The following is a 102,684-nucleotide window of genomic DNA, read 5'->3' as shown; positions in this document are numbered from 1 at the left end:
CGCTGCGGCCAGGCGGCGCGACGCTGCTCGCGATAGGCGCGCATCTCGTCCGGGGTCACGGTGCCGTCGTGGTTGGCGTCCATCGCCGCGAAGCGCTGGTCGGCGGCGGCGATCGCGGCGGCGCGGGTGATGTTGCCAGAGGCGTCGGGCTGCAACCCCATCATGCCACCGCCCATGCGGCCGGGCGGCGGGGGTGGCGGGGCCGTCGGTGCCGTCTGCGCCGGGGCCGCCGTGGCGGTCAGCATCGTGGCGAGGGAAAGGCCGATCAGGGTCTTTCGCATGGGTGTCTGGTCCTTTGCGGGGGAGGGGACCAACCCCTCCGGTCGACGCCCCTTTTGCCGTCCGGCTGTCGCCCGATCATGTCGGACGGGGCGGCGAATTGTCGCAAATTGTGCGAGCGGCGCCACCCCCCTGTCAGCGCAGGAACCGGTCGTCGAACATGCCGTAGAGGATGGTCGAGGCATAGAGCGCGATGGCATGTGGACGCTCCATCGTACCCGCCCATTTGCGCATGTCGAAGGCGGCATTCTGGATCGCCATCAGCGCCTGCGCCGCGATCAGCGCATCGACCGCGCGCATCGATCCCTCCGCCACGCCGTCCATGATCGTGCCCGCGTAACGGCGTGCGATCCGGTTGGAGCGCTCGACCATCTGCGCGCGCACATCGCCCGGCAGGCTGGCGAGCGCGGTGGTGCGGAGCAGCGGCCCGCGTTCGGCGAACTGCACGTCGAGCAGCGTGGCGATCGCGCTGGACAAGCGGTGCCAATGGCTCCCGCCGGCGGCGTCGGCGAGCTGTTGCGCGGCGGTGATCGTGTCGAAGCTGCGCCGGTAACAGGCCGCGACCAGATCGTCCTTGGCGTCGAGATGATGGTAGAAACTGCCCTTGGTGACGTTCAGCTCGCTCGCGATCCGCTGTACGCTGGCGCCGCGATAGCCGAGCTGGTTGATCAGCCGGGTGGCGGCCAGCAGGAACGCCTCGCGCCCCGGCTCGGTCCGCTGCGCCATCTGCTCGTGGAGATCGAGCATCGCGGGGGACCAGCCCGCCCCGTTGGTGGCGATGCCATGGGTCAGCACGTCGAGCAGCCGCTCCTCGACGCGGGGAAACTGGTCGAGTTCGTAGCGGACCAGCCAGATCGGCAGCCAGAAGGTGTTTTCCAGCAGGACATGCGCGCGCGCGCCATACAGGTCGGTATGCGCGCGGCTGGGCGCCGGGCCCCAAAGGCTGCGCGTCGCGCGGAAGACCTTCTGCCAACCCGCCATCAGGCGGCCCCGGATCGGCTCCTCCATCGCGCGAAGGTCGGACAGCACCGCGAAGGGAGCCTCCTCGCCCCGCTCGATCCGGGCGAGCCGCGCCATGTTGATCGACAGATAGCGCGCGACCCGTGCCTGCGGTGTCGGAGCCTCGGCGGCCTCCGCCAGCATCTCGAGCAGCCGGGCGAGCGTATGTTCGAACGCCGCCGCCGCCAGCTCGTCCTTCCGGCGGAAGTAATAGGTGACGCTGGTCGTGTTCAGCCCGACGCGCTGGGCCACGTCGGCGAACGTCATGCCCTTCGCCGACTGTTCGTTGATCGCCTGCGCGGCCGCCGCCAGGATGGCATCCCGCTTCTGGCGATAGCGCTCGGTATTGTGTCCCTCATCGACGGACATCGCCGCCATTTTCGTCACCCTCTCGATACCCATCCGTCGCCCTGCATCGGTGGCTCCGGGGCATCCGCCATAATCGGAAAACACCCGCCGGTCATCGCAAATTCGAGCCTGAATCCGGACATGATCACCTGACCATTCCAAATCACGGTATGGCCGAAGCGGTGTGGCCCGTTGATCCATGGGTGCCATGGCCGAAACGATCGATTAACGAAGGTTTAGTCCATTTTGGGCAGTATAACATCATGAGTTGCGCACCAATCCTGCCAGGCGTCGACCAGTTTTGGCACCGCGATGATCCCCTTTTCCGGTCGATCGAGCAGACGCATCTCCTGGCGGCCTTCGACATCGAAGGACGGATACTATGGAGCAATGACGGATTTCGTCAGGCTTTCGATTACGAACGGGCCGACCTGATCGGCAAGCACCATGCCCTGTTATGTCCCGCCGGGGTCGAGAATTCCGAGGCCTATCGGCAATTCTGGTCCGGCCTGCGCAACGGGGAGGCGCAAAGCGGCATTTATCGCCGGGCGGACCGCCATGGACGATCGATCTGGCTGGAGGCCCGTTATCTGCCGATCCGCGACGCGGCGGGCGACATCGCCCATATCCTGACGATCGCGACCGACATCACCGCCCGCTGCATCACCGATGGCGAAGCGCACAGCAAGCTGGCCGCGATCGATCGCTCGCAGGCCGTGGTGCAATTCGATCTGAAGGGGCATGTGTTGGCGGTGAACGACATATTCCTGTCGCTCGTCGGATGGAAGCGAGAGGCGGCGATCGGGGCGCACCATCGCAACTTCTGCGCGCCCGACCATGTCCGGTCGCTGGCCTATGTCCGCTTCTGGTCCGATCTGGCCGCGGGCCAGTTCATTTCGGGGCGCTTCGACCGGCGTCGCGCCGACGGCACGCCGATCTGGCTCCAGGCGACCTATACCCCGATCCTCGATGCCGAGGGCGTGCCCTACAAGGTCGTGAAATTCGCCACCGACATGACCGATCAGGTCCGGCTGGAGGCGCAGGCGAACGAGCGGCTGGCCCAGGCCGAACGCTTCCGCCTGATGGCGGAGGATCGCAAGACCGCGCTGGAAACGATGCTGCGCGACATGGAGGGCATCGTCGACAGCATCGCCGGGATCGCGGGGCAGACCAACATGCTCGCGCTCAACGCGAGCATAGAGGCGGCGCGCGCGGGGGCGGCGGGTCGTGGCTTCGGCATCGTCGCCGCCGAGGTCAAGAAGCTGGCCGAGGATACCCGCAGCGCCACCCAGTCGGTTCGCGAGATGCTGCGACGCTAGGGCCGATCGACATTCAACCATGCCTGTCCTTCCCTCGCCCCTCGTAGAGGGGAGAGGGGTGAATAAGCTGAATGTCGATCGGCCCTAGGCGGGTCGGGGCGAGCGCAGGCGGATCAGCCCTTCCTGCGCGACGCTGGCGACCAGCCGTCCATCGGCCGCGAAGATCCGCCCGCGATTGAACCCACGCGCATGCCCCGCCCATGGGCTGTCGGTCGTGTAGAGCAACCATTCGTCGGCGCGAAACGGCTCGTGCAGCCACAGCGCATGGTCGAGACTGGCCGTCTGCATGTCGTCGATCAGCCAATGGACGGCATGCGGCATGGTCGAGGTGCCGAGCAGCGCGAAGTCGCTGGCATAGGCCAGTACCGCACGGTGCAACGCGGCATCGTCGCCGATCGGGGCGACGAGGCGGAACCAGATCGACTGGGTCGGGGCACGCGGCTCGGGCTTGAGCAGTTGGCGCGGATCGACGGGGCGGAGTTCGATGGGACGCGGGCGCGACAGAAAGGCACGGACGGGGGCGGGAATGCCGTCGCCCAGGCGCGCCAGCAATTCGCGCTCGGGCGGCAGCATCTCCGGCGCGGGGACGTCGGGCATCGCGTCCTGATGGTGCAGCCCGTCCTCGGGCGTCTGGAACGAGCAGGCGAGGTTGAGGATCGGCTTGCCCTTCTGCATCGCGATCACGCGTCGCGTGGCGAAGCTGCGCCCCTCGAAATCGCGTTCGACGCGGTAGACGATCGGATAGCGTTCGTCGCCGGGACGCATGAAATAGGCGTGGAGCGAATGGGCGATGCGCGGCGCCTCGGTCGAGCGCTGCGCCGCCTGAAGCGCCTGTGCGATGACCTGGCCGCCGAAGACGCGTCCCTCGCCGCCCGGACGACGGGCGCCGCGATAGAGGTTGGTGTCGATCTCCTCGATGTCGAGCAGCGCGACGAGGCCCTGGGTCAGCCTTTCGGGGGAGGGGGGCGTTCGGTCGTCCATCGGACGGTGATGATTGCCATTGACGTAAACGTCAACTGCCGAGAGTCTTGTGCAGAAAAGATACTTTCGCCGACAGGTGCGCCCCGCTACACCAGCGGCGACGATCGGAACCGGGAGATGGCGATGGACGCGGTGAGCGAAGACGGCGCGTCGGAACGTGCGGAACTGCACTTTCTGGCGGCGCTGACCGAGGAATTGATGCGTCACCTGATGGACGCGGGCGTCCTGTCCCGCCAGCAGCTACAGGCCATCGAGAATGCGGTCGCCGAGCGGACCGGCGGCATCCCGCGCGCCTGGTGAGGCGCCCCGCGCCGTGGTTGGCGCGTTTCATGACATAAACGTCATCGGCGTGAGACGTTAGCGGCTTTCCTGACCGGGGAAAGCCGCTAACGTGACCGCATGAGTGACGTGCACGACGACGCGACCGCCAGAGGCCCGATGGCCGGCGATTCGATCCTGGGAACGCCGGCGGGCATGGGCTCGCGGGAGGCGATGCGGATCGCGATGCGCCGCGACCGCTTGCTCGCGGGGCTGACGCTGACGGCGGGGGCCGGGTTCACGCTCGCGCTGCCCTTCGCGCTCAAGGAGGGGGCGGAATTCTTTCTGCCGCTCACCACCGCGCTGGTCATCGCGATCGCGCTGGTGCCGATCCTCGAATGGCTGGAACGGCGCCGGGTGCCGTCGCCGCTTGCCGCGCTGATGTGCGTGCTGCTGTTCCTGATCGTCGCCAATATCGCGCTGGCGGCGATCATCGTGCCCGCGACCGACTTCTTCCGCCTGCTGCCCAGCCGGATCGGGCGCATCCAGGACAATCTGGCGCCGCTGCTCGATCTCTATTCGAACCTCGAACGCTATGTGAACAAGGCGCTGCGTCAGGTCGCCTCGACCCCGATCCGCCAGCCGCAGACGGCCGCCGTCTCGCCGCCCAGCTCCATCCTCGAACTCGCGGCGACCTCCGCGCCGACGCTGATCGTCCAGTTCCTGTTCGGCGTCCTCGTCGTCTTCTTCGTCCTGTCGGGCTGGACGCGGATGCGGCGCGAGACGATCCGGGGGCGCACCAGCTTCGACGGCGCGATGGCGACCGCGCGGGTGATCCAGGAGGTCGTGGACGACGTCTCGGCCTATCTGGGCACCATCACCATCATCAACCTCGCGCTCGGCGGTGCGGTGGCGGGCGCGCTGTCGTTGTTCGGCATGCCCTATCCGCTGATGTGGGGCGGTATCGTCGCGCTGCTCAACTATATTCCCTATTTCGGGCCGGTGATCGGCGCGCTGCTGCTGGCGATCGGCGGGCTGATGACGTTCAGCGATATCTGGATCGCGCTGGCACCGCCCGCGATCATGTACGGCATGCATCTGGTGGAGGCGAATCTGATCACCCCGCTTATCGTCGGGCACCGCCTGACCATCAGCCCGGTGCTGATCCTCGTCTCGCTCAGCTTTTGGGGATGGGTGTGGGGAACGGTGGGCGCGCTGCTTGCGGTGCCGCTGCTGATCATCCTCCAGACCGTCCTCAAGGCGGCGGGCAAACCCGACATTGCGGGCTTCCTGTTCGAGCATGGCACGCTGACCTATCTCGACCGCGACAGCGACCCGGTCGACGTTCCCGAAGAAAGTTCGAAATGAAGCGTTGACAGTGTCGGGAGCCTCGCCTAGTTGGCGCGCCTCGACGCTTTCAGCGGGTGTAGCTCAGTTGGTTAGAGCGCCGGCCTGTCACGCCGGAGGTCGCGGGTTCGAGCCCCGTCACTCGCGCCATTTCCGCTTGGGAAATGGTGAAAATATCGAAATCCCCAAAGGGGCCGATGCCGGATATATGCGGTGTCACATGGCTTTCAAGCGGGTGTAGCTCAGTTGGTTAGAGCGCCGGCCTGTCACGCCGGAGGTCGCGGGTTCGAGCCCCGTCACTCGCGCCATCCTTCGGGATGGCGTTTTCGTATCCCGACATGTTTGACCAGCGGTAGGACATGCGCCTCGACCGCGCTCGGCGCGAACGCCTGTCTCGCATACCCGCATTCTCCCGCCTCCGTTCCGCCTGAGCCAAGTCGAAGGCCACGGGACGTCGCTAACCCCGTCCCCCCTCCATCCAGCGCAGCAACGGCTTCATCGGCGTGATCCACACGATCCCCGCGATGACGTAGAATGCCAGTTGCAACACCCAATGCCACTGCCCGACCACGCCAGACAGGCTGGCGACCAGCATCGCCCAGATGGTGATGATCGCGACGATCAGCAGCATTCCGGCGGGTTTGCGCCAACTGGGGGTCATGCGACGATCCATTCCGCTTCGGTGGCGATGGCGTGGAGCGGTATGTCCCACGCATCGGGGCTCATCGCCTCGACCTCCTGTATGGCCCAGGCGATGCCGACGCGCCATGCGTCGGGATTGGCGGCGAAGGCGCGGTCATAATGGCCCGCACCCTGGCCAAGGCGATTGCCGCGCCGGTCGAAGCCGACCAGCGGCGTCAGGATGATGTCGGGCGTGCATTCGGGGCCCTCGGGGTCGGGCTGGTGCAGTCCGAACGCCCCGACGTGCAGATCCTGCCCCCTAGCCCATGTCAGGAAGCGGATCGGGCTCGCCCGGTCGACGACATGGGGCAGCGCGATCGTGGCGCCCGCGTGCAGTGCCGCCTCGACCCACAAGGCGGGATCCGCCTCCGCCCCGATCGGGCGATAGGCGGCGACGATCTGGCCGGGCAGCAGGCGGTCGAGAAAGGGGCGCGCCACCGGGATCAGGCCGGGGCCGTGCGCGTCGCGTATGGCCCGCATCCGGGCCCGCAGGGCGCGCTTGTCGATCATGCGGGAAGGGGGCGGGTGGCGGGACCGCCATGGCCGTTTGCCGTAATATCCACCGACGCCCAATACGTCAGGTGGGGACCATGTACGTCGGACCAGGGTCCGGGCAGGGACAGCCCCCTTGGATGAAGAATAGCCTCAGGGATTATCGTGGCTCGTACCGGGCAGAGCCCGCCGCCAACCCATGTAGGTGAGGACGAGCCGTTACTCAAGGGCATCCCCGGTTCCTTCGGCCGCAGGTCCTTCATTGAGCGCATCGGCCAGCCCCTCCAGCCGCTCGGCGATGCGGGCGAGCGCGGCTTCGCTGACCGCGGCACCGGCGGGCGGGCGACGCTCCGCCTCTTCCAGCGCATCGGCCAGCATCAGCGCGACGAACAGCAAGGCGCGCTCGCCATTGTGGCCGCCCGACGCACGCATCGCGGCGGGCCAGCGCTGGTCGAGCATCTGGCCGAGCAGGCGGACGCGCGCTTCGCCGCCCTCCTGGCAATAGACGGTATGGGGGCGATCGCCGATCGTGATCGTGACTTCGGCCATCAGGCGGCGCTCCCCCGGCTGATCACCTCGTCGAGCGCCGACACGGCGTCGGCCATGCGGGCCTTGAGCGCGGCGTGACGGCGCGCGAGCGCATCTTCCTTGGCCGCGCGGGCACGGATCGCCTGTTCGATGCGGGCGATCGCGCGGTCGATCCGCTCGACGGAGGAGAGGACATCGTCGGCAATGGGTTCGGGCATGTGGATCGGCTTAGCAGGATGGCTTGACGCAGCAACCCGCAATTGGACGGACGGGGCTCCAGGGGCGGTTGACAGCGAACCCGTCGGCTCCGAAAGGCGTCGGGCGAACGATGGAATCGCGCCGGACACCGCGCCGGCGCGTCGGCCATCCCACCAGGGGCGGTGCCGTCCAGGCCACGCCCGTATGAGACAGGAGCTTGCTGGCATGACGGTCAAGGTTGCAATCAATGGTTTCGGCCGCATCGGTCGACTGGTCGCGCGTGCCATCCTGGAGCGTGGCGGCGACGCCCTGGAGCTGGTCGCGATCAACGATCTCGCCGACGCCAAGTCCAATGCCTGGCTGTTCAGCCGCGACAGCGTGCATGGCCGCTATCCGGGCGAAGTGTCGGCCGAAGGCAACGACATGGTGATCGACGGCAAGCACATCCGCGTCACCGCGGAGCGCGATCCGGCCAACCTGCCGCACAAGGAACTGGGCGTCGACCTGGTCCTGGAGTGCACCGGCTTCTTCACCGACAAGGCATCGTGCGAGAAGCATATCGCGGCGGGCGCCAAGAAGGTGCTGATCTCGGCGCCGGGCAAGAATGTCGACCTGACCGTCGTCTACGGCGTCAACCATGACAAGCTGAGCGCCGAGCACACGATCGTCTCCAACGCCTCGTGCACCACCAACTGCCTGGCGCCGGTCGCCAAGGTGCTGAACGACGCGATCGGGATCGAGCGCGGCCTGATGACCACGGTCCACGCCTATACCAACGACCAGAAGATCCTCGACCAGATCCACCCCGACCTGCGTCGCGCCCGCGCCGCCGCCATGTCGATGATCCCGACCACCACCGGCGCTGCCCGCGCGGTGGGCGAGGTGCTGCCCGAGCTGAAGGGCAAGCTGGACGGTTCGGCGATCCGCGTGCCGGTGCCCGACGTCAGCCTGGTCGACCTGACCTTCACGCCGAAGCGCGACACCACGAAGGACGAGGTCAACGCGATCCTGAAGGCGGCGGCCGAGAGCGGCCCGCTCAAGGGCGTGCTGGTCTTCTCGGACGAGCCTTTGGTCTCGATCGATCTGATGCACTCGCCGCAGTCCTCGACCGTCGACAGCCTGGAGACGGCGGTGATCGACGGCAAGCTGGTGCGCGTCGTGTCGTGGTACGACAATGAATGGGGCTTCTCGAACCGCATGGTCGACACCGCGACCGCGATGGCGAAGTTCCTCTGATGCGCGAGGGGCGGGGGATGACCGGGCGTCTGGCCGGCATCGCCCGCCATGCCGTACCCAAGGGGCCGATGGAGGTGATCGACACCGCCTCGGTCACCCTGGACGGCGGGGTGGAGGGCGACCATCGCGGGCGGGTCAAGCCCGGCGGGCGTGGGCGTCGACAGGTGACGCTGATCGCGCGCGCCGACTGGGACGCGGCGCTGGCCGAGATCGATCGCGACATCCCCTGGCAGGAGCGCCGGGCGAACCTGCTGGTCGAGGATCTCGACCTTCCCCGAATTCCGGGCAGCCGATTGCGGATCGGTCCCGTCCTTCTGGAAATCACCATTGAATGCGATCCGTGCCACCGCATGGACGCGATCGCCGACGGGTTGCAGGCGGCTCTCAAGCCCGACTGGCGCGGCGGCGTGTGCACTCGCGTCGTCGAGGGCGGCACGATCCGCATCGGCGATATCATCAGGATCGAAGAATCATGACCAAGCCCTTCAAGACGCTCGACGATATGGGTGACGTGTCCGGTAAGCGCGTACTGGTCCGCGAGGATCTGAACGTGCCGATGGCCGACGGCCGCGTCACCGACGACACCCGCCTGCGCGCGACGATCGCGACGGTGACCGAACTTGCCGACAGGGGCGCGATGGTCCTGATCCTCGCCCATTTCGGCCGCCCCAAGGGGCAGCGGAACCCCGAATTCTCGCTGGCGATGCTGACCCAGCCTTATGGCGACGTGCTGGGTCGGCCGGTCCGCTTCATTGACGATGTCGCTGGCGAGGCGGCGGAAGCGGCGGTCGCGACGCTGAATCCCGGCGATATCGCGATCCTCGAAAACACCCGCTTCCATGCCGGTGAGGAAAAGAATGATCCCGAACTGGCGGCGCAGATCGCCCGGCTGGGCGATTTCTACGTCAACGACGCCTTCTCGGCCGCGCATCGCGCGCATGTCTCGACCGAGGGGCTGGCGCGCCAGCTTCCGGCGTTCGCGGGCCGGGCGATGGAGGCCGAACTCGACGCGCTGGAAAAGGCGCTCGGCAATCCCGAGCATCCGGTCGCGGCGGTCGTCGGCGGTGCCAAGGTCTCGACCAAGCTCGCCGTGCTCAAGCATCTGGTCGGCAAGGTCGATCACCTCATCATCGGCGGCGGCATGGCCAACACCTTCCTCGCGGCGCGCGGCGTCGATGTGGGCAAGTCGCTGTGCGAGCACGACCTGACCGGCACTGCCGAGGAGATCATGGATGCCGCCGACAAGGCGGGCTGCACCGTGCACCTGCCTTATGACGTGGTCGTCGCCCGGGAGTTCAAGCCGAACCCCGCGACCCGTACCGTCAACGTCCACGAAGTCGCCGCCGACGAGATGATCCTCGACCTCGGCCCCAATGCGGTCGAGGCGCTGGGCGACGTGCTCAAGAATTGCCGCACCCTGGTGTGGAACGGCCCGCTCGGGGCGTTCGAGACGCCGCCCTTCGACATGGCGACCGTCGCACTCGCCAAGACGGCGGCGGCGCTGACCCAGGACGGCAGCCTCGTCTCGGTCGCGGGTGGCGGCGATACCGTCGCGGCGCTCAACCAGGCGGGCGTGGGGACGCAGTTCAGCTTCGTCTCGACGGCGGGCGGTGCGTTCCTGGAATGGATGGAAGGCCAGGACCTTCCCGGCGTCGCCGCGCTGATGGGCTGACGGAAAGAGTTACGACCCCGTCGCCCCTGGCGGCGGGGTTTCCTTTAGCAGCGGCACCAGCAACCGGTTGAGGTCCGCCAGTTCGAACGCCGCCGCCTGCGCGTAACGCACCCGCCCGGCGCGATCGATGATATAGTTGGTGGGCACTGCGCCCAGCACGTCATAGGGCCCCTTGATCCGCCGCGCCGAAGGGATCGCCAGCGCCGCGAACAACGGCTTCAGGCGATAGAGCGGCAGCGAATCCTCGGTCGCCACCGCGAAGACCTTCAGGCCATGTCGCTGCTGAACGCGGTAATATTGGTCGAGCAGCGGCAGCTCCGCGCGGCAGGGTCCGCACCACGTCGCCCAGAAATTCAACACCACGACCTGTCCCCGCAGATCGGCCAGCCGGACGCGCGACCCGTCGATCAGCGTCAACTCGAAGTCCGGCGCCAGCTCGCCGACCGTCGGCACGGGCCTCGCCGCCATCGACGCGTCGACGGGCATCGCCGCCAGGATCGCCGCCAGCAGCCATGGCATCCATCTCATCGGAACGTTCCCCCATTTGCCCCAAATGAGGATGCGGGATTGCCGGGGCGACCGTCAAGGACGCTTGTATCAACTTGTCGGACTTGCTAGGTTTAACGCGTTAAACGAAGGAGTGATGATGCTCGGCGTCCGTCTCGACACCGAATTGGAGGAACGGCTCGCCGCCGTCGCGCGCACCCAGGGGCGCAGCAAGAGCGATATCGCGCGCGAGGCCGTGCGTCGCTATGTCGACCTGCACGACGAGGCCTATCGTCGCGAGGCGCGCCGCCAGTCGACCCGTGCGTCCAAGCGCGACACGGCGGAGGATTTCGCCTTCTGGAACGCGCTGGCGAAGGACGATGCCGCGTGATCATTTCGCACGCCGCCATCGTCCTCGCGACCAATGGCGAGGGGGGCGATCATCGTCCGTTCCTCGTCGTCCAGTCCGACCTTTACAACGAGACTCACAATACCATCACCGTCTGCCCGATGACCAGTGTCGTCGGCGGCGAGGCGCTGTTCCGCGTCGCCTTCTCGCCGCGCGAGCATACCGGCCTGACGGTCGAGTGCGAGGTGCAGGTGGACAAGATTTTGTCCATCCCGCGCAATCATATCGTCAAGGTGCTGGGCCATGCCTCGCCCACCCGGATGGAGCAGGTCGACCAGGCCATGCGCCGCTGGCTGATGCTCTGAACCCCTTTTGCCCCATACCCGATTGGAGAGACCCGATGACCCCGACCGTAAAAGCCATTCTCGACAAATATGAAGCCACACCGGCGGCGGTGAAGGCGAACCTCGCCCGCATCCTGATGCAGGGCAGGCTGGGTGGCACCGGCAAGGTCATCATCCTGCCGGTCGACCAGGGTTTCGAGCATGGCCCGGCGCGCAGCTTCGCGATCAACCCGCCCGCCTATGACCCCCATTATCATTTCCAGCTCGCGATCGATGCGGGACTGTCGGCCTATGCCGCGCCGCTGGGAATGCTGGAGGCGGGGGCCGACACCTTCGCGGGGCAGATCCCGACGATCCTGAAGATCAACAGCTCGAACAGCTGGGGCACGTCGATCAACCAGGCGGTGACCGGCAGCGTGCAGGACGCGGTTCGGCTGGGTTGCGCGGCGATCGGCTTTACCATCTATCCCGGCTCGGACGGCATCTTCGACGCCATGGACCAGATCGCGATCCTGTCGGCCGAAGCGCGCGAGGCGGGCCTCGCCACCGTCATCTGGAGCTATCCGCGCGGCGGCAAGCTGACCAAGGACGGCGAACTGGCGCTCGACGTCGGTGCCTATGCCGCGCACATGGCGGCGCTGCTCGGCGCGCACATCATCAAGGTGAAGCTGCCGACCGCCCATATCGAACAGGCGGAAGCCAAGTCGGCCTATGAGGGCAAGGACTGGTCGAAGCAGTCGGACCGCGTTCGCCACGTCGTCCAGTCGAGCTTCGCGGGCCGCCGCATCGTCGTCTTCTCGGGTGGCGCGGCCAAGGGTGCCGATGCCGTCTATCAGGACGCACGCGATATCCGTGACGGTGGCGGCAATGGTTCGATCATCGGCCGCAACACCTTCCAGCGCCCGCGCGATGAGGCGCTGGCGATGCTCGACAAGCTGATCGCGATCTACAAGAACGAGGAATAAGTTCTTGTGGGTATGGGCGTTCCGGTTGGGGAACCGGGGCGCCCATTTTCTCCGCCGCCGCCACAGGTGACGGCGCGCGCGTCAGGCGCTAGGGAAGGCGAATGACGCTTGATGACGATCCCCTGGGCCCCCTCGATCCCGATTTCGCGCGGGCCTTTGTCCGCGACATGCGGCGCCCGCCCTGCCAGCTCTATCTGATCTCGCCGCTCGACGTGACCGGCGGCTTCGCCGATCGCCTGGCACGCGCGCTCGACGCAGGGCCGGTCGCGGCCTTTCAGTTTCGCGTCAAGGACATCGACCAGCATTCGGCCGCCAGGCTGGCCGAGCCGCTCCAGCGCATCTGTGCCGACCGCGAGGTGGCGTTCATCGTCAACGACAGCATCAGTCTGGCCAAGCGACTGGGCGCCGACGGCGTGCATCTGGGCCAGGACGATGGCGATGCGCGAGAGGCGCGCGATGCGCTCGGCCCGACGGTGCAGATCGGCGTGAGCTGTCACGACAGCCGCCATCTGGCGATGGAAGCGGGTGAGGCCGGTGCCGATTATGTCGCGTTCGGCGCATTCTATCCGACGACGACCAAGGTCACCGAGCATCGCCCCGAACCGGTGATCCTGTCCTGGTGGTCGACGCTGTTCGAGCTGCCGTGCGTCGCGATCGGGGGGATCACGCCGGCGAACGCCACGCCGCTGGTCAAGGCTGGGGCGGACTTCCTGGCGGTGTCGGGTACGGTGTGGAACGGCGACGAAGCCGCCGCGATCAAGGCCTTTGCCGAGGTGTTGAAGTAAGGTTGTTGCCCCCGCTCGCGTGTCCCGGAGAGGGGGAAGACGATGGCACCCACGAACGCCAATCCGTTCCGCTCCGGAAACAAGCGCGCCTGCCCGCGTTAATCAACCAGATTGAGAAGGGCATCGAGGGAGCGACGCGTGAAGAGATTGGCGATCGCCCTGGGAACGGGGGTGGCCATGGCTTTGGTGGCGGTGACGACCCACCCGTCGCCAGCCCCGGCGCAGGAGCCGGAATCCGGAACCATCGCCCACGACCCGCGGGCGGTGACGGCCGCGCATCCGTCCGATCGTAAAGTCTCACCCGAATGAGTCGAGGCGGGGGCAGGGGGCCGTTGTCGCGTTTCGGCTGGGTGATGCTGGCGCTGATCGTGATCGGGGTCGGTGGTTTCCTGTCGATGTTGTCGTTCGGCGGTGGCGAGGTCGTGGTGCCCGAAACATCGGCGCCGGCAACGCGCAAGGTGACGGGCGGCGCGACCGCGCTGGTCCTGCCGATCGCGGGCTATCCGGCGTCGTCGCTCCACCGCGACTGGGGCGATCCGCGTGACGGCGGCCAGCGCACGCATCAGGGAATCGACCTGATGGCGGCCGGTGGCACGCCCGTCGTCGCCGCGCTGCCCGGCACCGTCGAGAAGCTGTTCGAAAGCGCGCGCGGCGGTCACACCCTCTATATCCGCTCGCTCGATCGTCGCTGGAGTCTCTATTATGCGCATCTCAAGGGCTATGCGCCTGGCCTGACCGAGGGGCAGCGCGTCGCGCAGGGGCAGGTCGTCGGCTATGTCGGCGATACCGGCAATGCGGGCGCGGGGAACACCCATCTCCACTTCGCGGTCAGCTGGATGCGCGCCGGGGACGGCTGGTGGCAGGGTGAGCCGGTCGATCCCTATCCGCTGCTTGCCGGAAAGACCGCTTCGAGCTAAAGCGTGCGCCACGGACCGTCGGGCCGCGTCTACGCCCCGGCATCCTTCGCTCTTTCCAGCAGGTTGAAGACCCATGAAGATCAGCGGCGTGGACATTCGTCCCGGCAACATCATCGAGTATGAAGGCGGCATCTGGCGCGCCGTGAAGATTCAGCACACCCAGCCCGGCAAGGGCGGTGCGTACATGCAGGTCGAGATGAAGAACCTCATCGACGGCCGCAAGACCAACGTCCGCTTCCGCTCCGCCGAGACGGTCGAGCGCGTCCGCCTGGATACCAAGGACTTCCAGTTCCTGTTCGCCGAGGGTGACGACCTGACCTTCATGGACAAGGAAACCTATGAGCAGATCACGCTGCCGCGCGACCTGCTCGGCGATGCCGCGGCCTTCCTGCAGGACGGCATGGACGTGGTGATGGAACTGCACGAGGAGCGTCCGATCTCGGTCCAGCTTCCCGACACGATCGAGGCCACCATCGTCGAGGCCGACGCCGTGGTGAAGGGGCAGACCGCCTCGTCCTCGTACAAGCCCGCGATCCTCGACAATGGCGTCCGCGTGATGGTGCCGCCGCACATCGCAAGCGGCGTGCGCATCGTCGTCGACGTGTACGAACAGACCTACGTCCGCCGCGCGGACTAATCGGTATCGGCGGATGACCGGCGCGGACCAGCGCGACATCGTCATCCGCCGTTCCGGCCCGTCGTTCGCGGCGGGCCTTTTCAATTACAGCGCCCTGGAATGGCAGCGGCGCGATCGAAAGGACGATCATGGCCTCGCACTCCGGGCTTCTCACCATCATGGAACGCGCCGCGCGCAAGGCCGCCCCGCGTCTCCGCCGCGACTTCAACGAGGTTCAGCACCTCCAGGTCAGCCGCAAGGGCCCCGCCGACTTCGTGTCGATGGCGGACAAGCGGGCCGAGGAGACCGTCTTCGAGGAATTGAAGAAGGCCCGCCCCGACTGGAACTTCCTGATGGAGGAGGGCGGGGAGGTCAAAGGCGATCCGTCCAAGCCGCGCTTCATCATCGATCCGCTCGACGGCACCTCGAACTTCCTGCATGGCATCCCGCACTTCGCCATCTCGATCGCGGTCGAGGAGCAATTGCCCAGCGGCAAGCGCGAGGTGACCACCGGCCTGATCTACCAGCCGCTGACCGATGAGAGCTTCTGGGCCGAGAAGGGCCGTGGCGCATGGTTGCAGGACGGTCGCCTGCGCGTCTCGTCGCGCCGCGATCTGTCCGAAGCGTTGATCTCGACCGGCATCCCGTTCCTGGGGCATGGCGATTTCGTTCAGTGGAGCCGTATTTTTGGTGCGATCGCGCCGCAGGTCGCCGGTATCCGGCGCTTCGGCTCCGCCGCGCTCGACCTCGCCTGGGTCGCCGCCGGTCGCTACGACGGTTTCTGGGAGTCGGGGCTCAAGCCCTGGGACGCCGCGGCGGGTATGCTGCTGGTGCGAGAAGCGGGCGGTTTCGTGAGCGATTTCCGGGGCTCGGACAAGTCGCTCGAACGCGGCGAATATCTCGCCGCCAACGAGGGGCTCCATTCCAAGCTTCACAAGCTGCTGGCGAACGCCCTGCGATAGGGCAATTTCGGGAATTTCCGCGCAGGGAGCCTCGCTCCTTGCGCGCAACCCATGGAATTCCCATATAATTTTGTGCGGACCGGTGCGAATGACACCGTTAAGTTGCGATTCATTCTCATGCCTCCGCTGGCTTGCTCCGGCCGACCCATCGGCCTAAAGCCATCCGCATCCAGTCCCGCAGCTGCGAGAGAAAAACTTGGTCGATCTGTCGCAATATCTGCCGATCCTCCTGTTCCTGGGCGTTGCCCTGGCACTGTCGACGGCCTTTGTGTTTCTGCCGATGCTCGTCGCGCGCCTCACCGGTGCGCATCAGCCCAACGAGCAGAAGCTGTCCGAATATGAATGCGGCTTCCCCGCGTTCGAAGACCCGCGCAGCCAGTTCGACGTGCGTTTCTACCTCGTCGCGATCCTGTTCATCATCTTCGATCTGGAAGCGGCGTTTCTGTACCCCTGGGCGGTCAGTGTCTTCAGCCTCGGCTGGACCGCCTGGTTTTCGATGATGATCTTCATCGGCGAGCTCGCGCTCGGGCTCGTCTATGCGTGGAAGAAGGGAGCATTGGATTGGGAGTAAATCTTCACTCCGGTCCGGTCGAGTTCAAGCCGCAGGCGCATGGCGGACCCGTCCATGACGGCCAGGCCCTCGTCCAGCCCGATCAGGGCTTTTTCGACGGCCTCAATGGCGAACTGACCGACAAGGGCTTCCTCGTCACCTCGACCGAGGAGCTGTTCCAGTGGGCGCGCACCGGCTCGCTCTGGTGGATGACCTTCGGTCTGGCGTGCTGTGCGGTGGAGATGATCCACGTCAACATGCCGCGTTACGACATGGAACGCTTCGGCGCCGCGCCGCGCGCGTCGCCGCGCCAGTCGGACGTGATGATCGTCGCGGGCACGCTGTGCAACAAGATGGCCCCGGCGCTGCGTCGTGTATACGACCAGATGTCGAACCCGAAATACGTCATTTCGATGGGTAGCTGCGCCAATGGCGGCGGCTATTATCATTACAGCTATTCGGTGGTGCGCGGCTGTGACCGGATCGTGCCCGTGGACATCTATGTCCCCGGCTGTCCTCCGACCGCCGAGGCGCTGCTGTACGGCGTGATGCAGTTGCAGCGGAAGATCCGCCGCGCCGGGAGCATCGAACGGTGAGGGCGCCTGCTCCCCGTTTCGCCGCCAACGATGGCGTGATCGATGCGGCCCGCGCCGCGCTCGGCCCCTGGCTGGTCGATGCGCGCGAGCATGTGGGTGAGATCGCGCTGATCGTCGATCGCGCGAACCTCGTGCCCGCGATGATCGCGCTGCGCGATACCAAGGGGCTGGAATATCAGCAGCTCATGGAGATTGCGGGCGTCGACTATCCCGAGCGCGACGAGCGTTTCGAGGTGGTCTATTGCCTCCTCTCGCTGACCCGCAATCACCGCCTGCATGTCCATGTCTGCACCGATGAGGACAAGCCGGTGCCGTCGGTGACCGGGCTGTGGCCGGTCGCCGGCTGGCTCGAGCGTGAGGTCTATGACCTGTACGGCGTGCTGTTCTCGGGCAATAGCGACCTGCGTCGCATCCTGACCGATTACGGTTTCCGTGGGCATCCGCTGCGCAAGGACTTCCCGCTGACCGGCTATACCGAGCTGCGCTATTCGGAAGAAGAGAAGCGCGTCGTCTATGAGCCGGTGAAGCTGGCGCAGGACTTCCGCAATTTCGACTTCCAGAGCCCGTGGGAAGGCGCCGAGTATGTGCTTCCGGGCGACGAGAAGGGCACGCAGGGCGAAGGCAAGGGCGCGCAGAGCCCGGCCAGCGCGGATGCGGTGAAGAAGGCGGGCGCTGCCCCCGACAAGACCGTCGCCGCCGACGCGCCCGAGAGCAAGACCACCGAGAGCCCCAAGCAGACGGGCGCGGGCGAGCCGCATCCGGGCAACAAGGCCGAGGACAAGCCCAAGAATCCGGACGTCGTGCCGGGCAAGGGCGGAGGACAGAACCAGTGAGCGACTATGTCGACGAACTGCTCCACAAGACGGACGCGGCCGACCCGACCACGGGCGACGTGTCGATCCAGAACTATACGATCAACTTCGGCCCGCAGCATCCGGCGGCGCACGGGGTGCTTCGCCTCGTCATGGAGCTGGACGGCGAGATCGTCGAGCGGGTCGATCCGCATGTCGGCCTGCTCCATCGCGGCACCGAGAAGCTGATCGAGTACAAGACCTATTCGCAGGCGCTGCCGTATTTCGATCGCCTCGATTACTGCTCGCCGATGTGCATGGAGCATAGCTATGTGCTGGCGGTCGAGAAGTTGCTCGACCTCGAAGTGCCGCTTCGCGCGCAATATCTGCGGATGTTCTTCGCCGAGCTGACGCGCATCTCGAACCACATGCTCAATCTGGGCAGCCACGTCATGGACGTCGGCGCGATGACGCCGAACCTGTGGATGTTCGAGATCCGCGAAGACTGCATGAACTTCTATGAGCGGGCCTCGGGCGCGCGCATGCACGCGAATTATTTCCGCGTCGGCGGCGTCCATCAGGACGTGCCGCTCAAGCTGCTGACCGATATCGCCGACTGGCTCGATACGCGTCTGCCGCAGCTGTTCGAGGATGCGATCGGCCTGGTGGCCAACAACCGCATCTTCAAGCAGCGCAATGTCGATATCGCGGTGGTGAACCGCGAGGACGCGATCAAGTGGGGCTTCTCCGGCCCGATGATCCGCGGCTCGGGCATTCCATGGGATCTGCGCAAGTCGCAGCCCTATGACGCCTATGACAAGGTGGACTTCGACGTGCCGGTGGGCACCAGCGGCGACTGCTATGACCGGTTCATGGTGCGCGTCGAGGAAGTGCGCCAGTCGGCCCGGATCATGAAGCAGTGCCTGGCGCAGATGCCCGAAGGTCCGGTGATGGCCACCGACCGCAAGGTCACGCCGCCCAAGCGCGCCGAGATGAAGCGCTCGATGGAAGCGCTGATCCACCACTTCAAGCTCTATACCGAAGGGTATCACGTCCCCGCCGGTGAGGTGTATGTCGCGACCGAAAGCCCCAAGGGCGAGTTCGGCGTGTTCCTCGTCTCCGACGGATCGAACAAACCCTATCGCTGCAAGATCCGCCCGACCGCGTTCAGCCATCTCCAGGCCATGGAATTCATGTCCAAGGGGCATATGCTGGCCGACACGACCGCGATCCTGGGCGCGATGGATATCGTTTTTGGTGAATGTGACCGCTAATGGCTGACGCACCCAACATCCCCGACGAGGCCGAAGTCCGCGCCCGCTGGGGCAATTTTTCCTGGACCGACGAGAACCAGAAGAAGGCGAACGAGATCCTCGCGCGCTATCCCAAGGGGCGCGAACAGTCCTGCTCGATCCCGTTCCTCGACCTGGCCCAGCGTCAGGTCGGTGCTGAGACGCAGACGCAAGGCTGGCTGCCGGTCCCGGTGATCGAGTTCGTCGCGCGCCAGCTCGGCGTGGCGTATATGCGCATCTACGAGGTCGCGACCTTCTACACGATGTTCAACCTGGCGCCGGTCGGCCGCTATCATGTGCAGGTGTGCGGCACGACGCCGTGCATGTTGCGCGGGTCGGACGACGTGCTGGCGGCGTGCAAGAACAAGGGCCTGATCAAGGGCAAGACGACGCCCGACGGCATGTTCACGCTGACCGAGGTCGAGTGCATGGGCAATTGCGCCTCGGCACCGATGGTCCAGATCAACGACGACAATTACGAGGATCTGGACTACGACCGCACGGTCGTCATCCTGGAGGCGCTTGCCAAGGGCGAGCATCCCAAGACCGGCACGCAGGAGCCGGGTCGCCACACGGTCGAGCCGATCGGCGGTCCGACCACGCTGACCGCCATGGTCGGCGATAATCACGACTATCGCGGGGAGTGGGGCGCATAATGCTCGCTGACAAGGACCGCATTTTCACCAATCTCTACGGCTATCAGCCGTGGAACGTCGACGCGGCGATGAAGCGCGGCGATTGGGACAATACCAAGGCGCTGCTGGAGCTGGGCCAGGACAAGATCATCGACGTCATCAAGGCGTCGGGTCTGCGCGGGCGCGGCGGGGCTGGCTTCCCGACCGGCATGAAGTGGAGCTTCATGCCCAAGGAACCGCGCCCCGACCGGCCGAGCTTCCTGGTCATCAACGCCGACGAGTCCGAGCCGGGCAGTTGCAAGGACCGCGAGATCATCCGCCACGATCCGCACAAGCTGATCGAGGGCGCGCTGGTCGCGGGCTTCGCGATGCGCGCGCGCGCGGCGTACATCTATATTCGCGGCGAATATATCCGCGAGGCCGAGACGCTGTTCGCGGCGGTCGCCGAGGCCTATGACCGGGGCTTCCTGGGCAAGAATGCCTGCGGCTCGGGTTACGATTTCGACGTGTTCGTCCATCGCGGTGCCGGCGCCTATATCTGCGGCGAAGAAACCGCGATGATCGAAAGCCTGGAGGGCAAGAAGGGCCAGCCGCGCCTCAAGCCGCCTTTCCCGGCGGGTGCGGGCCTTTATGGCTGCCCGACCACGGTCAACAATGTCGAGTCGATCGCGGTCGCGCCGACGATCCTGCGTCGCGGGGCCGAGTGGTTCTCCTCCTTCGGGCGTGAGAACAACAAGGGCACCAAGCTCTTCCAGATTTCCGGCCATGTCGATCGCCCCTGCGTGGTCGAGGAAAGCATGTCGATCAGCTTCCGCGAGCTGATCGAGAAGCATTGCGGCGGTATCCGTGGCGGCTGGGACAATCTGCTCGCGGTGATCCCGGGCGGGTCGTCGGTGCCGCTGGTGCCCGCCGCCGAGATCATGGACGCGCCGATGGACTTCGACGGCTTGAAGGCGGTCGGATCGGGCCTCGGCACGGCGGCCGTGATCGTCATGGACAAGTCGACCGACATCGTCCGCGCGATCAGCCGCCTGTCGTACTTCTACAAGCATGAGAGCTGCGGCCAGTGCACGCCGTGCCGTGAGGGCACCGGCTGGATGTGGCGCGTCATGGAGCGGATGCGCACCGGCGATGCCGACGTGTCCGAGATCGACACGCTGTTCCAGGTGACGAAGCAGGTCGAAGGCCACACCATCTGCGCGCTCGGCGACGCGGCGGCCTGGCCGATCCAGGGCCTGATCCGCCACTTCCGCCCGGAGATGGAACGCCGGATCCGCGAACGCAAAGGCGAGACGGGCGGCAACGCCCCGATGATGGAAGCTGCCGAATAATGCCTAAGGTCAAAGTCGACGGCGTCGAGATCGAGGTGCCGCAGGGCGCCACCGTGCTCCAGGCCTGTGAGCTGGCGGGCAAGGAAATCCCGCGCTTCTGCTATCATGAGCGGCTGTCCATCGCGGGCAATTGCCGCATGTGCCTGGTCGAGGTGAAGCCTGGGCCCCCCAAGCCGCAGGCGTCCTGCGCGCTTCCGGCGGCGGACAATCAGGAAATCTTCACCACCACCCCGATGGTGAAGGCCGCGCGCGAAGGCGTGATGGAATTCCTGCTCATCAACCACCCGCTGGACTGCCCGATCTGCGATCAGGGCGGCGAGTGCGACTTGCAGGACCAGTCCATGGCCTATGGCAAGGGCCATAGCCGCTATGACGAGAACAAGCGGGCCGTCACCGAGAAATATATGGGTCCGATCGTCAAGACGGTCATGACCCGCTGCATCCAGTGCACCCGCTGCGTCCGCTTCGCCGAAGAGGTCGCGGGCGTGGAGGAGATCGGCGCGATCTATCGCGGCGAGAACATGCAGATCACGTCCTACCTCGAACAGGCCGTGTCGAGCGAGCTGTCGGGCAATGTCGTCGACCTGTGCCCGGTGGGCGCGCTGACGTCCAAGCCCTATGCGTTCGAGGCGCGTCCCTGGGAGCTGAAGAAGACGCTCGCCATCGACGTGATGGACGCGGTCGGCACCAATATCCGCCTCGACAGCCGTGGTCGTCAGGTGCTGCGCTGCGTGCCGCGCATCAACGACGAGGTGAACGAGGAGTGGGCGAGCGACAAGACGCGTCATGCGATCGACGGCCTGGTCCGTCGTCGTCTCGACCGTCCGTTCATCCGCCGCGACGGCAAGCTGGTGCCCGCCACCTGGGACGAGGCGTTCGCCGCGATCCGTGACGTGAACGCCGGTTCGAGCGTCGCCGCGATCGCAGGCGACCTGGTCGATTGCGAGACCATGTTCGCCGCCAAGGCGCTGCTCGCCAGGATGGGCTCGACCCTGCTCGAAGGTCGTCAGACCGGCATGGATTACGACACGTCGAGCCTGGCGGCGGTCAACTTCAATACGACCATCGCGGGCGTGGAGAAGGCCGATGCGATCCTGCTGATCGGCACCAACCTGCGCTGGGAAGCGCCGCTGGTGAACACCCGTATCCGCAAGGCGATCAAGAAGGGCGCCAAGGTCTTCGCGATCGGCCCCGAAACCGACCTGACCTACAAGGTCGAGTGGCTGGGCGCCGACCTGTCGGTGCTGGGCAGCCTGCCCGAGGCGGTGACCGAGCTGTTCGGCAAGGCCGCGCGTCCGATGGTGATCGTCGGTGGCGGTGCGTTGAAGGGTGCACACGGCGCGAGCCTCAAGCTGGTCGACCAGTTCAATCTGGTGCGGACGCTCGAAGACGGCTCGGCCTGGAACGGCTATAACGTCGTGCACATGGCGGCGTCGCGCATGGGCGGCCTGATGCTCGGTTATGCGCAGAGGGGCGGCATCGCGGACGTGGTTGCGACCGCGCCGAAGCTGGCCTTCTTCCTGGGCGCCGACGAGGTGGACTTCGCCAAGTTCGGTAGCAGCTTCAAGGTGTTCGTCGGCCATCATGGCGACAAGGGTGCGCATCACGCCGATGTCATCCTGCCGGGCGCGACCTATGCCGAGAAGTCGGGCACCTGGGTCAACCTCGAAGGCCGGGTGCAGCGCGGCGACCGTGCGGTGTTCGCACCGGGCGACGCGCGCGACGACTGGACGATCTTCCGCGCCTTGTCCGAGGTGTTGGGCCAGACGCTGCCGTTCGATACGCTGGAAGACCTGCGCGCCGCGATGGCGGCCGAGGTCCCTGCGCTGGGCCAGGTCGGCCTGGTGACCTTCGACTGGGCCGCGCCGTCGCTGAACGCGACCGCGTCGGGCACGATGGAAGGGTATCCGATCAAGGACTTCTACCTCACCAACGCGATCTGCCGCGCCAGCCCGACGATGCAGCGCTGCTCGGCCGAACTGGTCCATGGTGAGAGCTATGCGGAGGCAGCGGAGTGACCGCGTTTTTCAACACGACGCTCGGCCTTCCTTATGGCTGGGCCTGGACGATCGCGACGCTGGTCGGGATCCTGGCGATCGCGCTGCCGCTGATGCTGGCGGTCGCGATGGTCATCTATGTCGACCGCAAGATCTGGGCGGCGATGGCGCTGCGCCGTGGCCCGAACGTGGTCGGTCCCTTCGGTTTGCTCCAGTCCTTCGCCGACGGTCTGAAGGTCTTTCTTCAGGAAACCATCGTTCCGGCCGCCGCCAATCGCGGGCTGTTCCTGCTGGCGCCGATCATCACCTTCACGGTCGCGCTGATCGTCTGGGCGGTGGTGCCGTTCCAGTCGGGCGTGGTCGTCGCGGATATCAATGTCGGCCTGCTCTATGTCCTCGCGGCATCGTCGCTGGGCGTCTACGGCGTGATCCTGTCGGGCTGGGCGTCGAACTCGAAATACCCCTTCTACTCGGCGCTTCGTGCCGCCGCGCAGATGGTGTCCTATGAAGTCGCGATCGGTTTCATCCTGATCTCGGTCGTGATGTGGTCGGGCAGCTTCAACCTGACGAACATCGTCGAGGCGCAGAAGAGCGTGCTGAACACGGGCGTGAACGGCTTCTTCCTGAATCCGCTGCTGTTCCCGATGGCGATCATGTTCTTCATCTCGGCACTGGCCGAGACGCAGCGCGCGCCGTTCGACCTGACCGAGGCGGAATCGGAGCTCGTCGCGGGCTACCAGACCGAATACAGCTCGATGTCGTTCGCGCTGTTCTGGCTGGGCGAGTATGCCAACGTCATCCTGATGTGCGCGCTGAACGCGATCCTGTTCTGGGGCGGCTATCTGCCTCCGATCAACTGGGCGCCGCTGTACGTCGTGCCGGGCATCGTCTGGCTGCTGTTGAAGATGTGCTTCTTCTTCTTCGTCTTTTCCTGGGTGAAGGCGACCGTGCCGCGCTACCGCTACGACCAGCTCATGCGGCTGGGCTGGAAGGTGTTCCTGCCGGTGTCGCTGTTCTGGGTATTCTTGGTGTCTGGCGTGCTGATGTATGCGCGCGTGGGAGTTCCGGCATGAGCGTCGCTCAGTACGTCAAGGCTTTTACGCTGTGGGAGTTCGTGAAGGGGCACGCGCTGACCCTTCGCTACTTCTTCAAGCCGAAGGCGACGATCAACTATCCGTTCGAGAAGAACCCCATTTCTCCGCGTTTCCGGGGCGAGCACGCACTGCGTCGCTATCCCAATGGTGAGGAGCGGTGCATCGCGTGCAAGCTGTGCGAGGCGATCTGCCCCGCCCAGGCGATCACGATCGAGGCGGAGCCCCGCGACGACGGCAGCCGCCGCACGACGCGCTACGACATCGACATGACCAAGTGCATCTATTGCGGGCTGTGCCAGGAGGCCTGCCCCGTGGATGCCATCGTCGAGGGTCCGAACTTCGAATTTTCGACCGAGACCCGCGAAGAGCTGATCTACGACAAGTCGAAGTTGCTCGATAACGGTGACCGCTGGGAAAGCGCGATCGCGGCGAACCTTGCCGCCGATGCGCCGTACCGTTAAAGCCCGCGACCAACGGTTCGGGGCGGACAGAAAAGGGGCCTGACAGGCAGTGATACAGGCTATCGCCTTCTATATTTTCGCGACCGTGGTGATCGTGTCCGCAGGGCTCACGATCGCGTCGCGCAATCCGGTGCACTCGGTCATGTGGCTGATCCTGGCGTTCTTCAACGCCGCGGGCCTCATGGTGCTGTGCGGGGCCGAGTTCATCGCGATGCTGCTCGTCATCGTGTATGTGGGCGCGGTCGCGGTGCTGTTCCTCTTCGTCGTCATGATGCTCGATATCGAGGTCGCGGCGATGCGGGCGGGCTTCGCGCGCTACCTGCCGCTGGGCCTGGCGCTCGCCGTCGCGCTGCTGGCCGAGGTCATCATCGCGTTTCAGGCGTGGAGCGTCGGTGGCGTGCAGCTGGCGGCCCGCGCGGCCCCGATCGCGCCCGAGGTGTCCAACATCCAGGCGATCGGCAACCTGCTCTACACCCGCTATCTGTTCATCTTCGAGGGCGCGGGCCTTGTCCTCCTCGTCGCGATGATCGGCGCGATCGTGCTGACGCATCGCAAGCGCGGTGGCGTCCGGCCGCAGAACATCGCCAAGCAGAATGCGCGTCAGCCGCATGAGGCGATCCGCAACATCAATCAGCCCATCGGGCAGGGGGTGGAACTGTGACGATCGGTCTCGTCCATTATCTGGTCGTCGCGGCGATCCTGTTCACCATGGGGGTGCTGGGTATCTTCCTCAACCGGAAGAACCTGATCGTCATCCTCATGGCGATCGAACTCATCCTGCTCGCCGTGAACCTGAACCTCGTCGCCTTCTCGGCCGCGCTTCAGGATCTGGTGGGTCAGGTCTTCGCCATGTTCGTGCTGACCGTGGCCGCCGGTGAATCGGCGATCGGCCTGGCGATCCTGGTCATCTATTTCCGTGGCCGCGGCACCATCGCGGTCGACGACGTCAACCGGATGAAGGGGTAATCGGGTTGATCCTCGCTATCGTCTTCCTGCCGTTGCTGGCCGCCGCCATTGCGGGGTTCGGCAACAAGGCCATCGGGAACGTGCCCGCCAAGGTCGTCACGACCGGCGCGCTGTTCATCTCCTGCGCTCTCTCCTGGCCGATCTTCATCGGCTATCTGTCGGGCGCCAACGTCGCGACCGTCACGCCGGTGCTCCACTGGATCACCAGCGGCGACATGTCGGTCGACTGGGCGCTTCGCGTCGACTCGCTGACCGCGATCATGCTGGTGGTCATCACCAGCGTCTCGGCGCTCGTCCACCTCTATAGCTGGGGCTATATGAGCGAGGAGCCGGATCAGCCGCGCTTCTTCGCCTATCTCTGCCTCTTCACCTTCGCGATGCTGATGCTCGTGACGGCGGACAATCTGGTCCAGATGTTCTTCGGCTGGGAAGGCGTGGGTCTCGCGTCCTACCTCCTGATCGGCTTCTGGTTCCGCAAGCCCTCGGCCAATGCGGCCGCGATCAAGGCGTTCGTCGTCAACCGCGTCGGCGATCTCGGCTTCATGCTCGGCATCTTCGGCACCTATCTGGTGTTCAAGACCGTCTCGATCCCCGAGATCCTGTCGGCCGCGCCGACCATGGCGGGTTCGACCATCGGCTTCCTGGGGCATCGGTTCGACACGATGACCGTGCTCTGCCTGCTGCTGTTCGTCGGCGCGATGGGCAAGTCGGCGCAGCTTGGCCTCCACACCTGGCTGCCGGACGCGATGGAGGGCCCGACCCCGGTGTCGGCGCTGATCCACGCGGCGACCATGGTGACGGCGGGCGTGTTCATGGTGTGCCGCCTGTCGCCGATGTTCGAGACATCGCCGACCGCGATGGGCGTCATCACCGTGATCGGCGCCTGCACCTGCTTCTTCGCGGCGACCGTCGGTACGGTGCAGACCGATATCAAGCGCGTCATCGCCTATTCGACCTGTTCGCAGCTCGGCTACATGTTCTTCGCGGCGGGTGTCGGCGCCTATGGCGCGGCGATGTTCCACCTGTTCACCCACGCCTTCTTCAAGGCGCTGTTGTTCCTGGGTGCGGGCTCGGTCATCCATGCGATGCATCACGAACAGGACATGCGCTATTATGGCGGTCTGCGTCGCCACATCCCCGTCACCTTCTGGGCGATGATGATGGGCACGCTGGCGATCACCGGCGTCGGTATCCCGGCCCTGTTCGGCAACCCGATGGCGTTCGGTTTCGCGGGCTTCCACTCGAAGGATGCGATCATCGAAGTGGCCTATGCGGGCGGTTCGGGCTTCGCCTTCTGGGCGGGCGTGATCGCGGCGCTGCTGACCAGCTTCTATTCGTGGCGCCTGATGTTCCTGACCTTCTGGGGCAAGCCGCGCTGGATCGCGTCGGAGCATATCCAGCACGCGCTGCACGATGCGCATGGTCACGGCCATGACGATCATGCGCACGCCCATGATGCACATCATCATGACGAGGCGCACCACAATGTCGCCCATGCCGAGGACGCCGGTGACGAGCCGCACGTCCATGGCAAGTCGCAGACCGACCTTCCGGAAGGCACCGGCGGCTATCATCCGCATGAAAGCCCGCTCGTCATGCTGATCCCGCTGATCGTCCTGTCGATCGGTGCGATCGCGGCGGGCTTCGTCTTCCACGGCTGGTTCATCGAGCCGGAGTCGGGCGAGAGCTATTGGAAGGGCGCGATCGCGTTCAACGAGCATCTGATGCATTCGATGCACGGCGTGCCGGTGTGGGTGAAGCTGTCGGCGACGGTGGTGATGCTGCTCGGCCTGCTGACCGCGTATCTGACCTATATCCGCGCACCGGAGTTCCCGGCCAAGTTCGCGGACCAGTTCCGCATCCTGTACCGCTTCCTCCTCAACAAATGGTATTTCGACGAGATCTACCATTTCCTCTTCGTGCGTCCCGCCTTCGCGATCGGCCGGTTCCTGTGGCACCGTGGCGACGAGAAGACGATCGACCGTTTCGGCCCCAATGGTGTCGCCTGGCTTATCCAGCAGGGCAGCAAGGGTGCGGCGCGCTTCCAGACGGGATACCTTTACAGCTATGCCTTCGTCATGTTGATCGGCCTGACCGCGGCCGTCACCTGGGCCATTTTGGGTTGATCGCGTGATGCAGGGCTTCCCGATCCTCTCCGTCATGCTGGCGGTCCCGGCTGTTGCCGCGATCGCCTGCCTCTTCCTCACCGCGCAGGGGGCACGCCTGCTGGCGCTCGCCGCCACGCTGATCGACTTCGCCCTGGGCATCCTGCTCTGGACGCAGTTCGATGTGGGCGGCGCCCAGTGGCAGTTCGTCGAACATGCCCCCGGCATCTTCGGCCCGTTCGGCTGGTCGCTCGGCATCGACGGCTTCGCGCTGCTGCTGATCATGCTCAGCGTGTTCCTGATGCCGATCTGCATCGGCGCCAGCTGGCGTGCGATCGACAAGCGGGTCCCGGAATATATGGGCCTGTTCCTGTTTACCGAGGTGCTGATGATCGGCACCTTCGCGGCGCAGGACCTGTTCCTCTTCTACGTCTTCTTCGAAGCCGGCCTGATCCCGATGTATCTCATCATCGGCATCTGGGGCGGGGCGAACCGCATCTACGCGTCGTACAAGTTCTTCCTGTACACCCTGCTCGGCTCGCTCCTGATGTTCGTCGCGATGCTCTACATGGCGCGCACGGCGGGCACGACGTCGATCCCGGCGCTGCTGGCCTATGACTTCCCGGCTTCGGTGCAGACCTGGCTGTGGATCGCCTTCTTCGCCTCGTTCGCGGTCAAGATGCCGATGTGGCCGGTCCACACCTGGCTTCCCGATGCGCACGTCCAGGCGCCGACGGCGGGTTCGGTCATCCTGGCGGGCGTGCTGCTGAAGCTCGGCGGTTACGGCTTCCTGCGCTTCCTGCTTCCGATGTTCCCGGAGGCGAGCGGACAGCTGACCTGGCTGATCTTCGCGCTGTCGGCGGTGGCGGTGATCTATGCCTCGCTGGTCGCGCTGGTGCAGTCCGACATGAAGAAGCTGATCGCCTATTCGTCGGTCGCGCACATGGCGATCGTGACCATCGGCCTCTATGCCTTCAACCAGCAGGGCATCGAAGGCGCGATGATCATGATGCTCAGCCATGGTCTGGTGTCGGGCGCGCTGTTCCTGTGCGTCGGCGTCATCTATGACCGGCTGCACACCCGAGAGATCGCGCGCTACGGCGGGCTGTCGATCAACATGCCCAAATATGCCGTGCTGTTCCTGTTCTTCACCATGGCGTCGATCGGTCTGCCGGGCACCAGCGGCTTCGTCGCCGAGTTCCTGTCGCTGATGGGCACCTATCAGGTGTCGACCTGGACGGCGTTGCTCTGCACCACGGGCATCATCCTGGGTGCGGCCTATATGCTCTACCTCTACCGGCGTGTCGCTTATGGCGAGATCAAGTCGGATGAGGTCGCGGCGATGCCCGACCTGTCGAGCCGTGAGCTGTGGCTGCTGGCGCCGATCGCGGCGGTGACGCTGTGGATGGGCGTGTATCCGGAAAGCTTCCTCGCGCCGATGCGCAAGGACGTGGCGATCCTGTTGCAGCGTGTCGATCGCGCCAACCCCGGTTCGGACAGCCGCCCGACCGCCGGTAACCCCGCGCTCGCGACCACCCATGCCCCGGAGCGCCAAGTCGCGCACCAAGCTGCGCACGGGGAGGCGCACTGATGAGCTATTCGTTGAACCTTTTGATGGTCCTGCCCGAGCTGGTGCTGAGCCTCGGCGCGATCGCGCTGATGCTCGTCGCCGCCTGGGGGGGCACCGCCTCGACGCGGGGTATCTCGATCGCGGCGGTGTTCGTGCTGGCGGGGGCGATGGTCGCGCTGGCCGGACCTGCCACCACCGGCGGGCTCGCCTTTGGCGGGCTCTACCGCGCCGACGCCTTTGCCGGTTTCGCCAAGGTGCTGATCTATCTGGCGACCGCCGTGGCGATCATCATGGCGCCGCGTTTCTTCGCCCGCTCGCCGGGTGAGGATCTGCGTCCCGAATATCCCATCCTGATGCTGCTCTCGTCGGTCGGCATGGGCATGATGGTGTCGGCGGGCGACCTGCTGACCCTGTATGTCGGTCTCGAACTGCAGAGCCTGTCGGCCTATGTGCTGGCGAGCTTCATGCGGCGCGATGGACGTTCGGCGGAAGCGGGCCTCAAGTATTTCGTGCTTGGCGCGCTCGCGTCGGGCATCCTGCTCTACGGCATTTCGCTGGTCTACGGCTTCTCGGGCTCGACCGATTTCGCGCAGATCGCGGGTGCCTATGGCCGCGACGCGGCGATGGGCACGCGTTCGCTGGGCCTGATGTTCGGTCTGGTGTTCGTGTTCGCCGGCCTGGCGTTCAAGATGTCGGCGGTGCCGTTCCACATGTGGACCCCGGACGTCTATGAGGGTGCACCGACCCCGGTGACGGCCTTCTTCGCCTCGGCCCCCAAGGTCGCCGCAATGGCCCTGGCGGTGCGCGTCGCCGTCGAGGCGATGGGCTCCGCCGCGCAGCAGTGGCAGCAGATCGTGACCTTCGCCGCGCTCGCGTCGATCATCCTGGGTGCGGTCGCGGCGATCGGGCAAACCAACATCAAGCGGCTGCTCGCCTACTCGTCGATCAACAATGTCGGCTTCGCGCTCATCGGTCTGGCGGCCGGTACGGCGCAGGGTGTCGCGGCGGTGCTGACCTACCTGACCATCTATGTCGTCATGACGCTGGGTGCGTTCCTGATCGTCATCCGGATGCGCGACGAGAATGGCAATCCGCTCGAGTCGATCGCCAGCCTGTCGGGTCTGTCGCGCACGCGTCCGGCAATGGCCTGGGCCATGGCGTTCTTCATGTTCTCGGTCGCGGGCATTCCGCCGCTGCTCGGCTTCTATGCCAAGTTCGCGGTGTTCAACGCGGCGGTCGCGGCGGGCCTGTTCCCGCTGGCGGTGATCGGCGTCGTCGCCTCGGTGATCGGTGCCTATTATTACCTGCGCATCATCAAGACGATGTTCTTCGATGAACCCGCTGGCGCCTGGGACAATAGCGATGCCCAGCCGGTCGAAAGCGGCCTGATCGCCCTGTCGGCGCTGTTCGTCTCGCCGGTCGGCTATCTGGCGATCCCGCTGCTGGGCGCCTGGTCGCTGGCAGCCGCTCGGGCGCTGTTCTGAGCCGATTGCTGCACGTCCCGGAAACGGGATCGACCAATGCCGATCTTCGCCAGCTTGCGGACGCTGGCGGCGAAGACGGTCTGTGGCTCCGCGCCGACCGCCAGACGGCGGGGCGCGGACGCCAGGGGCGGGACTGGTCCTCGCCCTCGGGCAATTTCCATGGATCGACCCTCGTGCGGTTGCGCCCCGGCGATCCGATGCCCGCGACGCTGGCGCTGGTCGCGGCTGTCGCGATGGAGGAGGCGGTTCGCGCCTCGCTCCCGGAGATCGGCGCGCGGCTCAGTCTCAAATGGCCCAACGACCTGCTGATCGATGGAGCGAAGCTGTCGGGTATTCTTCTGGAGCGGACGGGTGATGCGATCGTCATCGGCATGGGGATCAACCTGGCGTCGGCCCCGCAGCTTCCCGACCGCGCCACGACCGCGCTGTGCGATCATGGCGTCGCTGTCGCGCCCGCGACGATGCAGGCGCGCCTCGCCGACGCGATGAGCCGCTGGGTCGCGACCTGGCGTGAGGACGGCCTGGCCGCGATCATCGCGCGCTGGGAGGCGCGGGCGCATCCGCGTGGTGCTGTTCTCACCGCGCGGCTTCCCGACGGACAGGTGCTGACCGGCACCTTCGACGGTTTGGCGAGCGATGGGGCGTTGCGGCTCGGCTTGGCGGACGGCGCAAGCCATGTCATCCACGCCGGTGACATCTTCCTGGTCTGAAGGACGAACCATGCTGCTTGCGATCGATGCCGGGAATACCAATGTGGTCTTCGCGCTGCTCGACGGGCGGACGATCAAGGGGCGCTGGCGCATCGCCACCGATCCGCGCCGCACCGGCGACGAATATGCGGTCTGGCTGAGCCAGTTGCTGGCGCTGGAAGGCTATGCGCGCGAGGACGTCACCGGGGTCATCATCGCCACGGTCGTGCCGCGCGCGCTCCACAATCTGCAGGTGCTGGCCCAGAAATATTTCAAGGTCGATCCGTTGATCGCCGGTCGAGCGCCCGTCGACTGGGGGATTGCGATCGACGTCGACGAGCCCGCCTCGTTGGGTGCCGACCGCGCGGTCAATACGATCGCGGCGCATGAACTCCATCCCGGCGATCTCATCACCATCGATTTCGGCACCGCGACGACCTTCGACATCAGCGACTATCAGGGGGCGTATAAGGGCGGGATCATCGCGCCAGGCATCAACCTGTCGCTCGACGCGCTGGTCACCGCCGCCGCCAAGCTGCCGCGCATCGCGATCGAGGCGCCCGCCAGCCGCAGCGTCATCGGCCGCAACACGGTCGACCAGATGCATATCGGCATCTTTTGGGGCTATGTCGCGATGATCGAGGGGCTGGTCGCGCGGCTGAAGGCGCAGGTCGGCCGCCCGGTCAAGGTGCTCGCCACTGGCGGGCTGGCCGCGCTGTTGAGCCCGCATACCGATGTTTTCGACCATATCGAGCCCGATCTGACCATTCAGGGGCTGGCGATCCTGTGGGAACGGGCCCATATTCGGTAGACGAGTTTCGGAACGGACAGCCCGCGAACAGACCGCCGGGCGTCCGGATCCGCGAAAGAATGACCGCGCCCTGACCGGCGCATCCCTAATGCCCCATGGCTCCGCTTTCAGCGGGGAGGGGTTTCCATTGTCAGGAAGTGAATGACTCCCAAGAAAGAATTGCTGTTCTGCGCGCTCGGTGGATCGGGCGAAATCGGCATGAACGTGAACCTGTACGGCACCGAAGGCAAATGGGTGATGGTCGATTGCGGCATCACCTTCGCCGATCCGGCCTATCCCGGCATCGACGTGATCCTGCCCGACCTCAGCTTTATCGAGGACCGGCTGGACGATCTGGTCGGCATCGTGCTGACCCATGGCCATGAGGACCATATCGGCGCGCTCCCCTATCTCGCCGAAGATCTGGGCGTGCCGATTTACGCTACCGCCTTCACCGCCGGGCTCGTCCGCGGCAAGCTGGAGGAGGAGGGCAGCGCCAACCGCGTGAAGCTGCGCGTGATGGAGGCGGGGAAGGCGTTCGAGGTCGGCCCGTTCGACTTCACCTTCGTGCCGCTGTCGCACTCCATCCCAGAAGCCAATGCGCTGTTGATCGAGACGGCCGTCGGCCGCGTCTTCCATACCGGCGACTGGAAGCTCGACCAGACCCCCGTCATCGGCAAGCCCGCCAGCCCGGCGCAGCTTTCGTCGATCGGCGACCGTGGCGTCGACATACTGGTCTGCGACTCCACCAACGCCTTCAATACCGAGGCATCGGGCTCGGAAGCCAGCGTCCGCCCCGGCATTGCCGAAACGGTCGCCAAGGCCAAGGGTCGGGTGGTCGTCACCACCTTCGCCTCCAACGCCGCGCGTCTCGTGACGCTGGGCGAGGTCGCCAAGGAGACCGGGCGCAAGCTGTGCGTCACCGGCCGCTCGCTCGACCGGATCCTGAAGGTCGGCAAGGCCTGTGGGTACTTCAAGGGCTTCCCCGAGACGGTCGACCCGGAGACCGCGATGCGCCTGCCCAAGGACCGCGTGTTGATCGTCGCCACCGGTGGCCAGGGCGAGCCGCGCGCGGCGCTGTCGCGTATCGCGGAGGGCAGTCACACGATCCGGCTCGACACCGGTGACACGGTTATCTTCTCGGCCCGCCAGATTCCGGGCAACGAAACGGCGGTCGGTCGGATCCAGAACATCCTGGCGGGCAAGGGCGTCCGCATGGTCACCGAGCGTCAGGCGCATGTCCATGTCTCGGGCCATCCCGGCCAGCCCGAACTGGCGCAGATGTACAAGTGGCTGCGCCCGCGCACGCTGATGCCGGTGCACGGCGAGATGCGGCACATGATGGAACATGCCCGCTTCGCCACGACCCAGGGCGTGCCGCAGACCATCGTCCAGTCGGATGGCGACATGGTCCGCCTGCTTCCGGGCAATGCGACCAAGATCGGCAATGTGCCGGTCGGGCGCCTGGTGCTCGACGGCGACGTGATCCTCCCGTCGGACGGCTCGACCATGAACGAGCGGCGGAAGCTGGCGATCAATGGCCAGATCTCGGTCGGTGTCGCGGTCGCCAAGGGGCGGCTGGTCGGCCATCCGCAGATCCGCGTGCAGGGTGTGCCGGTCGAAGACGAACGCGATGCCTTCATCGCCGAGGCGATCGCCGCCGCCGCCAAGGCGGTGGACGGCCCACGTCGCGCCACCGACAAGCTGCGCGAGGATATCCGTCTGTCGGTGCGCAAGGTGGCGACGCGCTGGACCGGTAAGAAGCCGATCGTCGACGTCCTGCTGATCGAGGGCTGAGCCATGCACTGGACGTCGGCCCTCGCGATCTACGTCCTGTTCTGGTTCCTCGCCGTGTTCCTGGTCCTGCCCTTCGGGGTCAGGACCACGCACGAGGCGGGCGGGGTCCATATCGTCGGCACCGCCGAAAGTGCGCCGCATGTCTTTCTGATCGGGCGCTTCTTTCTGCGCACGACGATCGTCGCGACGGTGATGTTCGTCCTGTTCTACCTGAACTATGTCTATGGCTGGATCACCGCCGACATGCTCGACTGGAGTGGGGTGAGCGGACGCGTCTGACATGGCGCGCGCGCCCCGGCTGTTCGATCTTCTCCATCTGCTCCACCGCCAGAGTGGCGTCGTGTCCGGGCGGCATCTGGCCGAGCAACTCGGCATTTCGCTGCGTACCCTGTACCGCGATATCGCGACGCTTCAGGCGATGGGTGCCGATGTCCAGGGCGCGGCGGGGGTCGGTTATCGGCTGAGACCGGGTTTCGTGCTGCCGCCGCTGCGTTTCCCGATCGAGGAGGTCGAGGCGCTGGTCCTCGGCGCCCGCTGGGTCGCGGAGCGGGCGGATCCGGCCATGGGGCAGGCGGCGCGGAGTGCGGCGACCCGGATCATGCGCGCGATGACGGCGGAGCAGGCCGATGCAATGCGCGACACGGCCCTGTTCATTGCTTCGCGCGCCGAACCTTATGAAGCGGCGGTCGCCCCGGCCTCCTTGCGCGCCGCGATCCGGGCGGAGCGCCGATTGTCGCTGCTCTATCGCGATGGCGAAGGGCAGGCGTCCGAACGGATCATCTGGCCGATCGCGATCGCGCTGTTCGACCGCGCCGACGTCCTGCTGGGCTGGTGTGAGCTGCGCGGCGCCTATCGCACGTTCCGCATCGACAGGATCGTCACCGCCCGGACCTTGCCCGAGCGCTACCCCCGTCGTCGCGCGGTCCTGCTCCGCGAATGGTGCGAGGCTGAGGGCATCCCGCAGGAGCGTTTCCTGCTGACGGAAACTGACGCGGCGGTCGGATAGGCGGTGCTCCTCTCGAACGAAGGAGCCTTTCATGTCCGGTCCCACCACCACCATTTTGCTGCACGTCGCCGATATGGACGCCAGCATCGAATTCTATCGCGGGATATTGCAGCGCGAGCCGGTCGATGTGGGCGACGCCTTCACCCTGTTCGTGATGGACTCCGGCACGACCCTGGGCCTGTGGCGTCGCGATGTGATCGATCCGCCCGCGCATGGCACGACCGGGTCTATCGAATTGGGTTTCCGGCGTGGCCATGACGCGGTGGATGCCTGTCACGCGGAATGGCTGGCGCAGGGTGTTGCCATTCTGATGCCGCCGACGGATCGGCCGTTCGGGCGGAGCTTCGTCGCGCTCGATCCCGATGGGCATCGGTTGCGGGTCTATGCCTTGAACGGGTGAGGGGTTCCGTTGGCCTTCGCGTTCGCACTGGGCGAAGTCGAGGTGCACGGGACTCCCCCCTTTACCGCAACCGCTCGATCGCCTGCGCCAGCGCCACATACAGCTTGCCCATGTCCGACGACAGCAACGTCACGCCCAGCGGCGATCCGTCGCGCTGGGCGAGCACGCCGCGCAGCATCGCTTCGAAATCGTGGATGTAGCGGTTGACGTGATCGCGGAACTTGGCGTTGTCGTCATACAGGTCGGCAATGTCGCGCGCCTGCTGCGCGTCGAGGATCCGCACCGCGCGGCGCGTGAAGACACCGCGATCTCCCTTCAGATACGCGGCCCAGGCGCTGTCCGCCACGTCGGGCGCATAGATCTTGGCGATATCGATCGATGCCGAATTGAGCGACTCGACCAGCAACGACGCGCGCCGCGCGAAATTGTCGCGTTCGGCGTCCTCGCGTTCGGTACGCGCCTCGTCCAGCCGGGTTTCCACCGAGGCGGTCTTCTGGTCGATCAGCGCGGCCTGCTCCGCCAGCCGCTCGGTGGCACGCGTCGCGGCGTCCACCGCGCTCTGCGTCGCATCGACGATCGCGTGGATCTGTCGCTCGACGGTATCGCCGGTCGCGCGGCGCATCGCGTCGGCGCTGGCCTGCGCGAGCGACTCCGCCGCCTGGGGGATCACCTCGGCCAGCGTCTCGCGCGCCTTTTCCGCCGCCGTCGCTGCGGTCTCGCGGACACGAAGCAGCGCATCGACCAGCTTGGGCGCGGCGTCGTCGGCAAAGCGATGCGATCGATCGATCGTCTCCTCCACCATCATGCCCAGCGCATCGGCCTTGGCACGCCCGGTCGACAGCGTCTCGATCAGCGACCCCGACAAGCTCTCCAGCGTGCGGCGCTGCTCGGCGATGACATCGGCGATCGCCTCGATCGCCTCATGCGTGCTTTCCGCCGCCGCGACCAGCGCGAGCAGTTCGGGTTTGGTCTGCACCACGATCTCGTGGCTGCCCAGGATTCGTTCGTCGAGCCGGGTCAGCGCCTCGGGCAGCGTCTCGTCCATTTCGCGCGCCGCCGCGTCGAGCGCGATCAGCAAGGTCTCGGTCGTGCCGATGACCCGATTGGCCATCTGCTCGCCAGCCTCGAGCGCGCCGGTCATCGCATCGGCCGAGCCGCCCAGCGCGCTGATCGAGGCGGCCAGCATCTGCGATTTTTCGGTGCCCTGCGAGTGGAGCAGGCTGATCCGCGTCTCGACCCGTTCCAGCTCGCCGTCGAGCGAGCGGATCATCGCCTCGCCCGCCGCGCGTTGCAGGTCGAGTTCCTCCGTCAGGCGGGCGACCGCCGCGTCCACCGTGACGATCCGCTCGGCCAGCGCATCGGCGCTGTCGCGCGCCGCGATGTCCAGCGCAGCCTGGTTCGCCCCGACCATGGCGAGCATCGCTTCGCCCTGCGCGGCAAGTCCCTGACGCGACTGGTCCAGCGCCTCGGATGTCCGGTCGAGCAATGCGTCGATCGTCATGGCGACCTGCCCCGTCACGCTTTCCAGATGTTGGCTGGCGGTGCGGCTGGTCGTCTCCATCTGTTCGATATGATGCGCCAGTCGCATGGCCGCACCGCTGGCGATCGTGTCCGCATCCTGTCCCCGCCGCCCCAGCGCGACCAGTTGCGTGTCGAGTGCGGCGACATGCCCCTGGGCGGCATGTGCGACCTCCGCGAGCCGGTCGCTCGCGTCGGTGACATCCTCGGCGGCCAGCGGCAACGCGCGCAGCAGCGGCACCAGTCCGGCCTGGCTGGTCGCGGCGATATCGGCCAGGGTCCGGCCATGCGCCTCGACGAGTTGGATGTCGGCGGCAAGGTCGTGGGCCATCGTCGTGAAGTGGTTTTCGGCCGATTGCATCATATCGGACAGGGTTTCGGCTTGCGTCGCCAGAACGGCGCGATTCGCATCCAGCGCCTGGCCGATCGCGCGTACCGCCAGTTCGAGTGCGGTCGCCTCGTCACGCATGTCACGCGCGGTAGCGGCAAAGCGGCGCTGCTCGGCCCGGCTGCTCCGCTGACCGATCATCCACAATATCGCGATCCCGATCGGGCCGATCAGCGCGAGGATGAGGATAGGGGGCAGCGTTACGATCGTCAGCTCGCTGGCGTGCATCGCGGCCCAGGCCGCGATGGCGCCGATCCACAGGATTATGCCCGTCATCGCAAGGAGTAGTGGCCAGCGCGGGGCCTCGTCGGCGGGCACGGGCTCGGCAATGGGGCCGTCGTCCAGCCATGGGCTGTCGGTCGGGGGCTCGGCATGAGCAGAGTATGAGGCGGCGATGTCGAGCGCCTCCTCCGGCATGTCCGACCTGTCCTGACGCTCTGCGCGCAAATCCACGATCATCAAGCCCCCCGTGTCACAATGGGTCGGTTTATCACGTTTGCCGGACGCGGGAAGCGATTTGCGCTATTCCGTGCCCGAGAGCTTGCGGTTTATGAGGGGACAATGACCTACGAACACGGAACGATCGACTCCGCTTTGGCGGCAGTTGCCGGGGATGATGCCGCCATCATCCAGGATTTGCGTCGCGCCTTTGTCGAGGGCGTGACCCGCGCGTTGGAGGTCATGCGCCAGGCGGCCGACGGTCAGGAATGGCGCGAAGCGGCGCTACGGCTGAAGGGGCTGGCGGCGAGCGTCAACGCGCTGCCGCTGATGACCCTGGCCGCGCAGGCCTCCGAGCGCGAGCATCGCGACGCGGCGCTGCTCGACCAGATCGGTAAGCTCGTCGCCCGACTTTGAAGGACTTGGCGCCGATCGCGCGCCGGTCGGGGCTGGCAAGGACGGCATCAACCGCCTAACAGCGGGCGATGCTGTCCGGTCTTCTTTTCGCGATTGACGACGCCGACGACCGCCCGGGGCGGTTGACGGCAACCTTGCCCTTCGCTGGCGTCACGCTGATCGAATATCAGGCGCGGCTGCTTCTTGCCGCGGGGGCGGCGCAGATCATCATCGTCGTCGCGCGCCTGACGCCCGAGCTGCTCGGCGCGATCGCCCGCATCGCCCAGCGCGGCGTGGTCGTCGACACGGTACGCAGCGCGGTCGAGGCGGCGGAGAAGCTTCATCCGCTATCCCGTCTGATCGTGCTGGCCGACGGCCTGATCACGACGGAAGACGTGATCGCGCTGGTCCTGCGCGACACCGGTCACGATTCACTCGTCGTCGTGCCCGAGATGGGCGCCGAGGCGGGGCTGGAACGGGTTGGCGGCCAGATGGCCTGGGCGGGGGTCGCGCGCGTCGATCCGCGCCGGGTCGCCGAGGTCGCGGCGCTGCCGCGCGACTATGACCTGCAATCGACGCTGCTGCGGCTGGCGGCGCAGGCACATGCCACGCACATCATGCTGCCCGGCGACGCGCTGAAGGCGGGCCACGGCATCGTCCACCGCGCCGAGACGCTCGATGCGCAGGGGCGCGCGGTGGTCGCGCGACTGGTGTCGGGGCGGCGGAGCTGGTTCGATCGCTATATCCTCGCGCCGATCGCCCGGCTCAGCCTGCCGCGTCTGGTCGAGCGTGCGGTTCCCGCGCATGTCGCGGGCGGGGTCGGTGCGGGGCTGGGCGCGCTGGGGTTGCTCCTGATCGGGCTCGGCTTGCCCGCTATGGGCCTGCTGGTGACGATCGCCGGGACGTTGGGCCTCGGGCTGGGCGAGACGCTGGCGGGTTTGCGCGACGAGCAGGGCGCGGTCCGGGCGCATTCGGCCGCGATCGCCGGGCTGGCGGCGCTCGCCATCGCGGTGCTCGGCTGGCAGCATTATCGGCTCTGGTCCGACGATCTCGGTCCGGTGTTCGCCATCACCTTGATCATTCTCGCCATTCTTACCGAGCGTGCGGCGCTGTACCGGTTTCGACGGCGCTGGTGGGCCAGTCCGCCGGCCTATCTGCTCGTCGTGCTGCCCGCGACGATACTCGGCGTGACGCTGGGTGGACTGGTGCTCGCGGGCATCTACGCAATCGTCACTTTGGCGTCCGCAATCGAGACATTGCGCGCGCAAGTTTAGTGTCGCTTTAACATCAAAGGGATTAGCGATGCCGCATGGCGGTCGCACCGGACCCTTTTGATGCCCTTGACTGGCAACCCGCTCGACTATCCGAGCGGGTCGCAACGGCCCGTGCGCGGGCGTCGGCCCGGCGGCATGGGGCGGTCGCGGACCTGCGGCTGGATGACGATGCGCGCCTGACCGACCAGCTTCGCTTCGAGGTCCGATCGCGGATCGAGGCACTGGTCACGACCATCGCGACCGACCTGCTGGTCCAGGCCGAACGGCTCGGCGGCCAGGACGAAGCCCGGAGGACCCCGCTCGCCGATGTCATCCGCCGCCTTCGTCAGGCGGGAGTCCTTTACGACCCGGATCTGGTCGGCGAACTGATCGCCCAGGTACGGCAGCAGATGCTGGCCGACGCGCTTCCGATCGAGACGATGGCGGGCGACGCGCCCAGCCTGCTGGTGCGACTCACCGAGGCGCCCGACCGGATCGTCGCCGGGGCCGCGCGCGCGGTGCTGGCGGCCGAAGGACGGTCGCGCACGGTCGAGCCGGACGGGGCGGCGATCGGACTGCCGATCGCCTTGCGGCGATCGCTGGTCTGGTCGGTGGCGGCAAGCCTGCGCCAAGCCGAGGATCGCGATTTCGATCAGGCGCTTGGTCAGGCGGCGGAGCGCGTGCTGGCGGCGCTGGGAGAGACGGACAGGCCGGGCGCGGCGATGCTTCGACTGGCTGCGGCGATCGACGCGCGACCCGCCGAACTGCCCGATCTGCTTCTGGAAAGCCTGTCCGATCGGCAGCTTGGCCTGTTCATCGCGCTGCTGTCGCATGCGTCCGGCATCGATCATGACGATGTGCGCGAACTCGTGATCGAGCCGGAGGGCGAGCGGCTGTGGCTGGTGCTGCGCGCGCTCGATCTGGGGCGCGCGCCGATCGCCCGCATCGGACTGGCACTGTCGGACGCCGACAGACGGCGCGATGTGGAGCGCTTCGCCGACGCCATCGATGCGATCATGGCGATCCCGGTCGCGGCGGCACAGGGCGCCATCGCCTCGTTGCGGCTTCCCCAGGATTTTCGCGACGCGATCGCCCGGCTGGAGGGGGCGTCGCGATGACTTCGATCGACAGCCCCGGCGAATCGATGGTGGCGCGCGCCATTCTGGACGCCGGCGACCATATGCTGTCCGCCGATCCGCCGATCGAATTGCTTCACCTCCGTGCCGGGGGCGGGAGCGAGGATCCGATTGCCGTCCCCCCGATCGTCCGCGTCGCACGGCTTGCGCGGCGGTTGGGCATCCCCGTCTCGCGCCAGGTCCGTGTGGCGGATGACGAGGGCGATCTCGACCTTTGGGTTCAGGCGCGGCCCGAGACCGGGCAGATCCGCCTGAGCGTCAGCGGCTGGCGCGATCGATCGGTCTGGAAGCCGACCGCGGCCCCGCCCGATTATGCTGCGCCCGGTGCCGATTTCCGGTGGGAGACGGACGCCGCGCTTCGCCTGACCTTTCTGTCGCACGATGCGGGCGCACGCCACGGCTTCGATACCGACAGGCTGCTGGGGCGGCCGCTCGGCGACCTGTTCGCTTTCGATCCAGCGGCGGGCGATGCGGGTGGCCTGCTTCGTGGTGCGGCACCGCTCGATGGCCGCTGTGCCCGGTTGCGCCCGACCGATGCGCCGGTCCGGCTGTCGGCGGCGATCCGGCATGACGGCATGGGCGGGATCGCCGGGCTGATCGGTGCGACCTTCCTGATCGATCCGCCGGGCGAGGCGGTGGACGAGATACCGGGCAGCCAGCCACCGCTGACCGAGAGTTTCACCGCCGGGCTCGACCGCGCGCTGCGCACCCCGCTCGCGCGCATCGTCGCGAATGCGGACAGCATCGCGGCGCGCGCCGACGGGCCGATCGCGGCGGACTATGCCGAATATGCCGGGGACATCGCCCATGCCGGACGGCATCTGATCGGGCTGGTCGACAATCTGGTCGAGCTGCAGGCGATCGAGCAGCCCGATTTCCGGCTGGCGGCCACCCCGATCGATCTCGCCGACGTCGCGCGTCGCGCCGCCGGTCTGCTGGGGGTTCGCGCCGACTCGGCCGGGGTGACCATCCGCCGCCCGGCCCTGTCGGAAGGCATGGCCGCGATCGGCGATTTCGGACGGTCGCTCCAGATACTGATCAACCTGATCGGCAACGCGCTGCGCTATTCCCCGCATGGCAGCGACGTTGTGGTCGGCGTCGAACGCCAGGACGAATGGGCGCTGGTCCGCGTCACCGATCGCGGCAAGGGCATCGCGCCCGAAGATCAGCCGCGCATCTTCGAGAAGTTCGAGCGTGTCGATCCGTCCGAGCCCGGCGGCAACGGCCTGGGGCTGTACATCGCGCGGCGGCTGGCGCGCGCCATGGGCGGCGACCTGTCTGTCGAAAGCGAGCCGGGGCAGGGCGCCACCTTCACCTTCGCCCTTCGCGCGCGATAAAAAAAGGGCTCCCGAAGGAGCCCTCTTTCCGACCATCCCGATCGTTCAGCGTCGCTTGGGCAATCGCCGTGCGACCAGGATCAGCGCCAGTCCGGCGATCGCGACGAGGGCGCCGCGATCGGCCCATTCGCCCTGGCCCAGCATGAAGCTTTCCTGCGGCCAGCGGACATAGCCCAGGCCCTGACCGATCCACAGTCCGCCGGTCAGTGCCAGAAGCACACCGACGGCGATCAGGATCGGCCGGGCCCGGTTCATGGCTTAGCGCTGCTCGACCGGAACATACGAACGCTGCGTCGGGCCGGTATAGAGCTGACGCGGGCGGCCGATCTTCTGGTCGGGATCGGTGATCATTTCGTTCCACTGCGCGACCCAGCCGACGGTGCGGGCAAGCGCGAAGAGCACAGTGAACATCTCGGTCGGGAAGCCGATCGCCGACAGGATGACGCCCGAGTAGAAGTCGACGTTCGGGAACAGCTTCTTCTCGACGAAATAGTCGTCGTTGAGCGCGATCTCTTCGAGGCGGAGCGCGGTCTCGAACAGCGGATCGTTGACCTTCAGCGCGTCGAACACTTCGCGCACGGTCTTCTGCATCACGGTCGCACGCGGATCGTAGTTCTTGTAGACGCGGTGACCGAAGCCCATCAGGCGGAACGGATCGTTCTTGTCCTTGGCCCGCGCGATGAACTCGGGGATGCGCTCGGGCGTGCCGATCTCGCGCAGCATGTTGAGCGCGGCCTCGTTCGCGCCGCCATGCGCCGGACCCCACAGACACGCGATGCCCGCCGCGATGCACGCGAACGGGTTCGCACCCGACGAACCCGCCAGGCGGACGGTCGAGGTCGAGGCGTTCTGCTCGTGATCGGCGTGCAGGATGAAGATGCGGTCCATCGCCTTCTCGACGGCCGGGTTCACCTCATAGGGCTCGGCCGGAACGCCGAAGGTCATGCGTAGGAAATTGCCGGTGTAGGACAGCGAGTTGTCCGGATACAGGAAGGGCTGACCCACGCTGTACTTGTACGCCATCGCCGCGATCGTCGGGATCTTGGCGATCAGGCGGTGCGAGGCGATGGTCCGCTGCACCGGGTCATGAATGTCGGTCGAGTCGTGATAGAAGGCCGACAGCGCGCCGACCACGCCGCACATGATCGCCATCGGGTGCGCGTCGCGGCGGAAGCCACGGAAGAAGGCCGCCAACTGCTCGTGCACCATCGTATGGCGCGTGATCGTGGTGTTGAAGCTTTCCAGCTCGTCCTTGTTCGGCAGCTCGCCGTTGAGGAGGAGATAGGCGACTTCCATGAAGCTCGACTGCTCGGCCAGTTCGCCGATCGGATAGCCGCGATGCAGCAATACGCCTTCGTCGCCGTCGATATAGGTCAGCTTCGACTGGCACGACGCGGTCGAGGTGAAGCCGGGATCATAGGTGAAGTCGCCGGTCTGCGCATAGAGCTTGCGGATGTCGACCACGTCCGGGCCGATCGAACCCGACATGACCGGATAGTCGAACTCTTTGCCGCCGACGTTGAATTTCGCGGTGTCGCTCATACTCAGTGATCCTTCCTATCTGCGGTCATCTGGTCCGCGATCCGACCCAGGCTTTCCTCGCGACCCAACAGGCTGAGCACGTCGAAGATCCCCGGAGACGTCTTGCGTCCGGTCAAGGCAGCGCGGAGCGGCTGGGCGACCTGGCCGAGCTTGACGCCCTCTGCCTCTGCCACCGTGCGTACCGCGTCTTCCAAAAGCTCCGTATCCCAGTTGTGCACCGCGTCAAGCGCGGTGTGTACCGAAAAGAGAATGTTGCGTGCCTTTTCATCGAGAAGGCCCTGCGCCGCCTCGTCCATCGTCAACGGACGGGTGGCGAAAAGGAAACGCGCGCCATCGGCCAGCTCGTTCAAATTCGCGGCGCGCGGCTTGAGCGAGGGCATCGCGGCGGTCAGCGTGGCGATATCCTCGACCCCCATCCGGCGCGCGGTCAGCTCGGCGAGCCGCGCATCGTCGGCCTCGCGGATGTAATGGCCGTTGAGGTTCTCCAGCTTCTTCAGATCGAAACGCGACGGTGCCTTGCCGACGGCGGCCAGATCGAACCACTTCACCGCATCCTCACGCGCGATGATCTCGGCATCGCCGTGCCCCCAGCCGAGCCGGAGCAGGTAATTGTCGAGCGCTTCGGGCAGGATTCCCATCTCGTCGCGATACGCCTCGATCCCGACCGCGCCGTGGCGCTTGGACAGCTTCGCGCCGTCCGATCCGTGGATCAGCGGAATGTGCGCGTAGATCGGCTCGGGCCAGCCCATCGCCTTGTAGATCGGCAACTGGCGAAACGCGTTGTTCAGATGGTCGTCGCCGCGAATGACATGGGTGACGCCCATGTCGTGGTCGTCGACCACCACCGCCAGCATATAGGTCGGCGTGCCGTCGGAGCGGAGCAGGACCAGATCGTCCAGCTCCGCATTCTGGACGGTGACGCTGCCCTGCACCCGGTCCTCGATCGTCACCGAGCCCTCGCGTGGCGCGCGCAGGCGGACGACGAAGGGCTGGCCCTCGGGCGCGGTGGCGGGATCGGCGTCGCGCCAGGGCGAACGAATGCGCAGCGGCTGCTTCGCGGCCTGCGCCGCCTCGCGCTGCGCGGCGATCTCTTCCTGCGTCATGTAGCAGCGATAGGCATGGCCCCGCGCCATCATCTCCTGCGCGACCGCCGCGTGACGGTCGGCGCGGGCGAACTGGAACACCGCCTCGCCGTCCCAATCGAGGCCCAGCCAGCGCATGCCGTCCAAAATCGCGTCGATCGCGGGCTGGGTCGAGCGCGCCCGGTCCGTATCCTCGATCCGCAGCAGGAATTTGCCGCCATTCGCCCGCGCGAACAACCAGTTGAACAGCGCGGTGCGCGCGCCGCCGATATGCAGGAAGCCGGTCGGCGAGGGCGCGAAGCGGGTCACCACTGGCGTGGCGTTCGACCCAGTGGCGATATCATGTGTTGCGCTCAACCGCGCATACTCCCAATCTTGAAATCCGATGGCCTATTCAGCCGCCGCAGCCCCTAGCATCAAGCGCCCGCGCCGCCAAATGCCGCGCCTTGGCGGGCTGGAACGCTGGGCGGAGGCGGAGCGGAACCAATTGCCGTTATGGGTGCCGGTCATGTTGGGCGTGGGCATCGCGGCATGGTTCGTATTGCCCGATCCATCGTCATGGCGCGCGGCGATGCTGATCCTTGCCGGGATAGGGCTGGGCGCCGCGACGCTGGTGCAAGGCGGGCGGATGGCGCGGTCGGTCGCGGTGGCGGCGTCGCTGGCCTGTGCCGGAATGCTGCTTGCCTGGGCTCGCGCCGAATCGGTCGATGCCCCCGTTCTGCGCCGCCCCGTCATCGCGACCATCGTGGCGGAGGTCGAGGGGGTGGACCGACTGGCGGCGAGACAGGTCGTGCGGCTGATGCTGCGCCCGGTCGCGGCCCGTGACGGACGCGATCGGGCGATGACATTGCCGCCCCGCATCCGGGTGGCGCTCGACGAGCAGGATGCCGTCGCCGGGCTGGGGCGGGGTGCCCGCGTCCGGCTTCGCGCGCGATTGATGCCGCCCGCCGGGCCGGTCGCGCCGGGCGGGCACGACTTCGCCCGGGCGGCCTGGTTTCAGGGCATCGGCGCGACGGGGCGTGGCTTCGCACCCGTGACCCTGCTGCGCGCCGCGCCCGACGCCATGGGCCTCCGCCAGCGTCTCTCGGCGCGGATCACCGGGCGGGTGGCGGGCAGCGAGGGCGGTATCGCCGCCGCGCTCGCCACCGGCGATGTCGGCGCGATCGGTGAGGCGGATGCCGAGGCGATGCGGCGCGCGGGACTGGCGCATCTGCTGTCCGTGAGTGGCCTGCACATCACCGCCGTCGTCGGCATCGTCATGGTCGCGACGATCCGGCTGCTCGCGCTCTGGCCATGGCTCGCGCTTCGGCTACGGCTGCCGCTGGTCGGCGCGGCCGCCGGCGCGGTGGCGGCGATCGGCTATACCTGGCTGACCGGGGCGGAGGTGCCGACGATCCGGTCCTGCGTCGCCGCGATGCTCGTCCTCGCCGCGCTGGCCCTGGGGCGTGAGGCGATGACGCTGCGACTGGTCGCGGCGGGCGCGTTGATCGTCCTGCTGTTCCGTCCCGAGGCGCTGATGGGCGCGAGCTTTCAGCTTTCCTTCGCCGCGATCACCGCGATCGTCGCGCTACACGAACATCCCGCGATGCGCCGCTGGTTCGGGCCGCATCCCGATTGGCGCTGGTCGGCGCTTCGCCATCTCGCGGCACTGCTCCTGACCGGGCTGGTCGTCGAAGCGGCGTTGCTGCCGATCGCGATCTTCCATTTCCACAAGGCGGGGCTCTATGGCGCCGTGGCGAACATCGTGGCCATCCCCTGGACGACCTTCGTCGCCATGCCGCTGGAGATGATCGCGCTGCTGCTCGATCCCTTGGGGGTGAGTGGTCCACTCTGGTGGCTGCTGGGTCAGTCGCTGGCGCTGCTGCTCGGTCTCGCCCATCACGTCGCGGCGATGCCGGGGGCGGTCGTCGCGCTGCCCGTCGCGCCGACGTGGAGCTTCGCCGCAGCGGTCGTGGGGGGATTGTGGATCGCCCTATGGCGGACTCGCTGGCGCTGGTGCGGCGTGCCGCCGTTGAGCCTTGGGCTGATGACGATGCTGACCGCGCCCGCCCCCGACCTGATCGTCACCGGGGACGGTCGGCATGTCGCGGTGACCACCGGCAAGTCCCTGGCGCTGCTTCGCGATCGGGCTGGCGATTATATGCGCTCCGCCTTGTCGGAGATGGGCGGCACCGATGCGGAACCGGTCGCGCTGGCCGACCAGACCGAGGCGCGATGCGGCCAGGACCTGTGCGTGACCATGATCGCAAAGGGCGGTCGACGCTGGCGGATCGCGGCGACCCGTAGCGGCTATCCGGTGCCTTGGCGCGAGCTGGTGGCGCTGTGCCACCGGATGGACATCGTCGTTGCCGACCGCCGCCTGCCGGAGGATTGCCGTCCACGCTGGCTGAAGCTCGACGCCCAAGCGTTGCGGAGGACGGGCGGCGTCACCATCCGCCTGGACCCCGCGCGCGTCGACATGGTGCGCGAGCCGGACGACCGCCACCCCTGGGTCGAGCCGGTCGCGGACCGGTCCGAGCGTCGTCAGTCGTAGCGCCGGAGGATACCCGACAGCTTGCCCTGCACCCGCACCTGAGCCGGGGCATAGCGCTGCGGATCATAGGCGCGGTTGGCGGGGTCGAGGCGGACCATCGACCCCTCGCGCCGAAAATATTTGAGCGTCGCCTCCGCATCGTCGATCAGCGCGACGACGATCTGCCCGTCGCGTGCCACGTCGGTCCGCCGGATCAGCGCATAGTCGCCGTCAAGGATACCCGCCTCGACCATAGAATCGCCCGACACTTCCAGGGCATAATGCTCGCCCGAACCGAGCAGCGCGGCGGGCACGGCCAGCATCGAGCTGCCCTCGAACGCCTCGATGGGGAGGCCGGCCGCGATCCGACCGTGCAGCGGAATCTCGACCACGTCATTGGCCGGTTCGGCCAGCGGGCGGGGCGAGGGCACCCGGACATTGTCCGATGACGGCGTAGCGGCACCAACCGGCTTTTCGGGGCGATCGGGCATTCGCAGCACTTCCAGTGCCCGTGCGCGGTTGGGCAGGCGGCGGATGAAGTGCCGTTCCTCCAGCGCGGATATCAGGCGGTGGACACCCGACTTGGACTTGAGGTCCAGCGCCTCCTTCATCTCCTCGAAGGACGGCGAGACGCCGGTCTCCTTCAAACGGTCATTGATGAAGCAGACAAGCTCATGCTGCTTTGCGGTGAGCATCGCGATCCTCCGTCCAGAACAGACGTGGAACTTATATGGAACGTTTGGGCTTGCGTCAAGCGAGGATCAGGATTTCCGCCGAGTCGCCTGCCTGGGCTGCCGGAGCATGTGGCGGCCGGATGACGAGGCATGTCGAACGCGCGAGCGTCAACAGCATCGAGCTGTCCTGGATGGCGGCGGCATGGACGCGTCCGTCGATCAGCGCGGCGCGCAGATAGTCGATGCGGGGGCCGTTGGGAGGAAGATCCTCGCCCAATATCGCGGGGATCGGCGCGGGAAACGGGTCGGCCGCGCCCGCCATATGCGCGATCAGCGGGCGGACGAACAGCGTGGCCGTCACGAATGCCGACACCGGATTGCCCGGCAGGCTGAGCACGACGGTCCGGCCCAGCCGTCCGGCCATCATCGGCTTGCCCGGACGCAGCGCGATTCGCCAGAAGTCGATGCTCCCCCCGGCGGCGTTGAGCGCGGGCTGGACCAGGTCATGGTCGCCCACCGACGCACCGCCGGTGGTAACGAGCAGGTCGGCCTCGACCCCGGCAAACACGTCGCGCAACCGCTCCAGATCGTCCGGCAATATCCCGAGGTCGATGACCTCGATCGGCAGGCCCGCCAGCATCGCGGCCAGCATGACGCCATTCGATTCGGGCAACGCGGCGAAATCGCCAGAGCCCGGTGGCACGAGTTCGTCGCCCGTCGCCGCGATCGCCACGCGGATCGTCGACCGGACCGGCAATGTGCCGTGGCCGCCGGTCGCCGCCACCGCGATCCGCGCGGGGGTAAGCCGCTGGCCCGCCGAGATCAATCGGTCGCCAGCGGAAAAATCCAGTCCCCGCCGCCGCACATTGCGTCCCCGATGCGCCGGACCCTCTCCGGCCAGTGTCAGCACGGCGCCGTCACGGCCCGCCTCCTCCTGGATCAGGACGGTGTCGGTGCCGGAGGGCAGGCTCGCGCCGGTGAAAATCCGCGTCGCCTGCCTGGCGTCGACCGCTTCGGGGAAGGGGCGTCCCGCCGCGCTTTCTCCGATCACCCGCCACGGCCCCGGCATATCGGCGAAGCGGATCGCATAGCCGTCCATCGCCGACAGGTCGCTCGCGGGCTGGGTCCGAAGCGCCGCGACGTCGCGTGCCGACCAACGGCCCGCCGCATCGCGCAACGGAAGTTCGACGACGTCCGCCCGGGTAGCAAGGGCGAGCAGGCGCTGCTGGGCTTCGGCGACGGGTAAGAGAATGGCGGTCACTCCTGTTGGCCCATGGACGCTTTCGGGGCGATCGGCGTTCCCGGCGTGCGTCAGGCGTGCCAGTCGCCGGATTTGCCGCCGGTCTTGGACAGCAGGTGAATGTCACCGATCGTCATGCACGTATCGAGCGCCTTCGCCATGTCGTAGACGGTCAGCAACGTCACCGATACGGCGGTCAGCGCCTCCATCTCGACGCCGGTCTGCCCCGCCGTCGCGGCGGTGACGGTGGCGGTAACGCCTTCGTCATCCAGTACCAGATCGATCTCGACCTTGCTCAGCGGCAGCGGATGGCAGAGCGGGATGAGGTCGCTCGTCTTCTTGGCGGCCATGATCCCCGCCACCCGCGCGACCGCCAGCACATCGCCCTTCCGTACGCTGCCCGCGCGGATCGCGGCGGCGGCCTCGCTCGACATGGCGATGCGTCCCCGTGCCACCGCCTGGCGCGCGGTCACCGACTTGGCGCCGACATCGACCATGCGCGCCGAGCCCGTTTCGTCGAGATGGGTGAGCCCGCTCATCCGATCAGCGCGCGGGTCGCCGCCTCGACATCATGTTCGCGCATCAGGGCTTCGCCGATCAGGAAGCAATGGATGCCATGCTCGGCCATCGCGTCTAGGTCGGCCCGGCTTGTCAGGCCACTCTCCGCGACGAAGGTGCAGCCCTCGGGCGCACGACCGACCAGTTCGTAGGTCCGCTGGAAATCGACCGTGAAGTCGCGCAGGTCGCGGTTGTTGACCCCGATCAGCCGGGACTTGAGCCGGGCGGCGCGCTCCATCTCGGCGGCGTCGTGGACCTCGACCAGCGCGTCCATGCCGCATTCGATCGCGGCGGCCTCTATCTCCTGCATCTCGCCGTCGTCGAGCGCGGCGACGATGATGAGGATCGCATCGGCCCCCAGCGCACGCGACTCGTGGACCTGCCACGGATCGACCATGAAGTCCTTGCGCAGCACCGGGATCGACACCGCCGCGCGTGCCTGCTCCAGAAAGACATCCGCGCCCTGGAACCAGCGCTCGTCGGTCAGCACCGACAGGCACGCGGCACCCCCGGCCTCATAGGCACGGGCATGGGCGGGGGGATCGAAATCGGCGCGGATCAGGCCCTTGGACGGGCTGGCCTTCTTGACCTCGGCGATCAGCGCGGGGCCGGTCCTGGCGTCCAGCGCGGCGCGAAAGCCGCGCGGTGCGGACACGGTATCGATCTTGGCGTCGAGGTCGGCGAGCGACATGGTCGCCTTTCGCGCGGCGACATCGGCGCGCTTGGTTTCCAGGATGCGGTCGAGCATCGTCATCGGTAGGCTATCCATCGATCGAGAAGCGCCGCGGCATCGCCCGTATCGATCGCACGGGCGGCGGCCAGGGCCCCTTGGGACAGGTCGGCGCTGTGCCCGGCGACCAGCAGGGCCGCGGCGGCGTTGAGGAGAACGGCGTCGCGATAGGCGCCCGGTTCCCCGGCGAGAAGGCGGCGAAGCGCCTCGGCATTGTGCCGCGCGTCGCCGCCGCGAATGGCGGTGATCGGGTGGCGGGCAAGCCCCGCATCCTCGGGTGAGATCGTGCCGGGCGCGTCGATACGGCCCACCGGGACGGCAATGCTGGGTCCGGCCCCCGACAGTTCGTCGAGGCCTTCTTCGCCCGACACGACCAGCGCGGCCTCCGCCCCCAGTTGCGCGAGCGCCTCGGCATAGACGGTCGCGTAGTCCGGGCGGGCGATGCCGATCAGTTGCCGCCCGACATGCGCGGGATTGGCGAGCGGCCCCATCAGGTTGAAGATCGTCCGTCGCCCGATGCGCCGCCGGATCGGGGTGATCCGCGCCATCGCCGGGTGGTGGTTGGCGGCGAAGAGGAAGGCGATGCCGATATCGGTCAGGCTCGCCTGCGCCACCTGTCCGGCGCGCTCCATGTCGAGGCCCAGCACCTCCAGCGTATCCGCCGCGCCCGCCTTGGACGACGCGGCGCGGTTGCCATGCTTGGCCACCGGTACGCCCAGCGCGGCGACGACCAGCGACACGGCGGTCGAGACGTTGAGCGTGTGGTGCCCGTCGCCGCCGGTGCCGCACACGTCGATCGTACCGACAGGTGCCTCGATCGGGATCAGCCGTTCGCGCATCGCGCGGGCGGCCTCGGCGATCTCGATCGATGTCTCGCCGCGCTCGGCCAACCGGGTCAGGAAATCGGCGATCGCCTCGTCATCCGCGCGACCGTCGAGAATGTCGGCAAAGGCGGCATGCGCCGTCTCGCGCGACAGGGGGCTGACCGGATCGGGCAGCAGCGCGATCGTCGTCACGCCGCGCTCTCGACGGGCGGCCGCAGCCGCTCGGGCAGGTCATGGGCGATCCCCGCCTCGCGCAGGAAATTGGCGAGCATCGCATGGCCGTATTCGGTGGCGATGCTTTCGGGATGGAACTGGACGCCGTGGATCGGCAGCGTGGCGTGGCGGAAGCCCATCACGGTGCCATCCTCGGCGCGGGCATTGACCAACAGCGCCTCGGGCACGTCGTTGACGATCAGCGAGTGATAGCGCGTCGCGGTGAAGGGCGAGGGGAGCCCCCGGAACAGCCCGGTGCCGTCATGATGGACGGGCGAGGTCTTGCCGTGCATCAGCCCGCCGCGTTCGACCAGTCCGCCGAAATGCTGGCCGATCGCCTGATGCCCCAGGCATACGCCCAGCAGCGGACGACCGGCGTCGGCGGCGGCGGCGACCAGTTCCAGGCTGACGCCCGCTTCGGTCGGCGTGCAGGGGCCGGGGGAGATGAGAAAGGCTTGCGCCCCCGACGAGAGCGCTTGGCCCGCCGAGATCGCGTCGTTGCGGACCACCTCCACCTCGCTGCCCAATTCCTGAAGATAATGGACGAGGTTCCAGGTGAAGCTGTCGTAATTGTCGACGACCAGGATCATGGCGCTGCCATAGCCGATCGTGCGAGCGGTGCAACGCCTGCTTGACGCATAGGTATGCCCGGATCACGTGTCGGCGCGACGGATCGCCGCAATTTGGCCCGAATGGCGCCGTCAGGCTGATCCGTTCAGCGTGGAGCCATGCGCCGCGTCCGACGTTCATAACCCAAAGGAGTCCCGTAGCCATGGTTCGAGCCGCCCTGATCGCCGCCCTCTTGCTGACCCCGGGCGCCGCCTTTGCCCAGCAGGGCGCGCAGGACCAGCAGGCCGCGACCGGCCAGCCGCCCAAGCGGGTTCGCCAGGTGACGTTGATCGGCGATCAGAAGTGCCCGGAGAGCACGGCGGAGGAAGTGGTCGTCTGCGGCCGCGACGACGAACCCTACCGCATTCCCAAGCCCCTGCGCGACGACAAGCCGATCGCGGCGCAGAATCAGAGCTGGGTCAACCGCGCCGCGACGATGGATCAGGTCGGCCGCGTGGCCGGTGGCATTCCCGATACCTGCTCGCCGGTCGGCACCGGTGGCCAGAGCGGATGCAGTATCCAGTGGAACCAGCAATACGCCGCCGATCGCCGCGCCCGCCGCGCGGAGCAGACCCCGCCGCCCGCCGATGGGGGCGAATGAGGCGCTGACCCGATGACCGTTGCCCCGGCGCTGGCTGGGGCACCCCTTCGGCTACCGGATGGTGATCGCCAAAGGTGGCCGCCGTCGATGGGCGACGGGTGAATTTGATATTGCCCCCTCTCGCGCTGCGAGCGGGCAGGAAGGGCAAGGTCTTACCCTATTGCCCGAATCCGCCGTCGCCAGCCCGCGCGACCGCCTCTCGTGCCGCCGCGAGCATCGCCCCGGCTTTCGCCTCGCACTCCCGCTGTTCATAGGCGGGGTCGCTGTCGGCGACGATGCCGGCGCCCGCCTGGACGTGGATGGTGCCGTCCTTGACCACCGCCGTCCGCAGCACGATGCAAGAGTCCATCGACCCGTCGGGTGAGAAATAGCCGACACCGCCCGCATAGGCACCGCGCCGCTCGGGCTCGAGCTCGGCGATGATCTGGCAGGCGCGGACCTTGGGCGCGCCGCTGACCGTGCCCGCCGGAAACCCGGCGAACAGCGCGTCGAGCGCGTCCTTTTCGTCATCCAGCCGCCCCACGACGTTGGAGACGATGTGCATGACATGGCTGTAGAATTCGACCGTGTAGCTGTCGGTGACCCTGACGCTCCCCGCCGACGCGGCGCGGCCGACATCGTTGCGACCGAGGTCGAGCAGCATCAGATGCTCGGCTCGCTCCTTGGGATCGGCGAGTAGTCCGTCGCGATTGGCGGCATCCTCGGCGCCGGTCCGTCCACGCGGACGGGTCCCCGCGATCGGCCGGATCGTCACCTCGCCATCGCGGACGCGGACCAATATCTCGGGGCTCGACCCGATCAGCGAAAAGCCGGGCAGGTCGAGATGATAGAGGAAGGGGGAGGGGTTGATCCGTCGCAGGCTGCGATACAGCTCGAACGGGGGCAGCACGAAGGGCGCGGAGAAACGCTGGGCCAGCACCACCTGAAATATGTCGCCCGCGACGATATAGTCCTTCGCCTGGGCCACCATCTCGGCATAGCGGCCCTCGGGCAGGGCGGGGCTGTAAGCGGGCTCGGGCAGGTCGGCGCGAAGCGGTGGGGGAAGCGCGGTCGTCGCCAGCCGGGCGGCGGTCGCGTCCAGCCGGTCCTCGGCCTCCTCGATCATCCGCCCCGCGTCGCGCGTGGCATCGGGCCAGACCGGCGCGACCAGATAGAGCGCATCGGCCAATCGATCGAAGACCAGGATGACGGTCGGCCGAACGAAGATCATGTCGGGCAGGCCGAGCGGATCGGCGGTCGGCTGCGGCAGATCCTCGACCAGCCCGACCGTCTCATAGCCGAAATATCCGACCAGACAGGCGAGGGCCGAGGGCAGGCCCGCAGGCACCTCTGCGCGGCATTCGCCGACCAGATGGCGGAGCGCCGCCAGCGTCGGCTGGGCACAGGGCGCGAACGCCTCGCGATCGGTCGCCCAGTGGCGGTTGATCGCCGCCGCATGGCCATGCGCGCGGAACACCAGATCGGGGGCGAGGCCGATCAGGCTGTAGCGCCCGCGCGTCGCACCACCCTCGACCGATTCGAGCAGGAAGTCGCCGCGCCCCGGCTCGATCAGCTTGAGCGCCGCCGCCACCGGTGTCTCGGTATCGGCGATCTGCCGCCGCCAGAGCAGGACCGGATGACCGGCCCGCAACCGTTCGGCGGCGCCGTCGTCGGCGACGGGCTCAGTTGCTCCCATTGTTCAGCAGCTCCGAACGGACCTTCGCCACCGCCTTGGGGTCGGTCTTCACGCCCACCGTGTCACGCACGGCGCGCGCGAATTGCGAGACATATTCGCGACCGATCAGGCGACCGATATCGGCGCGCGCGGCGCGGATCGCGGCTTCGTTGCCCGTCGCGTTGCCCGCGTCGATCCTGGTGACGCGCAGGATGTACCAACCCTCGTTCTGCGGCGCTTCCAGCGTGCGCGCCTTATTCTGCGGCATCGAGAAAAGCAGCGCTAGCGGCGCGGCGGCGGGGCTGTTCTGCGCGGCGGCGAGATCCTGGCGCGACGCGTTGATCGGGCGGACCGGCGGGGTCGCCAGACCGGTTTCCTTCAGCGCCTGCGCCATCGGCATACCCTTGTTCACCTTGGCCAGCACGGCATTGGCGAGCTTGCGCGCGGCGGTACGGGCGCGGTCGGCGGTCAGGTCGGCCAGCACCTGGGTGCGAACCTGTGCCAGAGGACGCGGTGCCGAGCGCTGCACCTGGCCGACCCCGACGATCGCGAAGCCGCCGTCCTTGCCGATCGGCACGATCTGCGGCGCGTCGCCATCTTCGGCGGTGAAGGCGGCGGTGATCATCGCGCGCTGTTCCGGCGTCGGCTGGAAGGTCGGCGCGTCGGGCGAGGCGCCCTGCGCGGTCACCGCCGGCGTCGTCTGTGCCTGCAGCTTGCGGTCGGCGACCACCTCGTCGAACGTCGCATTGCCCGACAGCGAATCCTCGATCGCGTTGCGCATCTCACCCAGTGCGGCGGCCTGCTTCTGCTTGGTCAGTTCGCTGACGATCTCCGACCGCGCCTGGGCCAGCGACTTGCCCGGCACCTGGGTGATCGCATCGACCTTGGCGACGACGAAACCGAGCGCGCCGCGAACCGGGCCGACGACGGCACCCTGCGCGGCGCCGAACACGGCGTCGGCCACGGGGGCGGAGGCCAGCGCGGCATAGGCGGTCTTGTCGACGGCCTTCTGGGTCGAGGCTTCCAACCCGGCGGCGCGCGCGGCATCCGCCAGCGAGGCGCCACCCTTGGCCTTGGCCGCCAGAGCGTTCGCGCCCGCCTGATCGGCGACGATCACCTGGGTCACGTCACGCTTCTGCGTCGCGGCATAGCGCGACTGATTGCTTTGATAATAGCGGGCGATCTCCGCTTCGCTCGGCGTCGCGCTCGCCGCGACGGAGGCGGGGGTCACCACCGCATAGCGGACGGTCCGGCGCTCGGGCAGGGTGTAGCGCTGAACGTTGCGCTGGTAGAAGGTCTGCAACTCGGCATCGGTCGGGGCCGCACCGGTCGGCACCAGGCGGGTCGGGATATAGCCGACCTCGCCCGCGCGCTTTTCGAGCAGCAGCGAGGCATAGGGCAACGCCATCTGCATCGCGAACTGCGCCGCGCCGATCGTCGGCACGGTCAGCTGCTGCGCGAAGCTGCTGCGCTGGATGTCGGTCCGCACCTGCGCATCGGTCATCTTCCGCTGTGCGAGAAGCTGCTGATAGAGCGCCGGATCGAACTGGCCATTGGGACCGCGAAACGCGGGGATCGAGGCGATCTGGCCGTCGACCAGGCGCCGCGAGACGACCATGCCCTGATCCTTGCCGAACTGTTCGAGCGACAGGCCGGTGATCTCGCGCTGGAGCACGCCTTCAAACCCGCCCGCCGCGATGAATTGCGCCATGTCGAGCGTCGGCTGCTCCTGACGATAGGCGGCGACCTCGTTCTGCGTGTCGGTTCGCAGGTCGTTGGCGGTGACCTTCGCGCTACCGACCTTGGCGACGTCGCCACCGCCCAGACCCCCGGCCATTCCGGCGATGTTCGACACGTCGCCCGCCGCGAAGGCGATGGCGATGATGCCGAGCACGATGAAGGTCACGATGACGCCGGCCTTGGAATTGATGATCCGGCGGAAGAAGCTGAGCATGGACGACCGATCGGCAAGGAATAAAAAACGTGCCCGCTTTAGGGTGCAGTCGCGCCCGCATCAAGCTTGTGCGGACGCCACGATACGCTATCGGTGTTGAACACGTATAACAGACGACTCATTGGGAGCCTGACTATGGCACGGCGCAAATTGGTGGCGGGCAACTGGAAGATGAACGGCTCGCGCGCCGCCCTGGCCGAGCTGGACGCCATGGCGCGCGCGGCGGCGGCGGCCCCGAACGTCGACGTGGCGATGGCGGTGCCCTTCACGCTGATCGCCCCCGCCGCCGAGCGCGTCCCCGGCCTGGCGATCGGCGCGGAGGACGTGCACGAGGCCGAATCGGGCGCGCACACCGGCTGCGTCTCGGCGGCGATGGTGCAGGAAGCGGGCGCCAGCTTCACCATCGTCGGCCATTCGGAACGCCGTGCCGACCAGGGCGAGACCAGCCAGGACGCCTGGGCCAAGGCGGCGGCGGCGCACCGGCGGGGGCTGAAGGTCATCCTCTGCTGCGGCGAGACCGAGGCGGAGCGCAATGCGGGCCGCGCCGAACGGGTGGTCCAGGCGCAGATCGAAAAATCGGTGCCGGACAATGCGGACGGTAGCTGGTTCACGCTCGCCTATGAACCGCGCTGGGCGATCGGCACGGGGCGCACGCCGACGGTCGACGAGATCGCGACCATCCACTCGATCGCCCGCGCCAAGCTGCGCATGTTGATCGGCGACGCGGCGGACGGCGTGCGGATCCTGTACGGCGGATCGGTGACCGGCGAAAACGCCGCGACCCTGCTGGCGGTCGAGAATGTCGATGGCGCGCTGGTGGGCGGTGCCAGCCTGACGGCGGCGAAATTCGTGCCGATCATCGAGGCGGCGGCGGGGTTGTAATCGGCGAGGGCGGAACGTGGCCTTCGACGGCGCTCAGGCCGCACGGGGTGGGGGTTGTCAGCCCCACCTCCGCCCGCGCCCGTCAAAGTCGAAGCGCACGCCGCGACCTATCCTTAGCCTTGCGAATACCGGTCCTTGAGCATCCGATAGGCCGCCCGCAACGCATAGGCGTCGCCCCCCTTGGGGCGCCCCGGCTTGGCCGAGGGCCGCCAGGCGAACACGTCGAGATGCGCCCAGGCCGTATCCTTCGGCACGAACCGCCGCAGGAACAGCGCCGCCGTGATCGCCCCGGCAAACCCGCCATCGGGGGCGTTGACCATGTCGGCGATGTCGGACTTCAGCATCTCGTCATACCCGTCCCAGAGCGGCAGGCGCCACACCGGGTCCTCCTCCGCGACACCTGCCGCAAGCAGGTCCGCCGCCAGCGTTTCGTCGTCGGTGAACAGCGGTGGCAGGTCCGGTCCGAGCGCGACCCGCGCCGCACCGGTCAACGTGGCGAAATCGAGGATCAGCTCGGGCGCTTCCTCGCCCGCGCGGGTCAGCGCATCGCCCAGGATCAGCCGTCCTTCGGCATCGGTATTGGTGTTCTCGACCGTCAGGCCCTTGCGGGTCTTCAAGACGTCGCCGGGGCGGAAGGACGCGCCCGACACGGCATTCTCGACCGCCGGAATCAGCAGGTGGAGCCGGACCGGCAGCTTCGCCGCCATCACCAGTCCGGCCAGCGCCAGCGCATGCGCCGCACCGCCCATGTCCTTCTTCATCAACCGCATACCCGCCGACGGCTTGATATCGAGCCCGCCGGTGTCGAAGCACACGCCCTTGCCGACGATCGCGATGCGCGGATGCGCGGCGTCGCCCCAGTGAAGCTCGATCAGGCGTGGCGCGCGGTCGCGGGTGGCGGCCTGGCCGACCGCGTGGATCATCGGATAGTCGCGCGCCAGCGTGTCGCCGCTCGTTACCGTGACGGTGGCATGGTGCGCGCGGGCGAGTGCCCCGGCCTCCGCTTCCAGTTCGGCGGGGCCGAGATCGCCCGCGCCGGTGTTGACCAGATCGCGGACCTGCGCGGTCGCGGCGGCAAGGCGGATCGCCTCATCGCGGTGGCCGACATCGCGAGTCAGGAGCACGCGCGGGGCGGTATCGTCCGCCTTGCGGTAACGGGTGAAGCGATACTGGCCGAGCAGCCAGCCCAGCGCGTTCGCGCCGACGTCCGCGCCGTCGAGGCGGTAGGTTCCTTCGGGCAGCGCCTCGGCCAGCCTGGCGAGCGCCCAGGGCGAGGCGGGATCGGTCACACCCGCCACGACCGCGACGTCGTCGTCCCTGGGGATGAGCAGATGCGTGTTGGGCTTGGCCGCGAAGCGCTGTGCCGTCGCCAGCGCGCGGATCGCCACCGACTGGCGGGTCAGCCAGCCTTCGAAACCATCGGGGGTCAGCAGCGTGACCGCGCGTGCGGTCTGGCCGCGATCGGCCTGGAGCAGGGGGGCAAAGTCCATCATTCTGCGGGGCTTACCAGAAACTGCTCGATCTTTCCGCCCGCGCCTGGTTCGGCATAGGTGCTGATGCGGAGGATATGGTCGGGATAGGTGACGCGGTAGTTGCGGTTGACGAAGCCACCGCGCAGTCGCGCGCTGCCCCGCTGCTCGATCTTGGTCGGCTGACCGAGCGGCGACAGGCTGGCCTTATAATCTGCGATGGTCGCGGGCGTGAAATAATAGGCCGCATCCTCGGTCAGCAGCGAGCGGTCGAGATCGCCCGCGACGAGCTGCGCATAGACGCGCTTCGTCCGGTCGAGCGCGGCGGCGTCCTCGGCGCTGGCCACGGGCGCGGGCAGGACGATGTCCGAAATGCCCTTGGCGATCCGGTCCTGTGCGTCGGCGAACCAGGCGTTGGCCGCGACGACCACCGCCGCCTTGTCGTCCGGATAGACGATGTTCTCGGTCAGGAAGCCGACCGCCTCGCCGCTATGTTCGACGAAATGACGGCCGTTGGCGGTGCCGACCCCGACGCCGAGACCGTAATTGGTATTGGACCCGTCGGTCAGCTTGACCGGCTCTTCCTGCGTCGCCCAGTCCTTCGCGGGCAGCAGCGTGCGGTTCATCCGCGCCACATCCCATTTGGCGAGGTCGCCCGCCGACATCGCCAACTCGCCCGCGGCATAGAGCCAGCCGGGCGCAGCGGGCGTCTCGACCCGGACGGGGCCCAGCGCGTGACGCAGATAGCCTTGCGGGAAGCCGGGGCCGACCGCCTTGTCCTGGTCGATCGCGCGGATGTTCAGCGGCTTGAAGACACGCGTCTGGAGGAACTGGAGCAGCGGCTGACCGGAGACCTTCTCGACGATCATGCCCGCGACGACATAGCCGGTGTTGGAATATTGCCATTGCGTGCCGGGGGCGAAGTCCAACGGAGCCTTGGCCCAGCGGTCGACGATTCCCTGTGGGCTGGTCGGGGTCGCCATCGCCTTGACGCTGTAATCCTGCGGCCAATAGTCGCGCAGGCCCGAGGTGTGGCTGAGCAACTGGCGGATCGTGATCCTGTCACCGCCGGTGATGCCGGGGACGTATCTGGAGACCGTGTCGTCGAGCGACAGCTTGCCCTCATCCGCGAGCAGCAGGATCGCGGCGGCGGTGAACTGCTTCGACACCGATGCGATCTGATAGGGGAGGTTGGGGTCGGCTGGGCCCTTCTGCCCCTCGAACTGCTTGCCATAGGCCTTGGTGAGGACGATCTTCCCGCCGCGCACCACCGCGATCGAGGCGGACGGAACGCCGGTGTCGGCGAGCGTCTTCGTGACCAGCGCGTCGATCTTCTGGGTTTCGGCCGGGGTGAGGCTTTGCGCGAGCAGCGGGGCGGGGGCGATGAGCGCGATCGCCGCCAGCAAATGGGGGTATCTCATGCCCGCCAAGGAAGCAGGTTTGCGGGGACGGTGCAACGGCTCTGGTGGGGGGTGATATGCCCCTTCACCACTCGCTGGCGCGAGCGGTCTCCCTCCCCAAGCGTAGCCTGGGGGAGGAATTGGGACGACTGGCGGTGATATGCCGCCGCGACGCGGTGGCGGCGGGGCCGGAACCCGCCAGACCTATCGCCGACGCTCAGTGGTTCCCGATGACCGGAACGCCGTACAGATCGTGATCGTCGGCATCCTCGATCGCGACCGGCACGATATCGCCGACGGTCAGATGCCCGGCATCGCGCAGGAAGACTTCGCCATCGATCTCGGGCGCATCCGCCTGGCTACGGCCGGTGGCGCCGCCTTCCTCGTCCACCGCGTCGATGATGACGGGCAGGGTCCGACCGATCTTCGCGGCGAGCTTGGCGGCGGAGATCGCGGCGGTCCTTTCCATGATCCGCGCGTAACGCTCTTCCTTCACGTCCTCGGGGACGTGATCGGGCAGGGCGTTGGCGGCGGCGCCCTCGACGGGCTCGAAGCGGAAGGCCCCGACCCGGTCGAGTTGCGCCTCGTCCAGCCATTCGAGCAGATATTCGAAATCCTCTTCCGTCTCACCGGGGAAGCCGACGACGAAGGTCGAACGGATCGCGATATCCGGGCAGATGTCGCGCCATTGATGAATACGCTGCAGCACCTTGGCGTCGTTGCCGGGCCGCTTCATGCGACGAAGGACCGAGGGCGCGGCATGCTGGAACGGGATGTCCAGATAGGGCAGCACCAGACCTTCCGCCATCAGCGGAATCACCTGATCCACATGCGGATAGGGATAGACGTAATGGAGGCGTACCCACGGCGCGATCCTGCCAAGCTCGCGGGCCAGGTCGGTCATGTGCGGCACGACCTCCTGACCCTTCCACATCCGTGGCTCCTTGCGGATGTCGATGCCGTAGGCCGAGGTGTCCTGGCTGATGACCAGCAGCTCGCGCGTGCCCGCCGCGACCAGCTTCTCCGCCTCGCGCAGGATGGCATCGGGGCGTCGGCTGACCAGGTCGCCGCGCAAGCTGGGGATGATGCAGAAGCTGCACCGGTGGTTGCAGCCCTCCGAAATCTTCAGATAGCTGTAGTGACGCGGCGTCAGCTTCAGCCCGGCATCGGGGATCAGGTCGATATAGGGCGACAGATTGGCGGGCGCGGCGGCGTGGACCGCCTCCACCACCTGCTCATATTCGTGCGCGCCGGTGATCGCCAGCACGTCGGGGAAGCGGGTGCGGATGGCCTCCGCTTCCTTGCCCATGCACCCCGTCACGATGACGCGGCCGTTTTCCTTGATCGCCTCGCCGATCGCCTCCAGGCTTTCCTCCTTGGCGGAGTCGAGGAAGCCGCAGGTGTTGACGAGCACGACGTCCGCCCCGGCATAGTCGGGTGACATCTGATAGCCATCGGCGCGGAGCTGGGTCAGGATGCGTTCGCTGTCGACCAGATTCTTGGGACAGCCGAGCGAGACCATGCCGACGCGCGGCGGAGTGGGGAGTTTGGTTGCCATGGGATACGCGCACACATAGTCCAGATTGGATCGCTTTTCCAGATGCGGCGGTGCCGGACGGTCGACAGCGCGGTGCGATCCCGGCATGAAGCGTCGGCAACGGGTTAAGGGTCACGTGGTGATGCTGGCGATCGGATTGATGTCGGGAACCTCGCTCGACGGCGTGGATGCCGCGCTGGTCGAGACGGACGGCGAGGGGCTGGTGCGTCCGATCGCCTTTCGGTCCGAGCAATATTCGGACGGTGCGCGGGCCGAGCTGGCCGAGGCGACGACGCTGGCGCTGACCTTCGACAGGCCGCGCGCGAGCCCGTCGATCGTCTCGGCGGGGGAGTTGATCGTCCGCACCCATGCAATGGCGATCCAGAAGCTTTTGCGCGACGCCGGGGTCGATGCGGCGACGGTCGACGTCATCGGCTTTCACGGACAGACGGTCGCGCATCGTCCCGATCGCGGCTGGACCTGGCAGATCGGCGACGGACAGGCGCTGGCCGATGCGACCGGCATCGTCACCGTGTCCGACTTCCGTTCGGCCGATGTCGCGGCGGGCGGGCAGGGGGCACCGCTGATCCCGGTCTATCACGCCGCACTGGCCGCCGGGCTCGAACGACCCGTCGCGATCCTCAACCTTGGCGGTGTCGCCAATATCACCTGGATCGGTCGGGACGGCGCGCTGATCGCGTTCGATACCGGGCCCGCCAATGGTCTCATCGACCATTGGATGGAGGCGGAGGCCGGGCAGCGCTTCGATGCGGGCGGGATGCTGGCGGCGACCGGGCGGGCGGAGCCGACCGTGCTCGACACGTTGATGGACAATGGCTGGTTCGATCTGGCGCCGCCCAAGTCGCTCGACCGCAACGACTTCACGATCCAGGCGGCGCGCGGCCTGTCGGCGGCGGACGGGGCTGCGACCCTGACCGCCTTCACGGCGATGACGGTGGCCCGTGCGCTGGATCATCTGCCCGAGCGACCCAAGCGGCTGCTGGTCGCGGGCGGCGGCCGACACAATGCGACGATGCTCAGGATGATCGCCGACGAAACCGGCCTGATGCCCGAGCCGACCGATCTGCTGGGATGGAACGGCGATGCGATGGAGGCGGAGGGCTTCGCCTATATGGCGGTGCGGCGGTTGAAATCGCTGCCGATCAGCTTTCCCGGTACGACTGGCGTGCCGGAGGCGATGACGGGTGGGGTGATCCATCGGCCGGTTGCCGACTGACCAAGTGGGGAAGGTGACCGTCGGGCGCGGTCCGGTAGTGGCGGGCTGCGCTCTCGGGATCAGCGCTTCGTCGTCTGCCGACTGACCCTGGCGGGAATGTGGCAGCCGTCGATGCTTCGCAGGACCGCGAACTGAGGTTCGGCATCGGGCAATTCGTTGAGCCTGCGAAGGCCGACGCCGGGCCTGGTCTGCGCGACGCGCTGTTCGGTCCGGATACAGGGTCGTGGCGGCTGGCCGATGGTCGGCATCGTCGGTCGCGGCTGTGCGCCATCCGCGATCAAGGCGAGCGTGACGAGCAGCATCATAATGCGTCCTCCCTGATGGAGGGCGCAGTCTAAATCAAGCCGGGCTGGCGATCAATCAGCGCGCGACATAGGCGTCGATCAGCGCGCCGACATAGTCCGGCTTGTCGCTGGTCAATTCTCGCGCGGTATGGCCCTTGCCATAGATGAAGCCATAGATCGGATAGGTGGAACTGCCCAGGCCATCGGAATCGCGGAACCAGACCTTTACCTTCGTCCAGTCATTTTCGGGAGATACGTCGAACAGCGTCACGTCCTGCTCGGCATGGCCCCGCTCCCCGTTCTGGATCGACCAGTTGGCGTGGGTAAGCATCAGGACGCGATCCTCGACCACCCGGCTGACCACCGCGACATGGCCGAGCGGCAGGCGGCCGGTCTTTTCGAAGACGACGACCGCGCCGACCCTCGGGCTGTGGCCGCGCGGATATTTACCCTCGGCCTGGCTCCACCAGGTCCAGGCATCGCCATAGATGGCAATGCCCGATGCCTGACGCGCGAAGGGAACGCATTGCCCGACATAGTCGAGAAGCGATCGCGCATCGGCCGGGAGGGCGGCCAGAAGTGCGCAGAGCGGTAAGACTGCTTTGGACACCAGGGCTTTCATCGTGACCGTGCTAGGCCCGGTGCATTAATCGTGAACTGTCCAAAATGGTTAACGGCGCGGTAGGGCGACCGGCCGGGTATTTCGCGCGACCGGAAGAGGGCACGCGCGTCACCCATGGTCAGCCTCGTCGGGCGCTGGCCCGCGCCTCGAGCAGATCCCAGAGCCCGCGATGCTGGATCAGCATCTGGGTTGCGCCGAATCCCCGCGCGCGCGCCAGGCCCAGCGCATTCTCTTCGTCGGGCGGATCGAGCAGCGGCTCGGGCATGTCGTTGATCGGCGGGGTCAGCCCGAAGCGGGCGGCCGCCTGGTCGAGGAACTGACGGATCGTCCGCCAGTCGAGGATCAGTGCCGAAACGGCGCCCGTCGCGCAACCGCGCCGGTCCGAATTGGCCAGCATCTCGAGCGTTTGGCGCAGATGCGTGAGCGCGGTATCGGCCTGCGCCTGTCCGGGCGTGGGTGGCAATGGACCGGCGGCGGCCGTCAACCCGGCGAGATAGGCACGCTCATGCGCGAACGCGCTGGACGATCGGATCAGCCAGGGCAGGGTTTCGATCTGGATGCCGCGCGCCATCGCGTAATCGATCATGCACGGGTGGTTGCCGTGCACCGTGCAGACGGCGTGGACCGCGTCGGTCAGGTCGTGCAGCAACGCGTTGGGCAGCAGGAGCGACTGGACATGCGGATGCGTGGCACTGCCCGACCGGGCCAGGATCGCGCCGATATCACCCCGGCGATCGTCTCGAATGTCGAATGCGATGCTCGTCGCCATGTCCGTTCCAAAACCGGCGAAGCACGTCGACAGGAAGTGCCGATCGGTCGCGCCCGCTCGACGGGCTTAAGATAAGTTCGTTAACGTCGAGTTTACGAAGAATGGTGCGCCTTTCCCCGCTACCCTCTCCGAGGGGCGTGGGAAGATGGCGAGCGATGCACCCTGACGCGGATCGTGCTTGCCCGATCGCGGCGCCGTCGCGATAACGCCGGGCAACGCGCCGGTAGCGATCCGGTGAAGACAGGTTTGGAGTGGTATGAATGCGCAAATGGGTGCTGGGTCTGGCGCTGGCGTCGGTCGGGGCGTCGATCACATGCGGGATGGGGACACCGGCCATGGCCGCTGAACAGGAAAAGCAGGGCGACCTGACGCTGGCCCGCGTCTTCGGCAGCCCCGACCTGTCGGGTTCGCAGCCGCGCGGACTTCGGCTGTCGCCCGACGGGACGCTGCTGACCTCGCTGCGTCCGCGCGCCGACGAGCGCGAGCGGCTGGACCTCTGGGCACGCGACACGCGCACCGGCGAGGAGCGGATGCTGGTCGACTCCAAGAAGGTCGGCAGCGGCGCCGAATTGTCCGAGGCCGAGAAGATGCAGCGCGAGCGCGCGCGTATCGGCGGGTCGAAGGGCATCGTCGCCTATGACTGGGCACCCGATGGCAAGTCGATCCTGGTGCCGCTCGACGGCGATCTGTACTTGGCCGGGCTGGACGGACAGGTCCGTCGGCTGACCAACACGCCCGGCGGCGAGCTGAACCCGATCGTCAGCCCCAAGGGCGGCTATGTCAGCTTCGTGCGCGATCAGAATCTCTGGTCGATGCCGCTTGGCGGCGGCGAGGCGCGCGCGCTGACCAAGGAGGGCGGCGGGACCGTCCATTTCGGCGAGGCGGAGTTCGTCGCGCAGGAGGAAATGCACCGCTTCACCGGTTATTGGTGGAGTCCGGACGAGCGCTATATCGCGGTCGAGCGGTTCGACGAGGCTCCGGTCAAGGTCGCGGTCCGCGCCGCGATCGGTGCGTCGGGGACCAAGGTCTATGAGCAGCGCTATCCGGCGGCGGGCACCCCCAATGCGCTGGTCGACCTCTATGTCATGAAGGCGGACGGGTCGGGCCGGGTGAAGGTCGACCTGGGCAGCGATCCCGACATCTATCTGGCGCGGGTCGACTGGACGCCCGACGGTTCCGCGATGCTGGTCCAGCGTGAGAGCCGCGACCAGAAGACGCTCGACATGCTGCGCGTCGATCCCAGGACCGGCAAGTCGACGGTGCTCTTCACCGAACGGTCGGGCGACCGTAGCTGGCTCAACCTGTCTGACGCCTATCGCCCGATGAAGGACGGCAGCCTGATCTGGCGGTCGGAGCGCGACGGCTATGGCCATCTCTACCGCTTCGCCGACGGCCAGTGGACGCAACTGACCAAGGGGCCGTGGGTCGTCACCAACCTGGTCGGCGTCGACGAGGCGAAGGGGCGTCTCTACTTCACCGGCCTGAAGGACGATGTGCTCGAGCAGCATCTCTATGCCGTCGACATCGCGCAGCCCAACGTCGTCACCCGCCTGACCGAGCGCGGTTATACCAACAGCGCGTCGATGGATTCGTCGGCCAGCCGTTTCATCGTGTCGCGGTCCAATCCCAGCCAGCCGACCCAGGTCTATCTGGCCGACACCACCGGCAAGCGGCTGGACTGGATCAACGAGAACGCGATCAAGGCGGGGCACCCCTATGCGCCCTATCTCGCCAGTCACCGCGAGACCAAGTTCGGCACGATCAAGGCCGATGACGGCACGACGCTCTATTGGGAGATGATCACCCCGAAGATGGTGCCGGGCAAACGCTACCCCGTCTTCTTCCAGCATTATGGCGGCCCCGGCACCGGCCAGCAGGTCACGCGCGGCTGGCAGGGCGCGCTGCCGCAATATCTGGTCGATCAGGGCTGGATCTTCTTCCAGATCGACAATCGCGGCTCGTACAATCGCGGCAAGGCGTTCGAGGATCACATCTACCACGCCATGGGCACGGTGGAGGTCGCCGACCAGCTCGCCGGGGCGAACTACCTGAAGAGCCTGCCCTTCGTCGATCCGGCCAGGATCGCGACCTATGGCTGGTCCTATGGCGGCTATATGTCGATCAAGATGCTGCAGAAGACGCCGGGGGTCTATGCCGCCGCCGTGTCGGGTGCGCCGGTGACCGACTGGCAGCTCTACGACACCCATTATACCGAACGCTATCTGGGCGATCCGCGCACCGATCCGCAAAGCTATGCCACGTCGCAGGGTATCACCGACGCGGCGAAGATCCGCGATCCGCTGCTGCTGATCCATGGCATGGCGGACGACAATGTCTTCCTCGACAACTCGACCGCCTTCGCGTCGGAGATGCAGAAGACCGATACGCCGTTCGAGATGATGCTCTACCCCGGCCAGACCCACCGCGTCGGCGGGCCGGGTATCTCGGAGCATCTGTGGCACACGATCCTGAACTTCCTCGACCGGACCGTGAAGGACAAGCCGGTCACGAAATGAAGTCGTCATTCCTCCCCTTTGCAGGGGAGGATTTGGGTGGGCAGCCATGGCGTTCCTGAAGACCTTCCACCTCTGGCCGTTCCTCGACACGATGGTCAGCTATCTGACCGCCTTCGTGCTGGGCACCTTGATCGGGGCCGAGCGGCAATATCGTCAGCGCACGGCGGGGCTGCGCACCAATGCGCTGGTCGCGATCGGCGCGGCGGCGTTCGTCGATCTGGGCCAGCGGCTTGGCGGCGATATCGAGTCGATCCGGATCATCGCCTATGTCGTCTCGGGGATCGGCTTCCTGGGTGCGGGCGTGATCATGAAGGAGGGGATGAACGTCCGCGGGCTCAACACCGCGGCGACCCTCTGGTGCTCGGCGGCGGTCGGGGCGATCGCGGGCAGCGACATGGTGGCGGAGGCGGTGCTGCTGACCGTCATGGTGCTGGTCGCCAACACCGCGCTGCGTCCGCTGGTCGACGCGATCAACCGCTTCCCGGTCGAGGGACGCCATGTGGAGGCGACCTATTCGGTCAGCCTGACGACGACCACGGCACAGGCCGGGCCGGTCGGCGACCTGTTGGTCGAGCATCTCGAACGGGCGGGTCTTCCGGTCGGCGAACTGGACACCGAGGACCGGGGCGAGGATCAGGTCACCGTGACCGCGACCCTGACCAGCACCATCGTCGAGGCGGGCGAGCTCGACCGGATCACCGACCATTTCCAAGCGGTCCACGGCATCACCCACGCGACCTGGGCCGCGAGCACGCACGACTGAGCCGCTGAAAGTCCCCCTCCCGCAGGCAGGAGGGGTTGGGGGAGGGGCGTGCCTCTAGCGACAGGCTCGATGAGATCCCTTGCCCCCCCCCCCCCGACCCCCTCCCGCCTGCGGGAGGGGGAGCGTCTGGCCGACCCCGCATCACTCTGGTTTTCGGGCGGGGAAGCATCCAACCAACCCCCACTTGACCGCCGCAAACGCGCACTATTCGCAAAGTTGGTGGACGCGTCGGCGCAATGACGCTACCGGCTCACGCTTCCGAGTGGAGGGTTGAATGGGTTATCGCGTGGTGGTCGCCGGGGCGTCGGGCAATGTCGGCCGGGAAATGATCAACATCCTGGCGGAGCGGGAATTCCCGATCGACGAGCTGGCGGTCGTCGCCTCGTCGCGCAGCCAGGGCGACCAGATCGAATATGGTGAGACGGGCAAGATGCTCACCATCAAGAATATCGAGCATTTCGATCCCACCGGGTGGGACATGGCGCTGTTCGCGATCGGCTCGGAAGCGACCAAGGTCTACGCCCCCAAATTCGCCGCCGCGGGCTGCATCGTGATCGACAATTCGTCGCTCTACCGCATGGACCCCGACGTGCCGCTGATTGTGCCGGAAGTGAACCCGGACGCCATCGACGGCTACAAGGCCCGGAACATCATCGCCAATCCCAATTGCTCGACCGCGCAGATGGTCGTGGCGCTCAAGCCGCTCCACGACAAGGCGCGGATCAAGCGTGTCGTCGTCGCGACCTATCAGTCGGTATCGGGCGCGGGCAAGGCGGGCATGGACGAGCTGTTCGAACAGAGCCGCAACATCTTCGTCGGCGATCCCGCCGAGCCGAAGAAGTTCACCAAGCAGATCGCCTTCAACGTGATCCCCCATATCGACAGCTTCCTGGACGACGGCTCGACCAAGGAAGAGTGGAAGATGGTCGCCGAGACCAAGAAGATCCTCGACCCCAAGGTGAAGGTCACCGCGACCTGCGTCCGCGTGCCGGTCTTCGTCGGCCATTCGGAAGCGCTGAACATCGAGTTCGAGGAGGAAATCTCCGCCGAGGAGGCCCAGGACATCCTGCGCGAGGCGCCGGGCGTCATGCTGGTCGACAAGCGCGAGGACGGCGGATACGTCACGCCGATCGAATGCGTCGGCGACTTCGCCACCTTCGTCAGCCGCGTGCGCGAGGATTCGACGGTCGATAACGGCCTGTCGCTGTGGTGCGTGTCGGACAATCTGCGAAAAGGGGCCGCGCTCAACGCGGTCCAGATCGCCGAACTGCTCGGTCGCCGTCACCTGAAGAAGGGCTGACCCGGCCTCCTCCCCGGGACGGGGAGGGGACCGCTGCCAGGCGATTGTGGAAGGGGTGTCACCGCTGGTCGGGACACCCCTCCATCAGCCCTTCGGGCCGCCACCTTTCTCTACCGACCCATATACAGGCCCGGCCGGTGCCAGGCGAAGAGGATCAGGCTGATCGCCGCCGCGCTGATCGCGGACCAGATCATCTGCGCGCCGGAGACGACCGGGATCGCCATCGCCAGGATGAATATGTCGAGCGCGACCTGGGTCATCCCCATGTTCCAGCCGCGCTTGCGGTACAGCCAGATGGTGATGACCCCGGTGCCGCCGACCCCCGCCTGATGCCGGGCGAGCGCCAGTATGCCCATGCCGATCACCGTTCCGCCGACCAGCGCGGCGAAGGCGGGATGGACGCTGTCGACATGCACCGACACGCGCGTGATCGCCGACGCCGCGCCGATGCCGATATTGACCAGCACCGTCTTCACCGCGAACCGCGCGCCCATCACCTTGTGCGCGAACAGGAAGAAGGGGATGTTGACCAGCGTGAACAACACCCCCGCGGGTAGCGGGATCAGATAGGACAGCAGCAGCGCGACGCCCGCGATTCCGCCGGTCACCAGTCCCGCCGCCTTCAGAAACACCAGCCCCACGATCAGCAGGGTGCAGCCGATGAAGATCGCATAGGCGTCCTCCAGCAGGCTGTGCGGGCGGCCGATCGGGCTGGGGGGCAGGGTTTCGGTGTGGGAGGCGGTGGTTGCGGTCATCGAGGGTCCGGTTCTGGGTCCGGCATCCGCTCCCCATCGACCTGCTTCTGGCGGCAGGGACCCTGTCCTTATCGCAGAAGCACGCGCAACGCCAATCAGGTCTAGCGGACGAGGAACCAGCCGATCCCGGCGATGACGGCCAGCGCGTAGAGCCCGCCTTGCGCCCGGAGCAGATAGCTGGCGCCGAGAACCCCGATCGCGGCGAGCGCACAGGCCGCGACGCGGTCGGCAGCGATCCATTCCAACAGGATGAACGCGCCCGCCAGATTGGCGGCGGCGTTGATCGCGATCCACAGATAGGAGGGCAGGACGCCGATCGATCCCCAGATCGGCAGCTTGATCGTCGCGAAGCCCCGCATCGTGCCCGGAAACATGTCGGCGGCCAGATGAAAGCCGATGCCGAAGCCCAACCCCGCCGCGACCGGCCAGGTGCGCGGGTCAAGCGTCGCGACGTAGAAGGGCAGGACGCTGTGCACCAGCGCGCTGCGATGCTGAAGCTGGAGCGGGGTGTCGAGATCGGGCAGCCGCGTCCCCGCCGCCGTCGCGGCCGCCACCGTCGCGATCAGCATCCAAGGCCCGCCGCCCCCGGCAAACGCCAGGATCACCGCAAGGAGAAGGAACAGGGATGCTGCCATGGGCGGCGGCTAACGCCATGTACCCCTTTTGTCCATGATCGGGACTCGGTGCTTTGGCAAAAAAATCGCGGAATCCCGTCGATTTGTCCTGCGATGATGAGATGGGGACTCACTTGGCGGGCGATGCGGAGCCCGGCGCGCGCGGGTACAATTTTTTCAGGGTGGTCGCGCCGGTCCGCTCCGGCATAGTTCGTGGCATGACCATCCAGGCCAAAGCGGGCGTCGAGGCGCTGACCGACCGGGAAAAACAGACGCTGCGCCTGATCGTACGCGGGCATGACGCCAAGTCGATCGCGCGCGCCCTCGACCTTTCGGTCCACACCATCAACGAACGCCTGCGCGACGCGCGCCGCAAGCTGGCGGTGTCGAGCAGTCGCGAGGCGGCGCGGATGCTGCTCGAGGTGGAGGGCGCGACCCCCGATAATCTTGGGGACAGGAGGATCGGGGAGGATCGCTCCGAAAGCCTGGCGGATGACCGAGCCGCGCCGGTCGTCGGCGCGGGGGCGGGCACTCGCCGCCCTTGGATCATCATTGGAGCGACGCTCATGACCGTCTTCCTCGCACTGCTGGCCCTTGGCGGCCTGACCCATATGGCCTCGGCACCGCCACAGGCCTCGCCCACCACCGCCGTGAACGATCCGGCGGCGGTGGAGGCGGCGCAGCGCTTCGTGCAGTTGATCGACCAGGGTCGCTGGGCCGACAGCTATCGGCTGACCACGACCAGCTTTCGCAAGCTGAACTCCGAGCAGGTCTGGGCCGCCACCTCGGAAAAAGTGCGGACACCGTTGGGGAAACTCGTCTCGCGCAGCGTGCTGAGCCAGGACGACATTCCCGCGCCGCCCGCCGGGTATCGGATGGTACGGTTCAATAGCCGGTTCGAAAGCTCGGCGGATATCGTTGAAACCGTCACGCTCGAGCGGGAGAATGGCGAGTGGCGGGTCGCGGGGATTTACGTCGGCTGAGGCCGACCGCCCTCACCCTTCCGGCGCTTTGCGCCTCCCTCCCTCTCCCAGCGGGAGAGGGAAGGGGCCCGCCCGCGATAGCGGGTGGGAAGGGTGAGGACATGGCGGCCGCAAGGCAGGTCCACTTCTGCCCCGATCCGTATTAGGGGGGGCGGTAGAGCTTGACCCCGGAGACTAGACCCTTGGCCGACACCACCCCCGAAACCCGCTATTTCGACAGCTTCGACGGCACCCCGATCGCCTGGCGGGAGATGGGGGAGGGGCGGCCCGTGGTGCTGATCCATGGCTATTTCTCCGATGCCCGGACCAACTGGATCCGTTACGGCCATGCCGCCGCGATCGCGGCCAAGGGCTACCGGGTCATCATGCCCGACCTTCGCGCGCATGGCGAAAGCGGCAAGCCGCATGACCCCGCCGCCTATCCCAGGGATGCGCTGACCCGCGATGGCCATGCGCTGGTCGAGCATCTGGGACTGACCGATTACGACCTGGGCGGCTATTCGCTGGGCGCGCGGACGGTCAGCCGGATGCTGGCGACGGGGGCCGAACCGGGCAAGGCGATCTTCGCGGGCATGGGGCTGGAGGGATTGCTCCACACCGACCGCCGCGTCGAGCATTTCACCAACATCCTGACCCGGCTGGGCGAGCACCGGCGCGGCAGCCCCGAATGGATGGCGGAGGCGTTCCTCAAGACCACCGGCGGCGATCCGGTGGCGCTGCTTCATATCCTCCAGACCTTTGCCGACACGCCGCTCTCGGCGATCGAGGCGTTCGATCTGCCCGCGCTGGTTGTCGCGGGCGTCGAGGATTTCGACAATGGCGCGGCGGTCGACCTCGCAGAGGCCCTGCCGCGTGGCCGCTATGCCGAAATTCCGGGCAACCATATGAGTTCGGTGACGAAACCCGAACTGGGTACGGCGATCGCGCAGTTTCTGAGCGCTTGACGGCGGCGGTCAAAGCCGCGCAACTGCGCGGCATCCGCCCCATGTCGAGGGCGACCCAAGATATGAGGGGGATTGCATGATCCGTTCCGCCGTTTCCGGCACCGTGCTGGCGTTCCTGCTGGCCGGGGCCGCCCATGCGCAGACCAACACGGCAGCGACGCCGCAGGGCGCATCGGCGCCCGCGACGCCCGCCGCCGCCGATGCGTTCGTCGCGGAGGCCGAGAAGACGCTCGCCGAAAAGTCCGTCGGTGCGCAGCAGATCGCCTGGGTCAACGCGACCTATATCACCGACGATACCGACGCGCTGGCCGCCGCCTCGGGTGCCGAGATGACCGATCTGGCGGTACGCTACGGCCTGGCCGCCGCGCGCTATCAGGCGCTGCCCGGCCTGTCCTACGACACCAAGCGCAAGCTCGACCTGCTGCGCGGTGGCATCACGCTTCCCGCGCCGACCACGCCGGGGGCGGCGGCGCAGCTGTCGACGCTGACCACGCGCATGTCCTCCTCCTACGGCAAGGGCAAGGGGGTGCGGAACGGCCAGCCGATCAACGGCTCCGACATCGAGGCCGCGATGGGCAGCGAGCGCGATCCCGCCAAGCTCGAGGAGATGTGGGTCAGCTGGCACGACAATGTCGGCGCTCCGATGCGAGCGGACTATGCGCAGATGACCGCGCTCGCCAACCAGGGCGCGAAGGAACTGGGCTACGCCGATGCCGGATCGCTGTGGCGGTCGGGCTATGACATGTCGCCGGAGCAGTTCGCGCAGCTCACCGACAAGATCTGGGGCGAGGTGGAGCCGCTCTACAAGGCCCTCCACACCTATGTCCGCTGGAAGCTCAACGAGAAATATGGCGACGCCGTCCAGTCGAAGACGGGGCCGATCCGCGCCGACCTGCTCGGCAATATGTGGGCGCAGGAATGGGGCAATATCTATGACCTGGTCGCGCCCAAGGGGGCGGGCGACGTCGGCTACGACACCGGCGAACTGCTGAAGGCCAAGGGCTACGACCCGATCCGGATGGTGAAGACGGGCGAGGGCTTCTACTCGTCGCTGGGTTTCGCGCCCTTGCCCCAAACCTTCTGGCAGCGCTCGCAGATCGTGAAGCCCGCCGACCGCGAGGTGATCTGCCACGCCTCGGCCTGGGATATCGACAATCTGGACGATATCCGGATCAAGATGTGCACCAAGGTCAATGCCGACGACTTCGTGACGATCCATCACGAACTGGGCCACAACTACTACCAGCGGGCATACAAGAACCAGCCATTCCTCTACAAGAACGGCGCCAATGACGGCTTTCACGAGGCGATCGGCGATACCGTCGCATTGTCGATCACGCCCGATTATCTCGTGAAGATCGGACTGCTCGATCCGTCCAAGGTGCCGAGCGCGGACAAGGATGTCGGGCTGTTGCTTCGCCAGGCAATGGACAAGGTGGCGTTCCTGCCCTTCGGCCTGCTGATCGACAAATGGCGCTGGGGCGTGTTCTCGGGCCAGATCCCGACCGGACAGTATCAGGCGGGCTGGGACGCGCTGCGCCTCAAATACCAGGGCGTCGTGCCGCCGGTCGCACGTGACGAGACGAAGTTCGATCCGGGCGCCAAATATCATATCCCGGCGGGCGTGCCCTATGCGCGCTATTTCCTCGCGCGGGTTTTGCAGTTCCAGTTCTACAAGGCGGCGTGCCAGCAGGCCGGGTGGAAGGGGCCGCTTCACCGCTGCTCCTTCTATGGCAACAAGGCGGTCGGCGAAAAGCTGAACGCGATGCTGTCGATGGGCCAGTCCAAGCCCTGGCCGGACGCGCTGCAGGTCTTCACCGGCAGCCGCGAGATGTCGGGCAAGGCGCTGGTCGAATATTTCGCGCCGCTCAAGACGTGGCTGGACCAGCAGAACAAGGGCAAGCCACAGGGTTGGTAAGGCCGGGGGGTATGGGGGCGTAGGTTCCGCCACTGGCGTGGCCTGCCCCTCCACCACTCGCTGTCGCGAGCGGTCCCCCTCCCCATCGAAGATGGGGAGGATTTAGGGTAATGCCGTCTCAATTCCTCCCCAAGCTGTGCTTGGGGAGGGGGACCGCCGCGAAGCGGTGGTGGAGGGGCTTCAGGTCCAGGCGGAATTGGATAAGAGGCGTCAGTCCTTCTTCCCGTCCGTGCCCTCATTGTCGGCGTCCTTCGGCGTACTGCCCTTCAACGACAACAACGCCGCGGTCAGTCCGGCCGCTGCCGCCAGGCTGCCTAGGATCGAGGCCACACCCCATTTCCCCCCAACCCGGTCGAGCCCGTGCTTGCCCAACGTGGGTGCAGGCGCAGGCTTGATCGCGGCGGGTTTGCGGGTGGTGGCCTTACGCGGCGTGGTGCGCTTGGTGGAGCGGGGCTTTGGCGGCGCCTTGGGCTTTGGCGGCTTCGGCGTTTCGACCTCGGAGGTCTCGGCGACGGGCTCGTCCGTCACCGCATCCGGCTTGGGGGCAGGGCGCTTGCGCGGCGCGGGTGTGCCCTTGGGCGCGGTGCGGCGGCGGGGCGGGCGTGGCTTGTTCGGGTCGTTCGTGTCGACCATCTCGAAAAATCCCTGTTCGGTTCGTGACCGTAACGCCTGCACCCGCCACCGGTTTCTTTGGCGAGGTTTCTTCGCCGATCAGCGGAACGGCGGCTCGTTGAACGCGCGCAGCTTGCGGCTGTGCAGCTTGTTGCCCTCGCGGCGCAGTTGTTCGCAGGTTTCGATGCCGATCCGCATATGCTCGCTGATCGCGCGCTCGTAGAAGCGATTGGCCTGGCCGGGCAGCTTCAGCTCGCCGTGAAGCGGCTTGTCCGAGACGCAGAGCAAAGTCCCATAGGGCACGCGGAAGCGATAGCCCTGCGCCGCGATCGTCGCCGACTCCATGTCGATGCCGACCGCGCGGCTCAGCGAGAAGCGCAGCGCCGACTTGGAATAGCGCAGCTCCCAGTTGCGGTCGTCGGTCGTCACGATCGTACCCGTGCGGAGCCGTCGCTTCAGCTCGTCGCCCGATTGGCCGGAGACGATCTCCGCCGCCTTGGCGAGCGCGACCTGAACCTCGGCGATGGCCGGCACCGGGATTTCGGGGGGGAGTACGTCGTCCAGCACATGATCGTCGCGCAGATAGGCATGTGCCAGCACATAGTCGCCGATCCGCTGGCTGGGACGAAGCCCGCCGCAATGCCCGATCATCAGCCATGCCTCGGGCCGCATCACCGCCAGATGATCGCAGATCGTCTTGGCATTGGACGGGCCGACGCCGATGTTGACGAGCGTGATGCCGGTGCCGTCCTTGGCGACCAGATGATAGGCGGGCATCTGATGCCGCCGCCACGCGCTGTCGGTGACGATCTTGTCGACATCCTCGGGCCGCTCGATCACGACGCCGCCCGCGCCCGACAGCGCGGTGAAGCGCGATCCCTCGCCGAGCTGCGACGCGCCCCAGCGGACGAATTCGTCGACATAGCGGTGATAGTTGGTGAACAGCACATAGCGCTGGCAATGCTCGGGCGGGGTGCCGGTATAGTGGCGCAACCGCGCGAGCGAGAAGTCGGTCCGCAACCCGTCGAACAGCGCCAGCGGCCGGTTGCCATCGGCGGTCATCCACAGCCCGTCGGCGATCTCGTCACCGATATGGGCAAGCTCGGTCGCGGGGAAGAAGCGCGCCAGCTCGGCCGCCGACACCGTGTCGAGGCTCAGCGCATGGCCGGGGTCGAGGACATAGGGAAAGGGGATCTCCTGGCGACCCGGAATCGCCTCGACCGAGACCTCATAATCCTCGATCAGCAGGGTGAGCTGTTCGACCAGATAGTCCTTGAACAGCGCTGGCTTGGTGACGCTGATCCGATAGTCGCCGGGCGACACCAGCCGTCCGAACGACCGCATCGGCGTGGGGCGACCCACTTCGCCGCGATAGACGAGGCGTATCTCGGGATAAGCGAAACACCCCTGGGCGCGCGCCTCGAGCGTCGGGACGGTGCCGTCGCGGAGATAGGCGGTCAGGGCGTCCTTCAAACGTTGGACGGAGGCGGTGTAAAGTCGGTCGAGTTCCTCGACGATCTGGGCGGCTTGAGTCATCGGCCAGAGCTAAGCCGTGCCGGTGGTTCTGGCAAGACGGGGGACATGGCCTTCGACGTCCCTCAGGCTGAACGGAGGGTGAGGGGCTGGACCATCGACCCTGCCGCCCGCGCATTCCTCCCCAGGCCGTGCCTGGGGAGGGGCAGGCCCGGTCGTCGCGATCAGGCGCCCTGAGCCGAATTCTCGTCGTCCGACCCGCCACGCAGCTTGGTCGCACCGAACGCCGCGCCCGCCACCGCCGCGGCGACGCCGGCCGCGATCCCGGCGGCGGCATAGGGATGCTCCTTCACCGTATCGCCAGCGGCCTTGGCCGCGCCTTGCGCCTTTTCGGCGAAGCTCTTCGCGGGAGCCTGCTTCTCGGGGGGAACATAGGTGGTCATGACAGGGATTCCTCTCTTCATGCGTCCTTGGGAATGATCCGAAAAACGCATGGGAAAGCGTCGCTGTTCCGCCCGCGATCCGGTCCTCGGCGCGGCTCGTCGGATCAGAGGAGCGAGAGGAGATGTTCGGCCGAGCTGAGCTTGAATTCGCCGGGTGCCTCGACGAGCAACTGCTCGACGACGCCGTCATCGACCAGCATCGTGTAGCGCTGGCTGCGCGTTCCCATGCCGAACTTCGATCCGTCGAGGGTCAGCCCGACCGCCTTGGTGAAGTCGGCATTGCCGTCCGCGAGCATGGTGATCGCGGTCGCCGAGTTGACCTGTCCCCAGGCCTTCATGACGAACACGTCGTTGACCGCCGTACAGGCGATCTCGTCCACGCCCTTGGCCTTCAGCGCGTCGGCCTGCGCGATGAAGCCCGGCAGATGCTGGGCCGAGCAGGTCGGCGTGAACGCGCCGGGCACCGCGAACAGCGCGACGCGCTTGCCCGCGAAGAAATCGGTCGTCGTCACCTGCTCGGGGCCGTCGGGCGTCACCTTGACCAGGGTGGTGGTGGGAAGGCGGTCTCCGACCTTGATCGTCATGCTGTTGATCCTGGGGCATTCCGCCCGGCACCGCGCCGGGCCTGTCCTGCGCGTTCATGCGGCGGAAGCGGGATGCATTTCAAGCTATGGCGAGGTGCAGCGGCGATCCCTATAGTCGGGTGGTGCATCAACTGACCTATCTCTCCGGCCAATTACTGCTCGCCATGCCGGGCATGGCCGATCGCCGATTCGATCATGCCGTGATCGCGATCTGCGCCCATGACGAAGGGGGCGCGCTGGGTATCGGGCTGGGCGCGACGATCGAGGGGCTCGGCTTCCATGCGTTGCTCGACCAGTTCGACATCCCGCACGGCGACGCGCCCGATGCGCCCGTTCATTTCGGTGGACCGGTCGAGCCCCGGCGTGGCTTCGTGCTGCATTCCAGGGATTGGGAAGGGCAGGACAGCGTCGCGGTCGGCGGCAAATGGGTGTTGTCGAGCACGATCGACGTGCTTCGCGCCATCGCCGAAGGGCGCGGCCCCGGACGCTGGGTCGTCGCGCTGGGCTATGCCGGATGGGATGCGGGCCAGCTCGAGGAGGAGCTGCGCGAGCCGGGTTGCTGGTTCAACGTGCCGGTGAACGACGCCATCCTGTACGATACCGACGCGCACGACCGCTGGCAGGCGGCGTTCGGCATTGCCGGGGTGGATCCGCGCCAGCTGGTCACGGGCGGCGGGACCGCCTGAGCCTCGATCCCGAAGGCCTAGCGCGGCTGACGACCCATTCAAGCATATAAAGATATCTTTATATTTGATCCCGGCTTCGATCGTCGCTAAGGCGGCTGCCGTGCCGATCGGCGTGCCTCACGTCTTGGTCGGCCCCATTTTGCACGGAGTTTCGTCGTGTCCACGACTGCCGCCACCAAGAACGATTATGTCATCAAGGATATCGGCCTCGCTGATTTCGGCCGCGCCGAGATCAAGATCGCCGAGACCGAGATGCCCGGCCTGATGGCCCTGCGCGAAGAATTCGGCGCATCGCAGCCGCTCAAGGGCGCGCGCATCACCGGTTCGCTGCACATGACGATCCAGACCGCCGTGCTGATCGAGACGCTGACCGCGCTCGGCGCCGACGTCCGCTGGGCGACGTGCAACATCTATTCGACCCAGGACCATGCCGCCGCCGCGATCGCCGCCGCCGGTATCCCGGTCTTCGCCGTGAAGGGCGAGACGCTGGCCGAATATTGGGACTATGTCGGCGACATCTTCAACTGGGGTGCGGGCACGACCGGCCAGACCGCCAACATCATCCTCGACGATGGCGGCGACGCGACCATGTTCGCGCTGTGGGGCGCCAAGCTCGAAGCCGGTGCGACCTTCGCCGAGCCCGAGAATGAAGAGGAAGTCGAGTTCCAGCGTTCGGTCAAGGCGTTCATCGCCAAGTTCCCGGGCTATCTGACCGAGACCGTCAAGAACCTGAAGGGCGTGTCGGAAGAGACGACCACGGGCGTTCACCGCCTGTACGAGATCGCCAAGAAGGGCGAGCTGCCCTTCCCGGCGATCAACGTCAACGACTCGGTGACCAAGTCGAAATTCGACAATCTGTACGGCTGCAAGGAGTCGCTGGTCGACGCGATCCGTCGCGCCACCGACGTCATGCTGGCCGGCAAGGTCGCCGCGGTCGCCGGTTTCGGCGACGTGGGCAAGGGCTCGGCCCAATCGCTCCGCAACGGCGGCGCCCGCGTGCTCGTGACCGAGATCGACCCGATCTGCGCGCTGCAGGCGGCGATGGAGGGCTTCGAGGTCGTGACGATGGATGAGGCCGTGAAGCGCGCCGACATCTTCGTGACCGCCACCGGCAATGCCGACGTCATCACCGCCGATCACATGAAGGCGATGAAGCCGATGTCGATCGTCTGCAACATCGGCCACTTCGATAGCGAGATCCAGATCGCGGCGCTGTCGAACTACAAGTGGACCGAAGTGAAGCCGGGCACCGACCTGGTCGAGTTCCCGGACGGCAAGCAGATCATCGTGCTGGCCAAGGGCCGCCTGGTGAACCTGGGCTGCGCCACCGGCCACCCGTCGTTCGTCATGTCGGCCTCGTTCACCAACCAGACGCTCGCCCAGATCGAGCTGTGGACCAAGGGCGAGAACTACAAGAACGAAGTCTACGTTCTGCCGAAGCATCTGGACGAGAAGGTCGCCGCGCTCCACCTCGAAAAGCTGGGTGTCCAGCTCTCGAAGCTGTCGGAGAAGCAGGCCGCCTATATCGGCGTGCCGGTCGAAGGTCCGTTCAAGCCGGATCATTATCGCTACTGATGCGACGACCGGGTTTCGACCCGGCCGGATTGGGAAGGGGGGTGTCCGAAGGGGCGCCCCCCTTTTTCGTGGGCGCTCGGCATAATGCCGCTGTTCGATATGGCGCAGGGGACCCGGATCGCGCTAGGGATAGGGCGATGCAGCCTCCTTGCCTTGCCCGTCACGGATGATCACGCTCGGTAGCGTCGAGGCTGCGCTGCTCGGCGCGGGGGCGTTCGCGCTGATCCTGATCGGGATGGTCCTGATGTTCCTGGGCATCCGCGCGCGGGCCGACGCCGTGGCGGTGCGGGTGGAGCGCGACCGGCTCGACGCACTGCTGCGCGCCGGGCCCGCCCAGGCGATGCTGGTCCGTAGCGACGGTCGGATCGACATGCCGCGTCGGCTGGCGGACTGGCTGGGACTGGTCGAGGTCGCGCGCTTCGTCGGGGAAATGTCCGCGGACGACACCGGGCTTACCGCCGAGGATGTCCGCCTGCTGGCCGACGACCTGAACGCCGCGCAGAAGACCGGCCGCCGGTTCCGCCGCATCGTCCGGCCGCAGGAATCGCAGCGCACTTTGCTGTTCGACGGCGCGCGCGCACCCGCCGATCACGGCGCGGCGGGCGCGGTCGTCATCTGGGTCTTCGACATGACCGAGGCGCAGGACGAGATCGCGCATCTCGACGCCGAAGCACGGCGGCTGGGCGACGCCTTCCAGGCGCTGACCGGCCTGATCGAGGCGGCGCCGCTGCCCATGTGGTATCGCGGCAGCGATTTGCGGCTCGCCATGGTCAACACCGCCTATGTCGACGCGGTCGAGGGGCGCGACGCCGCCGATGTGGTGGGGCGTGGCCTGGAACTGGTCGAGGGGTCGGGGCGGGGCGGTCCGCTGGCGGGCGCGGCGGCGGCGCGTGACCAGAAGCGCCCGCATGAACAGGTTCTCCCCGCCACGATCAACGGCGCGCGCCGCGCGCTGCGCATCTTCGACGTGCCGCTGCCGACCGGCGGGATTGCGGGCTTCGCGGTCGATATCGAGGATCTGGAACAGTCGCGCGCCGGGGCCAAGCGCTTCGCCGAGGCGCAGCGCGCGATGCTCGACCGGCTGTCTGCGGCGGTCGCGCATTTCGGGCCCGACCGGGGGCTCGTCTTCTGCAACCAGCCCTTCCGCCGCATGTTCGCGATGAAGGCCGAGTGGCTCGCCGACCAGCCCGAATTCGATCGTGTCCTGGAACGGATGCGCGAGGCCAATCGCAGCCCCGAGGTGCGCGACTTCCCCGGCTGGAAGGCGGAACGGGTCGGCTGGTTCCGCCAGGCGAGTGGCGGGATCGAGGAGCAGTGGCACTTGCCCGGCGGCATCCATCTGCGCGTCGTGGCGCAACCCCTGCCCGACGGCGGGCTCCTCCTGATCTTCGAGGACCGGACCGAGGAGGTGCAGCTCGCCTCCGCGCGCGACACGCTGCTGCGGGTGCGGACCGCGACCTTCGACAATCTGTTCGAGGCGCTGGGCGTCTTCGCCGCCGATGGCCGGTTGCAGTTGTGGAACAACCGCTTCCGCGCGCTTTGGGGGCTGGAGGAGGATTTCCTCACCAGCCATCCGCGCGTCGATGCCTTTGCCGACCGGGTCGCCGAGCGGCTGGCGACGCCGGGTCGCTCGGGGCTGATCGTCGACCTGGTCCGTTCGGCGACCATGGAGCGGCAGCAGCGCGGTGGGCGCGTGGCATTCGCCGATGGCCGTCATTTCGAGTTCGCGGGGGTGCCGCTGCCCGATGGCAATGCGCTCTTCACCCTGCTCGACATCACCGACAGCCGACGGGCGGAGCAGGCGTTGCGCGATCGCGCCGACGCGCTGGAGACGGCGAACAAGGTCAAGACCGCGTTCGTCGCCAATATGAGCTACGAACTGCGCACGCCGCTGACCTCGATCAGCGGCTTCGCCGAGATGCTGCACGGCGGTTTCGCGGGGCCGCTGCCGGAGACGGCGACGAGCTATGTCGAGGCGATCCTCGAATCGACCGAGCGGCTGGGGCTGCTGGTCGATGACGTCCTGGACCTCACCCGGCACCAGGCGGATGCCGAAATCGCGCGCGAGGATGTCGAGCTGGCCCGTGTCGCGCGCGCCGCGGCGGATACGATCCGGCCGATCGCGGGGCGGCGCAAGCTGGACTTCGCGGTCGAGATCCACCGCTCGCTCGGGCGGATCACCGGCGACCGGCGACGCCTGCAGGAAACGATCGAGCATCTGCTCCGCCACGCCGTCGAGCATACGGGCGAGGGCGGGCGCATCCTGCTTCATGCCGACGGCGATTCGGCGCGCGCGCGGATCGTGGTGTCCGACGACGGCCAGGGCATGGATGCACAGGCCGTCGCGCGGGCCTTCGACCGGTTCGCGGAGCCGGGTATCAAGGCGACGGGCGAGCGCGCGCTGGGCCTGGGCCTGCCGCTGGCGCGCCAGTTCGTCGAGGCGCATGGCGGCACCGTCACGCTCATGTCCGAGCCGGGTGAGGGGACGCTGGTGACGGTCGAGCTGCCCCGCCGGGTCACCGAAAAGGAAAAGTCATGACGATCCGGCTGGCCGATGCCGCCGCGACCGAGGATTTCGGACGGCGGCTGGCGGCGCTTCTGCGCCCCGGCGACGTGGTGACGCTGACCGGCACGCTGGGCGCGGGCAAGACCAGCCTGGCGCGCGGATTGCTCGCCGCGCTCGGCCTGCCCGGCGAGGCGCCGAGCCCCAGCTTCGCGATCGTCCAGCCCTATGCGCCGCCGGAGACGGCGATCCCGGTTCTCCATGTCGACCTCTACCGCCTCGACGGGCCGGAGCAGATGGAGGAACTGGGGCTCGAAGAGGCGCTGTGGGACTCGGCGCTGATCGTCGAATGGCCCGACCGGGCGGGGCCGGATGCCTGGCCACAGGCGCTTGCGCTGACGCTGGAAATAGACCCGGCGGGCGGACGCGTCTTGACAGCGAAGATGCCCTCGGGCTGGGAAAACCGATGGCCGATATGACCCCTCCGGCGGATGCGCCCGCCTTTCTGACGACGCTGGGATGGGACGGGGCGGTGATCGCGCCGCTCGCCGGTGATGCCTCGTTCCGCCGCTATTTCCGGGTGACGCTGGGTATGCGCCGCGCGGTGCTGATGGACGCGCCGCCGCCGCACGAGGATCCGCGGCCGTTCATCGCGATCGCGCGCTGGCTGGTCGGGCGCGGGTTCGCCGCGCCAGCGATCCTGGGCGCGGACGAGGTGCGCGGCCTGGTCCTGATCGAGGATTTCGGCGACGACCGGATGCGCGAGGCGATCGAGGCCGATCCCGATGCGACGGTCAGGCTCTATAGCGATGCCGTCGACCTGCTGGCCGAACTGCGCCGCCACGCGCCCGAGAATCTCGCCCCCTATGACGAAGCCGTGCTTCACCGGGAGGCGGGACTGTTCCCCGAATGGTATTGCCCGGCGCTCGGCCTCGATGTCGACGTCCAGGGGTATCGTGCCGCCTGGGAGCGGGTGTTCGCGCATACGCTGACGGACACACCGGTCACGGTGCTGCGCGACTATCATGTCGAGAATCTGATGCTCGTCGGGCCGAAGCGCACGCTGGGCCTGCTCGACTTCCAGGACGCGCTGGCGGGGCATCCCGCCTATGACCTCGTTTCGCTGCTCCAGGACGCGCGCCGCGATGTCGAACCCTCGATCGAGGAGGCGATGCTCGACCGCTATCTCCGCACCACGGGCGAGGGCGATGCGTTCCTGAACGCCTATCATGTGCTGGGTGCGCAGCGGAACGCCAAGATCCTGGGCATCTTCACCCGCTTGTGGAAGCGCGACGGCAAGCCGCGCTATGCCGCCCTGTGTCCGCGCGTCTGGGCCTATCTGGAGCGGGACCTGTCGCAGCCGGTGCTGGCGCCCGTCGCCGAGTGGTTCGACGCCAATGTCCCGCCCGAATTGCGCGGCGATCCCCAGCGGCTGTCGGATGCGGGGACCGGGGCATGACCCGCCAGCTTTCGCTCCGCCCGACGCCGGCGGGACAGGTGCCGCGCACCGCGATGGTGATGGCGGCGGGCCTGGGCAAGCGGATGCGGCCGCTGACCGCGACGCGCCCCAAGCCCCTGGTGTCGGTCGCGGGCAAGCCGCTGATCGACCATGTCTTCGACCGGCTGGTCGCGGCGGGTGTCGCGCGCGCGGTGGTCAACGTCCATTATCTCGCCGACCAGCTCGAAGCGCATCTCAAGGATCGCTTTCCGTCGATCGAGATCCTCATCTCCGACGAGCGCGATCAGTTGCTGGAGACCGGCGGCGGCTTGGTCAAGGCGCGGCCGTTGCTGGGCGACGAGCCGATCCTCGTGGTCAACAGCGACAATCTGTGGGTCGACGGGCCGGTCGATGCGATCCGCCTGCTCGCCTCACGCTGGGACGATGCGCGGATGGACGCGCTGCTGCTGATGGTGCCGCTCGCACGGGCGCACAACCATCATGGGCAGGGCGACTTCTATCTCGGCGCCGATGGCCGCATCACCGCGCGCCGCGCGCCCAATCGGGTCGCGCCCTTTTCCTATACCGGACTGCAGATCCTGCACCCGCGCATCATCGCCGATGCGCCCGACGGGCCCTTCTCGACCAACCTGTTCTGGAATCGCGCGATCGAGGCGGGGCGTGCCTTCGGCCAGGTTCATCAGGGGCTGTGGTTCGACGTCGGCACACCGCGCGCGATCCCGCAGACGGAGCTGATCCTCGCGGATGGCTGACGCGCGCCGCCCGAGGCTGCACACCATCCCGGCCTATCGCGGCTTTGCCGACGCGCTGGTCGCGGGGCTGATGCGCCGCACGGGCGGCGATCCGCTGACCCTGGCGCAGGGGATGATCCTGCTGCCGACCAATCGCGGCGTCCGCGCGCTGACCGAAGCGTTCGTTCGTGCGAGCGGCGGCGGGCTGATCCTGCCGCGCATGGTGGCACTGGGCGATCCCGAACTGGGCGAGGCGGCGGGCTCCGCGCTCGACCCCGCCGATGCGGAGGCGCCGCCACCGCCCGCCATCTCGCCATCGGCGCGCCGGATGATCCTGGCGCGGCTGGTCGAACAGGAACGCCAGCGCGCGGGGCGGCCCGTGACGGCGGCGGAGGCGGTGCGGCTGGCGGGCGACCTGGCGCGCACGCTCGACCAGATGCTGGTCGAGGAGGTCGAGCCTTCCGCGCTCGCCGCACTCGACCTGGGGCCCGAACTGACCGAGCATTGGCAATCGGCGCTCGCGACCTTCTCCGTCGTGCTCGACCGGTGGCCCGCCGTGCTGGCGAAGATGGGCCGGATCGACGCGGCGCGTCGGCGGACGCTGCTGCTCGACCGGATCACCGCGCGGTGGCGCGAGGCGCAGCCCGCCGGGTTCGTCTGTGCGGCGGGCGTCACCGATACCGCGCCCGCCGTCGCGCGGCTGCTGCGCTGCGTGTCGGAGATGCCGGGCGGCTCGGTGGTGTTCGCCGGGCTCGACCTGACCATGCCCGACGAGGAATGGGATGCGCTGGGGCCGCACAGGCCCGATCCGGAGACGGGGCGGACCCGCCGGTCGATCGAGACGCATCCCCAATATGCGCTGAAACTGCTGCTCGACCGGATGGGGGTCGCGCGCGGCGAGGTGACGATGTGGCGCGGCGGCGGCGATTACGACGCGGGCCCGGCACGTGGGCGGGCGATCGACAATGCCATGGCGCCTGCCGACTTCACCGGCAAATGGACCGACCTGCCCGCCGACGAGCGTCGCCTGACCGGCGTATCGACCATCGAACCCGCCACCCCGGCCGAGGAGGCGCAGGCGATCGCGCTGGCGCTTCGCGAGGCGATCGAGGAGCCCGGCCGGACCGCCGCGCTGGTCACGCCGGACCGCGCGCTGGCGCGGCGGGTGGCGGCGCATTGTCGGCGCTGGAACATCCTGATCGACGATACCGCGGGACGGCCGCTGTCGATCCTGTTGCCGGGCACCTTCCTGCTGCAACTCGCCGAGGCGGCGGCGCAGGCCTTCGCGCCGTTGCCGCTGCTTGCGCTGCTCAAGCATCCGCTGATCCAGGGTGGTATGGACCGGGTCGCGTGGCTCGACGGGGTGCGGGCGCTCGACCGCGCGCTGCGTGGCCCGCGTCCGGCGCCGGGTCTCGACGGCATCGCCGCGCATGTCGCGGACAAGCCGACCGCATCCGCCTTCTGGGCCAGCGCGGCGCCGATGCTGGAGGCGGTGGGGCAAACCTTCGGCGACGGACCGCAGGGGCTGCGCAGCCTGTTCGCCTGTCTTCGCGAATGCGGGCAGACCCTGTGCGGCGATGCGTTGTGGACCGGTCCGGCGGGGCGCGCGGCGGCGGAGTTCCTGGCGGGGTACGAGGAAGAGGCCGATCACGGACCCGCGCGGGTCGACCCCGCCGAAGTGCCAGGCCTGCTCCGCAGCCTGTTCGATGAGATCGCGGTGCGCGCCATCCCGCGCGAGGGCCAGCATCCGCGTCTCGCCATCTATGGCCCGATCGAGGCGCGGCTTCAGACCGCCGACCTGATGATCGCGGGCGGGCTGAACGAAGGCGTCTGGCCGGGCCGCCCGGCGCCCGACCCGTGGCTGGCGCCGCGTATCCGCTCGCTGCTCGGCCTTGTCGGGCTGGAACAGCGGATCGGTATCGCCGCGCATGACCTGGCGCAGGCGATGGGGGCGCCGCGTGCGATCCTCACCCGCGCGCGCCGGGACGCGAGCGGGCCGACGCTGGCGTCGCGCTTCTGGCTGCGGCTCCAGGCGATGGCGGGCGATCGGTTCGAGGCGCATCCGGCGCTGGCGGGCTGGGCGGTCGAACTCGATCGGCCGACCGATCACGCCCCCGCCGACCGGCCGGCGCCCAGGCCGCCCGCCGCGCTGCGACCGACGGTGATCTCGGTGACCGAGGTCGACCGGTTGAAGGCCGACCCCTACGCCTTCTATGCGCGTCGGGTGCTCCGGCTGTCACCGCTCGACCCGGTCGACGCCGATCCGAGCGCGGCGTGGCGGGGCACCGCCGTCCATGACATATTGGAGATGTGGTGGAAGGAGGACGCCTGCGCCGTAGAGGCGCTGCGTCCCCGCGCGCTGGCGATGCTGCGCGACCAGCGCACCCATCCGATGCTGCGCGCATTATGGCAGCCCCGGCTGATCGAGGCGATCGACTGGATCGCCGCCGAGGTCGCCGCCAAGGCCGCCGAAGGTCGGCACGTGCTGCGTGCGGAAGGCAAGGGCGAAGCCAAGCTGGCGGGGGTGACGCTGACCGGGCGGTTCGACCGGATCGACAAGGCGGCGGACGGATCGCTGGTGGTGATCGACTACAAGACCGGCAAGCCGCCCTCGACCACGGCGGTGCGCGAGGGGTTCAGCCTGCAACTCGGGCTGCTTGGCCTGATCGCCGAACGCGGCGGGTTCGAAGGCGTGTCGGGCAGGTCCGGCGGCTTCGAATATTGGTCGCTGGGGCGGGGGCGCGAGGGCTTGGGCTATATCGCGACGCCGGTCGATCCGGACGGCAAGCGCGAACGGATCCGAACGGACGAGTTCGTCGCGATCGCCGCGGCCAATTTCGCGGAGGCGGCGGGGCAGTGGCTGACCGGGGACGCGCCCTTCACCGCCAAGCTGGTGCTGGAATATGCGCCCTATGCGGAATATGACCAGCTTATGCGGCGGGATGAATGGTATGGCCGTGAACGGTGATCGTGTCGCTCGGTTCGCGCGGAGCGGGCGCCGCGACGTGGCCTTCGACTTCGCTCAGGATGAACGGGGTGGGGCGGCATGAGCGCCCGGCCCATGTCCAACCTGCCCCCGCTGAAAGGCGCGCAGGCCGATGCGAGCGACCCTGCCGCGCATGTCTGGCTGTCCGCATCGGCGGGGACGGGCAAGACCCAGGTCCTGGCCGCGCGCGTGTTCCGCCTGTTGCTGGCGGGGGTCGCGCCGGAGGCGATCCTGTGCCTGACCTTCACCAAGGCGGGCGCGGCGGAGATGGCGCAGCGGATCAACGGCCGCCTAGCGGCCTGGGTTCGAATGCCCGAGACCGCGCTCTATGCCGACCTGAAGGCACTGGGCGAAGCCGCGTCGCCCGAACGGCGCGAGCGGGCACGGACGCTGTTCGCGCGCGTGCTCGACGCGCCGGGCGGCGGCCTTCGTATCCAGACCATTCACGGTTTTTGCCAGGGTTTGCTCGCCGCCTTCCCGGTGGAGGCGGGGCTCGCGCCGGGCTTCCGTCCGCTGGAGGCGCGTGAGGAGGCGGTGCTGGCGCGCGAGGCGCTGGCGCGGATGCTCGAGACGGCCGAACGCGAAGGTCGGGTCGGTGCGGTCGAAACGGTCGGCGCGCTGTCGTTGCGGTTGGGCGAGGGCGGAGCGGAGGCGTTCCTCGCCGCCTGCGCCCGCGCACCTGGCGCGCTGGAGGCGCTGCCGACGGGTATCCAGCCCTGGCTCCGCCGCGCGCTCGACCTGCCGTCGGGCGATATCGATGAGGCGATCGCCGAGGGCGTCGACGACATGGACGAGGACGCGGTCGTCCGGCTCGCCGGGGCCAATCGCGCCTGGGGGACCGCGACCGGCGACAAGGCGGCGGCAATACTGGAACGCTGGGTGGGTGGCGATCGGAGCGCCCGTGTCGCGATGCTCGAGGAATTGATGGGCACCGTCTTCACCGCCAAGGGCGAGCCGCGCAAGGCGTCGAAGAAGCTGACCGACGCCGATCCCGATTATGAGGATATGGCACGCGAACTGGGTGAGGCGTGCCGCCATCTGCTCGGCCTCGCGGCGCGGGCGCGACATGCCGATCTGCTGGCCGACGCGCTGACGGTCGGGCGCGACTATGCGCGTGCTTACACCCTGTCCAAGCGGGCGATCGGCGCGGTCGATTTCGATGACCTGATCCGCACCACGGTCGAACTGCTCGAGCGGCCCGGCATCGGCGAATGGGTCCGCTACAAGCTCGACCAGGTGACCGAGCATGTCCTGATCGACGAGGCGCAGGACACGAACGCGCATCAGTGGCGGATCGTGCGTGCGCTGGCGGACGAGTTCTTCGTCGGCCGCGGTCTCTATGCGCCGTCGACCCGGACGCTGTTCACGGTCGGCGATCACAAACAGGCGATCTTCGGTTTCCAGGGCACCGATCCGATCAACTTCCAGGCGGCCGAACTGCATTTCTCGCGACGCGCTGGCGAGGTGGCCGGTGATGACGAGTGGCCGCCCGAGGAACGCGGGCTTCCGTTCAATCAACTGTCGCTGACCCACAGTTTCCGCTCGACCACGCCGATCCTGGAATTCGTCGACGCCGCGATCGATGCGCTGGGCGAGCCCGGCATGGGGATGGGCAGCGCGGTCGAACGCCATGCCAGCGAGGTGAAGGGGCCGGGCCGCGTCATCCTTTGGCCGCCGGTCGTGGCGGGCGGCAGCGACGAGGATGAAGAGGGCTGGATCGACGACGCGGTCCGCAAGGTCGCGACCGATATCGCCCGCGTGGTCCGTCGCTGGCTCGACGACGGCATGATGCTGGAGAGCAAGGGCCGACGACTGGAGCCGCAGGACATCATGATCCTGGTCAAGCGGCGCGGCGACCTCGCTTCGCTGATCGTGGCGCGGCTCTATGCCGAGGGGGTGCCGGTGGCGGGCGTCGACCGGCTTCGGCTCAACGCGCCGCTCGCGGTGCAGGATCTGCTCGCGACGGTGCGCTTCGCGCTTCAGCCCGACGATGACCTGTCGCTCGCCTCGCTGCTCGTCTCGCCGCTGATCGGCTGGTCTCAGGAGCGGCTGATGACGGCGGGTCACCGCGAGCGTGGGTCGCTCTGGGCGCATTTGACGCGAACCCTGTCGGCCGACGATCTCGCGCCGCTTCGCCGGATGCTGGCGCGGGCCGACGTGTCGACGCCCTATCAGTTCCTCGAGGAATTGCTGTCGGGGCCGCTCGACGGACGCCGCAAGTTGATCCGGCGGCTGGGCAGCGAGGCGCGCGATCCGATCGAGGAGCTCCTGGGCGCGGCGCTGACCTTCGAGAGTACGACGACGCCATCGTTGCAACGATTCCTCGACTGGTTCGATCGCGGCGATGTGGAGATCGTGCGCGATCCGTCCGCACCGCTCGATGCCGTGCGGGTGATGACCGCGCATGGTTCGAAGGGGCTGCAGGCGCCGCTCGTCATCCTGGCCGACGCGACCGCCGACCCGACCGCCGCGCCCCGCTCGATCCTGCGCTGGACGCCGGAGCCGGGGGCTCAGCCGATCCCGGTCTTCCCGCCGCGTGCCGACGAGCGGGGCGGGCCGCTCGACGCGGTGGCGGCCGAGATCGCCGCGCGCGAGCTGGCCGAGCATTGGCGGCTCTTCTACGTCGCGGCGACGCGGGCCGAGGAGCAACTGGTCGTCACGGGCGCGCTCGGCAAGCGGGCGGCGGGGGTGCCGCCGCTGCATAGCTGGTACGCGACCTGCGCGCGCGCGATGACCGCGCTCGGGGTGGCCGAGGTCGAGCCGGGTGACGGGCAGGCGCGGGTGTTCAGCGGGACCAGCCCGCACGACGCCGTCGCCCCGCGCCCCGGTGCCGCCGCGCCGACGCCGCGTGCCGCGATCGTCCTGCCCGACTGGGTGCGCCAGCCCGCACCGCAGGAATCACGTCCGCCGCGCCCACTCGCGCCTTCGTCGCTGGGCGACGACATGGTGGCCGATCCGCCACCCACGCCCGCGATGCGCGCGGCGGCGGAGCGGGGTCGGCTGATCCACTGTCTGCTCGAACGCCTGCCGCCCGTCGCGTCGGAGCAGCGGCGTGGCGCGGCGGAGCGCTGGCTGGTCCAAGCGGCGGGAGTGGTGGATGCAGGCTTGCGCACCGATGTGATGGCGGCGGTGTTCGCTATCCTGGACGATCCGGCCTTCGCGCCGCTGTTCGGACCGGGATCGCTGGCGGAGGCGCCGATCGCGGCGACCTTGGCCAACGGCGTGGTCGTGTCGGGGCGCGTCGACCGCCTGCTGATCGGCGACGATGCGATCCGGTTGATCGACTATAAGACCGGGCGGCGCGCGCCGGGCGGGATCGATGACGTGCCGGTATTCCATCTGGCGCAGATGGCGGGTTACGCCGCCGCGCTGGAGGTGATCTTTCCGGGCCGGCCGGTGTCGGTCGCGCTGCTCTACACCGCCGGGCCGCGCCTGGTCACGGTTCCCGATGCACTGCTCGCCGAGCACAAGCCGCGCTATCGCGACGGGGAGCAAAGCTTGGCGCTCGGTGGTTGAGCCGACGACGCGCGCGTCCTAGATGGAAGCCAATCCAAGGAGTGAAGATACATGGCAACCAAGCAGATCACCGACGCCAGCTTTGAAGCGGACGTCCTGAACTCCGACAAGCCGGTGCTGGTCGATTTCTGGGCCGAATGGTGCGGACCGTGCAAGATGATCGGCCCGTCGCTGGAAGAGCTGTCGGAGGAACTGGGCGAGCAGGTGACGATCGCCAAGCTGAACATCGACGAAAATCCCGATGCGCCGGGTCGCTACGGGGTGCGCGGCATCCCGACGATGATCCTGTTCAAGGGCGGCGCCGCCGCCGCGACCAAGGTCGGCGCGGAGCCCAAGGGCCGGATCAAGGCTTGGCTGGAAGGCGCGCTCTAAGCGGCTTTCGGGGGGGCTCTGCGAGGCCCCGTTCCCTCCCCCATCCCCTCCCGCTTGCGGGAGGGGCGTGCCAAGGTCAGAGCGGTGGAACTGTTTGCCAGCAAGACCCACCGTATCAGGGAGGGCGGACGGATTGCCAAGTCCCATCGCCAGCGAAACGTCACGCCCCTCCCGCAAGCGGGAGGGGATGGGGGAGGGCAGGGGGTCTCGCAGAGACGAGCATTCGCGGCACGCCCCTCCCCAAACCCCTCCCGCTTGCGGGAGGGGCTTCAATGTGGGGTCAACTCAACGGAATCATCACCACGTCACGAAACGGCGCCCGCGCCTGCAACCCGGCATACCAGCGTTCGAGATGGGGCCGCGAGGGCCGCTCGACCGGCAGCTGGAACCATGTATTGGCATAGGCCGCGACCGGAATGTCGCCGATGCCGAAAGCCTCGCCCGACAACCAGCGCTGCCGCCCCAGCACATCGTCCAGGATCGCCGACAGGTCGGCCGCCCGCGCCACGCTGCGCGCCAGCAGGTCGGCATCCCGCTTGTCCGGCGCGGTGCGGATCAACTGGAAGAAGATCGGCCGGATCACATCCGCCCAGGTGAAATTCCAGTCCATCCACCGATCGGCCGAGGCACGCGCGCGCGGATCGGCGGGATAGAAGGCCTCGCCGCCATGGGTCGCCGCGAGATAGCGGAGGATGGCGTTGGACTCCCACAACAGGAAGCCGTCGTCCTCGATCGTCGGGATCAACGCATTGGGGTTCAGCGCGCGATAGGCCTCGTCCATCCCGAACGCGCCGCCGACATCGTGGCGATCATAGGCAAGGCCCATTTCCTCTGCCAGCCAGACGACCTTCTTGACGTTGTGCGAGTTGATCCGGCCCCAGATGGTCAACATGCGCGTCAGCTCCGGTAATCGGCGTTGATCGCGATATAGCCATGGGTCAGATCGCAGGTCCAAACCGTCGCCACGCCGTCCCCCAGGCCCAGGTCGACGCCGACCGCGATCTCCCGCCCCTTCAGATGCCTGGCGACCGGCGTCTCGTCATAGCCCTCGACCGCCAGCCCCTCGCGCGCGACCAGCGTCTCGCCGAAGCGGATCGACAGCTTGTCGCGTTCGGCGGGTTCGCCGGCCTTGCCCACCGCCATGACGACGCGGCCCCAATTGGCGTCCTCGCCCGCGATCGCGGTCTTCACCAATGGCGAATTGGCGATCGACATGGCGATGCGATGGGCGGAGCGGTCGCTTTCCGCGCCCTCGACGCGGATCTCGATCAATTTGGTCGCGCCTTCGCCGTCGCGCACCACGAGCAGGGCGAGCTGGTGGCACAGATCGGCCAGCGCCGCGCGGAAGGCGTCGGCACCGTCGCTCTCATCGTCGACCAGCGGCGCATTGCCCGCGCGGCCCGTCGCGAAGGCGAGGACCGTATCGCTGGTCGATGTGTCGCCATCGACCGTGATGCACGAGAAGCTGCGGCCATTGGCGCCGCTCAGGGCGCGTTGCAGGAATTCGGGGGCTACGGCGGCATCGGTGAAGATGAAGCCCAGCATTGTCGCCATATCGGGCGCGATCATCCCGGACCCCTTGATGATCCCCGCCAGCGTCACCGTCCGGCCATCGACCACGGCGGTGGTCGTCGCGCCCTTGGCGAAGGTGTCGGTGGTCATGATCGTCGCGGCGGCATCCTCCCAGCCACAGGCCGGGGCCGCGAACGCCGCGTCCAGCCCGGCCTCTGCCTTGTCGATCGGCAGGGGTACGCCGATCACCCCGGTCGAGGCGACGAACACGTCCGACGGCTGGCACCCGATCGCCAGCGCGGCGCGGGCGGCGATCGCCTCCACCGCGGCGCGACCGCGATGCCCGGTGAACGCGTTGGAGTTGCCCGCATTGACGACCAGCGCGCGCGCCTGACCCAGGACCAATGCCTTGCGGCACCATTCGACCTCGGGAGAGGGGCATTTGCTGGTGGTCAGCACGCCCGCCACGCTGGTCCCCTCGGGCAGCGTCACGAAGGTCAGGTCGCAGCGGTCCCAGTTCTTGTACCGCGCGCGGGCGACGCGAAGCGTCACGCCGTCGATCGCGGGGAGCGCGGGGAAGGGCTGGGCGAGGGGTGAGGTGGCGGTGCTCATAGGGGCAAGCTACATAGCCGAGCATGGATAGGGAGCAAGCGCTTCCGCCCGCTCGATCGCCGGTGGCGGGGCGGTTCGACGCGTCCTGCCTCCCCATGCCGATAAGGAACGGACTTCCGTTCATCCCGGGCGAACGGGCCTCGGGCGGACCGTGAATGCCGATCGCGCGACCGGGCCCCTCCCCGCGGGACCGAGGAACGACCAAAAGCCGTTTTGCCGCAGGACGATGGCCCGTTCGCGACGCCAGACCATGCAACGGATGGACGTGCCGCGCGTATCTGCCTAAGACACGTCTCGCATGAACCTGCTTCTGCTCCTTTCCGCTCTCTTGTCCGCGCTGACCGGCGCGGTCGGCGGCACGCGTGCGCAGGAGTCGCGGGGCGTCGTCGCCGAATGCAGCATCGCCGCCGCCGCCAAGCAGGCCGCCGTCGCGCGCGCCGCCACCCGGCCGGTCCAGCCGCTCGCCTCGCTGTTGGCGATGGCCGTGCCGCTGTCGCTGTTTCGCGCGGCCGAACCGCGCGCGATCGCCGCGATCTATATGGGCCGTCGGCGCGAATAGGCGCTGGCGTCGGCCACGGCGTCGACCCCGTTTCCCACCCCAATGCCCCGTGCGCGCCGTCGTCATGACATGGCTGCGCCCCCATCACGTTATCAGTCAGGAAATCGCTTATGTTCGGCGGCCTCGCCAAGTCCCTGTTCGGTTCGTCCAACGACCGCTACGTCAAGTCGCTCAAGCCGATGATCGCCAAGATCGCCGCGTTCGAGCCCGATATGGAAGCGATGAGCGACGATCAGCTGGCCGCGCAGACGGTCAAGTTCCGCGAGCAGCTCGATCACGGTGCCGCGCTCGACAGCCTGCTGCCCGAGGCCTTCGCGACGGTCCGCGAAGCCGCCAGGCGCGTGCTGGGCCAGCGTCATTATGACGTGCAGATGATCGGCGGCATCGTCCTCCATCGCGGCGAGATCGCGGAGATGCGCACCGGTGAGGGCAAGACGCTGGTCGCGACGCTGGCGACCTATCTCAACGCGCTGCCCGGCAAGGGCGTGCACGTCGTCACGGTCAACGACTATCTGGCCAGCCGCGACGCGGCGACCATGGGGCGCATCTACAACTTCCTGGGCCTGACCACGGGCGTCATCATCCCCAATCTGGACGATGCGCAGCGCCGCGCGGCCTATGATGCCGACATCACCTACGGCACCAACAACGAGTTCGGCTTCGACTATCTGCGCGACAATATGAAGTATGAGCGCTCGGCGATGGTGCAGCGCCCCTTCAACTACGCGATCGTCGACGAGGTCGACTCGATCCTGATCGACGAGGCCCGCACGCCGCTCATCATTTCGGGCCCGACCGACGACAAGTCGGAACTCTATATCGGCGTCGACGCGATCGTGAAGCAGCTCACGTCCGACGATTACGAGAAGGACGAGAAGCAGAAGTCGATCATCCTGACCGAGGACGGCACCGAGCGCGCCGAGCGCCTGCTGGAGGCGGCCGGGCTGCTGCAGGGTGAGAACCTGTACGACTTCGAGAACACCCAGGTCGTTCACCACCTGAACCAGGCGCTGCGCGCGAACATGATGTTCAAGCGCGATACCGACTATATCGTCAAGGACGACAAGGTCATCATCATCGACGAGTTCACCGGTCGCATGATGGACGGGCGTCGCTGGTCGGAGGGGCTTCACCAGGCGGTCGAGGCGAAGGAGGGCGTCAATATCGAGCCCGAGAACCAGACCATGGCCTCGATCACCTTCCAGAACTATTTCCGCATGTACCCGAAGATCTCGGGCATGACCGGCACCGCCGCCACCGAGGCGGGCGAATTCTACGACATCTACAAGATCAACGTCGTCACCATCCCGACCAACGTGCCGATCGCGCGCGTCGACGAGGAGGACGAATTCTACAAGAACACGCAGGACAAGTTCCTGGCGATCGCCAAGAAGATCCGCGACCACGCCGCCAAGGGGCAGCCGGTGCTGGTCGGCACCGTCTCGATCGAGAAGTCGGAGCTGCTGAGCGAGTTCCTCACGCAGGAGGGCGTGCCGCACAAGGTGCTGAACGCGCGCTACCACGAGATGGAAGCGCATATCGTGGCACAGGCGGGTCGTCTGGGCGCGGTGACCATCGCCACCAACATGGCGGGTCGCGGCACCGACATTCAGCTTGGCGGCAATCTCGAATTCCGGATGCTCGACGAACATCCCGATCTGGTCGAGGGCACGCCCGAATATGATGCCGCGGCGACGCGCATCCGTGCCGAGATTCTGGAAGAGAAGCAGAAGGTGCTGGAGGCCGGTGGCCTGTTTGTGCTGGGCACCGAGCGTCACGAAAGCCGCCGCATCGACAACCAGCTGCGCGGGCGTTCGGGGCGTCAGGGCGATCCGGGCCTGTCGCGCTTCTACCTCAGCCTCGACGACGATCTGCTCCGCATCTTCGGCCCCGACACGCTGTTCGCCAAGATGATGCGCAGCAACATCGAGGATGGCGAGGCGATCGGCAGCAAGTGGCTGTCCAAGGCGATCGAGACCGCGCAGAAGAAGGTCGAGGCGCGCAACTACGACATCCGCAAGCAGGTCGTCGAATATGACGACGTGATGAACGACCAGCGCAAGGTCATCTACGAACAGCGCGCCGACATCATGGATGCCGAGACGGTGGGCGACGTCGTCGCCGACATGCGTGCCGAGACGGTCAATGCCATCGTCGGTGCGGCCTGCCCGCCCAACAGCTATCCCGAGCAGTGGGACGTGGCGGGGATGAAGCAGCAGCTCAAGGACCTGCTGAACATGGAGCCGCCGATCGACGACTGGCTGACCGAAGAGGCGATCGATCCCGAGGTCGTGCTGGAGCGGGTCACCGCCGAGGCCGATGCGGCGGTGGAGGCCAAGTCCAAGGAACTCGAGCCCGAGACCTGGATGAGCGTCGAGAAGTCGATCCTGCTCCAGAACCTCGACCATCACTGGAAGGAGCATCTGGCGACACTCGACGCGCTGCGCCAGGTCGTCCACCTGCGCGCCTATGCGCAGAAGACGCCGATCAACGAATATAAGCACGAGGCGTTTTCGCTGTTCCAGCGGATGCTCGACAATATCCGCGAGGATGTGACGCGCACCATCGCCTTCGCGCAGTTCCAGATCCAGGCGCCGCCGGAACTGCCCGAGCTGCCCGACTTCATCACCTCGCATTTCGATCCGTTCACCGGCGAGGACAACACCAACGACTGGGACGCCGCCGCGCGCGGGCTGCTCCAGCCGCAGATGCCGCCGATGCAGATCCCGATGCCCGAGGGCGCGGACCTGGGCAGCGATCCGGCGCAATGGGAAGGCCGCGTCAACCGCAACGCGCCGTGCCCGTGCGGCTCCGGGCTGAAGTACAAGCATTGCCATGGGGCGGTGACCGCCTGATCGTCACCTTCGGTGTTGCACGGAAAGGCGGTGGACTTCGGTCCGCCGCCTTTTTGCATTTCTCATCATGGCGAGCTTCACTGACCCTCTCCCCTGTCCAGGGGAGAGGGTCAGAAGGGGCGGCGTCCTGCGGGTAAGGGGCGCCAAGCCCCCGAACGAAAAAGGGCGGCCACCCGTCGGTGACCGCCCTTCGCAGGACGAAAAGCGCCTGGGCGATTACTTCGGCAGGACGACCGTCGGCCCGATCGTGCTGACGATCGCGCGCGCGTCGAAGGCGCGGAGATTGTCGCGCGGGATCGGCCCCTTGCGCATCACGACCTCGGCGGTCGCTTCGTAGCGGTCGATGGTATTGATATCCATGTTGTTGCCGAAGAACGGATCGCCCCAGAAGGGATCCCAGCTACGCCAGCCAAAGCCGCGGCCGTAATAGCGCCACGACGGGCCCCACCAGCCGCCACCCCAGCCGCCGAAGCCGGGACCGAAGGCGCTGGGCGTCGAATAGGTGCGCGACCGAAGCTGCGTGTCGCGGTCGGCCATCACGAAATAATCATAGCCATTGGCGAGCGTCAGTTCGGCAGCACGGAACAGCAGATAGCGTTCGACCGTGTCGCGCGACGTCACGGTGTTTCCGGCGAAGCTGACGATGAAGCGGCCGGGCTCGACCTGCTGCTCGGAATAGCCGGTACGATAGAAGCCCGAACCCGTGGCAGGGCGATAGGTGGTTTCGGTCGCGCATCCCGCGACCATCAAGGTGCTGGCGCCGAGCATGGCGAGCGCGACCTTCCGACCGAATTGCATGGACTTTTCTTCCTTTCCTGCCGCTCGGCCGTACCGATCGGCACCGGTCCTTTAGCCTATCGCACCAAAACGGTCGATGAACGGTTTTGCTCCAGCGATGAATAGTGTTTCACGCCCCCGCAATGTGCAGGGCGAGTTGTCGCCGATGTGGTGCGCGACGATGCTCGAACAGATAGATGCCCTGCCATGTTCCGAGCATCAGTCGCCCGCCAGTCAGCGGGATGGACAGGTGAATGCCGGTCAGGATCGCGCGCAGGTGCGCGGGCATGTCGTCGGGCCCTTCGTCGTCATGGGCATAGGCGCGGGCGTCCTCCGGCGCGATCCGCGCGAAATAGTCGATGATGTCGGTCCTCACCTCCGGCGCGGCATTTTCCTGGATGATGAGCGAGGCCGAGGTGTGGCGGCAGAACAGGGTCAGCAGCCCCTCGTCCATGCCCTGTTCGCGGACCCAGGCGCAGACGGGGCGGGTGATCTCGGTGAGGCCCTGACCATGAGTGTCGAACGACAGGAGCGTGGTGGCTTGGCGCATGGGGGATCAATGCCCGAGCGCGGGGATCGGTGCCAGTGCGTCGCGACGGGACCAGATGACCGGAATGTCATGACAGTCGAATTGAACGGGTCGGGAGGACGTGCGTTGTGCCCGCTTGAGGATAAGGAGACCTGCCATGAAAGCTCTGCTCGCCGCGTTGGCCGTTGTTACCGTCGCCGCCCCGATCGCCGCTACGCCCGCGGTCGCCCAGGATCGTGACTATCGCTGGCACGGCGACCGCGACGACTGGGATGCCTCGCGCGATTATCGGCAGGGAAATTATCGCGAGCGTCGCCTGAACCGCGACGACCAGGTGTTCCGTGGCCGTGACGGCCGCACCTATTGCAAGCGCAACGACGGCACGACGGGTCTGGTCGTCGGTGCGGTCGGCGGCGGCGTGCTCGGCAACGTGATCGGCGGCGGGACGCTCGGCACGCTGCTCGGCGCGGGCGGCGGTGCGCTGCTCGGTCGTTCGATCGATCGCGGCAAGGTTCGCTGCCGCTGAGCCTAAACAGCTGAAGACAAAAGGGGATGTTTCCGGATCGAACCGGAGGCATCCCCTTTTTGCTGCCCGTCGACCATTCTCGCCCACTAGGCAAACGCCCCCCGGCTGGACCATGATGGCGACGGGAGGGACGTGAATGGCTTTCGATTTGAAATGGACGACGGCGATGGCGGCGGCGCTGCTGGCCAGTGGTTGCAACCGGGCCAATGCCGATGACGGCTGGACCGCCGATCAGGATACCGCGATCTGCACCGATGCGCAGGGCAAACGACTGCCCGACGATCGCTGTCGCCAGACGCGTGTCGGCGGCGGGGGCGGGGCTTTCTGGTATTTCCTCGGGCGCGGTCGAACCATCCCCTTCTACGGCGAGCGTGCCACGGGCGGCAGTTTCCGTCCTGCATCGGGCGGCCGCTACATGACGGCGCCAGCCGGCAGCGCGATGACGCGGGCGGCGGCGGTCAGCCGCGGCGGCTTCGGCGCCTCGGCCGCCCGGTTCGGCAGCATCCACGCATGATCCGCGAAACGCTGTCGCCGCGATCCGACTGGCGCGCCAGGGTCGAAGCGCTGGGCCTGATCTGGCACGAGGGCGAGCAGCGCCCCTATTGGGACGAAAGCGCCTGCTATCGCTTCACGCGCGGCGAGGTCGACCGGATCGAGGCGGCGACGGGGGAACTCTACCGTCTGTTTCTGGCGGCGGGGGAAGCGGTGGTCAGCGATCCCGCGCTGTTGAACCGTTTCGCCATTCCCGCCGCTTTTCACGATCCGATCCGCGAGGCCTGGGAGGCGGAGCCGCCTTCGTTGAATTTCGGGCGGTTCGACCTGGGGTTCGACGGTGGCGACGCGCCCAGGTTATTCGAGTTCAATTGTGACACGCCGACCTCGCTTCTGGAGGCGGCGGTGGTGCAATGGGCGTGGAAGGAGGAATGTTTCCCCGCGCTGGACCAGTTCAACAGCCTGCATGAGGCGCTGGTCGCGCGCTGGCGGGAAATCGCGCCGGACCTGCCCGCGACGGTTCATGTCGCGCATGTCGCCGACCTGGCGGGCGAGGATGCGGTGACGGCGGCCTATCTGCGCGATACGGCGGAGGCGGCGGGGATCGGCACGGTGCCGATCCTGATGGAACGGATCGGCTGGGACCATGACGCGCATTGCTTCGTCGACGAGGCGGACGTGCGGATCGAGGCCCTGTTCAAGCTCTATCCGTGGGAATGGCTGGTGCGCGAGGATTTCGCGCCGCACCTGCTCGACAATCTGGAGCGCGGCGACCTGATCTGGATCGAGCCGGTGTGGAAGATGATCTGGTCGAACAAGGCGATCCTGCCCGTGTTGTGGGATCTGTTTCCGGGCCATCCCAACCTGTTGCCAGCCAGTTTCGCGGTGCCGCAGGGTGACGCGGTGGCCAAGCCGCTCCTGTCGCGCGAAGGGGCGAACGTGTCGATCCGCCGGGCGGGCAGCATCGTGGCCGAGACGGCGGGGGTGTATGGCGATGAAGGCTATATCTTCCAGTCGCTCTACCGCCTGCCGGAAGCGGCGCCGGGCTGTTTCCCGGTCCTCGGAAGCTGGGTGGTCGACGGCGCGCCTGCGGGGATGGGCATCCGCGAGGACGGGCTGATCACCTCGAACACCGCGCGGTTCGTGCCGCATGTGATCGACGGGTGATCGGTTATGCTGGCGCTGTCTGGGAGAAGACGGCGCCGGTGGCTCCCTGAGTAGGATTCGAACCTACGGCCGCTCGATTAACAGTCGAGAGCTCTACCGCTGAGCTATCAGGGAATGTACCGGCGCTGTGGAGCGGTCCTATAAAGACCCGGAAAAATGCCGCAACCCCTTTTTTGACGGTTTTGCGTAAGCGCCGCCGCCAAAGCTGTGGATAAATTCATCGGCTATGCGACGAACTGCTCCATGGTGATCCGGTCGTCGAGCGCATGTTCGGGGTCGAACATCAGCGTCAGTTCGCGTGACCGGTCCATGCAGATATCGACCTGCGCGACGTCGCGCACCTCGCGCTGATCGGCGACCGCCGAGACGGGGCGCTTGCCCGGATCGAGCACGCGGATTCCGATCCGCGCCTTGTCGGGAAGGATCGCGCCGCGCCAGCGCCGAGGGCGGAAAGGGCTGATCGGGGTGAGCGCGATCAGCGCCGAGCCGAGCGGCAGGATCGGCCCCTGTGCCGAGAAATTATAGGCGGTCGATCCCGCCGGGGTCGCCGCCAATATCCCGTCACAGGCCAGTTCGGGGAGCACGATCCGCTCATTGACCATCACCTCCAGCTTGGCGGTCTGGCGGGTTTCGCGAAGCAGCGAAATCTCGTTGATCGCAGGCAGTTGGTGGACGCGGCCATCGATCCCGGTCGCGGTCATCTGAAGCGGCGTCACGCGGAACGGCTTGGCGCGGGCGAGCCGATCCTCCAGTCCGTAACTGCGCCATTCGTTCATCAGAAAGCCGACCGTGCCGAGGTTCATGCCGAACACCGGCACCGGCCCGCGCCGCCGCTCGAGCATGCGGTGCAGCGTCTGTAGCATGAAGCCATCGCCGCCCAGCGCGATGACATAGTCGGCGTCGTCGAAATCGACCCAGTCGGCGCTGTTGTACAGGTCGGCGACCGCGGCCTGGGCCGGGGCGGTGGGCGAGGCGACCAGTGCCCGCCGGACGGGAACGGTCATCCGCCGGTCACGCTCATATGGCGCGACACCGCCGGCGCCGACCCCGCCTCGATACGGAAGTCGTGCCGTGCGGGCTTGGCCGCCAGCCCCGCATCGATCGCCGCGTCCAACCCGGCGACGCCGCCGTCGCGAAGCGCCGCCTTCAAATCCACCTGATCCTCATGGCCGAGACACATATACAGCTTGCCCTCGGTCGTCAGCCTCACGCGGTTGCACCCGTCGCAGAAATTGGCGGTGAGCGGGGAGATGAGGCCAAGCCGCGTGTCCGTGCCCTCCACCTGCCAGTAGCGCGCCGGGCCGCCGGTGCGATGGCCCGCGCGAACGAGCGGGAAATCGTCGACCAACCGGTCGAAGACCCTGGTCAGGGGCAGGAAGCGGTCGACACGATCCTCGTCGATCGCGCCCAGCGGCATCGTTTCGATCAACGACAGGTCCAGACCCTCGGCGACGCACCAGGCGAGCATCGATCCGATCTCGTCCTCGTTCAGGTCCTTGAGCGCGACCATGTTGATCTTGATCGCCAGTCCCGCATCACGCGCGGTCAGAATGCCGTCGATCACCTGCGCGACGTCGCCATGCCGCGTTATATAGCGGAAGCGTTCCGGATCGCGGCTGTCCAGGCTGACATTGATCCGCCGGATTCCCGCATCGACCAGCGCCGGGGCATGCTCGGCCAACCTGGTCGCGTTGGTGGTCATGGTCAGTTCGTCGAGCCCTTGGCCGACATGGCTGCCCAGTCGGCGGACCAGGTCGGCGACGTCGCGACGCACCAGCGGCTCGCCGCCCGACAGGCGGATACGCGTCACGCCGCGCGCGATGAAGCGTTCGGCGATGATCGCGATCTCGTCCAGGCTGAGCAGCTTGGCGCGGGGCAGGAAGGTCATCTGCTCCGACATGCAATAGCGGCAGCGCAGGTCGCAGCGATCGGTCACCGAGATCCGCAGATAGCGGATCGTCCGGCCGTGCTGGTCGACCAGAGATCGTCCAATCGGACGCGGATCGACCGGCGACCCGACCGTCGAGACATTGCCATGACCCATCGTCATGAAGTTAGCCCCATGGCGGGACGCAAACAAGGCGGATTGCCATTGGTCTTGTCCAAGCCGGTGGATAGGGTGCGCCCATGACGCAGGATGAATTCGGTTTTAACGCGCACCGCAGAGGAACGGCGGTGTTTGCGCTTTCGTTCCAACATCCTGCGATGCTGGACGAAGCGATCATCCGTGCGGGCTGGGCGATCTGGTCGATGGCGCCCGGCGCCGGGGATCCGCCGGCCGGCGACACGTTGGTCGGGTCCTTCCTGGCGAGCGAGGCGCGGGTCGCGCTGATCGACGGGCGTGGCAAGGGCGACGCGGGGCTGCGCGCCGCACAGGCGCTCGGCGCGGTGATCGCCGCGACGGGGGCGGCGATGCTGGTCGTGATCCCCGATACGAGCGGCGAGACGCTGGATGCCTTTCTGTCCGCGGGGGCGACTCACGTGCTCGCACCCGATGCCGGGGATGCGATGGTCCATGCCGCGCTGAAACTGGCCGAACGCCATGCCCGGCGAACGCTCGATGTCCGACGACGACGCAGCCATGCCGATGGCGAGGTGGGGGAGGTGCATCGCTGGGTCGCCGAGGCGATCGAGCGGGGCGATCCGTGCGTCGCGATCATCATCTCGCTCTCCCGGCTCGACCTGATCAACGCCGCGCATGGCCGCCCGGCGGGCAACATGCTGCTGCGCGGGGTCGAGGCGCGTAT

99 protein-coding genes, 3 tRNA genes and 1 pseudogene (1 of these 103 running past the window's edge) are annotated in these 102,684 nt (G+C 67.3%); 64 read left to right on the top strand and 39 right to left on the bottom strand.

Features of this window, described 5'->3' with window-relative positions:
- Both LRP66_RS07325 and LRP66_RS07320 read right to left on the bottom strand, forming a co-directional pair.
- A pseudogene (locus LRP66_RS07325) lies at window positions 1-281 on the bottom strand (hypothetical protein); the annotation flags it as partial.
- Window positions 282-414: 133 nt separating this feature from the next.
- The gene (locus LRP66_RS07320; protein WP_230481837.1) at window positions 415-1,656 is read right to left on the bottom strand and encodes a TetR/AcrR family transcriptional regulator; all 1,242 of its coding nucleotides are present in this window, start codon (window positions 1,654-1,656) and stop codon (window positions 415-417) included.
- A gap of 233 nt (window positions 1,657-1,889) precedes the next feature.
- On the opposite strand from LRP66_RS07320, the gene LRP66_RS07315 reads away from it, so the two are divergent.
- Window positions 1,890-2,945, top strand: a complete 1,056-nt coding sequence (locus LRP66_RS07315) for a methyl-accepting chemotaxis protein (protein ID WP_329959246.1) — start codon at window positions 1,890-1,892, stop codon at window positions 2,943-2,945.
- Window positions 2,946-3,029: 84 nt separating this feature from the next.
- Here the strand turns inward: LRP66_RS07315 and LRP66_RS07305 are convergent, their stop codons facing one another.
- On the bottom strand, window positions 3,030-3,926 hold the full coding sequence (locus LRP66_RS07305) for an acyl-CoA thioesterase (protein WP_230481836.1): 897 nt from the start codon (window positions 3,924-3,926) through the stop codon (window positions 3,030-3,032).
- A 123-nt stretch (window positions 3,927-4,049) separates the two neighbouring features.
- Here LRP66_RS07305 and LRP66_RS07300 point away from each other — a divergent pair, with 123 nt between their 5' ends.
- The 4 genes from LRP66_RS07300 (at window position 4,050) to LRP66_RS07285 (ending at window position 5,839) form a co-directional block, all read left to right on the top strand.
- Window positions 4,050-4,226 (top strand): hypothetical protein, encoded by a 177-nt coding sequence (locus tag LRP66_RS07300; protein ID WP_230481835.1) that lies wholly within the window; start codon window positions 4,050-4,052, stop codon window positions 4,224-4,226.
- 138 nt (window positions 4,227-4,364) lie between these two features.
- Complete coding sequence (locus tag LRP66_RS07295; protein WP_443026668.1) at window positions 4,365-5,552, top strand: AI-2E family transporter; 1,188 nt, start codon at window positions 4,365-4,367, stop codon at window positions 5,550-5,552.
- A gap of 52 nt (window positions 5,553-5,604) precedes the next feature.
- Window positions 5,605-5,681: transfer RNA gene (locus LRP66_RS07290), tRNA-Asp, on the top strand.
- Window positions 5,682-5,762: 81 nt separating this feature from the next.
- Window positions 5,763-5,839 (top strand) — tRNA-Asp (locus tag LRP66_RS07285).
- Between the two features lie 149 nt (window positions 5,840-5,988).
- Here the strand turns inward: LRP66_RS07285 and LRP66_RS07280 are convergent.
- From LRP66_RS07280 to LRP66_RS07265, 4 genes are all read right to left on the bottom strand, one after another.
- Window positions 5,989-6,192, bottom strand: a complete 204-nt coding sequence (locus tag LRP66_RS07280) for a DUF2842 domain-containing protein (protein ID WP_230481834.1) — start codon at window positions 6,190-6,192, stop codon at window positions 5,989-5,991.
- Window positions 6,189-6,722, bottom strand: coding sequence for a 5-formyltetrahydrofolate cyclo-ligase (locus tag LRP66_RS07275; protein WP_230481833.1), 534 nt, complete (start codon window positions 6,720-6,722; stop codon window positions 6,189-6,191). Before LRP66_RS07275 ends, LRP66_RS07280 begins: the two co-directional genes overlap by 4 nt.
- Before the next feature lie 201 nt (window positions 6,723-6,923).
- Window positions 6,924-7,253, bottom strand: a complete 330-nt coding sequence (locus LRP66_RS07270; protein WP_230481832.1) for a cell division protein ZapA — start codon at window positions 7,251-7,253, stop codon at window positions 6,924-6,926.
- A complete protein-coding gene (locus LRP66_RS07265; protein WP_230481831.1) occupies window positions 7,253-7,450 on the bottom strand; it encodes an Atg14 domain-containing protein in 198 nt (65 codons plus the stop codon). Before LRP66_RS07265 ends, LRP66_RS07270 begins: the two co-directional genes overlap by 1 nt.
- Window positions 7,451-7,655: 205 nt before the next feature.
- Here LRP66_RS07265 and gap point away from each other — a divergent pair, with 205 nt between their 5' ends.
- Genes gap through LRP66_RS07250 form a run of 3 tightly spaced genes read left to right on the top strand, consistent with a single transcriptional unit; the run spans window position 7,656 to window position 10,338 of the window.
- A complete protein-coding gene (gap, locus tag LRP66_RS07260) occupies window positions 7,656-8,666 on the top strand; it encodes a type I glyceraldehyde-3-phosphate dehydrogenase (protein WP_230481830.1) in 1,011 nt (336 codons plus the stop codon).
- Between the two features lie 17 nt (window positions 8,667-8,683).
- Entirely contained in the window at window positions 8,684-9,142 is a 459-nt protein-coding gene (locus tag LRP66_RS07255; RefSeq protein ID WP_230481829.1) for an MOSC domain-containing protein, read from the top strand.
- Entirely contained in the window at window positions 9,139-10,338 is a 1,200-nt protein-coding gene (locus LRP66_RS07250) for a phosphoglycerate kinase (protein ID WP_230481828.1), read from the top strand. The genes LRP66_RS07255 and LRP66_RS07250 overlap by 4 nt, the downstream gene beginning before the upstream one ends.
- A 9-nt stretch (window positions 10,339-10,347) precedes the next feature.
- On the opposite strand, the gene LRP66_RS07245 is transcribed toward LRP66_RS07250, so the two are convergent.
- Window positions 10,348-10,866, bottom strand: coding sequence for a TlpA family protein disulfide reductase (locus LRP66_RS07245; RefSeq protein ID WP_230481827.1), 519 nt, complete (start codon window positions 10,864-10,866; stop codon window positions 10,348-10,350).
- Between the two features lie 118 nt (window positions 10,867-10,984).
- Here LRP66_RS07245 and relB point away from each other — a divergent pair, with 118 nt between their 5' ends.
- The 27 genes from relB (at window position 10,985) to LRP66_RS07110 (ending at window position 35,316) form a co-directional block, all read left to right on the top strand.
- Window positions 10,985-11,215, top strand: a complete 231-nt coding sequence (relB, locus tag LRP66_RS07240; RefSeq protein ID WP_230481826.1) for a type II toxin-antitoxin system RelB family antitoxin — start codon at window positions 10,985-10,987, stop codon at window positions 11,213-11,215.
- The gene (locus LRP66_RS07235; protein WP_230481825.1) at window positions 11,212-11,538 is read left to right on the top strand and encodes a type II toxin-antitoxin system PemK/MazF family toxin; all 327 of its coding nucleotides are present in this window, start codon (window positions 11,212-11,214) and stop codon (window positions 11,536-11,538) included. The genes relB and LRP66_RS07235 overlap by 4 nt, the downstream gene beginning before the upstream one ends.
- 35 nt (window positions 11,539-11,573) lie before the next feature.
- Window positions 11,574-12,482: a class I fructose-bisphosphate aldolase gene (locus LRP66_RS07230; protein WP_230481824.1), complete on the top strand. Its 909-nt coding sequence runs from the start codon at window positions 11,574-11,576 to the stop codon at window positions 12,480-12,482.
- Window positions 12,483-12,583: 101 nt separating this feature from the next.
- On the top strand, window positions 12,584-13,267 hold the full coding sequence (gene thiE / locus LRP66_RS07225; RefSeq protein WP_230481823.1) for a thiamine phosphate synthase: 684 nt from the start codon (window positions 12,584-12,586) through the stop codon (window positions 13,265-13,267).
- A 332-nt stretch (window positions 13,268-13,599) separates the two neighbouring features.
- Entirely contained in the window at window positions 13,600-14,184 is a 585-nt protein-coding gene (locus tag LRP66_RS07220) for a M23 family metallopeptidase (RefSeq protein ID WP_230481822.1), read from the top strand.
- Between the two features lie 73 nt (window positions 14,185-14,257).
- Window positions 14,258-14,821, top strand: a complete 564-nt coding sequence (gene efp / locus LRP66_RS07215; RefSeq protein WP_042483212.1) for an elongation factor P — start codon at window positions 14,258-14,260, stop codon at window positions 14,819-14,821.
- A gap of 128 nt (window positions 14,822-14,949) precedes the next feature.
- The gene (locus tag LRP66_RS07210; RefSeq protein WP_230481821.1) at window positions 14,950-15,762 is read left to right on the top strand and encodes an inositol monophosphatase family protein; all 813 of its coding nucleotides are present in this window, start codon (window positions 14,950-14,952) and stop codon (window positions 15,760-15,762) included.
- 196 nt (window positions 15,763-15,958) lie between these two features.
- A complete protein-coding gene (gene ndhC / locus LRP66_RS07205; protein ID WP_230481820.1) occupies window positions 15,959-16,333 on the top strand; it encodes an NADH-quinone oxidoreductase subunit A in 375 nt (124 codons plus the stop codon).
- On the top strand, window positions 16,324-16,908 hold the full coding sequence (locus LRP66_RS07200; RefSeq protein ID WP_329959245.1) for a NuoB/complex I 20 kDa subunit family protein: 585 nt from the start codon (window positions 16,324-16,326) through the stop codon (window positions 16,906-16,908). The genes ndhC and LRP66_RS07200 overlap by 10 nt, the downstream gene beginning before the upstream one ends.
- A complete protein-coding gene (locus LRP66_RS07195) occupies window positions 16,905-17,741 on the top strand; it encodes an NADH-quinone oxidoreductase subunit C (protein WP_230481819.1) in 837 nt (278 codons plus the stop codon). Before LRP66_RS07200 ends, LRP66_RS07195 begins: the two co-directional genes overlap by 4 nt.
- Window positions 17,738-18,973, top strand: a complete 1,236-nt coding sequence (locus LRP66_RS07190) for an NADH-quinone oxidoreductase subunit D (protein WP_230481818.1) — start codon at window positions 17,738-17,740, stop codon at window positions 18,971-18,973. Before LRP66_RS07195 ends, LRP66_RS07190 begins: the two co-directional genes overlap by 4 nt.
- A complete protein-coding gene (locus LRP66_RS07185) occupies window positions 18,973-19,647 on the top strand; it encodes a complex I 24 kDa subunit family protein (RefSeq protein WP_230481817.1) in 675 nt (224 codons plus the stop codon). Before LRP66_RS07190 ends, LRP66_RS07185 begins: the two co-directional genes overlap by 1 nt.
- Complete coding sequence (gene nuoF / locus LRP66_RS07180) at window positions 19,647-20,957, top strand: NADH-quinone oxidoreductase subunit NuoF (protein WP_042483195.1); 1,311 nt, start codon at window positions 19,647-19,649, stop codon at window positions 20,955-20,957. Before LRP66_RS07185 ends, nuoF begins: the two co-directional genes overlap by 1 nt.
- Window positions 20,957-22,975 carry an NADH-quinone oxidoreductase subunit NuoG gene (nuoG, locus tag LRP66_RS07175; RefSeq protein ID WP_230481816.1) on the top strand — a complete coding sequence of 673 codons (2,019 nt, stop codon included), beginning with the start codon at window positions 20,957-20,959 and terminating at the stop codon, window positions 22,973-22,975. Before nuoF ends, nuoG begins: the two co-directional genes overlap by 1 nt.
- Entirely contained in the window at window positions 22,972-24,027 is a 1,056-nt protein-coding gene (gene nuoH, locus LRP66_RS07170) for an NADH-quinone oxidoreductase subunit NuoH (RefSeq protein WP_230481815.1), read from the top strand. The genes nuoG and nuoH overlap by 4 nt, the downstream gene beginning before the upstream one ends.
- Window positions 24,024-24,509, top strand: coding sequence for an NADH-quinone oxidoreductase subunit NuoI (nuoI, locus tag LRP66_RS07165; RefSeq protein WP_042483186.1), 486 nt, complete (start codon window positions 24,024-24,026; stop codon window positions 24,507-24,509). Before nuoH ends, nuoI begins: the two co-directional genes overlap by 4 nt.
- A 49-nt stretch (window positions 24,510-24,558) precedes the next feature.
- Window positions 24,559-25,170 carry an NADH-quinone oxidoreductase subunit J gene (locus LRP66_RS07160; RefSeq protein ID WP_007404217.1) on the top strand — a complete coding sequence of 204 codons (612 nt, stop codon included), beginning with the start codon at window positions 24,559-24,561 and terminating at the stop codon, window positions 25,168-25,170.
- On the top strand, window positions 25,167-25,475 hold the full coding sequence (nuoK, locus tag LRP66_RS07155; RefSeq protein WP_007404079.1) for an NADH-quinone oxidoreductase subunit NuoK: 309 nt from the start codon (window positions 25,167-25,169) through the stop codon (window positions 25,473-25,475). Before LRP66_RS07160 ends, nuoK begins: the two co-directional genes overlap by 4 nt.
- A gap of 5 nt (window positions 25,476-25,480) precedes the next feature.
- The gene (gene nuoL / locus LRP66_RS07150) at window positions 25,481-27,601 is read left to right on the top strand and encodes an NADH-quinone oxidoreductase subunit L (RefSeq protein WP_443026666.1); all 2,121 of its coding nucleotides are present in this window, start codon (window positions 25,481-25,483) and stop codon (window positions 27,599-27,601) included.
- Window positions 27,602-27,608: 7 nt separating this feature from the next.
- Window positions 27,609-29,171 carry an NADH-quinone oxidoreductase subunit M gene (locus LRP66_RS07145; protein ID WP_230481848.1) on the top strand — a complete coding sequence of 521 codons (1,563 nt, stop codon included), beginning with the start codon at window positions 27,609-27,611 and terminating at the stop codon, window positions 29,169-29,171.
- Window positions 29,171-30,634, top strand: coding sequence for an NADH-quinone oxidoreductase subunit NuoN (nuoN, locus tag LRP66_RS07140; protein ID WP_230481814.1), 1,464 nt, complete (start codon window positions 29,171-29,173; stop codon window positions 30,632-30,634). Before LRP66_RS07145 ends, nuoN begins: the two co-directional genes overlap by 1 nt.
- Window positions 30,635-30,639: 5 nt before the next feature.
- Complete coding sequence (locus LRP66_RS07135) at window positions 30,640-31,344, top strand: biotin--[acetyl-CoA-carboxylase] ligase (protein ID WP_230481813.1); 705 nt, start codon at window positions 30,640-30,642, stop codon at window positions 31,342-31,344.
- A gap of 10 nt (window positions 31,345-31,354) precedes the next feature.
- Entirely contained in the window at window positions 31,355-32,134 is a 780-nt protein-coding gene (locus LRP66_RS07130) for a type III pantothenate kinase (RefSeq protein WP_230481812.1), read from the top strand.
- 141 nt (window positions 32,135-32,275) lie between these two features.
- A complete protein-coding gene (locus LRP66_RS07125; RefSeq protein WP_230481811.1) occupies window positions 32,276-33,910 on the top strand; it encodes a ribonuclease J in 1,635 nt (544 codons plus the stop codon).
- Between the two features lie 3 nt (window positions 33,911-33,913).
- A complete protein-coding gene (locus tag LRP66_RS07120) occupies window positions 33,914-34,189 on the top strand; it encodes a DUF1467 family protein (protein WP_230481810.1) in 276 nt (91 codons plus the stop codon).
- Between the two features lies 1 nt (window position 34,190).
- A complete protein-coding gene (locus LRP66_RS07115; RefSeq protein WP_230481809.1) occupies window positions 34,191-34,916 on the top strand; it encodes a helix-turn-helix transcriptional regulator in 726 nt (241 codons plus the stop codon).
- Between the two features lie 31 nt (window positions 34,917-34,947).
- Window positions 34,948-35,316: a VOC family protein gene (locus LRP66_RS07110; protein ID WP_230481808.1), complete on the top strand. Its 369-nt coding sequence runs from the start codon at window positions 34,948-34,950 to the stop codon at window positions 35,314-35,316.
- A gap of 61 nt (window positions 35,317-35,377) precedes the next feature.
- Here the strand turns inward: LRP66_RS07110 and LRP66_RS07105 are convergent, their stop codons facing one another.
- Window positions 35,378-37,681: a hypothetical protein gene (locus LRP66_RS07105; protein ID WP_230481807.1), complete on the bottom strand. Its 2,304-nt coding sequence runs from the start codon at window positions 37,679-37,681 to the stop codon at window positions 35,378-35,380.
- A 102-nt stretch (window positions 37,682-37,783) separates the two neighbouring features.
- Between LRP66_RS07105 and LRP66_RS07100 the strand changes: the two genes are divergently transcribed.
- The 4 genes from LRP66_RS07100 (at window position 37,784) to LRP66_RS07085 (ending at window position 41,782) form a co-directional block, all read left to right on the top strand.
- On the top strand, window positions 37,784-38,077 hold the full coding sequence (locus LRP66_RS07100) for an Hpt domain-containing protein (RefSeq protein WP_230481806.1): 294 nt from the start codon (window positions 37,784-37,786) through the stop codon (window positions 38,075-38,077).
- 68 nt (window positions 38,078-38,145) lie between these two features.
- Complete coding sequence (locus tag LRP66_RS07095; protein WP_230481805.1) at window positions 38,146-39,330, top strand: hypothetical protein; 1,185 nt, start codon at window positions 38,146-38,148, stop codon at window positions 39,328-39,330.
- 35 nt (window positions 39,331-39,365) lie between these two features.
- Entirely contained in the window at window positions 39,366-40,427 is a 1,062-nt protein-coding gene (locus LRP66_RS07090) for a DUF2336 domain-containing protein (RefSeq protein WP_230481804.1), read from the top strand.
- Window positions 40,424-41,782: a sensor histidine kinase gene (locus LRP66_RS07085; protein WP_230481803.1), complete on the top strand. Its 1,359-nt coding sequence runs from the start codon at window positions 40,424-40,426 to the stop codon at window positions 41,780-41,782. The genes LRP66_RS07090 and LRP66_RS07085 overlap by 4 nt, the downstream gene beginning before the upstream one ends.
- A 45-nt stretch (window positions 41,783-41,827) precedes the next feature.
- On the opposite strand, the gene LRP66_RS07080 is transcribed toward LRP66_RS07085, so the two are convergent.
- From LRP66_RS07080 to gltX, 3 genes are read right to left on the bottom strand one after another with little or no spacing between them, the layout of a single operon-like run.
- On the bottom strand, window positions 41,828-42,037 hold the full coding sequence (locus LRP66_RS07080; protein ID WP_230481802.1) for a hypothetical protein: 210 nt from the start codon (window positions 42,035-42,037) through the stop codon (window positions 41,828-41,830).
- Window positions 42,038-42,040: 3 nt separating this feature from the next.
- A complete protein-coding gene (locus LRP66_RS07075) occupies window positions 42,041-43,324 on the bottom strand; it encodes a citrate synthase (RefSeq protein ID WP_230481801.1) in 1,284 nt (427 codons plus the stop codon).
- 2 nt (window positions 43,325-43,326) lie between these two features.
- Window positions 43,327-44,763 (bottom strand): glutamate--tRNA ligase, encoded by a 1,437-nt coding sequence (gene gltX, locus LRP66_RS07070; protein WP_230481800.1) that lies wholly within the window; start codon window positions 44,761-44,763, stop codon window positions 43,327-43,329.
- A gap of 79 nt (window positions 44,764-44,842) precedes the next feature.
- Between gltX and LRP66_RS07065 the strand changes: the two genes are divergently transcribed.
- Complete coding sequence (locus LRP66_RS07065; protein ID WP_230481799.1) at window positions 44,843-46,939, top strand: ComEC/Rec2 family competence protein; 2,097 nt, start codon at window positions 44,843-44,845, stop codon at window positions 46,937-46,939.
- Here the strand turns inward: LRP66_RS07065 and lexA are convergent.
- The 6 genes from lexA to LRP66_RS07035 are packed head-to-tail and all read right to left on the bottom strand — an operon-like array spanning window position 46,930 to window position 51,747.
- Window positions 46,930-47,613 (bottom strand): transcriptional repressor LexA, encoded by a 684-nt coding sequence (lexA, locus tag LRP66_RS07060; RefSeq protein WP_230481798.1) that lies wholly within the window; start codon window positions 47,611-47,613, stop codon window positions 46,930-46,932. The genes LRP66_RS07065 and lexA overlap by 10 nt on opposite strands.
- A 55-nt stretch (window positions 47,614-47,668) precedes the next feature.
- Window positions 47,669-48,853, bottom strand: coding sequence for a molybdopterin molybdotransferase MoeA (locus tag LRP66_RS07055; protein WP_230481797.1), 1,185 nt, complete (start codon window positions 48,851-48,853; stop codon window positions 47,669-47,671).
- A 50-nt stretch (window positions 48,854-48,903) separates the two neighbouring features.
- Entirely contained in the window at window positions 48,904-49,371 is a 468-nt protein-coding gene (moaC, locus tag LRP66_RS07050; RefSeq protein ID WP_230481796.1) for a cyclic pyranopterin monophosphate synthase MoaC, read from the bottom strand.
- Entirely contained in the window at window positions 49,368-50,144 is a 777-nt protein-coding gene (gene trpC, locus LRP66_RS07045; RefSeq protein ID WP_230481795.1) for an indole-3-glycerol phosphate synthase TrpC, read from the bottom strand. Before trpC ends, moaC begins: the two co-directional genes overlap by 4 nt.
- Window positions 50,141-51,136, bottom strand: a complete 996-nt coding sequence (trpD, locus tag LRP66_RS07040; RefSeq protein WP_230481794.1) for an anthranilate phosphoribosyltransferase — start codon at window positions 51,134-51,136, stop codon at window positions 50,141-50,143. The genes trpC and trpD overlap by 4 nt, the downstream gene beginning before the upstream one ends.
- Window positions 51,133-51,747, bottom strand: a complete 615-nt coding sequence (locus LRP66_RS07035; RefSeq protein ID WP_230481793.1) for an anthranilate synthase component II — start codon at window positions 51,745-51,747, stop codon at window positions 51,133-51,135. The genes trpD and LRP66_RS07035 overlap by 4 nt, the downstream gene beginning before the upstream one ends.
- A gap of 182 nt (window positions 51,748-51,929) precedes the next feature.
- Between LRP66_RS07035 and LRP66_RS07030 the strand changes: the two genes are divergently transcribed.
- Entirely contained in the window at window positions 51,930-52,367 is a 438-nt protein-coding gene (locus LRP66_RS07030; protein ID WP_230481792.1) for a hypothetical protein, read from the top strand.
- Window positions 52,368-52,524: 157 nt separating this feature from the next.
- Here the strand turns inward: LRP66_RS07030 and trpE are convergent, their stop codons facing one another.
- Complete coding sequence (gene trpE / locus LRP66_RS07025; RefSeq protein ID WP_230481791.1) at window positions 52,525-54,042, bottom strand: anthranilate synthase component I; 1,518 nt, start codon at window positions 54,040-54,042, stop codon at window positions 52,525-52,527.
- A complete protein-coding gene (locus tag LRP66_RS07020; RefSeq protein ID WP_230481790.1) occupies window positions 54,029-55,975 on the bottom strand; it encodes a peptidylprolyl isomerase in 1,947 nt (648 codons plus the stop codon). Before LRP66_RS07020 ends, trpE begins: the two co-directional genes overlap by 14 nt.
- 135 nt (window positions 55,976-56,110) lie before the next feature.
- On the opposite strand from LRP66_RS07020, the gene tpiA reads away from it, so the two are divergent.
- Entirely contained in the window at window positions 56,111-56,857 is a 747-nt protein-coding gene (tpiA, locus tag LRP66_RS07015) for a triose-phosphate isomerase (protein ID WP_230481789.1), read from the top strand.
- A gap of 113 nt (window positions 56,858-56,970) precedes the next feature.
- Here tpiA and LRP66_RS07010 read toward each other — a convergent pair whose 3' ends face one another.
- The 3 genes from LRP66_RS07010 to rimO form a co-directional block, all read right to left on the bottom strand.
- Window positions 56,971-58,350: a leucyl aminopeptidase family protein gene (locus tag LRP66_RS07010; protein WP_230481788.1), complete on the bottom strand. Its 1,380-nt coding sequence runs from the start codon at window positions 58,348-58,350 to the stop codon at window positions 56,971-56,973.
- Window positions 58,347-59,747 (bottom strand): serine hydrolase domain-containing protein, encoded by a 1,401-nt coding sequence (locus tag LRP66_RS07005; protein ID WP_230481787.1) that lies wholly within the window; start codon window positions 59,745-59,747, stop codon window positions 58,347-58,349. Before LRP66_RS07005 ends, LRP66_RS07010 begins: the two co-directional genes overlap by 4 nt.
- Window positions 59,748-59,943: 196 nt before the next feature.
- Window positions 59,944-61,284, bottom strand: coding sequence for a 30S ribosomal protein S12 methylthiotransferase RimO (rimO, locus tag LRP66_RS07000; protein ID WP_230481786.1), 1,341 nt, complete (start codon window positions 61,282-61,284; stop codon window positions 59,944-59,946).
- Window positions 61,285-61,405: 121 nt separating this feature from the next.
- Between rimO and LRP66_RS06995 the strand changes: the two genes are divergently transcribed.
- Window positions 61,406-62,500, top strand: a complete 1,095-nt coding sequence (locus LRP66_RS06995; RefSeq protein WP_230481847.1) for an anhydro-N-acetylmuramic acid kinase — start codon at window positions 61,406-61,408, stop codon at window positions 62,498-62,500.
- A 59-nt stretch (window positions 62,501-62,559) separates the two neighbouring features.
- Here the strand turns inward: LRP66_RS06995 and LRP66_RS06990 are convergent, their stop codons facing one another.
- From LRP66_RS06990 to LRP66_RS06980, 3 genes are all read right to left on the bottom strand, one after another.
- Entirely contained in the window at window positions 62,560-62,805 is a 246-nt protein-coding gene (locus LRP66_RS06990; RefSeq protein ID WP_230481785.1) for a hypothetical protein, read from the bottom strand.
- Between the two features lie 55 nt (window positions 62,806-62,860).
- Window positions 62,861-63,406 carry a CHAP domain-containing protein gene (locus LRP66_RS06985; RefSeq protein ID WP_443026665.1) on the bottom strand — a complete coding sequence of 182 codons (546 nt, stop codon included), beginning with the start codon at window positions 63,404-63,406 and terminating at the stop codon, window positions 62,861-62,863.
- 118 nt (window positions 63,407-63,524) lie between these two features.
- Window positions 63,525-64,175, bottom strand: coding sequence for a DUF6975 family protein (locus tag LRP66_RS06980; protein WP_230481783.1), 651 nt, complete (start codon window positions 64,173-64,175; stop codon window positions 63,525-63,527).
- 260 nt (window positions 64,176-64,435) lie between these two features.
- Between LRP66_RS06980 and LRP66_RS06975 the strand changes: the two genes are divergently transcribed.
- The 3 genes from LRP66_RS06975 to LRP66_RS06965 all read left to right on the top strand — a co-directional run bounded on the left by LRP66_RS06975 (window position 64,436) and on the right by LRP66_RS06965 (window position 68,754).
- The gene (locus LRP66_RS06975) at window positions 64,436-66,691 is read left to right on the top strand and encodes a S9 family peptidase (protein ID WP_443026664.1); all 2,256 of its coding nucleotides are present in this window, start codon (window positions 64,436-64,438) and stop codon (window positions 66,689-66,691) included.
- A 46-nt stretch (window positions 66,692-66,737) separates the two neighbouring features.
- Entirely contained in the window at window positions 66,738-67,454 is a 717-nt protein-coding gene (locus LRP66_RS06970) for an MgtC/SapB family protein (protein WP_230481782.1), read from the top strand.
- 274 nt (window positions 67,455-67,728) lie between these two features.
- Window positions 67,729-68,754 carry an aspartate-semialdehyde dehydrogenase gene (locus LRP66_RS06965; RefSeq protein WP_230481781.1) on the top strand — a complete coding sequence of 342 codons (1,026 nt, stop codon included), beginning with the start codon at window positions 67,729-67,731 and terminating at the stop codon, window positions 68,752-68,754.
- A 110-nt stretch (window positions 68,755-68,864) separates the two neighbouring features.
- On the opposite strand, the gene LRP66_RS06960 is transcribed toward LRP66_RS06965, so the two are convergent.
- Both LRP66_RS06960 and LRP66_RS06955 read right to left on the bottom strand, forming a co-directional pair.
- A complete protein-coding gene (locus tag LRP66_RS06960) occupies window positions 68,865-69,509 on the bottom strand; it encodes a YitT family protein (protein WP_230481780.1) in 645 nt (214 codons plus the stop codon).
- Window positions 69,510-69,610: 101 nt separating this feature from the next.
- A complete protein-coding gene (locus tag LRP66_RS06955) occupies window positions 69,611-70,144 on the bottom strand; it encodes a hypothetical protein (protein WP_230481779.1) in 534 nt (177 codons plus the stop codon).
- A 197-nt stretch (window positions 70,145-70,341) separates the two neighbouring features.
- Here LRP66_RS06955 and LRP66_RS06950 point away from each other — a divergent pair, with 197 nt between their 5' ends.
- The 3 genes from LRP66_RS06950 (at window position 70,342) to LRP66_RS06940 (ending at window position 73,968) form a co-directional block, all read left to right on the top strand.
- On the top strand, window positions 70,342-71,106 hold the full coding sequence (locus tag LRP66_RS06950) for a helix-turn-helix domain-containing protein (RefSeq protein ID WP_230481845.1): 765 nt from the start codon (window positions 70,342-70,344) through the stop codon (window positions 71,104-71,106).
- 182 nt (window positions 71,107-71,288) lie between these two features.
- Window positions 71,289-72,050: an alpha/beta fold hydrolase gene (locus tag LRP66_RS06945; protein ID WP_230481778.1), complete on the top strand. Its 762-nt coding sequence runs from the start codon at window positions 71,289-71,291 to the stop codon at window positions 72,048-72,050.
- A 76-nt stretch (window positions 72,051-72,126) separates the two neighbouring features.
- A complete protein-coding gene (locus LRP66_RS06940; protein WP_230481777.1) occupies window positions 72,127-73,968 on the top strand; it encodes a M2 family metallopeptidase in 1,842 nt (613 codons plus the stop codon).
- A 210-nt stretch (window positions 73,969-74,178) separates the two neighbouring features.
- On the opposite strand, the gene LRP66_RS06935 is transcribed toward LRP66_RS06940, so the two are convergent.
- The 4 genes from LRP66_RS06935 to LRP66_RS06920 all read right to left on the bottom strand — a co-directional run bounded on the left by LRP66_RS06935 (window position 74,179) and on the right by LRP66_RS06920 (window position 77,080).
- Complete coding sequence (locus LRP66_RS06935; RefSeq protein ID WP_230481776.1) at window positions 74,179-74,601, bottom strand: hypothetical protein; 423 nt, start codon at window positions 74,599-74,601, stop codon at window positions 74,179-74,181.
- Window positions 74,602-74,679: 78 nt separating this feature from the next.
- Window positions 74,680-76,116: an AMP nucleosidase gene (locus tag LRP66_RS06930; RefSeq protein ID WP_230481775.1), complete on the bottom strand. Its 1,437-nt coding sequence runs from the start codon at window positions 76,114-76,116 to the stop codon at window positions 74,680-74,682.
- A gap of 161 nt (window positions 76,117-76,277) precedes the next feature.
- On the bottom strand, window positions 76,278-76,496 hold the full coding sequence (locus LRP66_RS06925; protein ID WP_230481774.1) for a hypothetical protein: 219 nt from the start codon (window positions 76,494-76,496) through the stop codon (window positions 76,278-76,280).
- Window positions 76,497-76,600: 104 nt separating this feature from the next.
- Window positions 76,601-77,080: a peroxiredoxin gene (locus LRP66_RS06920; RefSeq protein ID WP_230481773.1), complete on the bottom strand. Its 480-nt coding sequence runs from the start codon at window positions 77,078-77,080 to the stop codon at window positions 76,601-76,603.
- 86 nt (window positions 77,081-77,166) lie between these two features.
- Here LRP66_RS06920 and LRP66_RS06915 point away from each other — a divergent pair, with 86 nt between their 5' ends.
- From LRP66_RS06915 to trxA, 9 genes are all read left to right on the top strand, one after another.
- The gene (locus LRP66_RS06915) at window positions 77,167-77,766 is read left to right on the top strand and encodes a YqgE/AlgH family protein (RefSeq protein WP_230481772.1); all 600 of its coding nucleotides are present in this window, start codon (window positions 77,167-77,169) and stop codon (window positions 77,764-77,766) included.
- Between the two features lie 156 nt (window positions 77,767-77,922).
- Window positions 77,923-79,341 carry an adenosylhomocysteinase gene (ahcY, locus tag LRP66_RS06910; RefSeq protein WP_230481771.1) on the top strand — a complete coding sequence of 473 codons (1,419 nt, stop codon included), beginning with the start codon at window positions 77,923-77,925 and terminating at the stop codon, window positions 79,339-79,341.
- Window positions 79,342-79,507: 166 nt separating this feature from the next.
- Complete coding sequence (locus LRP66_RS06905; protein ID WP_230481770.1) at window positions 79,508-81,880, top strand: sensor histidine kinase; 2,373 nt, start codon at window positions 79,508-79,510, stop codon at window positions 81,878-81,880.
- Entirely contained in the window at window positions 81,877-82,323 is a 447-nt protein-coding gene (tsaE, locus tag LRP66_RS06900) for a tRNA (adenosine(37)-N6)-threonylcarbamoyltransferase complex ATPase subunit type 1 TsaE (RefSeq protein WP_230481769.1), read from the top strand. Before LRP66_RS06905 ends, tsaE begins: the two co-directional genes overlap by 4 nt.
- Window positions 82,320-83,303 carry an aminoglycoside phosphotransferase family protein gene (locus LRP66_RS06895; RefSeq protein WP_230481844.1) on the top strand — a complete coding sequence of 328 codons (984 nt, stop codon included), beginning with the start codon at window positions 82,320-82,322 and terminating at the stop codon, window positions 83,301-83,303. Before tsaE ends, LRP66_RS06895 begins: the two co-directional genes overlap by 4 nt.
- Complete coding sequence (locus tag LRP66_RS06890; protein ID WP_230481768.1) at window positions 83,300-84,055, top strand: nucleotidyltransferase family protein; 756 nt, start codon at window positions 83,300-83,302, stop codon at window positions 84,053-84,055. The genes LRP66_RS06895 and LRP66_RS06890 overlap by 4 nt, the downstream gene beginning before the upstream one ends.
- Window positions 84,048-87,002: a PD-(D/E)XK nuclease family protein gene (locus tag LRP66_RS06885; RefSeq protein WP_230481767.1), complete on the top strand. Its 2,955-nt coding sequence runs from the start codon at window positions 84,048-84,050 to the stop codon at window positions 87,000-87,002. The genes LRP66_RS06890 and LRP66_RS06885 overlap by 8 nt, the downstream gene beginning before the upstream one ends.
- Window positions 87,003-87,080: 78 nt before the next feature.
- A complete protein-coding gene (gene addA / locus LRP66_RS06880; RefSeq protein WP_230481766.1) occupies window positions 87,081-90,536 on the top strand; it encodes a double-strand break repair helicase AddA in 3,456 nt (1,151 codons plus the stop codon).
- Between the two features lie 51 nt (window positions 90,537-90,587).
- Window positions 90,588-90,908 (top strand): thioredoxin, encoded by a 321-nt coding sequence (gene trxA / locus LRP66_RS06875; RefSeq protein WP_230481765.1) that lies wholly within the window; start codon window positions 90,588-90,590, stop codon window positions 90,906-90,908.
- Window positions 90,909-91,188: 280 nt separating this feature from the next.
- On the opposite strand, the gene LRP66_RS06870 is transcribed toward trxA, so the two are convergent.
- On the bottom strand, window positions 91,189-91,800 hold the full coding sequence (locus tag LRP66_RS06870; protein WP_230481764.1) for a glutathione S-transferase family protein: 612 nt from the start codon (window positions 91,798-91,800) through the stop codon (window positions 91,189-91,191).
- Window positions 91,801-91,805: 5 nt separating this feature from the next.
- Window positions 91,806-93,032: a bifunctional glutamate N-acetyltransferase/amino-acid acetyltransferase ArgJ gene (gene argJ, locus LRP66_RS06865; protein ID WP_230481763.1), complete on the bottom strand. Its 1,227-nt coding sequence runs from the start codon at window positions 93,030-93,032 to the stop codon at window positions 91,806-91,808.
- Window positions 93,033-93,330: 298 nt separating this feature from the next.
- On the opposite strand from argJ, the gene LRP66_RS06860 reads away from it, so the two are divergent.
- Window positions 93,331-93,591, top strand: coding sequence for a hypothetical protein (locus tag LRP66_RS06860; RefSeq protein ID WP_230481762.1), 261 nt, complete (start codon window positions 93,331-93,333; stop codon window positions 93,589-93,591).
- Between the two features lie 110 nt (window positions 93,592-93,701).
- Entirely contained in the window at window positions 93,702-96,446 is a 2,745-nt protein-coding gene (gene secA, locus LRP66_RS06855) for a preprotein translocase subunit SecA (RefSeq protein WP_230481761.1), read from the top strand.
- Between the two features lie 216 nt (window positions 96,447-96,662).
- Here secA and LRP66_RS06850 read toward each other — a convergent pair whose 3' ends face one another.
- Both LRP66_RS06850 and LRP66_RS06845 read right to left on the bottom strand, forming a co-directional pair.
- Entirely contained in the window at window positions 96,663-97,244 is a 582-nt protein-coding gene (locus tag LRP66_RS06850) for a CC0125/CC1285 family lipoprotein (protein WP_230481760.1), read from the bottom strand.
- Window positions 97,245-97,353: 109 nt separating this feature from the next.
- Complete coding sequence (locus LRP66_RS06845) at window positions 97,354-97,773, bottom strand: secondary thiamine-phosphate synthase enzyme YjbQ (RefSeq protein ID WP_230481759.1); 420 nt, start codon at window positions 97,771-97,773, stop codon at window positions 97,354-97,356.
- 136 nt (window positions 97,774-97,909) lie between these two features.
- On the opposite strand from LRP66_RS06845, the gene LRP66_RS06840 reads away from it, so the two are divergent.
- From LRP66_RS06840 to LRP66_RS06830, 3 genes are all read left to right on the top strand, one after another.
- The gene (locus LRP66_RS06840; RefSeq protein WP_230481758.1) at window positions 97,910-98,278 is read left to right on the top strand and encodes a glycine zipper 2TM domain-containing protein; all 369 of its coding nucleotides are present in this window, start codon (window positions 97,910-97,912) and stop codon (window positions 98,276-98,278) included.
- Window positions 98,279-98,414: 136 nt separating this feature from the next.
- Window positions 98,415-98,792 (top strand): hypothetical protein, encoded by a 378-nt coding sequence (locus LRP66_RS06835; protein WP_230481757.1) that lies wholly within the window; start codon window positions 98,415-98,417, stop codon window positions 98,790-98,792.
- Window positions 98,789-99,937: a glutathionylspermidine synthase family protein gene (locus LRP66_RS06830; RefSeq protein WP_230481756.1), complete on the top strand. Its 1,149-nt coding sequence runs from the start codon at window positions 98,789-98,791 to the stop codon at window positions 99,935-99,937. The genes LRP66_RS06835 and LRP66_RS06830 overlap by 4 nt, the downstream gene beginning before the upstream one ends.
- A 39-nt stretch (window positions 99,938-99,976) precedes the next feature.
- On the opposite strand, the gene LRP66_RS06825 is transcribed toward LRP66_RS06830, so the two are convergent.
- The 3 genes from LRP66_RS06825 to moaA form a co-directional block, all read right to left on the bottom strand.
- Window positions 99,977-100,051: transfer RNA gene (locus LRP66_RS06825), tRNA-Asn, on the bottom strand.
- Window positions 100,052-100,161: 110 nt separating this feature from the next.
- Window positions 100,162-100,941 (bottom strand): NAD kinase, encoded by a 780-nt coding sequence (locus LRP66_RS06820; RefSeq protein WP_230481755.1) that lies wholly within the window; start codon window positions 100,939-100,941, stop codon window positions 100,162-100,164.
- Window positions 100,938-101,981 carry a GTP 3',8-cyclase MoaA gene (moaA, locus tag LRP66_RS06815; protein ID WP_230481843.1) on the bottom strand — a complete coding sequence of 348 codons (1,044 nt, stop codon included), beginning with the start codon at window positions 101,979-101,981 and terminating at the stop codon, window positions 100,938-100,940. Before moaA ends, LRP66_RS06820 begins: the two co-directional genes overlap by 4 nt.
- Window positions 101,982-102,112: 131 nt before the next feature.
- Here moaA and LRP66_RS06810 point away from each other — a divergent pair, with 131 nt between their 5' ends.
- A protein-coding gene (locus LRP66_RS06810; protein WP_230481754.1) for a putative bifunctional diguanylate cyclase/phosphodiesterase crosses the window boundary here: on the top strand, window positions 102,113-102,684 show its start. The gene runs 1,096 nt beyond the window's last position; 572 of the gene's 1,668 nt are visible here — the first part of the coding sequence; its start codon is at window positions 102,113-102,115; the stop codon falls past the right edge of the window.

It is taken from the genome of Sphingomonas sp. Leaf21, assembly GCF_916858675.1.
In the GTDB taxonomy this organism is placed as follows: domain Bacteria; phylum Pseudomonadota; class Alphaproteobacteria; order Sphingomonadales; family Sphingomonadaceae; genus Sphingomonas.
This window is presented reverse-complemented; position numbering and strand designations above follow the sequence as displayed.

Coding starts and splice junctions, on each gene's coding strand:
- LRP66_RS07085 (WP_230481803.1), top strand. CDS start 40,424: ATGACTTCGATCGACAGCCCCGGCGAATCGATGGTGGCGCGCGCCATT.
- addA (WP_230481766.1), top strand. CDS start 87,081: ATGAGCGCCCGGCCCATGTCCAACCTGCCCCCGCTGAAAGGCGCGCAG.
- LRP66_RS06950 (WP_230481845.1), top strand. CDS start 70,342: ATGACCATCCAGGCCAAAGCGGGCGTCGAGGCGCTGACCGACCGGGAA.
- relB (WP_230481826.1), top strand. CDS start 10,985: ATGCTCGGCGTCCGTCTCGACACCGAATTGGAGGAACGGCTCGCCGCC.
- LRP66_RS06840 (WP_230481758.1), top strand. CDS start 97,910: ATGAAAGCTCTGCTCGCCGCGTTGGCCGTTGTTACCGTCGCCGCCCCG.
- moaC (WP_230481796.1), bottom strand. CDS start 49,371: ATGAGCGGGCTCACCCATCTCGACGAAACGGGCTCGGCGCGCATGGTC.
- LRP66_RS06970 (WP_230481782.1), top strand. CDS start 66,738: ATGGCGTTCCTGAAGACCTTCCACCTCTGGCCGTTCCTCGACACGATG.
- LRP66_RS06975 (WP_443026664.1), top strand. CDS start 64,436: ATGCGCAAATGGGTGCTGGGTCTGGCGCTGGCGTCGGTCGGGGCGTCG.
- LRP66_RS07250 (WP_230481828.1), top strand. CDS start 9,139: ATGACCAAGCCCTTCAAGACGCTCGACGATATGGGTGACGTGTCCGGT.
- LRP66_RS07030 (WP_230481792.1), top strand. CDS start 51,930: ATGGTTCGAGCCGCCCTGATCGCCGCCCTCTTGCTGACCCCGGGCGCC.
- LRP66_RS06925 (WP_230481774.1), bottom strand. CDS start 76,496: ATGACCACCTATGTTCCCCCCGAGAAGCAGGCTCCCGCGAAGAGCTTC.
- rimO (WP_230481786.1), bottom strand. CDS start 61,284: ATGGCAACCAAACTCCCCACTCCGCCGCGCGTCGGCATGGTCTCGCTC.
- LRP66_RS06830 (WP_230481756.1), top strand. CDS start 98,789: ATGATCCGCGAAACGCTGTCGCCGCGATCCGACTGGCGCGCCAGGGTC.
- LRP66_RS07315 (WP_329959246.1), top strand. CDS start 1,890: ATGAGTTGCGCACCAATCCTGCCAGGCGTCGACCAGTTTTGGCACCGC.
- LRP66_RS06845 (WP_230481759.1), bottom strand. CDS start 97,773: ATGCGCCAAGCCACCACGCTCCTGTCGTTCGACACTCATGGTCAGGGC.
- LRP66_RS07300 (WP_230481835.1), top strand. CDS start 4,050: ATGGACGCGGTGAGCGAAGACGGCGCGTCGGAACGTGCGGAACTGCAC.
- LRP66_RS07115 (WP_230481809.1), top strand. CDS start 34,191: ATGGCGCGCGCGCCCCGGCTGTTCGATCTTCTCCATCTGCTCCACCGC.
- LRP66_RS06980 (WP_230481783.1), bottom strand. CDS start 64,175: ATGGCGACGAGCATCGCATTCGACATTCGAGACGATCGCCGGGGTGAT.
- efp (WP_042483212.1), top strand. CDS start 14,258: ATGAAGATCAGCGGCGTGGACATTCGTCCCGGCAACATCATCGAGTAT.
- nuoF (WP_042483195.1), top strand. CDS start 19,647: ATGCTCGCTGACAAGGACCGCATTTTCACCAATCTCTACGGCTATCAG.
- LRP66_RS07005 (WP_230481787.1), bottom strand. CDS start 59,747: ATGAGATACCCCCATTTGCTGGCGGCGATCGCGCTCATCGCCCCCGCC.
- LRP66_RS06890 (WP_230481768.1), top strand. CDS start 83,300: ATGACCCGCCAGCTTTCGCTCCGCCCGACGCCGGCGGGACAGGTGCCG.
- trpE (WP_230481791.1), bottom strand. CDS start 54,042: ATGGGAGCAACTGAGCCCGTCGCCGACGACGGCGCCGCCGAACGGTTG.
- LRP66_RS06895 (WP_230481844.1), top strand. CDS start 82,320: ATGACCCCTCCGGCGGATGCGCCCGCCTTTCTGACGACGCTGGGATGG.
- LRP66_RS07105 (WP_230481807.1), bottom strand. CDS start 37,681: ATGATCGTGGATTTGCGCGCAGAGCGTCAGGACAGGTCGGACATGCCG.
- LRP66_RS06860 (WP_230481762.1), top strand. CDS start 93,331: ATGAACCTGCTTCTGCTCCTTTCCGCTCTCTTGTCCGCGCTGACCGGC.
- LRP66_RS07255 (WP_230481829.1), top strand. CDS start 8,684: ATGACCGGGCGTCTGGCCGGCATCGCCCGCCATGCCGTACCCAAGGGG.
- LRP66_RS07320 (WP_230481837.1), bottom strand. CDS start 1,656: ATGGCGGCGATGTCCGTCGATGAGGGACACAATACCGAGCGCTATCGC.
- trpC (WP_230481795.1), bottom strand. CDS start 50,144: ATGACGATGCTCGACCGCATCCTGGAAACCAAGCGCGCCGATGTCGCC.
- LRP66_RS06985 (WP_443026665.1), bottom strand. CDS start 63,406: ATGAAAGCCCTGGTGTCCAAAGCAGTCTTACCGCTCTGCGCACTTCTG.
- LRP66_RS07275 (WP_230481833.1), bottom strand. CDS start 6,722: ATGATCGACAAGCGCGCCCTGCGGGCCCGGATGCGGGCCATACGCGAC.
- LRP66_RS07090 (WP_230481804.1), top strand. CDS start 39,366: ATGGCGGTCGCACCGGACCCTTTTGATGCCCTTGACTGGCAACCCGCT.
- LRP66_RS06930 (WP_230481775.1), bottom strand. CDS start 76,116: ATGACTCAAGCCGCCCAGATCGTCGAGGAACTCGACCGACTTTACACC.
- moaA (WP_230481843.1), bottom strand. CDS start 101,981: ATGGGTCATGGCAATGTCTCGACGGTCGGGTCGCCGGTCGATCCGCGT.
- LRP66_RS06990 (WP_230481785.1), bottom strand. CDS start 62,805: ATGATGCTGCTCGTCACGCTCGCCTTGATCGCGGATGGCGCACAGCCG.
- argJ (WP_230481763.1), bottom strand. CDS start 93,032: ATGAGCACCGCCACCTCACCCCTCGCCCAGCCCTTCCCCGCGCTCCCC.
- LRP66_RS06835 (WP_230481757.1), top strand. CDS start 98,415: ATGGCTTTCGATTTGAAATGGACGACGGCGATGGCGGCGGCGCTGCTG.
- LRP66_RS07095 (WP_230481805.1), top strand. CDS start 38,146: ATGCTGTCCGGTCTTCTTTTCGCGATTGACGACGCCGACGACCGCCCG.
- nuoI (WP_042483186.1), top strand. CDS start 24,024: ATGAGCGTCGCTCAGTACGTCAAGGCTTTTACGCTGTGGGAGTTCGTG.
- trxA (WP_230481765.1), top strand. CDS start 90,588: ATGGCAACCAAGCAGATCACCGACGCCAGCTTTGAAGCGGACGTCCTG.
- LRP66_RS06820 (WP_230481755.1), bottom strand. CDS start 100,941: ATGACCGTTCCCGTCCGGCGGGCACTGGTCGCCTCGCCCACCGCCCCG.
- LRP66_RS07075 (WP_230481801.1), bottom strand. CDS start 43,324: ATGAGCGACACCGCGAAATTCAACGTCGGCGGCAAAGAGTTCGACTAT.
- LRP66_RS06915 (WP_230481772.1), top strand. CDS start 77,167: ATGGCGAGGTGCAGCGGCGATCCCTATAGTCGGGTGGTGCATCAACTG.
- LRP66_RS07080 (WP_230481802.1), bottom strand. CDS start 42,037: ATGAACCGGGCCCGGCCGATCCTGATCGCCGTCGGTGTGCTTCTGGCA.
- LRP66_RS06960 (WP_230481780.1), bottom strand. CDS start 69,509: ATGACCGCAACCACCGCCTCCCACACCGAAACCCTGCCCCCCAGCCCG.
- LRP66_RS06850 (WP_230481760.1), bottom strand. CDS start 97,244: ATGCAATTCGGTCGGAAGGTCGCGCTCGCCATGCTCGGCGCCAGCACC.
- LRP66_RS07020 (WP_230481790.1), bottom strand. CDS start 55,975: ATGCTCAGCTTCTTCCGCCGGATCATCAATTCCAAGGCCGGCGTCATC.
- tpiA (WP_230481789.1), top strand. CDS start 56,111: ATGGCACGGCGCAAATTGGTGGCGGGCAACTGGAAGATGAACGGCTCG.
- LRP66_RS07230 (WP_230481824.1), top strand. CDS start 11,574: ATGACCCCGACCGTAAAAGCCATTCTCGACAAATATGAAGCCACACCG.
- LRP66_RS06965 (WP_230481781.1), top strand. CDS start 67,729: ATGGGTTATCGCGTGGTGGTCGCCGGGGCGTCGGGCAATGTCGGCCGG.
- LRP66_RS06940 (WP_230481777.1), top strand. CDS start 72,127: ATGATCCGTTCCGCCGTTTCCGGCACCGTGCTGGCGTTCCTGCTGGCC.
- gap (WP_230481830.1), top strand. CDS start 7,656: ATGACGGTCAAGGTTGCAATCAATGGTTTCGGCCGCATCGGTCGACTG.
- LRP66_RS06905 (WP_230481770.1), top strand. CDS start 79,508: ATGATCACGCTCGGTAGCGTCGAGGCTGCGCTGCTCGGCGCGGGGGCG.
- LRP66_RS07010 (WP_230481788.1), bottom strand. CDS start 58,350: ATGATGGACTTTGCCCCCCTGCTCCAGGCCGATCGCGGCCAGACCGCA.
- LRP66_RS07265 (WP_230481831.1), bottom strand. CDS start 7,450: ATGCCCGAACCCATTGCCGACGATGTCCTCTCCTCCGTCGAGCGGATC.
- LRP66_RS06885 (WP_230481767.1), top strand. CDS start 84,048: ATGGCTGACGCGCGCCGCCCGAGGCTGCACACCATCCCGGCCTATCGC.
- LRP66_RS07305 (WP_230481836.1), bottom strand. CDS start 3,926: ATGGACGACCGAACGCCCCCCTCCCCCGAAAGGCTGACCCAGGGCCTC.
- LRP66_RS07035 (WP_230481793.1), bottom strand. CDS start 51,747: ATGATCCTGGTCGTCGACAATTACGACAGCTTCACCTGGAACCTCGTC.
- LRP66_RS07280 (WP_230481834.1), bottom strand. CDS start 6,192: ATGACCCCCAGTTGGCGCAAACCCGCCGGAATGCTGCTGATCGTCGCG.
- LRP66_RS06935 (WP_230481776.1), bottom strand. CDS start 74,601: ATGGTCGACACGAACGACCCGAACAAGCCACGCCCGCCCCGCCGCCGC.
- LRP66_RS06955 (WP_230481779.1), bottom strand. CDS start 70,144: ATGGCAGCATCCCTGTTCCTTCTCCTTGCGGTGATCCTGGCGTTTGCC.
- LRP66_RS07145 (WP_230481848.1), top strand. CDS start 27,609: ATGCAGGGCTTCCCGATCCTCTCCGTCATGCTGGCGGTCCCGGCTGTT.
- LRP66_RS07120 (WP_230481810.1), top strand. CDS start 33,914: ATGCACTGGACGTCGGCCCTCGCGATCTACGTCCTGTTCTGGTTCCTC.
- LRP66_RS07065 (WP_230481799.1), top strand. CDS start 44,843: ATGCCGCGCCTTGGCGGGCTGGAACGCTGGGCGGAGGCGGAGCGGAAC.
- nuoG (WP_230481816.1), top strand. CDS start 20,957: ATGCCTAAGGTCAAAGTCGACGGCGTCGAGATCGAGGTGCCGCAGGGC.
- LRP66_RS07295 (WP_443026668.1), top strand. CDS start 4,365: ATGGCCGGCGATTCGATCCTGGGAACGCCGGCGGGCATGGGCTCGCGG.
- LRP66_RS07125 (WP_230481811.1), top strand. CDS start 32,276: ATGACTCCCAAGAAAGAATTGCTGTTCTGCGCGCTCGGTGGATCGGGC.
- LRP66_RS07185 (WP_230481817.1), top strand. CDS start 18,973: ATGGCTGACGCACCCAACATCCCCGACGAGGCCGAAGTCCGCGCCCGC.
- LRP66_RS07130 (WP_230481812.1), top strand. CDS start 31,355: ATGCTGCTTGCGATCGATGCCGGGAATACCAATGTGGTCTTCGCGCTG.
- secA (WP_230481761.1), top strand. CDS start 93,702: ATGTTCGGCGGCCTCGCCAAGTCCCTGTTCGGTTCGTCCAACGACCGC.
- tsaE (WP_230481769.1), top strand. CDS start 81,877: ATGACGATCCGGCTGGCCGATGCCGCCGCGACCGAGGATTTCGGACGG.
- thiE (WP_230481823.1), top strand. CDS start 12,584: ATGACGCTTGATGACGATCCCCTGGGCCCCCTCGATCCCGATTTCGCG.
- lexA (WP_230481798.1), bottom strand. CDS start 47,613: ATGCTCACCGCAAAGCAGCATGAGCTTGTCTGCTTCATCAATGACCGT.
- LRP66_RS07210 (WP_230481821.1), top strand. CDS start 14,950: ATGGCCTCGCACTCCGGGCTTCTCACCATCATGGAACGCGCCGCGCGC.
- LRP66_RS06920 (WP_230481773.1), bottom strand. CDS start 77,080: ATGACGATCAAGGTCGGAGACCGCCTTCCCACCACCACCCTGGTCAAG.
- LRP66_RS07110 (WP_230481808.1), top strand. CDS start 34,948: ATGTCCGGTCCCACCACCACCATTTTGCTGCACGTCGCCGATATGGAC.
- LRP66_RS06995 (WP_230481847.1), top strand. CDS start 61,406: ATGCTGGCGATCGGATTGATGTCGGGAACCTCGCTCGACGGCGTGGAT.
- LRP66_RS06870 (WP_230481764.1), bottom strand. CDS start 91,800: ATGTTGACCATCTGGGGCCGGATCAACTCGCACAACGTCAAGAAGGTC.
- LRP66_RS07100 (WP_230481806.1), top strand. CDS start 37,784: ATGACCTACGAACACGGAACGATCGACTCCGCTTTGGCGGCAGTTGCC.
- LRP66_RS07270 (WP_230481832.1), bottom strand. CDS start 7,253: ATGGCCGAAGTCACGATCACGATCGGCGATCGCCCCCATACCGTCTAT.
- nuoN (WP_230481814.1), top strand. CDS start 29,171: ATGAGCTATTCGTTGAACCTTTTGATGGTCCTGCCCGAGCTGGTGCTG.
- LRP66_RS07245 (WP_230481827.1), bottom strand. CDS start 10,866: ATGAGATGGATGCCATGGCTGCTGGCGGCGATCCTGGCGGCGATGCCC.